The organism is Shinella curvata (genome assembly GCF_022899935.1).
GTDB lineage: Bacteria > Pseudomonadota > Alphaproteobacteria > Rhizobiales > Rhizobiaceae > Shinella > Shinella curvata.
In genome coordinates this window covers 1-115,343 of the sequence record NZ_JALJCJ010000004.1, presented here as the reverse complement: position 1 = coordinate 115,343, position 115,343 = coordinate 1, and the positions used below count along the sequence as shown (strand labels likewise).

At 58.7% G+C, this 115,343-nt stretch carries 100 protein-coding genes, 4 pseudogenes and 1 riboswitch (1 of these 105 running past the window's edge); of the genes and pseudogenes, 56 read left to right on the top strand and 48 right to left on the bottom strand.

Annotated elements, in window-relative coordinates:
• The 7 genes from MUU55_RS15560 to MUU55_RS15530 form a co-directional block, all read right to left on the bottom strand.
• A protein-coding gene (locus MUU55_RS15560; protein WP_244761671.1) for an ureidoglycolate lyase crosses the window boundary here: on the bottom strand, window positions 1-401 show its 5' portion. It extends 109 nt beyond the left edge of the window; the window shows 401 of its 510 coding nt (coding positions 1-401); its start codon is at window positions 399-401; the stop codon falls past the left edge of the window.
• Window positions 398-1,138, bottom strand: a complete 741-nt coding sequence (locus MUU55_RS15555) for a BtpA/SgcQ family protein (protein ID WP_244761670.1) — start codon at window positions 1,136-1,138, stop codon at window positions 398-400. The genes MUU55_RS15560 and MUU55_RS15555 overlap by 4 nt, the downstream gene beginning before the upstream one ends.
• A gap of 26 nt (window positions 1,139-1,164) precedes the next feature.
• Window positions 1,165-1,947: a GntR family transcriptional regulator gene (locus tag MUU55_RS15550; RefSeq protein WP_244761669.1), complete on the bottom strand. Its 783-nt coding sequence runs from the start codon at window positions 1,945-1,947 to the stop codon at window positions 1,165-1,167.
• 22 nt (window positions 1,948-1,969) lie between these two features.
• Window positions 1,970-2,827 carry an ABC transporter substrate-binding protein gene (locus MUU55_RS15545; protein ID WP_244761668.1) on the bottom strand — a complete coding sequence of 286 codons (858 nt, stop codon included), beginning with the start codon at window positions 2,825-2,827 and terminating at the stop codon, window positions 1,970-1,972.
• A 35-nt stretch (window positions 2,828-2,862) separates the two neighbouring features.
• Window positions 2,863-3,627, bottom strand: a complete 765-nt coding sequence (locus tag MUU55_RS15540; RefSeq protein ID WP_244761667.1) for an amino acid ABC transporter ATP-binding protein — start codon at window positions 3,625-3,627, stop codon at window positions 2,863-2,865.
• Entirely contained in the window at window positions 3,624-4,550 is a 927-nt protein-coding gene (locus MUU55_RS15535; protein WP_244761666.1) for an amino acid ABC transporter permease, read from the bottom strand. The genes MUU55_RS15540 and MUU55_RS15535 overlap by 4 nt, the downstream gene beginning before the upstream one ends.
• Window positions 4,551-4,777: 227 nt before the next feature.
• Window positions 4,778-5,809, bottom strand: a complete 1,032-nt coding sequence (locus MUU55_RS15530; protein WP_244761665.1) for a LacI family DNA-binding transcriptional regulator — start codon at window positions 5,807-5,809, stop codon at window positions 4,778-4,780.
• A 271-nt stretch (window positions 5,810-6,080) separates the two neighbouring features.
• Here MUU55_RS15530 and MUU55_RS15525 point away from each other — a divergent pair, with 271 nt between their 5' ends.
• From MUU55_RS15525 to MUU55_RS15495, 7 genes are all read left to right on the top strand, one after another.
• Window positions 6,081-7,415 (top strand): ABC transporter substrate-binding protein, encoded by a 1,335-nt coding sequence (locus MUU55_RS15525; protein ID WP_244761664.1) that lies wholly within the window; start codon window positions 6,081-6,083, stop codon window positions 7,413-7,415.
• A gap of 105 nt (window positions 7,416-7,520) precedes the next feature.
• Window positions 7,521-8,468 carry a carbohydrate ABC transporter permease gene (locus MUU55_RS15520; RefSeq protein WP_244761663.1) on the top strand — a complete coding sequence of 316 codons (948 nt, stop codon included), beginning with the start codon at window positions 7,521-7,523 and terminating at the stop codon, window positions 8,466-8,468.
• A complete protein-coding gene (locus MUU55_RS15515) occupies window positions 8,465-9,406 on the top strand; it encodes a carbohydrate ABC transporter permease (RefSeq protein ID WP_244761662.1) in 942 nt (313 codons plus the stop codon). Before MUU55_RS15520 ends, MUU55_RS15515 begins: the two co-directional genes overlap by 4 nt.
• Window positions 9,403-9,591, top strand: a complete 189-nt coding sequence (locus MUU55_RS15510; RefSeq protein WP_244761661.1) for a hypothetical protein — start codon at window positions 9,403-9,405, stop codon at window positions 9,589-9,591. Before MUU55_RS15515 ends, MUU55_RS15510 begins: the two co-directional genes overlap by 4 nt.
• A 4-nt stretch (window positions 9,592-9,595) precedes the next feature.
• Window positions 9,596-10,693: an ABC transporter ATP-binding protein gene (locus MUU55_RS15505; RefSeq protein ID WP_244761660.1), complete on the top strand. Its 1,098-nt coding sequence runs from the start codon at window positions 9,596-9,598 to the stop codon at window positions 10,691-10,693.
• The gene (locus tag MUU55_RS15500) at window positions 10,686-11,678 is read left to right on the top strand and encodes an ABC transporter ATP-binding protein (RefSeq protein WP_244761659.1); all 993 of its coding nucleotides are present in this window, start codon (window positions 10,686-10,688) and stop codon (window positions 11,676-11,678) included. Before MUU55_RS15505 ends, MUU55_RS15500 begins: the two co-directional genes overlap by 8 nt.
• A gap of 111 nt (window positions 11,679-11,789) precedes the next feature.
• Window positions 11,790-13,409, top strand: a complete 1,620-nt coding sequence (locus MUU55_RS15495; RefSeq protein ID WP_244761658.1) for a dihydroxyacetone kinase subunit DhaK — start codon at window positions 11,790-11,792, stop codon at window positions 13,407-13,409.
• 93 nt (window positions 13,410-13,502) lie between these two features.
• On the opposite strand, the gene MUU55_RS15490 is transcribed toward MUU55_RS15495, so the two are convergent.
• Window positions 13,503-13,724 (bottom strand): hypothetical protein, encoded by a 222-nt coding sequence (locus tag MUU55_RS15490; RefSeq protein ID WP_244761657.1) that lies wholly within the window; start codon window positions 13,722-13,724, stop codon window positions 13,503-13,505.
• Between the two features lie 399 nt (window positions 13,725-14,123).
• Window positions 14,124-15,599 (bottom strand): NAD-dependent succinate-semialdehyde dehydrogenase, encoded by a 1,476-nt coding sequence (locus MUU55_RS15485; protein ID WP_303276465.1) that lies wholly within the window; start codon window positions 15,597-15,599, stop codon window positions 14,124-14,126.
• A gap of 208 nt (window positions 15,600-15,807) precedes the next feature.
• Here MUU55_RS15485 and MUU55_RS15480 point away from each other — a divergent pair, with 208 nt between their 5' ends.
• Together MUU55_RS15480 and MUU55_RS15475 are read left to right on the top strand one after the other, a co-directional pair.
• The gene (locus MUU55_RS15480) at window positions 15,808-16,035 is read left to right on the top strand and encodes a hypothetical protein (protein ID WP_244761656.1); all 228 of its coding nucleotides are present in this window, start codon (window positions 15,808-15,810) and stop codon (window positions 16,033-16,035) included.
• 22 nt (window positions 16,036-16,057) lie between these two features.
• Entirely contained in the window at window positions 16,058-16,759 is a 702-nt protein-coding gene (locus MUU55_RS15475) for a DUF899 domain-containing protein (RefSeq protein ID WP_244761655.1), read from the top strand.
• Between the two features lie 114 nt (window positions 16,760-16,873).
• Here MUU55_RS15475 and MUU55_RS15470 read toward each other — a convergent pair whose 3' ends face one another.
• Window positions 16,874-18,874 (bottom strand): amidase, encoded by a 2,001-nt coding sequence (locus MUU55_RS15470; RefSeq protein WP_244761654.1) that lies wholly within the window; start codon window positions 18,872-18,874, stop codon window positions 16,874-16,876.
• A 133-nt stretch (window positions 18,875-19,007) separates the two neighbouring features.
• Window positions 19,008-19,520: a cupin domain-containing protein gene (locus MUU55_RS15465; RefSeq protein ID WP_244761653.1), complete on the bottom strand. Its 513-nt coding sequence runs from the start codon at window positions 19,518-19,520 to the stop codon at window positions 19,008-19,010.
• Window positions 19,521-19,941: 421 nt separating this feature from the next.
• Window positions 19,942-20,158: riboswitch (cobalamin riboswitch) on the top strand.
• A 253-nt stretch (window positions 20,159-20,411) separates the two neighbouring features.
• Here MUU55_RS15465 and nrdH point away from each other — a divergent pair.
• From nrdH to nrdF, 4 genes are read left to right on the top strand one after another with little or no spacing between them, the layout of a single operon-like run.
• Window positions 20,412-20,633, top strand: a complete 222-nt coding sequence (gene nrdH, locus MUU55_RS15460; RefSeq protein ID WP_244761652.1) for a glutaredoxin-like protein NrdH — start codon at window positions 20,412-20,414, stop codon at window positions 20,631-20,633.
• 10 nt (window positions 20,634-20,643) lie between these two features.
• Entirely contained in the window at window positions 20,644-21,051 is a 408-nt protein-coding gene (gene nrdI, locus MUU55_RS15455) for a class Ib ribonucleoside-diphosphate reductase assembly flavoprotein NrdI (protein ID WP_244761651.1), read from the top strand.
• Window positions 21,048-23,195, top strand: coding sequence for a class 1b ribonucleoside-diphosphate reductase subunit alpha (nrdE, locus tag MUU55_RS15450; RefSeq protein WP_244761650.1), 2,148 nt, complete (start codon window positions 21,048-21,050; stop codon window positions 23,193-23,195). Before nrdI ends, nrdE begins: the two co-directional genes overlap by 4 nt.
• Before the next feature lie 14 nt (window positions 23,196-23,209).
• Window positions 23,210-24,199, top strand: a complete 990-nt coding sequence (gene nrdF / locus MUU55_RS15445) for a class 1b ribonucleoside-diphosphate reductase subunit beta (protein WP_244761649.1) — start codon at window positions 23,210-23,212, stop codon at window positions 24,197-24,199.
• 376 nt (window positions 24,200-24,575) lie between these two features.
• Here nrdF and MUU55_RS15440 read toward each other — a convergent pair whose 3' ends face one another.
• Window positions 24,576-24,881 (bottom strand): hypothetical protein, encoded by a 306-nt coding sequence (locus MUU55_RS15440; RefSeq protein ID WP_244761648.1) that lies wholly within the window; start codon window positions 24,879-24,881, stop codon window positions 24,576-24,578.
• 244 nt (window positions 24,882-25,125) lie between these two features.
• On the opposite strand from MUU55_RS15440, the pseudogene MUU55_RS15435 reads away from it, so the two are divergent.
• The 10 genes and pseudogenes from MUU55_RS15435 to MUU55_RS15390 all read left to right on the top strand — a co-directional run bounded on the left by MUU55_RS15435 (window position 25,126) and on the right by MUU55_RS15390 (window position 36,020).
• A pseudogene (locus MUU55_RS15435) lies at window positions 25,126-25,655 on the top strand (dihydrofolate reductase family protein).
• Between the two features lie 472 nt (window positions 25,656-26,127).
• Entirely contained in the window at window positions 26,128-26,922 is a 795-nt protein-coding gene (locus MUU55_RS15430) for an ABC transporter ATP-binding protein (RefSeq protein ID WP_244761647.1), read from the top strand.
• A complete protein-coding gene (locus MUU55_RS15425) occupies window positions 26,919-27,800 on the top strand; it encodes a branched-chain amino acid ABC transporter permease (protein WP_244761646.1) in 882 nt (293 codons plus the stop codon). Before MUU55_RS15430 ends, MUU55_RS15425 begins: the two co-directional genes overlap by 4 nt.
• Before the next feature lie 3 nt (window positions 27,801-27,803).
• Window positions 27,804-28,856 carry a branched-chain amino acid ABC transporter permease gene (locus tag MUU55_RS15420; RefSeq protein ID WP_244761645.1) on the top strand — a complete coding sequence of 351 codons (1,053 nt, stop codon included), beginning with the start codon at window positions 27,804-27,806 and terminating at the stop codon, window positions 28,854-28,856.
• A 16-nt stretch (window positions 28,857-28,872) separates the two neighbouring features.
• Entirely contained in the window at window positions 28,873-30,201 is a 1,329-nt protein-coding gene (locus MUU55_RS15415) for an ABC transporter substrate-binding protein (RefSeq protein ID WP_244761644.1), read from the top strand.
• Window positions 30,202-30,263: 62 nt separating this feature from the next.
• On the top strand, window positions 30,264-31,613 hold the full coding sequence (locus tag MUU55_RS15410; RefSeq protein ID WP_244761643.1) for an ABC transporter substrate-binding protein: 1,350 nt from the start codon (window positions 30,264-30,266) through the stop codon (window positions 31,611-31,613).
• A 51-nt stretch (window positions 31,614-31,664) separates the two neighbouring features.
• Window positions 31,665-32,441 carry an ABC transporter ATP-binding protein gene (locus tag MUU55_RS15405; protein WP_244761642.1) on the top strand — a complete coding sequence of 259 codons (777 nt, stop codon included), beginning with the start codon at window positions 31,665-31,667 and terminating at the stop codon, window positions 32,439-32,441.
• A gap of 949 nt (window positions 32,442-33,390) precedes the next feature.
• Window positions 33,391-34,059 (top strand): NrtR DNA-binding winged helix domain-containing protein, encoded by a 669-nt coding sequence (locus tag MUU55_RS15400; protein WP_244761641.1) that lies wholly within the window; start codon window positions 33,391-33,393, stop codon window positions 34,057-34,059.
• Window positions 34,060-34,074: 15 nt separating this feature from the next.
• Window positions 34,075-34,896 (top strand): metallophosphoesterase, encoded by an 822-nt coding sequence (locus tag MUU55_RS15395; protein ID WP_244761640.1) that lies wholly within the window; start codon window positions 34,075-34,077, stop codon window positions 34,894-34,896.
• 764 nt (window positions 34,897-35,660) lie between these two features.
• Window positions 35,661-36,020, top strand: a complete 360-nt coding sequence (locus tag MUU55_RS15390) for a hypothetical protein (protein WP_244761639.1) — start codon at window positions 35,661-35,663, stop codon at window positions 36,018-36,020.
• A 242-nt stretch (window positions 36,021-36,262) separates the two neighbouring features.
• Here MUU55_RS15390 and MUU55_RS15385 read toward each other — a convergent pair.
• The 15 genes and pseudogenes from MUU55_RS15385 to MUU55_RS15315 form a co-directional block, all read right to left on the bottom strand.
• Window positions 36,263-36,957, bottom strand: a pseudogene (locus MUU55_RS15385) (IS3 family transposase); the annotation flags it as partial.
• 16 nt (window positions 36,958-36,973) lie between these two features.
• A pseudogene (locus MUU55_RS15380) lies at window positions 36,974-38,098 on the bottom strand (IS3 family transposase).
• A gap of 138 nt (window positions 38,099-38,236) precedes the next feature.
• The gene (locus MUU55_RS15375) at window positions 38,237-38,680 is read right to left on the bottom strand and encodes a MaoC/PaaZ C-terminal domain-containing protein (protein WP_244761638.1); all 444 of its coding nucleotides are present in this window, start codon (window positions 38,678-38,680) and stop codon (window positions 38,237-38,239) included.
• A gap of 173 nt (window positions 38,681-38,853) precedes the next feature.
• Window positions 38,854-40,164: an MFS transporter gene (locus MUU55_RS15370; protein ID WP_342346063.1), complete on the bottom strand. Its 1,311-nt coding sequence runs from the start codon at window positions 40,162-40,164 to the stop codon at window positions 38,854-38,856.
• Window positions 40,165-40,299: 135 nt separating this feature from the next.
• Entirely contained in the window at window positions 40,300-41,733 is a 1,434-nt protein-coding gene (locus MUU55_RS15365; RefSeq protein ID WP_244761636.1) for an aldehyde dehydrogenase family protein, read from the bottom strand.
• 30 nt (window positions 41,734-41,763) lie between these two features.
• The gene (araD1, locus tag MUU55_RS15360) at window positions 41,764-42,759 is read right to left on the bottom strand and encodes an AraD1 family protein (RefSeq protein ID WP_244761635.1); all 996 of its coding nucleotides are present in this window, start codon (window positions 42,757-42,759) and stop codon (window positions 41,764-41,766) included.
• Between the two features lie 35 nt (window positions 42,760-42,794).
• Window positions 42,795-44,507 carry an FAD-binding protein gene (locus MUU55_RS15355; RefSeq protein ID WP_244761634.1) on the bottom strand — a complete coding sequence of 571 codons (1,713 nt, stop codon included), beginning with the start codon at window positions 44,505-44,507 and terminating at the stop codon, window positions 42,795-42,797.
• Between the two features lie 11 nt (window positions 44,508-44,518).
• Entirely contained in the window at window positions 44,519-46,045 is a 1,527-nt protein-coding gene (locus MUU55_RS15350) for a CoA-transferase (protein ID WP_244761633.1), read from the bottom strand.
• Between the two features lie 57 nt (window positions 46,046-46,102).
• The gene (locus MUU55_RS15345; protein ID WP_244761632.1) at window positions 46,103-46,894 is read right to left on the bottom strand and encodes an SDR family NAD(P)-dependent oxidoreductase; all 792 of its coding nucleotides are present in this window, start codon (window positions 46,892-46,894) and stop codon (window positions 46,103-46,105) included.
• Between the two features lie 183 nt (window positions 46,895-47,077).
• The gene (locus MUU55_RS15340) at window positions 47,078-48,529 is read right to left on the bottom strand and encodes an amidase (protein ID WP_244761631.1); all 1,452 of its coding nucleotides are present in this window, start codon (window positions 48,527-48,529) and stop codon (window positions 47,078-47,080) included.
• Complete coding sequence (locus tag MUU55_RS15335; RefSeq protein ID WP_244761630.1) at window positions 48,526-49,560, bottom strand: oligopeptide/dipeptide ABC transporter ATP-binding protein; 1,035 nt, start codon at window positions 49,558-49,560, stop codon at window positions 48,526-48,528. Before MUU55_RS15335 ends, MUU55_RS15340 begins: the two co-directional genes overlap by 4 nt.
• Entirely contained in the window at window positions 49,557-50,513 is a 957-nt protein-coding gene (locus MUU55_RS15330; RefSeq protein WP_244761629.1) for an ABC transporter ATP-binding protein, read from the bottom strand. Before MUU55_RS15330 ends, MUU55_RS15335 begins: the two co-directional genes overlap by 4 nt.
• Window positions 50,510-51,376, bottom strand: coding sequence for an ABC transporter permease (locus MUU55_RS15325; RefSeq protein WP_244761628.1), 867 nt, complete (start codon window positions 51,374-51,376; stop codon window positions 50,510-50,512). The genes MUU55_RS15330 and MUU55_RS15325 overlap by 4 nt, the downstream gene beginning before the upstream one ends.
• A complete protein-coding gene (locus MUU55_RS15320; protein ID WP_244761627.1) occupies window positions 51,366-52,388 on the bottom strand; it encodes an ABC transporter permease in 1,023 nt (340 codons plus the stop codon). Before MUU55_RS15320 ends, MUU55_RS15325 begins: the two co-directional genes overlap by 11 nt.
• A 107-nt stretch (window positions 52,389-52,495) precedes the next feature.
• Entirely contained in the window at window positions 52,496-54,130 is a 1,635-nt protein-coding gene (locus MUU55_RS15315) for an ABC transporter substrate-binding protein (protein ID WP_244761626.1), read from the bottom strand.
• A gap of 415 nt (window positions 54,131-54,545) precedes the next feature.
• Here MUU55_RS15315 and MUU55_RS15310 point away from each other — a divergent pair, with 415 nt between their 5' ends.
• Both MUU55_RS15310 and MUU55_RS15305 read left to right on the top strand, forming a co-directional pair.
• A complete protein-coding gene (locus tag MUU55_RS15310) occupies window positions 54,546-55,022 on the top strand; it encodes a MaoC family dehydratase (RefSeq protein ID WP_244761625.1) in 477 nt (158 codons plus the stop codon).
• A 262-nt stretch (window positions 55,023-55,284) separates the two neighbouring features.
• Entirely contained in the window at window positions 55,285-56,331 is a 1,047-nt protein-coding gene (locus MUU55_RS15305) for a LacI family DNA-binding transcriptional regulator (protein ID WP_244761624.1), read from the top strand.
• A 222-nt stretch (window positions 56,332-56,553) separates the two neighbouring features.
• Here the strand turns inward: MUU55_RS15305 and MUU55_RS15300 are convergent, their stop codons facing one another.
• On the bottom strand, window positions 56,554-57,027 hold the full coding sequence (locus MUU55_RS15300) for an Lrp/AsnC family transcriptional regulator (protein ID WP_244761623.1): 474 nt from the start codon (window positions 57,025-57,027) through the stop codon (window positions 56,554-56,556).
• Window positions 57,028-57,131: 104 nt separating this feature from the next.
• Between MUU55_RS15300 and MUU55_RS15295 the strand changes: the two genes are divergently transcribed.
• From MUU55_RS15295 to MUU55_RS15275, 5 genes are all read left to right on the top strand, one after another.
• Window positions 57,132-58,331 carry a diaminopropionate ammonia-lyase gene (locus tag MUU55_RS15295; RefSeq protein ID WP_244761622.1) on the top strand — a complete coding sequence of 400 codons (1,200 nt, stop codon included), beginning with the start codon at window positions 57,132-57,134 and terminating at the stop codon, window positions 58,329-58,331.
• Window positions 58,332-58,370: 39 nt separating this feature from the next.
• Window positions 58,371-59,543, top strand: a complete 1,173-nt coding sequence (locus tag MUU55_RS15290; protein WP_244761621.1) for a M24 family metallopeptidase — start codon at window positions 58,371-58,373, stop codon at window positions 59,541-59,543.
• A gap of 76 nt (window positions 59,544-59,619) precedes the next feature.
• Window positions 59,620-60,456, top strand: coding sequence for a transporter substrate-binding domain-containing protein (locus tag MUU55_RS15285; protein WP_244761620.1), 837 nt, complete (start codon window positions 59,620-59,622; stop codon window positions 60,454-60,456).
• 55 nt (window positions 60,457-60,511) lie between these two features.
• The gene (locus MUU55_RS15280; protein WP_244761619.1) at window positions 60,512-62,014 is read left to right on the top strand and encodes an amino acid ABC transporter permease/ATP-binding protein; all 1,503 of its coding nucleotides are present in this window, start codon (window positions 60,512-60,514) and stop codon (window positions 62,012-62,014) included.
• Window positions 62,015-62,042: 28 nt separating this feature from the next.
• On the top strand, window positions 62,043-63,287 hold the full coding sequence (locus tag MUU55_RS15275) for a Zn-dependent hydrolase (RefSeq protein ID WP_244761618.1): 1,245 nt from the start codon (window positions 62,043-62,045) through the stop codon (window positions 63,285-63,287).
• Window positions 63,288-63,557: 270 nt separating this feature from the next.
• On the opposite strand, the pseudogene MUU55_RS15270 reads toward MUU55_RS15275, so the two are convergent.
• Window positions 63,558-64,235, bottom strand: a pseudogene (locus MUU55_RS15270) (dihydrodipicolinate synthase family protein); the annotation flags it as partial.
• Window positions 64,236-64,332: 97 nt separating this feature from the next.
• Window positions 64,333-65,763 (bottom strand): aldehyde dehydrogenase family protein, encoded by a 1,431-nt coding sequence (locus MUU55_RS15265; protein WP_244761617.1) that lies wholly within the window; start codon window positions 65,761-65,763, stop codon window positions 64,333-64,335.
• 460 nt (window positions 65,764-66,223) lie between these two features.
• On the opposite strand from MUU55_RS15265, the gene MUU55_RS15260 reads away from it, so the two are divergent.
• Window positions 66,224-67,159, top strand: a complete 936-nt coding sequence (locus MUU55_RS15260) for a LysR substrate-binding domain-containing protein (RefSeq protein ID WP_244761616.1) — start codon at window positions 66,224-66,226, stop codon at window positions 67,157-67,159.
• A gap of 59 nt (window positions 67,160-67,218) precedes the next feature.
• On the opposite strand, the gene MUU55_RS15255 is transcribed toward MUU55_RS15260, so the two are convergent.
• From MUU55_RS15255 to MUU55_RS15215, 9 genes are all read right to left on the bottom strand, one after another.
• The gene (locus MUU55_RS15255; RefSeq protein ID WP_244761615.1) at window positions 67,219-68,073 is read right to left on the bottom strand and encodes a hypothetical protein; all 855 of its coding nucleotides are present in this window, start codon (window positions 68,071-68,073) and stop codon (window positions 67,219-67,221) included.
• A gap of 3 nt (window positions 68,074-68,076) precedes the next feature.
• Window positions 68,077-69,444 carry an aminotransferase gene (locus MUU55_RS15250; protein ID WP_244761614.1) on the bottom strand — a complete coding sequence of 456 codons (1,368 nt, stop codon included), beginning with the start codon at window positions 69,442-69,444 and terminating at the stop codon, window positions 68,077-68,079.
• A gap of 23 nt (window positions 69,445-69,467) precedes the next feature.
• Window positions 69,468-71,093 (bottom strand): amidohydrolase, encoded by a 1,626-nt coding sequence (locus tag MUU55_RS15245; RefSeq protein ID WP_244761613.1) that lies wholly within the window; start codon window positions 71,091-71,093, stop codon window positions 69,468-69,470.
• Window positions 71,090-72,808, bottom strand: a complete 1,719-nt coding sequence (locus MUU55_RS15240; protein WP_244761612.1) for a GMC family oxidoreductase — start codon at window positions 72,806-72,808, stop codon at window positions 71,090-71,092. The genes MUU55_RS15245 and MUU55_RS15240 overlap by 4 nt, the downstream gene beginning before the upstream one ends.
• Window positions 72,805-74,454: an ABC transporter ATP-binding protein gene (locus MUU55_RS15235; protein ID WP_244761611.1), complete on the bottom strand. Its 1,650-nt coding sequence runs from the start codon at window positions 74,452-74,454 to the stop codon at window positions 72,805-72,807. The genes MUU55_RS15240 and MUU55_RS15235 overlap by 4 nt, the downstream gene beginning before the upstream one ends.
• Entirely contained in the window at window positions 74,447-75,310 is an 864-nt protein-coding gene (locus tag MUU55_RS15230) for an ABC transporter permease (protein ID WP_244761610.1), read from the bottom strand. The genes MUU55_RS15235 and MUU55_RS15230 overlap by 8 nt, the downstream gene beginning before the upstream one ends.
• 4 nt (window positions 75,311-75,314) lie before the next feature.
• Complete coding sequence (locus tag MUU55_RS15225) at window positions 75,315-76,286, bottom strand: ABC transporter permease (RefSeq protein ID WP_244761609.1); 972 nt, start codon at window positions 76,284-76,286, stop codon at window positions 75,315-75,317.
• A 68-nt stretch (window positions 76,287-76,354) separates the two neighbouring features.
• On the bottom strand, window positions 76,355-77,959 hold the full coding sequence (locus MUU55_RS15220) for an ABC transporter substrate-binding protein (RefSeq protein WP_244761608.1): 1,605 nt from the start codon (window positions 77,957-77,959) through the stop codon (window positions 76,355-76,357).
• A gap of 88 nt (window positions 77,960-78,047) precedes the next feature.
• Window positions 78,048-79,352, bottom strand: a complete 1,305-nt coding sequence (locus tag MUU55_RS15215; protein ID WP_244761607.1) for an NAD(P)/FAD-dependent oxidoreductase — start codon at window positions 79,350-79,352, stop codon at window positions 78,048-78,050.
• A 928-nt stretch (window positions 79,353-80,280) separates the two neighbouring features.
• On the opposite strand from MUU55_RS15215, the gene MUU55_RS15210 reads away from it, so the two are divergent.
• Window positions 80,281-80,811, top strand: a complete 531-nt coding sequence (locus MUU55_RS15210) for a glycine cleavage T C-terminal barrel domain-containing protein (RefSeq protein WP_342346058.1) — start codon at window positions 80,281-80,283, stop codon at window positions 80,809-80,811.
• A 170-nt stretch (window positions 80,812-80,981) separates the two neighbouring features.
• On the opposite strand, the gene MUU55_RS15205 is transcribed toward MUU55_RS15210, so the two are convergent.
• Window positions 80,982-83,429 (bottom strand): GcvT family protein, encoded by a 2,448-nt coding sequence (locus MUU55_RS15205; RefSeq protein ID WP_244761605.1) that lies wholly within the window; start codon window positions 83,427-83,429, stop codon window positions 80,982-80,984.
• 294 nt (window positions 83,430-83,723) lie between these two features.
• On the opposite strand from MUU55_RS15205, the gene MUU55_RS15200 reads away from it, so the two are divergent.
• Window positions 83,724-84,353 carry a helix-turn-helix domain-containing protein gene (locus MUU55_RS15200; RefSeq protein ID WP_425314183.1) on the top strand — a complete coding sequence of 210 codons (630 nt, stop codon included), beginning with the start codon at window positions 83,724-83,726 and terminating at the stop codon, window positions 84,351-84,353.
• A gap of 275 nt (window positions 84,354-84,628) precedes the next feature.
• The gene (locus MUU55_RS15195; RefSeq protein WP_244761603.1) at window positions 84,629-85,648 is read left to right on the top strand and encodes a GlxA family transcriptional regulator; all 1,020 of its coding nucleotides are present in this window, start codon (window positions 84,629-84,631) and stop codon (window positions 85,646-85,648) included.
• A 115-nt stretch (window positions 85,649-85,763) separates the two neighbouring features.
• Here MUU55_RS15195 and MUU55_RS15190 read toward each other — a convergent pair whose 3' ends face one another.
• The 3 genes from MUU55_RS15190 to pdxR form a co-directional block, all read right to left on the bottom strand.
• Window positions 85,764-86,666, bottom strand: coding sequence for a dihydrodipicolinate synthase family protein (locus MUU55_RS15190; RefSeq protein WP_244761602.1), 903 nt, complete (start codon window positions 86,664-86,666; stop codon window positions 85,764-85,766).
• Window positions 86,667-86,677: 11 nt separating this feature from the next.
• Window positions 86,678-87,310 (bottom strand): LysE family translocator, encoded by a 633-nt coding sequence (locus MUU55_RS15185; RefSeq protein WP_244761601.1) that lies wholly within the window; start codon window positions 87,308-87,310, stop codon window positions 86,678-86,680.
• A gap of 109 nt (window positions 87,311-87,419) precedes the next feature.
• A complete protein-coding gene (gene pdxR, locus MUU55_RS15180; RefSeq protein WP_244761600.1) occupies window positions 87,420-88,862 on the bottom strand; it encodes a MocR-like pyridoxine biosynthesis transcription factor PdxR in 1,443 nt (480 codons plus the stop codon).
• Window positions 88,863-89,035: 173 nt separating this feature from the next.
• On the opposite strand from pdxR, the gene MUU55_RS15175 reads away from it, so the two are divergent.
• The 3 genes from MUU55_RS15175 to MUU55_RS15165 all read left to right on the top strand — a co-directional run bounded on the left by MUU55_RS15175 (window position 89,036) and on the right by MUU55_RS15165 (window position 92,115).
• Window positions 89,036-90,220 carry a trans-sulfuration enzyme family protein gene (locus MUU55_RS15175; RefSeq protein WP_244761599.1) on the top strand — a complete coding sequence of 395 codons (1,185 nt, stop codon included), beginning with the start codon at window positions 89,036-89,038 and terminating at the stop codon, window positions 90,218-90,220.
• Between the two features lie 43 nt (window positions 90,221-90,263).
• Window positions 90,264-91,424, top strand: a complete 1,161-nt coding sequence (locus tag MUU55_RS15170) for a M20 aminoacylase family protein (protein WP_244761598.1) — start codon at window positions 90,264-90,266, stop codon at window positions 91,422-91,424.
• Window positions 91,425-91,524: 100 nt separating this feature from the next.
• Window positions 91,525-92,115 (top strand): hypothetical protein, encoded by a 591-nt coding sequence (locus MUU55_RS15165; protein WP_244761597.1) that lies wholly within the window; start codon window positions 91,525-91,527, stop codon window positions 92,113-92,115.
• Between the two features lie 13 nt (window positions 92,116-92,128).
• Here the strand turns inward: MUU55_RS15165 and MUU55_RS15160 are convergent, their stop codons facing one another.
• A complete protein-coding gene (locus MUU55_RS15160; protein WP_244761596.1) occupies window positions 92,129-92,758 on the bottom strand; it encodes a helix-turn-helix domain-containing protein in 630 nt (209 codons plus the stop codon).
• A 39-nt stretch (window positions 92,759-92,797) separates the two neighbouring features.
• Between MUU55_RS15160 and MUU55_RS15155 the strand changes: the two genes are divergently transcribed.
• The 8 genes from MUU55_RS15155 (at window position 92,798) to MUU55_RS15120 (ending at window position 98,696) form a co-directional block, all read left to right on the top strand.
• A complete protein-coding gene (locus MUU55_RS15155; RefSeq protein WP_244761595.1) occupies window positions 92,798-93,481 on the top strand; it encodes a B3/B4 domain-containing protein in 684 nt (227 codons plus the stop codon).
• A gap of 169 nt (window positions 93,482-93,650) precedes the next feature.
• Window positions 93,651-94,433, top strand: coding sequence for an ABC transporter ATP-binding protein (locus MUU55_RS15150; protein WP_280518980.1), 783 nt, complete (start codon window positions 93,651-93,653; stop codon window positions 94,431-94,433).
• A gap of 31 nt (window positions 94,434-94,464) precedes the next feature.
• Complete coding sequence (locus MUU55_RS15145) at window positions 94,465-95,226, top strand: transporter substrate-binding domain-containing protein (RefSeq protein WP_244762148.1); 762 nt, start codon at window positions 94,465-94,467, stop codon at window positions 95,224-95,226.
• 66 nt (window positions 95,227-95,292) lie between these two features.
• Window positions 95,293-96,015 (top strand): ABC transporter permease, encoded by a 723-nt coding sequence (locus MUU55_RS15140; protein WP_244761594.1) that lies wholly within the window; start codon window positions 95,293-95,295, stop codon window positions 96,013-96,015.
• Between the two features lie 9 nt (window positions 96,016-96,024).
• A complete protein-coding gene (locus MUU55_RS15135; RefSeq protein ID WP_244761593.1) occupies window positions 96,025-96,714 on the top strand; it encodes an ABC transporter permease in 690 nt (229 codons plus the stop codon).
• Complete coding sequence (locus MUU55_RS15130; protein WP_342346057.1) at window positions 96,711-97,958, top strand: trans-sulfuration enzyme family protein; 1,248 nt, start codon at window positions 96,711-96,713, stop codon at window positions 97,956-97,958. Before MUU55_RS15135 ends, MUU55_RS15130 begins: the two co-directional genes overlap by 4 nt.
• Window positions 97,959-98,026: 68 nt before the next feature.
• On the top strand, window positions 98,027-98,344 hold the full coding sequence (gene sugE, locus MUU55_RS15125) for a quaternary ammonium compound efflux SMR transporter SugE (RefSeq protein ID WP_244761591.1): 318 nt from the start codon (window positions 98,027-98,029) through the stop codon (window positions 98,342-98,344).
• A 70-nt stretch (window positions 98,345-98,414) separates the two neighbouring features.
• Window positions 98,415-98,696, top strand: a complete 282-nt coding sequence (locus MUU55_RS15120) for a LysR family transcriptional regulator (protein WP_244761590.1) — start codon at window positions 98,415-98,417, stop codon at window positions 98,694-98,696.
• A 119-nt stretch (window positions 98,697-98,815) separates the two neighbouring features.
• Here MUU55_RS15120 and MUU55_RS15115 read toward each other — a convergent pair whose 3' ends face one another.
• Together MUU55_RS15115 and MUU55_RS15110 are read right to left on the bottom strand one after the other, a co-directional pair.
• Complete coding sequence (locus tag MUU55_RS15115) at window positions 98,816-99,826, bottom strand: hypothetical protein (protein WP_244761589.1); 1,011 nt, start codon at window positions 99,824-99,826, stop codon at window positions 98,816-98,818.
• Between the two features lie 105 nt (window positions 99,827-99,931).
• Window positions 99,932-100,837, bottom strand: a complete 906-nt coding sequence (locus tag MUU55_RS15110) for a LysR family transcriptional regulator (RefSeq protein ID WP_244762147.1) — start codon at window positions 100,835-100,837, stop codon at window positions 99,932-99,934.
• A gap of 136 nt (window positions 100,838-100,973) precedes the next feature.
• Here MUU55_RS15110 and MUU55_RS15105 point away from each other — a divergent pair, with 136 nt between their 5' ends.
• The 11 genes from MUU55_RS15105 (at window position 100,974) to MUU55_RS15055 (ending at window position 111,520) form a co-directional block, all read left to right on the top strand.
• Window positions 100,974-101,810 carry a transporter substrate-binding domain-containing protein gene (locus tag MUU55_RS15105; protein ID WP_244761588.1) on the top strand — a complete coding sequence of 279 codons (837 nt, stop codon included), beginning with the start codon at window positions 100,974-100,976 and terminating at the stop codon, window positions 101,808-101,810.
• Window positions 101,811-101,826: 16 nt separating this feature from the next.
• Window positions 101,827-102,492, top strand: a complete 666-nt coding sequence (locus tag MUU55_RS15100; RefSeq protein ID WP_244761587.1) for an amino acid ABC transporter permease — start codon at window positions 101,827-101,829, stop codon at window positions 102,490-102,492.
• Entirely contained in the window at window positions 102,492-103,148 is a 657-nt protein-coding gene (locus MUU55_RS15095) for an amino acid ABC transporter permease (protein ID WP_244761586.1), read from the top strand. Before MUU55_RS15100 ends, MUU55_RS15095 begins: the two co-directional genes overlap by 1 nt.
• A gap of 22 nt (window positions 103,149-103,170) precedes the next feature.
• The gene (locus MUU55_RS15090) at window positions 103,171-104,382 is read left to right on the top strand and encodes a hydantoinase/carbamoylase family amidase (RefSeq protein ID WP_244761585.1); all 1,212 of its coding nucleotides are present in this window, start codon (window positions 103,171-103,173) and stop codon (window positions 104,380-104,382) included.
• 65 nt (window positions 104,383-104,447) lie between these two features.
• A complete protein-coding gene (locus tag MUU55_RS15085) occupies window positions 104,448-105,218 on the top strand; it encodes an amino acid ABC transporter ATP-binding protein (protein WP_244761584.1) in 771 nt (256 codons plus the stop codon).
• Between the two features lie 214 nt (window positions 105,219-105,432).
• Window positions 105,433-106,494 carry a homoserine dehydrogenase gene (locus MUU55_RS15080; protein WP_244761583.1) on the top strand — a complete coding sequence of 354 codons (1,062 nt, stop codon included), beginning with the start codon at window positions 105,433-105,435 and terminating at the stop codon, window positions 106,492-106,494.
• The gene (locus tag MUU55_RS15075) at window positions 106,491-107,912 is read left to right on the top strand and encodes an aldehyde dehydrogenase family protein (protein ID WP_244761582.1); all 1,422 of its coding nucleotides are present in this window, start codon (window positions 106,491-106,493) and stop codon (window positions 107,910-107,912) included. The genes MUU55_RS15080 and MUU55_RS15075 overlap by 4 nt, the downstream gene beginning before the upstream one ends.
• A 42-nt stretch (window positions 107,913-107,954) precedes the next feature.
• Window positions 107,955-108,833: a 4-hydroxy-tetrahydrodipicolinate synthase gene (gene dapA / locus MUU55_RS15070; RefSeq protein WP_244761581.1), complete on the top strand. Its 879-nt coding sequence runs from the start codon at window positions 107,955-107,957 to the stop codon at window positions 108,831-108,833.
• A 12-nt stretch (window positions 108,834-108,845) separates the two neighbouring features.
• The gene (locus MUU55_RS15065; protein ID WP_244761580.1) at window positions 108,846-110,264 is read left to right on the top strand and encodes an aspartate ammonia-lyase; all 1,419 of its coding nucleotides are present in this window, start codon (window positions 108,846-108,848) and stop codon (window positions 110,262-110,264) included.
• 10 nt (window positions 110,265-110,274) lie between these two features.
• Window positions 110,275-111,060 carry a phosphotransferase gene (locus MUU55_RS15060; protein WP_244761579.1) on the top strand — a complete coding sequence of 262 codons (786 nt, stop codon included), beginning with the start codon at window positions 110,275-110,277 and terminating at the stop codon, window positions 111,058-111,060.
• A 19-nt stretch (window positions 111,061-111,079) separates the two neighbouring features.
• A complete protein-coding gene (locus tag MUU55_RS15055) occupies window positions 111,080-111,520 on the top strand; it encodes an Lrp/AsnC family transcriptional regulator (protein WP_244761578.1) in 441 nt (146 codons plus the stop codon).
• A gap of 560 nt (window positions 111,521-112,080) precedes the next feature.
• On the opposite strand, the gene MUU55_RS15050 is transcribed toward MUU55_RS15055, so the two are convergent.
• Together MUU55_RS15050 and MUU55_RS15045 are read right to left on the bottom strand one after the other, a co-directional pair.
• Window positions 112,081-113,541, bottom strand: a complete 1,461-nt coding sequence (locus MUU55_RS15050) for an argonaute/piwi family protein (protein WP_342346056.1) — start codon at window positions 113,539-113,541, stop codon at window positions 112,081-112,083.
• Complete coding sequence (locus MUU55_RS15045; RefSeq protein ID WP_244761577.1) at window positions 113,525-114,844, bottom strand: DUF4365 domain-containing protein; 1,320 nt, start codon at window positions 114,842-114,844, stop codon at window positions 113,525-113,527. The genes MUU55_RS15050 and MUU55_RS15045 overlap by 17 nt, the downstream gene beginning before the upstream one ends.
• Between the last annotated feature and the right edge of the window lie 499 nt (window positions 114,845-115,343).

Genomic DNA, 115,343 nt, shown 5'->3' with positions numbered 1-115,343 from the left:
CGGCTGGTGCCCCGGCAGGCATCGTGCCAGACGTTCCGATGCATCACCACAGCCTGGCCGGGCGCAACTATGAACGCTTCGATCTCGTCGCGATGCGGCGCATCGGTCGAGGAAGCCGGCGCTACCGCGAGCACGACCGGGCCGGCGGCGCAAAAGATTGCCTCCTCGGTCTGAGGATGCCGTTCCATCGCCGTGCAAGACCACGGCGCGCTTCCACCGCGGGTCATGCCGAGATGGCCCGAACCGTCGATCAGCGGGGCACGGGTGAAGCCGTCCAGCCACCCGTCGCCCTTCGTCCGGACCACACCGGGATCAGCATCGCCGGCGAGATCGTAAACCTTGCCGTAGCGGGCAAAATTCTCGGCCGTCACGGGCCGGGCGACAACGGTGTCGACGCTCATGCGGCACTCCTGAGACCGCGGACCGCACGCATCAGGCGGGCGACGTGGACGGCGTCCACGCGGCCGGTATCCTTGTGGTCGTGTTTGAACCAGCTTCCGACGATCGCGCCATCGGCATGGATGAGCTGTTCGGCAGCGTTCGCTTCGGTGAGGCCAGCGCCGATGAGCAGCGGCACGGTGCCGCCGGTGGCGGCGCGGAAACGCGCCACCTTGTCCATATCCGTCGGTTGGCCGGTGGCATCCGAAGTCACCACGAGGCCATCGCAGCGCAAGGCACCCAACCGCACATCCTCTTCCTCCGATCGCCCGGAGAGGACCGGCTGATACTTGAACCGCACGCCGCCGAGCAGCAGCGATGCAACGCTCACCCGCCGAGCAGCGAAATCCGCTGCAAAGACAGCATCATCCTCCGGCGGCAAATGGCCGGCGACGGAATCGACCTGGATGAAAGAAACAGGGTAGCGTTTGGCCAGCGCGAAGGCGCGTGTATCCTCACGTAGCACGTTGACACCGATCTTCGTGCCGAGACCGAGGCCGCACAGCCGGTCGAGCACACGCTCGACGTCGTCGGCATCGCCGAAATAGTTCTCCACCACCAGTCCGTCGACGCCTTCGCCGGCCATGATACGGGCTTCCTCCTCGGCCTGGACAAGTTTTGCCGCAGGGCTTTCACCGGCAAGATGCAGCATGCCGAGAATGGGTTTTGCGGTGGCGAAGGTCTCCGTGAGACGGTTCATGTCGGTTCTCCTGCGTCGCGCCGCCCTCAGGCGGGCGCGGTATCGCGCCCCCAGCGCGTTGCGAATTTCATCTGGACGGCCGGCGAGTAGACGATCGATGTGCGCTCGACCAATCGGTCGTCGGCATCAAGCACATCTCCGCTGGCACAGAGGTAGCCAGGCACATCCGGTGCCGGGCGAAAAACCTCCCGCAGGTGCTCGGACGGCGGCACGACGGTGAGCAGCAGTTCCGAGCGCAGCGGGTGGCGGTCATAGTCGCGGCGCAGCACTTCGTAGAGCGATTGCGCCGCGAAATCGTAGGTTTCGATGCCGGGATAGAGGGCAAGATCCAGCTGGGACGTATCGACGTTCAGCCAGCTGATCGTCTCATCGTTCGCTAGGCCACGGGCGCGCACCAGAAACAGTTCGCCGCCTTCCACGCGATGCTCGAGCACTTTCGTCACCGGGCGTTGGCCCTGGCGGCGGGCGAGTTCGGTAAAACTGCCGAAGTTCCAGATATTGTGGCTGATCGGCCGGTGGGACACGATCGTGCCACGCCCGCGCACCTGCTGGACAAGACCTTCCGACACCAAAAGCGCCATGGCATTGCGAACCGTTGTCCGGGCGATACCGAACTGGTCACGCAACTGGTTCTCAGAGGGGATTGCTTCCCCTTCCGAGAAATCGCCGCTGAGAATGGCGGCGCGCAGCGCCCGGTAGAGCTGGCGGTAGAGCTGTTCGCTCGAATAGGCATCGAGGCGAAAGCGCGACAGCCGGTCGTCCGGATGTTCACCTGCGGCATTGGCGTCTGGTGTGGAAGGCTTGGTCAAGTTGGGCTCCGGGCAGGCTGGACTACTTCGTGGCTCCGTTTATCTTGAACTCTTCCACGCCCGCATCTTTCAAGCCGTAGCGGTCGAGGATCTGTGCATAAGTGCCGTCTGCCTTCAATGCGTCGAGCGTGGCATGCACGGCGTCGCGCAGCTCGCCATTCGCCTTGGCGAAGGCGATACCGTAGTGGTTGACGTCGCCGACTTCGCCGATCTGGTAGAACTTGCCCGGCTCCTGCTTCATCAGGTCGAGCAGACCTTCGAGACCGATGACGGAAGCCTGGGCGCGGCCCTGACGGATCTGCATGATGTGCTCGGCCTGGGTCGGGATCTGGATGACGGTGATCAGCTTGTCCGCCGGGCAGATGGATTTGCCGAGCTCTTCCGCCCAGGTGACCCAGCTCGTGCCCGTCGCCACGGCGACGGTCTTGCCGCAGAGATCGGCCTCGGTCTTGATTTCGGCCTGATGATCGACGCTCGAATAGAAGACGTTGCCCGTCTTGAAGTAGTCGATGAAATCAAGCTGCGTCTGGCGCTCGACCTTGTCGGAGAAGGCCGTGATGATCATGTCCGACCGACCGGTGACGACCTGCGGGATCAGCTGCGGGAACTCGACGTTCTGAAATTCTGCCATCAGACCGAGCCGCTCGGCGATCGCCTTGGCAAGGTCGATGTCGAAACCCTTCAGCTCCGTCGAGCCGGCGTCGCTATATTCCATCGGCGGGTAGGCCAGGCTGATCGTGAAGTTCAGCTTTCCGGCCGTCCGTACCGCTTCGGGCAGCGCGGCCGCGAGCTTCTCGTCGCCAGCCGCATACGCCGTGCCGGCGAGGCTGATGAAGGTGGCGGAGGCAAGCCCCAGCATCATTGGCAGAATTGTCTTCATTGTCCGTACTCCCATTGTTGGACGAAAGAAAAGGATCAGGCGAGCACACGGCTCAGGAACGAGCGCACGCGCGGATCGGCAGGGTTGCTGAGGACGGCGCCAGGCGCGCCCATTTCGCGTATTTCGCCGTCGATCATGACCACGACGCGGTCCGCCACCTCGCGGGCGAAGCGGATCTCGTGAGTGACGACGATCATGGTGGTGCCGCCGCGGGCAAGCGCGCGCATCACTTCCAGCACCTCGCCGACGAGTTCCGGGTCAAGCGCGCTGGTCGGCTCGTCGAACAGCATGACGCGCGGCTCCATGGCGAGCGCCCGGGCGATGGCCACACGCTGCTTCTGGCCGCCGGAAAGCTGGGACGGATAACTTGCGGCCTTGGCGGCCATGCCGACCTGCTCGAGCAAATCCATGGCGCGGGCCTCCGCCTTGGCACGGCTGAGACCACGCACGACCATCGGCCCCTCAATGACATTGCCGAGCACCGTGCGATGGGCAAACAGGTTGAAATGCTGGAACACCATGCCGAGCTGGCTCTGCTGGGCGCGCAGCTGCTTGACCGGCAGCTCCTGCAGGGCACCGCGCGAAAGCGCATAACCCATAATGGCACCATCGACCCAGACATACCCGCCATTGGGCGTTTCCAGATGATTGATGCAGCGAAGGAACGTGCTCTTGCCACTGCCGGAAGGGCCGAGGATGCAGAGCACCTCGCCATGGGTGACTTCCAGATCGAGACCTTTCAGGACTTCGTGGCTGCCAAAACACTTGCGGATACCGACCGCCTTGACTGCGAGGCTCATGCTTCCCCCTCGACGACCGGACGCCGCGTCCAGCCCTTGAACCAACGGCGCTCGCTGGTCGCCGTCGCGGCATCGCGGCCAAAATGGCGTTCAAGATAATATTGACCGATGGACAGCACGGTGGTGCCGGCGAGATACCAAACCGCACAGACGAACAGCAATTCGATGACGGCACCGTTGATGAAGTAGATACGCTGCGCTGCGTTGAGCATTTCGCCCATGGCGATGGTGGCGGCGAGCGAGGAGAATTTCAGCATGCCGATGGCGCTGTTGCCGAGCACCGGCAGGATCAGCCGCAGCGTCTGCGGCAGGATGATGCGACGCATCGTCTGACCCGACGTCATGCCCAGCGTATGGGCCGCCTCCTTCTGACCGCGATCGACGGAACCGATGCCGCCGCGCACCACTTCGGTAAGATAGGAGCCTTCGTTGACGCCAAGACCGAGAACAGCGGCAACGAACGGCGTCACGACATCGACCATGCGCTCATCGACCAGGCCGGGAATATACAGGCGCGGAAAAACCAGCGCGATATTGAACCAGATAAGCAACTGGAGAAGGACCGGCGTACCGCGAAAAATCCAGACATAAAGCCAGGCCGCGAAACGCAGGATAGGATTTTCTGAAAGACGCATGATGCCGAAGGCAAAACCAAGTGCGACGCCGAGCACAAGCGCACAGGCAGAAATCAATAACGTCCAGCCGAAGCCGACGATGATCACTTCGGCCGTCAGGAATTGACCGACCACGGCCCACTGGATCTGTCCGACGGCAAAGGCGCGACCGATGAACGCGAGAAGCAGAAGAACGATGCCGCCACTGATCCAGCGCCCGGGATGCCGCAAGCGGCGCACGGCCACACCCGGACCAGGTAGATCCTCGGGGGAGACCGCGGCGGTTGATTTCGGTTCAGGCTGTCGCATGGCATCCAAATTGTAGGGTTAGGCCTACAACTTACTAGGCAAGTTTATAGAGGGTGTCAAGCCGCCTGCCTGCGCCGGCCCTTTGCGCAGAGACGGATTTCGCCGACAGGATCGGTGGAGATTCGGATCGGGCCAGACTTTTCGGAAGAGATTGACTGCCCTCCGTCGCACGATACGCAAGCGAGTCTTGCAGCAGATTGCCGACGGCGCCTCCTGGCGCCGCCCGCTCATTCGACCTGAAGGTTTTCCTTGAGGAGAACCTCGATGCGAATCCGCTCTTGCGAGGCGAGCGGCTCACGATGATCGGAGCGGGCGCGCATGATGCGGAGCGCACTGCGCACGGCATGGCCGGGGTCCTGCGCGATCACCGCGTCGATGCGCTCATCTATCAGCGCCTGCTCGCTGAAAGGGGTGCGCTCATGCGCAACGACGGTGAGGGGGCGCCCTCCCTGAGCGTTCCAGACGGCGGTCAGCGGCACGCGCGCCTCCGAGCTCAGCACGTAGACCGCGACGGTATCCGGATTGTGGTGCAGCGTGCGGCCGATCACGAGGCCGGCGCGCTTTTCGTCCGCATAGGTTTCGAGCGACGGCAGGCTCTGGAGATGGGGGAACTGGGCATTGATGATGCTGTCGAAGCCGAGCCGACGCTGGATGCTGTCGAGCGCCATCATGGTTTCCGCAACGACCATGATCTTGCCCGGCCGGGCACCGATGAAGCGGCCGGCGATCTTGCCCGCGGTCGCTCCCGCCGCGAAATTGTCGACACCGACATAGTCCGCGCTCTGCATTCGCTCCTGGCCGGAGAGGAACTGTACGACCTTCACGCCGCGCTCAACGAGCCGCATCAGTGCGTCTCGCACCTGCGGCGATTCCGGCGCCATCACGGCGACGCCGTCGACCGCCTCACAATCGATGGCGGAGAGATATTTTGCGACGTGATGCGGGTCGCTCATGGGGATTTGCGCGGCCTCGACATCGGTGGACTCGGCCCGCAACGCCTCCTTCGCCTCGCCGACGCGAGAAATGAGCTCATCAAGATACTGATCGCCGGAGGCCGGTACGACGAAGCGGAAACGATAGGTCTTGTTACGGGCCAAGGCCACTGCGGCGGGATTGCGTATGAAGCCGATGCGCTCGATAGCTTCGGCCACTTTTTTCGCAGCCTTGGGGCTGACATTGGGCCTCTCATTGAGCACGCGATCGACCGTCGCGAGACTGAGGCCCGCGGCTTCTGCCAGATCTTTTGCGGTCGGCCGCATTCAGTGCTCACTTTCCTCGCCATAACGCTTCGGGATTTCTCCAACAAAAGCAGATGAAAAGCAACAATTGACGTGCGCACCTCAAAATTCACTTGCATTGAGGTGCGCACCTCAATATGACTCATGCCGTGGCCGCCGGGAGGAACGTGCGCGCCACACAGGCGGCGCGGAGGAGAACAGGCCCGCCGGGAAGTCATTCCGCGTCAGGTGCCCGTTACGGGCGTTTTCTGCCTTCCGATGGGGTCGGGAGGCGAGGGAGGAGGTCCCCATCATGACATCTAGCCATATCAGGTCACTCGCCGCTTTCGGCGCGCTTCTGGCCGCCGGCGTTGCAACCACCAGCCAGGCCAGCGCCAAGGATTTGACGCTCTGCTGGGCCGCTTGGGATCCGGCAAACGCGCTCGTCGAGCTCAGCAAGGATTTCGAGGCCAAGAGCGGCGTCACCATGAAATTCGAATTCGTGCCGTGGCCGAATTTCGCCGACCGCATGCTCAACGAGCTGAATTCCGGCGGCAAGCTCTGCGACCTCATGATCGGCGACAGCCAGTGGATCGGCGGCGCCGCGGAGAACGGCCAATATGTCAAGCTCAACGATTTCTTCGACAAGGAAGGCATCAAGATGAGCGACTTCATCCCGGCGACCGTCGTCGGCTATGCCGAATGGCCGAAAAATTCGCCAAACTACTGGGCTCTGCCGGCCTTCGGCGACGTCGTCGGCTGGAGTTATCGCAAGGACTGGTTCGCCCGCCCGGAGCTGCAGGCGGAATTCAAGGAGAAATACGGCCGCGAACTGGCCGTGCCGAAGACATTCGGAGAATTGAAGGATATCGCGCAGTTCTTCCAGAAGCGCGATATCGACGGCAAGACGGTCTATGGCGCGGCGATCTATACGGAGCGCGGTTCCGAGGGCATCACCATGGGCGTCATGGACGTGCTCTACAGCTTCGGCTTCAAATACGAGAACCCGGAAAAGCCTTACGATCTGGAGGGTTACGTCAACTCCGCCGAGGCCGTCAAGGGTCTTGAGTTCTACAAGGAACTCTATGATTGCTGCACCCCGCCCGGCCATTCCGATGCCTACATGTCGGAGGATATCGACGCCTACAAGTCTGGCCAGGTCGCGCTGCACATGAACTTCGCCTTCACCTGGCCGGGCATCCATGCCGACGCCAATGTCGGCGGCGAGAAGTCGGGGTATTTCCCCAATCCGGCGGGGCCTGATGGCGCGGCCTATGCACAGCTCGGCGGGCAGGGCATCTCGGTCGTTTCCTCCTCGGAAAAGCAGGAGGATGCACTCGCCTACATCAAGTGGTTCGCGCAGCCGGAAATCCAGCAGAAATGGTGGGAGATGGGCGGTTACTCGGCGCTGCTGAAGGTGGTCGAGGATCCGAAGTTCGCGACCAGCCAGCCCTATGCGCAGACCTTCCTCGATTCCATGGCGATCGTGCAGGATTTCTGGGCGGAGCCGGCCTATGCCTCGCTGCTCCAGGCGGCGCAGAAGCGTTTCCACGACTATGTCGTCGCCGGCCAGGGTTCCGCCAAGGACGCGCTCGACGGCCTCGTGAAGGACTGGACGCAGGTCTTCGACGACGAAGGCAAGTACTGACCGCCATCGGCCCGGGCCCGCGCCTCCCAGCGGGCCAAGGCGCGGCCGGAGCCGGGGACTTGCCCCGGCTCTGTCGCCGCTCAGTCTGACATCAGGGGAATATCCATGCTGAAATCATCCGTGGACCGGGTCGCCGAAGCGACGCCGCACGCCATCGCCAAACGCATGCACGGCCTTTCGGACCGTGCGCTCGCCTGGCTCTTCGTCGCGCCGTCGATCGTGCTGCTTCTTGCGGTCAACATCTTTCCGCTCATCTGGACGATCCGGTTGAGCTTCACCAATTTCCGTGTCAACCGGCCCAACGCGGAGGTCGAGTTCGTCGGCCTGAAGAACTACTTGAACATCCTGTCGGACCGGGACATCTGGCTGACAATGCAGGCGACGGCGCATTTCCTGATCTGGACGATCGTGCTGCAGGTGCTGATCGGTTTCGCGCTCGCCTATCTCATCAATAAGAAGTTCCGCGGCAACGATCTGTGGACCACCATCATTGTGCTGCCGATGATGCTGAGCCCGGCGGTGGTCGGCAATTTCTGGACCTTCCTGTACCAGCCGCAGATCGGCCTGTTCAACTACGCGATCGGCTTTCTCACCGGCGCGGATCCCTCCAGCTTTTCAATGATCGGCGACGTGGCGCTGGCGCCCTGGGCCATCATCATCGTCGATACCTGGATGTGGACACCCTTCGTCATGCTGATCTGCCTTGCGGGCCTGCGCTCCATTCCCGGCAGCATCTATGAAGCCGCCGAATGTGACCGCGCCAGCAAGTGGCGCCAATTCTGGACCATCACCATTCCGCTCGTCCTGCCCTTCCTGATGCTCGCCGTGCTGTTCCGCGGCATCGAGAATTTCAAGATGTTCGACCTCGTCGTGCAACTCACCGGCGGTGGCCCCGGCTCGATCACCGAGCTTACCTCGATCAACCTGAAGCGTGAGGCCTTCGAGAAATGGCGCACCGGCTACGCCTCGGCCTACGCCGTCATTCTCTTCGTCACGGTCTTCGGCCTCGCCTCGATCTATGTCAAAGCGCTCAACAAGGTAAAACAACGATGAGTAGCTATTCCGTCACAGAGCCGTCGCTACGGCAGAAATGGGTCGCGGGCATCCTAGTCGTCGGCTACGCGCTGATCACCATCCTGCCGCTGGTCTGGATCATCGGCACCAGCTTCAAGAGCCCGTCAGACGCCATCGCCTATCCCCCCAAAACGTTCTTCACGCCGACGGTGGAAGGCTACGTCAACGTCTTCACCACGCGCACCCGGCTTTCGCCCGAACAGTTGCAGGCGCTCGGCGAGCCCACCACTTGGTACGACAAGCTGGTGCGCAAGGACGGGCTCGTCATTTCGGGTCCCTCGCGTTTTGCCGAACGCTTCACCAATTCCGTCATCATCGGCTTCGGCTCGACGGTGTTGTGCATCGTGCTCGGCACGGCCGCGGCCTATGCCTTCTCACGCTTCAAGGTGCCGTTGAAGGACGATCTCCTGTTCTTCATCCTCTCGACGCGCATGATGCCACCTATCGCCGTCGCCATTCCGATCTTCCTGATGTTCCGCTCGCTCGGCCTCAGCGATACCCATGCCGGCATGATCCTGCTCTATACGGCGGTCAACCTGTCGCTCTCCGTCTGGCTGCTGAAAGGCTTCATCGACGAGATCCCCGTCGAATACGAGGAAGCGGCGCTGATCGACGGCTACACCCGCTTCCAGGCCTTCTACAAGGTCGTGTTGCCGCAGGCAGCGACGGGCATCGCCTCGACCGCAATCTTCTGCCTGATCTTCGCCTGGAACGAATATGCCTTCGCTGTTCTGTTGACATCCGGCAACGCCCAGACAGCCCCGCCCTTCATTCCCACCATCATCGGCGTCAGCGGTCAGGATTGGCCCGCCGTCGCCGCCGGCGCCACGCTCTTCCTCGTGCCGGTCATGGTGTTCACCATCCTTCTGCGCAAGCATCTCCTGCGCGGCATCACTTTCGGAGCAGTCCGCAAATGACACGATTTTTCAACGGCCTCCTGCATTTCAGGCGCAGCGCCTGGGAAATGCTGGCCTCGGTGCTGATCGCGGCGGGCGTCATCATGCTCATGCAGCCCTTCGCACTTGCGCTCTATTCCTGGTCCTTCGTCGTAACCTTGCTGGGCACGGTGATGTTCATCATCGTCAGCCATTTCCCGGAGTAGGCCCATGGCGCAAATCAGGATCCAGAACGTGCGCAAGGAGTTCGGCGCCTTCACCGCCGTGCGCTCCTCCTCCTTCACCATCGAGGACGGCGAATTCTTCATGCTGCTTGGCCCCTCCGGCTGCGGCAAGACGACGACGCTGCGCATGATGGCCGGCCTCGAATTGCCGACCTCGGGCGAAATCTTCATCGACGGAGAGGAAGTCGGCATGAAGCCGGCAAGCCAGCGCGACATCGCCTTCGTCTTCCAGATGTTCGCGCTCTATCCGCATATGAACGTGCGCAAGAACATTTCTTACCCGCTGGTCAGCCAGGGCATGAAACGCGAGGAGGTGAAGACGCGCGTCGCCGAGGTCGCCCGCATCCTCAAGATCGAGCATATCCTGGAAAAACCCGTCGGCGGTCTTTCCGGCGGCGACCGGCAGCGCGTGGCACTTGGCCGCGCCATCGTACGCCGGCCAAAGGCCTTCTTCATGGATGAGCCGCTCGGCGCGCTCGACGCCGAATTCCGCGAGCATATGGCAGAAGAACTGCGCGCGCTGCACGATCGCATGGGCGCCACCACCGTCTATGTCACGCACGACCAACTCGAAGCCATGCAGATGGGGGACAAGATCGTCGTGATGAACCATGGTGTCGTGGAGCAGTTCGGCCGGCCACAGCAGATCTACGACTGGCCGGCGACAAAGTTCGTCGCCCAGTTCATCGGCTCGCCCTCGATGAATTTCCTGGAGTTCGAAGGCATGATCGGCATCGGCGGCAAAAGCGTCGATCTCGGCGGTGTGAGGATGAACGTGCCCATCGCGCGGGAAGGCCGCGCCGGCCGCCTGACGCTCGGCGTGCGCCCGGAACATGTGAACTTCCGCGACGACGCGGCCTATCGCGGCCGGGTCAGCGCCGTCGAATATCTCGGCACGACACAGATCGTCACGCTAGCAACGGAGCACGGCGAACTGAAGGCGCGGATTTCCTCCGGACAAAAGGTGCGCGAGGAGGAGCTGATCGGCCTCAATTTCGATGCGCGAACCCTCTCGCTCTTCGATGCGGAAAGCGGCAAGGCCCTCGTGTCAGAGGGCAATGAAGGAGTGCTGGCTCATGGCTGAGATCGTGCTTGAAAACGTGACGAAACGCTTTGGCAGTACCGTCGCGCTCGACAATGTCTCACTGACGGTGCCGGACGGCTCCTTCGTCGTGCTGCTCGGTCCGACGGGCGCGGGCAAAACGACCACGCTGCGCATGGTCTCGGGTCTCGACGTGCCCGACAGCGGCGAGGTTTACATCGGCGGCCGGCCGATGAAGGGCCTGTCGCCGGCCGAGCGCAATGTCGCCATGGTGTTTCAGCAATATTCACTCTATCCGCACCTCACCGTTCGCCAGAATCTGGAGTTCCCCCTGAAATCTCCACTCCTGAAGACGCAGAAAGAGGCGATCGACCGGAAGGTGCGGGAGGTCGCGGACGTCCTGCAGATCGCTCACAAGTTGGACAACAAGGCGACCGCGCTTTCGGGCGGTGAGATGCAGCGCGTCTCGATTGGCCGGGCGCTGGTGCGCAATCCCCAAATCTTCCTGATGGACGAACCGCTGAGTTCACTCGACGCGAAGCTCAGGGCGGATCTGCGCATCGAACTGAAGCGCATCCAGGCGAAATCCGGCGCGACGCTGCTCTATGTCACCCACGACCAGATCGAGGCGATGACCATGGCGACCCATGTCGGCGTGCTGAACGAGGGCAGGCTGGTGCAATTCGGCTCGCCGCGCGAGGTCTACGAGCAGCCCGTCAGCGTCTATGCCGCGACCCGCCTCGGCCAGCCGCGCATCAACGTGCTGCCAGCCGATCTCTTTGCAGGCGCACCGGCGGGGGCGAAGAACATCGGCCTTCGTCCGGAGCATATATCGCAAGGCGAGGGGGAGGAGGCACTGGTCAAGCGTGTCGAGCATCTCGGCGACCAGACCCGCCTGCACCTCACCTTCAAACGGCACGACCTCATTACCGTCACCGACGCCCATACGCCGCTTCGGGGCGGCGAGACCATTCGGATACAACCGTCACGGCCGCTCTATTTCGATGCTGCCGGCATGCGACTGTAGCGCTCGACCGCTTGCAACGGACCAGCGCTAAAGCTTTCGTTTTTTCAGCATGATCCTGCCGATTCCCGTTTCACGTCGGTCGGACCAAGCACTAGCCTGAGGAGATTTTTCATGGCGCAATTCATCAATCGGCGCGAAGACGTCGTCACCGAAGCGATCGACGGGGTGCTTGCCCTTTCGGGCGGCGCGCTGACCCGCCTCGACGGCTACCCCCATATCCGGGTCGTTCTGCGCAGCGACTGGGACAAGTCCAAGGTGGCCATCGTCTCCGGCGGCGGCTCGGGTCACGAGCCGGCCCATGTCGGCTTCGTCGGCAAGGGCATGCTGACGGCCGCCGTTTGCGGCGACGTCTTCGCTTCTCCCAGCGTCGATGCCGTGCTTGCCGGAATCCTGGCGGTGACCGGCCCGGCAGGATGTCTCCTCGTCGTGAAAAACTACACCGGCGACCGCTTGAATTTCGGCCTTGCCGCCGAACGGGCGCGGGCCTTCGGCCTCAATGTCTCGATGGTGATCGTCGGCGACGACATCGCGCTACCAGACCTGCCGCAGGCGCGCGGCGTCGCCGGCACGCTCTTCGTGCACAAGATCGCCGGTGCGCTTGCCGAGAAGGGAGCCGACCTCGACGCGGTCACCTCCGCCGCAAGACACGCCATCGCCCGCACGCACTCCATCGGCATGTCGCTCGACACCTGCCGGGTGCCAGGCTCGCCGAAGGAGGACCGCATTCCCGAAGGCAAGGCCGAGCTCGGCCTCGGCATCCATGGCGAAGCCGGTGTCGAACAGATCGATTTCGCCGGTGCGCGCGCTTCCATTGCGACCATGGTCGAGCGTTTGGCCGTCGTGATGGGTGAAGGCCCTCATGTGGCGCTGATCAACAATCTCGGCGGCGCGTCGGTCGTGGAAATGTCCGTGCTTGCCCATGACCTCCTCGGCTCGTCCATCGGCGCAAAAATCACCCACGCCATCGGTCCCGCACCGCTGATGACCTCGCTCGACATGCAGGGCTTCTCGATCTCCGTTCTTCCCGCCGATGCGGCCGAACTGGCCCTTCTGAAAGACCCGGTCCCGATTGCCGCATGGCCAGGCGTTTCGGAAATCCGTCCGCTCGCCATCGCGGCCCTGCCCGATGGCCTTACCCCCATTACCCCGATGGCGTCCGGTCATGCCCCGACACGCGCCTTCGTCATAAATTGCTGTGACGTCCTCATCGCTGCCGAACAGGACCTCAATGCGCTGGACGCCAAGTCCGGCGATGGCGACACCGGTTCGACACTGGCGGGTGCCGCACGCGCGTTGATCAGCGCCATTGATCGCCTGCCGCTCTCCGACCACACCCAGCTCCTGCGCGCCATCGGCCTGGAACTCAGCCAGACCATGGGCGGCTCCTCCGGCGTGCTGCTCGCCATCTTCTTTGCGGCAGCCGGCGATGGCGCCTCAAGCGGCCTGCCGATGCGCGAGGCACTCCGCGCGGGTCTCGCTCGCATGCAGGAGATCGGCGGCGCACGCATCGGCGACCGTACGATGGTCGATGCGCTTGCGCCCGCGCTCGAAGCCCTCGGCCAGAATGTCGCCGCCGCTGCGGCGGCCGCCCGCGAAGGAGCGAATTTCACCGCGACCCTCACCCGCGCTAAAGCCGGTCGTGCGGCCTATATCAACGCCAGACAACTCCAAGGCCATGTCGACCCGGGTGCGGAGGCCGTGGCCCGGCTTTTCGAGCATCTCGCGCGCTGACCGCAGGCCTGTCCTGTACCATCTTCGCCGGCCGAGAGAATACCCGGCCGGCGCAAGTGCGGCGCCGTTCGCTCCCGGGAGGAGCGGGGACCGTCAGTCGTCCCCGACAAGACCGTCAAATACCTCAAGCATCGCGTCAACGATCGCCTGGCCCAGTGCATTGGCAGCACCGGCGATGGCCTCATCGCCATCGCCCCGCGCGGCGAGGGCAAGCGTGCCGCCCTGTTCGGCAACGATGGCCGCAGCGCGTTCGATCGCCCACTGGGCGAAATCGCTGCGGTTTGCGATGGTCGTGGTGTCCTGGATCGGCTCCATGTGTTTTTCCGGTCTTCATTGTTCGGGTTTGGACGGGGGAGAACGCGGACGGTCAGCGCAAAGACTTGAACACATTTCCGCGTACGCCGATTCGGGACCATACGGCAGAGGACGGTTGTCTGCACTCCGATAAACGGGACAGCCACGGCTGTAGTCGGTCAGGCTCGCAACCGCCTGGGATCATGGCTCGAGAATGGTACGCAATGTCGGATATTTCACACGTCTGGGACCTGATCCTGTCGGATGCGCCCCTTGTCGGGGAGCGCGCGCACCACGCGCATACCCTAACTGAAAAGCTCCGTATCGAGCGCCATTGAAGGAAGGACGGGACACAATGGAGCGCGCCGCTGAGAGGCCTCAGCGTTCTCCAAACCGTCTTTTTCTTTGGTGCCGGGCTGGTCAGATGCCGCCCATGCAAAGATATTTCATCTCCAGATAGTCCTCCAAGCCATGGCGAGACCCCTCGCGTCCCATGCCGGACTGCTTGACGCCGCCGAAGGGAGCGGCTTCGGAGGACATGCGGCCGGTATTGATGCCGACCATGCCGTATTCCAGCGCCTCGGCGACCCGCCAGACCCGGCTGAGATTGGAAGCGTAGAAATAGGCGGCAAGACCATAGATTGTGTCGTTGGCCTCCCGCACCACCTGATCGGCATCCGTGAAGCGGATGATGGGAGCGAGCGGCCCGAAGGTCTCCTCCTGCGCAATGCGCATATCACGCGATATGCCGGTGAGTACGGTCGGCGCGAAGAAGGTGCCGGTGCCTTCGATCCGTTCGCCGCCGCATTGGATGCTGCCGCCTCTCGCGACGGCATCGGCGACATGCGCCTCGATCTTCGCCCGTGCCCGCGCGTCGATCAGCGGGCCGATGGCCACGTCGGGGTCGAACCCGTCGCCGACGCAGAGCGTTTTCACGCGCTCCGTAAATTTAGCGGCGAACGCGTCATGCACGCCGGCCTGCACGTAAAGTCGGTTTGCGGAAACACAGGTCTGGCCCGCATTGCGGAACTTCGCCTGGATCGCGCCATCGACGGCGGCATCGACATCGGCGTCATCGAAAACGATGAAAGGGGCGTTGCCGCCAAGCTCCAGGCTGAGTTTCTTCACCTGGTCGGAACACTGGCGCATGAGCAGGCGGCCGACTTCCGTCGAGCCGGTGAAGCTGATCTTGCGCACTTTGGGATGCGTGCAGAGTTCGAGCCCGACAGCATCGCCCTCAGAGGCGTAGACGAGGTTCACCACACCGGCCGGGAATCCCGCTTTTTCCGCAAGCCCAAACATCGCGCCAGCCACCAGCGGCGTCTGCTCTGCGGGCTTCAGCACCACCGTGCAACCGGCCGCCAGTGCTGGCGAGATTTTCCGCGCGACCATCGAGGCCGGGAAATTCCAGGGCGTGATGGCGCCGACGACGCCAATGGGTTGCTTGATGACGATCATGCGCCGGTCGCGCGAGGGGGCGGGAATGGTCTCACCGTAGACCCGGTTGGCTTCCTCCGCGTACCACTGCAGATAGGCTGCGGCGTGGGAAACCTCGGATTTCGCCTCGGCGAGCGGCTTGCCCATCTCGGCGGTCAGGATGGTCGCGAGGTCGTCCGTGTGCCGCACGATCAGCTGGTGCCAGCGCCACAGCGTATCGGAGCGCTCGCGCGCCGTGCGGGCCGCCCATTCGATCTGTGCCTCCGCGGCGCGCTCGATGGCGGCGCGGGTTTCGGCAACGCCCATGTCCGGAATGTCGGCCAGATGTTCGCCGGTCGCAGGATTGAAAACCTCGAAGGTCGCGCCACCCGCGGCAAGGCCAAGCCATGCCGGATCGGCGATAGCCTCGAACAATTCCGGGTTCTGCAGGCGGCGAATGAGGTTTTGCGTCAGGGCCACGTGGCATCCTCCCAGTCAAGGCATCCTAGGCGAAGAGATATGAGAGCGGAGAGTGCTCCGCAATCGGGTATGGCATTGATTTTTCATTCGGTCGTCGCCCACGCGCCTCATCGGCCGTGTGGTGCAACGGAATCCCGCCAGATTTGTAACTCTCGAGCGGCCTTTGATGGCCTGTAGGGTACTTCAATCGAATGTCGGGAGCAGAACGATGACGACAACCGCAGGAAACCCGCCGAGGGAAGACACCCGCTGGCCCGCGCTGGCCGCCTCGCCGACCTTCGCGCTGATGGCCTTGGTTTCGGCGCTCGACGTCTCTCAGATGTCGATTTGCGGCACAGGCGCCAATCCCTCGCCGCTCGGCAGCATGACGGTGATGTACCTGCTGATGACGCTCTTCCACCTGGCTCCCTGGCTGAAGCTCGCCCGGCGCCACTGACTGAACAACAAGGAGAAAGACGATGCGACACGAGATTGTTTCGCGCGAGGAATGGCTCAGCGCGCGCAAGGCGTTGTTCGAGAAGGAGCGCGCTGCGACCCACGCTCTCGACGAACTGCGCGCGGAGCGCCGGAGGCTTCCCTGGGTCCGGATCGAAAAGGTTTACGCCTTTCAAGGCCCCGACGGGAAAATCACCCTCGGCGAACTCTTCGGCGAGCGCAACCAGCTAGCCGTCTATCATTTCATGATGCCACCGGATTCGGACCACATCTGCCCGGGCTGCTCCTACACCATGGACCACGCCGACGCAGCCCGACAGCATTTCGAACACGCCGATCTTTCCTTCGCCGCCGTGTCTCGCGCGCCGATTGGCCGTATAGAGGGCGTGAAGAAGCGGATGGGCTGGACATTTCCGTGGGTTTCGGCTGGTGACGGCGACTTCAGCTATGATTTCGACGTAGCCTTTACGCGAGAGGATCGCGAGGCGGGGCAGGCTCTCTACAATTATGGCCTGACGACGATCAAACGCAGTTCCGACATGTTCGGTCTGAGCGTGTTCGTGAAGGACGAGAGCGGCGCCGTCTTCCACAGCTACTCGACCTATCATCGCGGGACCGAGCTGCTGATGGGGGCATTCAACTGGCTCGACCTGACACCCAAGGGGCGCAACGAGGCCGGCGGCACCATGAGTTGGGTGCGGTTGCACGACGAGTACGGCGCATAAAGGCCGCCGGTGCGGTCGCTTGGCAGGTCTTGTTCGCGACGGCAGGGCACTCCGCTTCACCGTGGACGGCCCGCCGGTGTCGGGATAGAGGGCAGAGCGCCGCGTGCTTCGCGATCAGGCCGCCCCACCCACGATGGCATAGGCGGCGGCATCCTCGGTGCAAGCAATCACGATATGCCCGTAGGGGCCTCGCCATTCGCTGTGAATGCGGGTGTTCTGCTCCAGATCGAGATTTGCATCGATCTGTCCGCCTTCCTGCCGAAACGCGACGGGCACGCCGTTCACCGTCAGCCAGAGCAGCCGGCTCTGGCTCTCCGTCCTTATCGACAGGCGCTCACGTCCGTGACAGTCGGCGGTGATCGCCACGTCAAGTCGCAGATCGTCCGCGCCCGGAACGCTTGTTCCGGCTGAGACGGCAAGGTCCGGTAGTTCCGGGGTCCGAGGGGGTGTCTGGCGATAGGCGCCAGTCTTTTCGAAGGCGCAGGCATAGGCGAGAAGGGCCGTATCGTCCCAGGCCCGGCCGGCAAAGGTCAGTCCTGCCGGCATGCCGATATCGGCCAACATTCCCATCGGGACCGTCACCGTGGGAATGCCGAGATGACGGATCGCCAGGTTGCCATTGGCGACCCAGGTACCATTCCGCCAAGCAAGATCGGCAGAAACGGGGTTCACATCGGCATCGGCCGGGCCGATATCGGCGACGGCGGCAAAGATGACCGCATCAAGCCCCAGCTCGTCCATCCAGACTTCCAGATCGATACGGCGCGTCTCCTCAAGGCCGCGAAACCCTTCGGCAAGACCTGGAATATCCTCGAACGAGGTCACCCCATGGTCGCGCCGATGGGCGGGGTAGTCGGCGATGTGATCGTCGAAGCCGTGATAGCGGTCGGGCAGGCTGCCTTTCGGTGCGGGAAAGATACGACTGCCATCGACATCGGTGAGCCGCGACAGGCTGGGATCGGCATTGGCGGCCAAAAAGTCGTCCCACGACCAGGCGGAGAGGTCCACGATCTCACGGTGAAGATAGTCGGCGCTGACGAGACCGCGCGTTGCAATGGTCGGCGCGTCGGGCCGGTCTCCTTCGTAATTGCTGACGACAGGGAAATCCGTGACCACCACCTCGGCCCCTGCAGCCTCAAGCGCCGCCCGCGCCGCCGAGCACAGCGCCATCATCGATATGCGGGTTTCGATGCGCTGGCCCGTCGGCCCGCCAATTCCTACCCTGGCACCGCTTCCTGCTGCCGGATCGGCGTTGATATACATCGCCGGCAGGCCGAAGCGCTTGCCGGCAAGGCTCGCGGTCGCGGCAATATCCGCATAGGACGACGGCCGGATCTCGGAGGCCTTGGGGATGTTGACCCAGGTCTGGCGGCGCCAGAGGTCGCCGCGCGTCTCGGGATCGTCGGCAACGATAATATCGAGCAACTCCAGCATATCCGCCATCGACCGGCTATGCGGAACCACGACATCCATGGTCGGAACGAGCGGCCAGTTGCCCCGCACGGATATGACGCCACGGCTCGGCGTATAGGCGCAGAGACCGTTATTGGCGGCGGGCGCGCGGCCGCTCGACCAGGTTTCCTCGCCCAATCCGAAAGCGGCGAAGCTTGCGGCCGTCGCGGTGCCCGAGCCATTGGACGAGCCGGACCCGAAGGCGGCCGTCAGCCACTCGGGATTGTAGGGCGATTCCGCGCGGCCGTAGACGCCGCGCTGCATCCCGCCATTGGCCATCGGCGGCATGTTCGTCAACCCGACCAGCACCGCACCGGCGGCCCGAAGGCGGGAAATTGCAAAGGCGTCTTCCGTTGCAATGAGGTCTGCGAAGGCGGGCGAGCCGGATGCGACGCTCAGCCCTTTCACCTTGTAGCTGTCCTTGGCCGTATAGGGGATGCCGTCGAGCGGGCCGAGGCTTTCGCCACGCGCACGCCGCAGATCGGAGGCGCGCGCATCGGCGAACATGTCGGGATTGAGTACCGGCACCGCATTGAGCGCGATGCCGTGCCGATCGTAAAAGGCGATGCGGTTCAGATAGGCCGCCACCAGACCCACGCTCGTCGTCTGCCCTGTCTGGAGCGCTTCGCGCAACGTCCCAATCGAAGCTTCGACAACCTTCATCGATGTCCTCCCGCAAGCAACCAGCAGTCTCGCACCTCCGTTCTAGCCATCGACATTTCGACGGGCAATGTCCCATATGGGACAGGATCGACTCGGCGTGCAGGCACGGGACGGCGCGGCCGGCCGGCAAGGTTCATGTGTCGCCGCTGCGCCACAATGCGACCAGCGGGCCAGTCGATCCGTAAAGTGGATCAGTCTCTGGAACGGGCAGAGACGCGATGATCCTCAACTCGCCCTCTGTGGCACCGGCCGTCGCGATATCGGCATACTGACCGGGCGGGTAGCCGCCGATCACCAGAAAATCGTCGCTCGCCCCGTTGCGTTTGTGCCCCGTGCCTGCGGGCAAAACGAGGCAATCGCCGGCACGGACCTCGAGGGCTTCGCCGTCCGGCCCACCGATCAGCAACTCGGCGCGCCCTTCGGCTATGCCGAGCACTTCATGCGCTCCGACGTGATAATGCTGGTAGGAAAACACGCCGTTGCGCCAAAGACCCAGCCAACCCGCAGCACGAAACAGCTGCTCGAAAGCATGGGCACGGTCGTCCACATCCGCGGCAAGAACAGCCCGATAGACGAGCACGGGCAGAAACGGGTGGTTCGGCACCCATTCGCTGGCGGAGAAGAAAAGCGTCGCCGGTTGTTTCATCGCCGTCTCATCCTTTCGGCATCAGCTTCTGTGACGACCACGGACATACTCCGGATTGCCGAGAACCCAACCCTCCCATATGCCGAATGTTCCGGAAAGCGAGCCCCCGTCGCCGAGTTGGACATGCAGAGACACGTTTTCCTTGGGGCAGCAGTTCAGAGGGCCGAGTGCTTCGCCTGTTGAAGCCCGGTCCCATGTCACGCCCTCACAGCACCGGAAATCGAAACAGCACCCGGCTGCCATATGATCCGGCATGACGGTGCCTGGGGGAGTTATCTTGCGGAGATGGGAAGGCTTACGAAATCGTCGCAGACCGGCCGATATCATTGGGGTCACAGTTCGCGCCAAGCGAAACGCCCCTCGCTCGACATGAAACCGTTGATAACCGATCATAGTGATTGACGCAATTTTTACCTTGTCTACTATATCTAGTGTTCGAGGTTCCTTCGATTCGCAGAATTGAAGGCTAAGACGGGAATCCGGGGCGGCCATGATGGCCGCGTCAATCCGGAGCTGCCCCCGCAACTGTAAGCGGCGAGCATTCGTTCGACAAAGCCACTGAGGCGCAAATGCCTTGGGAAGGCGAGCGAGTGCCGCGACCCGCAAGCCAGGAGACCTGCCTCGAGCATGAACGTCCACGGGCGGGGTGTCCGACAGGCGAGCGATGGGTTGCGGAATGATGCCGCCCCGCCGTCTCCCCAGGTGCCCCGTATGAATAGCTTCGGGGTGAAGTCATGTCGAATGTGTTTCCAGTGCATCCGCGCGAGTAAGCGGCGCCCCGCGTCCGGCCGGCCCTGAAGGCCGCCGTCCAGTCATTTTCAATTCATCGAACGGTCATCGGCGGATGACCGAATAACTTCCCATGTCCAATCGCCAGATCACGAGGAAACCATGTCCATCACCGTCTATTCCAAGCCCTCCTGCGTCCAGTGCACCGCGACCACCCGCGCGCTCGACCGCCAGGGCATCGACTACAGCGTCGTCGATGTTTCCGAGGATGCGGAGGCTTTCGCGCTCGTCCAGGGTCTCGGCTACCGCCAGGTTCCCGTCGTCATCGCCGGCGAGCAGCATTGGGCTGGTTTTCGCCCGGACATGATCAGCGCACTCGCCTGAAGCGACGGCAATGGGTGAACTCGTCTACTTTTCCACCCGGTCGGAAAACACCCATCGCTTCGTGCAAAAGCTCGACCTTCCAGCCGCCCGCATCCCGCTTCGCGCCGACGAGGCGCTGAAGGCAGCCACGCCTTTCGTCCTCGTCGTGCCGACCTATTGCGGCGAGGACGGGCAGGGCGGTGTGAAGGGCGCCGTTCCCAAGCAGGTGATCCGCTTCCTCAACGATGCGGAAAACCGCGCCAACCTTCGCGGCGTGATCGCTGCGGGCAACAGCAATTTCGGTGCGACCTTCGGGATCGCCGGCGACGTCATATCCGCCAAGTGCGGTGTGCCCTATCTCTACCGCTTCGAGCTTTTGGGCACCGCGGAGGATGTCGCCAATGTCAAAGATGGATTGGAACGATTTTGGACACGATGACCATTGAAAAACCGGCCAAGACGCCGGAAATCACCGCGCTGGATTATCATGCGCTCAACGCCATGCTGAACCTTTATGACGAGCACGGAAAAATCCAGCTCGACAAGGACCGGCAGGCGGCGAAGCAATATTTCCTCCAGCACGTCAACCAGAACACCGTCTTCTTCCATAACCTCCGGGAGAAGCTCGATTATCTGGTGACGGAGGGCTACTACGAGCAGGAGGTGCTGGATCAGTATTCCTTCAATTTCGTGCGCGATCTCTTCGATCACGCCTATGACAAGAAGTTCCGTTTCCCGACCTTCCTCGGCGCCTTCAAATATTACACGTCCTACACGCTGAAGACTTTTGACGGGAAACGCTACCTGGAGCGTTACGAGGATCGCGTCTGCATGGTGGCGCTGGCGCTGGCACGCGGCAGCGAGCAGCTTGCCCGCGATCTCGTCGATGAGATCATTTCCGGCCGCTTCCAGCCGGCAACGCCGACCTTCCTCAATGCCGGCAAGAAGCAGCGCGGCGAACTCGTCTCCTGCTTCCTGCTGCGCGTCGAGGACAACATGGAGAGCATCGGCCGCTCGATCAACTCAGCCCTCCAGCTTTCCAAGCGTGGCGGCGGGGTGGCGCTGTCGCTCACCAACCTTCGTGAGATGGGGGCGCCGATCAAGCAGATCGAGAACCAGTCGTCCGGCGTCATTCCAGTGATGAAGCTGTTGGAGGACAGTTTCTCCTATGCCAACCAGCTCGGCGCGCGCCAAGGGGCAGGGGCCGTCTATCTCCATGCCCACCACCCCGACATCATGCGCTTCCTGGACACCAAGCGCGAGAATGCCGACGAGAAGATCCGCATCAAGACGCTGTCGCTCGGCGTCGTCATTCCCGACATCACCTTCGAGCTCGCCCGCAACAACGAGGACATGTATCTGTTCTCGCCGCATGATGTGGAACGCGTATACGGCGTGCCGTTCACCGAGATTTCGGTGACGGAAAAGTACCGCGAGATGGTCGAGGATGGCCGCATCAAGAAGAAGAAGATCAAGGCGCGCGACTTCTTCCAGATCATCGCCGAGATCCAGTTCGAGAGCGGCTACCCCTACATTATGTTCGAGGACACGGTGAACCGTGCGAACCCCATTGCCGGCCGCATCTCCATGAGCAATCTCTGCTCGGAAATCCTGCAGGTCAGCGAGGCGAGCGAATTCAACGACGACTTGTCCTACGCGAAGATGGGCAAGGATATCTCCTGCAATCTCGGCTCGCTCAACATTGCCGCCGCGATGGACTCACCCGATTTCGGCCAAACGATCGAGACCTCGATCCGCGCGCTGACAGCCGTTTCCGAGATGAGCCATATTTCCTCTGTTCCCTCCGTCGAGAAGGGCAATGACGACAGCCACGCCATCGGCCTCGGCCAGATGAACCTGCACGGCTATCTCGCCCGTGAGCGTATTTTCTACGGTTCGGACGAAGGCATCGATTTCACCAATATCTATTTCTACACGGTGACCTACCACGCCGTGCGTGCCTCCAATCGTCTGGCGGTCGAGAAGGGCGTGAGCTTCAAGGGTTTCGAGAATTCGAAATACGCCTCGGGCGAATATTTCGACAAATATACCGAAGCCGAATGGCTGCCGGAGACGGAGAAGGTGCGGGGCATTTTCGAAGAGGCGGGCATTCACATCCCGACGCAGCAGGATTGGCTGGAGCTGAAGAACGCTGTGATCGAAGGCGGTCTCTACAACCAGAACCTCCAGGCCGTGCCGCCGACGGGTTCGATCTCCTACATCAACCACTCGACCTCCTCGATCCACCCGATCGTCTCGAAGATCGAGATCCGAAAAGAAGGCAAGATTGGCCGCGTCTACTACCCGGCCGCCTTCATGACTAACGACAATCTCGACTACTACCAAGACGCCTACGAGATCGGCCCGGAGAAGATCATTGACACCTATGCGGCGGCCACCCAGCATGTCGACCAGGGCCTGTCGCTGACGCTGTTCTTCCGCGACACGGCGACGACCCGCAACATCAACCGGGCGCAGATCTACGCCTGGAAGAAGGGCATCAAGACCATCTACTACATCCGCCTTCGCCAGATGGCGCTGTCCGGCACGGAAGTGCAGGGCTGTGTTTCGTGCGCGCTGTGACATCGGGGAAGACCATGAACATCCAAGTGAAGACCAAGGCCCCGAAGGCCGCCGCCGCCATTCGCGCCATCAACTGGAACCGCATCGAGGACGACAAGGACCTTGAAGTCTGGAACCGGCTCACAGGCAATTTCTGGCTGCCGGAAAAGGTGCCGCTCTCCAACGACATTCCATCCTGGGCGACGCTGAAGCCGGAGGAGCAGAAGCTCACGATCCGCGTCTTCACCGGTCTTACCCTGCTCGATACGATCCAGAACGGCGTCGGCTCTATCAGGCTGATGGAAGATTCCGCCACGCCGCACGAGGAGGCCGTACTCTCCAACATCTCCTTCATGGAAGCGGTGCATGCGCGCTCGTACTCCTCGATCTTCTCGACGCTCTGCCTGACGCCCGACGTGGACGACGCCTATCGCTGGTCGGAGGAGAACGAATTCCTGCAACGGAAATCAGCGCTGATCATGGAGCAATATGCCTCCGGCGATCCGCTGAAGAAGAAGGTCGCGTCCGTCTTCCTCGAAAGCTTCCTGTTCTATTCCGGCTTCTATCTGCCGATGTACTGGTCGAGTCGCGCAAAACTCACCAACACGGCCGACATGATCCGCCTCATCATCCGCGACGAGGCCGTGCACGGCTATTACATCGGCTACAAGTTCCAGCGCGCTGTCGAGCGACTGGGCGCGGAGAAGCAGCAGGAGATCAAGGACTTCGCCTTCGATCTTTTGCTGGAGCTCTACGACAACGAGGCGAAATACACCGAGGAGCTCTATGACGGCGTCGGCCTCACCGAGGACGTCAAGAAGTTTCTGCACTACAACGCCAACAAGGCGCTGATGAACCTCGGTTACGAGGCGCTCTTCCCGCCCGAGGCCTGCAAGGTGAACCCCGCCATCCTCTCGGCGCTCTCGCCGAATGCCGACGAGAACCACGACTTCTTCTCTGGCTCCGGCTCGTCCTACGTCATCGGCAAGGCAGTCGCCACCGAGGATGAAGACTGGGATTTCTGACGGAAGGGTGTAGACAGGGCGCCGCCGACCATCGAGACCGCATGCGGGGCGGCGCTCTCCGTTCAAATCTTGACGGGGTGATCTCGGTCGGCCCCAAGCCACTTGTCGAACAACAGGTGAGACGCGTTCGCCGATGTGGAGGATTTCCAGCAAGGGCCTTCGTTTACATAGCGAAAACAGGCTTCATGTCGGACGATCCCAGCGAACAGGACGCCGACACCGCCGGAATCTTCTTACTGAAAGAGGCGGCCGTTCGGCGTAGGGGCGACCGGCACGGTTACACGTCTTGAACTCCACTCCCGCCCGGGTGCCTGGGCTGCCCGGCCACTGACACCGGCTTATGCCCCGTTTCAGAACCCGGTGGCAGAACGGCCCGTCAGATCCCGGATCCGTCAAGCTGCTGGGCGTCCTCACCCTGCCAGGGCGAAGGCGCTGAGGCGCGGCTGCGGTCGGCCGAGGGCATCGGCATCCAGCATTTCAACTCCGGTTCGGCATATTCGACAATGCGGCCGGGAGAGGAATCCGACGCGCGCCAGCCTTCTGCCCCGAACCGGTCACCGTTCGACCAGTAGGCCACGTCCACTTCCGCTGGGCCCTGTTCGGAAGAACGGACTGTGACAAGAACCCGGCTGCCGTCTCTCGGTGCGCTTGACATGTGGCGCCACCGGTCTGGTTCGTCCATTGCTTTTCCTCCTGCCTCGCTGTCGGTCGAAGTGTCGTCTGGCCATGGAAAACGGTCAACCCAAACTTTGCATGGGTCATCCGCATTCGACTGCCGGCTTGAGTCCGGACAGGAGGCCACCGCCAGGCGCGATCCTCGCCTCCCAAACGCATTGCGACAGAAAGCCAACCGATCGCCGCATAACTGATTGCATAATGCAATCACATCGGCATGATGTATCCCGTCAAATGGAGGGAAGCAGGATATGGCCAAGCTCGTATTTGGTATGAACCAGTCTCTGGATGGCTACGTCGATCATATGGCGTTTGCACCAAGCCCCACACTCTTCCGCCACTTCATCGAGGAAGCGCGCGGGCAGGCGGGCAGCGTGTACGGCCGCCAAATGTATGAGATTATGCGCTACTGGGACGATGAGCACCCTGAATGGGACGCGGACGAACGGGCCTTTGCAGCAGCATGGCGCAAGCAGCCCAAATGGGTCATCTCGCGCTCGTTGACGTCTGTCGGCCCAAACGCCACGCTTGTCGGCGACGATCTTGAGGTCGCAATCCGAAGGTTGAAGGCAGAACATGAGGGGGAGATCGAGGTCGCCGGGCCGGTTCTGGCACAAAGCCTCACCGAGCACGCCTGATCGATGAATACCGAATCTACCTGCATCCTGTCGTGCTTGGTCATGGCAGTCCGTATTTCGCAGGGCCTCGGCCGCGACTGCGCCTTGTAGCGCATGATCGGATTGCTGAGGATGTGCTCAGATTGACCTACGTTCCTGCGTGAGACGTAGATCGTGGGATAAATCTCGACCATAGGCGACGCCGCACATGGTGTAAGCTCACTTTGTCGGCAGCTCTTATGGATGCCCCGTTCAAACGGAAATTTCTTCTCCTATTAATTCTATCAAAATAATAGAATATCTGTTCGAAGCGGTTTCCGCTCCATAATGTGCCGTCCAGTCAAACGGGCGAACATTCATGAGCAAGAGAAACCACTTCATTGCCTTCAAGGTGAATCACCGGGGGAACCAACCGCCGGGCTTATGGCGTCGTTCTGCCCCATCCTGTTCGCGGCATCGAGCCGATCAGACGCTCGGAGGCTAAGCCGGCCTTCGGCGAGGCAGCATGAGGCCAGCGTAATTTCCAAACACGGCTCAGACCGTTGAACATCCCCTGCCCACAGACCTCACGCTCCATCTTCGATGCGGGCGAGGGACAATCGTGTGCGCGTCAGGAAGAACTGAGGAGCATATCCGATGAACACATCAGCGGGGCCGGCCCTGGAAGTCAGAAACGTGTCCCTGTCCTTCAAGGGCGTGAAGGCGATTTCGGACCTGTCGTTTCAGGTCGAGCATCACGAAATATGTGCGCTGATCGGTCCGAACGGCGCGGGAAAAAGCTCTCTTCTGAACATTCTGAACGGCGTTTACGTGCCGGATTCGGGCGAAATCGTCTTCGAGGGTGAACATTTCCGACGCATGCAGCCGCTTGAGGCGGCGCGGCGCGGCATCGGTCGCGGTTTTCAGAACAACGCTCTCTTTTCCGGCATGAGCGTACTGGACAACGTCATCGCAGGCCTTTCGAGACATTCGCGGGTGACGCTCGTCGAGGAAGCATTCCGCCTTCCCCGCGCGCTTGGGCAGGAGCGGGCGTTTCGCCAGCGAGCACACGACGTCCTCCAACTCTTCGATCTCGAAAAACACGCGGAAACCATCGTCGGCACGCTGCCGTATGGCGTGCAGAAAAAAGTGGAGATTGCGCGCGCCATCGTCGCGAAACCCCGTCTTCTCCTGCTCGACGAGCCGCTCGCCGGCATGAACTCCGCGGAAAAGCAGGAGGTCGCCGCCGTCATCGCGCGGCTCAACAAGGAGCTGGACCTGACCATCGTGCTCATCGAGCACGACATCGGCATCGTTCTGAAGCTTGCCCATCACGTCGTGGTGCTCGACTACGGCCGCAAGCTCGTCGACGGTCCGCCGGAAACCATTCGCGACAACCCGGATGTTATCGCTGCCTATCTCGGTTCCGAACACGCGGAGGTCGCCGCATGAACATGTTCCTGGAAACCCTGCTTGGCGGTCTGCTCGCGGGAACCATGTATTCGCTCGTCGCGATCGGTTTCGTACTCATCTACAAGGCGTCCGGCGTTTTCAACTATGCGCAGGGCTCCCTGCTGCTCTTTGCCGCGCTGACCTTCGTCGCGCTCACCGACCAGGGCGTCCCGGCACTCGGCGCTATCGTCATCACCATCGCCCTGCTTGTCCTCACGGCGATCGCGATCGAAAAGCTGCTGCTGAGACCGCTCACCAACCGCAGCCCGATGACGCTCTTCATGGCGACCCTCGGCCTATCCTACCTCGTTGAGGGGGTGGCCCAGGGCATCATGGGATCCCAGGTACGGGCACTCGACCTCGGAATAGAGGACCTGCCGATCTTCGTCGGCGATATCATGATCAGCCAGTTCGATCTCATCGCGGCAGGCGTTGCGCTAGCGATCGTTGTCGTCCTGTCGCTGCTGTTCAACCGCACCCGCATCGGCATCCAGTTGCGCGGCGTGGCTGACGATACCCGCGCAGCACTTTCGTTGGGGATCGACATCAACCGCATTTGGCAGATCGTCTGGGCGGTCGCCGGTCTCGTGGGGCTTGTCGCCGGCCTTTTGTGGGGTGCGCGCCAGGGCGTGCAGTTCTCGCTCTCTCTCGTCGTGCTGAAGGCGCTGCCGGTCCTCATCATTGGCGGCTTCACCTCGATCCCCGGCGCCATCGTCGGCGGACTGATCGTCGGGGCAGGGGAGAGCCTGGCCGAAACCTATATCGGCCCCTATCTCGGCGGCGGCATCACGCCCTGGTTCGCCTATGCGCTGGCCCTCGTCTTCCTTTTCATCCGCCCCGCCGGCCTGTTCGGCGAACGACAGATCGAGAGGGTCTGAGCCATGTCCGAGATCAACCTGCCCGCCGCCGCGGAACCTGTCGACAGCATCGGCCTGAAGGCATTGGGCGCCGCCGCTGCCGTGGGACTGTTGCTTGCAGCCCCCTTCCTCGCGTCGGAATACTGGATCAACGCGATCATCGTGCCGTTCCTGATCCTGTCGCTTGCCGGGCTGGGCCTCAACCTGCTCACCGGCTATGCGGGGCAGCTGTCGCTTGGCGCAGGCGCCTTCATGATGGTCGGCGCCTACGCCACCTTTTCGCTGCAGCTGCGCGTGCCAGATCTGCCGCTGCCGCTTGCGCTTGTTGTTGCCGGCCTCATCGCTGGTGCGGTCGGTCTGGCCTTCGGCATTCCCTCGACACGCATCAAGGGTTTCTACCTGATCGTCAGCACGCTGGCCGCCCAGTTTTTCTTCGAATGGCTTTTCCTGAAATTTCCGTGGTTCTACAACGGCAATTCCTCGGCGACCATCGCGCTGTCTCGTGGCCTGTCCTTCTTCGGTCTCGAGGCGAACGGACCGCATGGGCGCTATTACCTCACGCTCGGCATTGTCGCGCTGCTCACGCTCCTGTCCCTCAATCTGATCCGCGGCCAGACCGGGCGGAACTGGATGGCGATACGCGACATGGATACGGCCGCTGCGGTCATCGGCGTGCCGGTCTTTCGCGCGAAGCTCCAGGCGTTTGCCGTATCCAGCTTCATCCTGGGTATTGCCGGCGCGCTCTGGGCCTTTGCCTATCTCGGATCGGCCAGCGTGCAGAGCTTCGGCCTGACGCGATCGTACCAGATCCTCTTCATCATCATCATCGGGGGGCTGGGAACCATTCGCGGCGCCTATCTCGGTGCCGCCTTCGTCAGCCTCCTGCCGCTCGCGCTCGACTGGCTGTTTCAGCATCTTTTCAGCGGCCATGTCGATGCGGGCCTGCTCCAGAACATCCAGAAAGCCATCTTCGGCATCCTCATCATCTGGTTCCTCATCAAGGAGCCCGAGGGGCTGGCGCGGTTGCTCGGCTTGCGGCGGGCACAGGGTGCACGCCGCCGTCTCTTCCCATCTTGAACCCAGGAGTTGAACCATGAAACATCTGCTTGCCGCCGTGCTTCTCGCGGGCACCGTCCTCTCCGGCATGACATCGGCCTCGGCCGGTGAAGTCAGTCAATACATCCCTCTACCGACCTATCGCGTCGGTGCCTATGCCTCATCGGGTGAACTATGGTGGGCCGGCGAGCGGGATTATTTCCGCTACATCAACGAGGTCGAGGGCGGCGTCGAGGGCGTGAAGCTCAACTACGAAGAGTTCGAAACCGAGTGGAGCCCAGACCGTACTGTCGAAGTCTACGAGCGGGTCAAGGCCGGAAAGGATGGCTCGCCGCTCGCCTTCTTCTTCACCCATGGCACGCCTGCGACCTATGCGCTGCTTGAAAAGGCTGCTGCCGACAAGATACCGCTGATCGATCCCGCCGGGGGCAAAACAGAGACGGTCGATGGCACCGTCTTCCCCTATGCCTTCCCGCTTTTGTTTAGCTACTACAGCCAGGCATCGACCGGCATCAACCATATCGCCAGCAAGGTCGGCGGCTTCGACAAGCTCAAGGGCCTGAAGATCGCCACCGTCTATCACGACAGCGCCTATGGCCGCGCAAGCCAGCCGGCCGTCGAGGTTCTCGCCAAGAAGTACGGCTTCGAGAACATCCAGATTCCGGTCGCTGATCCGGGCAACGAGCAGTCACCGCAGTGGCGCCAGATCCGCGAGGAGAAGCCGGACTGGATTTTCCTGCGCACCTGGGGCGTCTCGACGGTCGTTGCACTGAAAACCGCGCAGCGCTTCGGCTTCCCGGCAGACCACATCATCGGCGACGTCTGGGCTGGCTCCGAATCCGACGTCATTCCGGCTGGCACGGCGGCGATCGGTTATTCGGCGCTGGCGCCCTATCCGGGTGGCACCGACTTCGAAATCCACAAGCGCCTGAAGGCGGAAATCCTCGACAAGGGCAAGTCCGACCTGCGTGACCAGAAGCTGTTCGGCGCGGTCAACTACAATATCGGCCTCGTCAACGCAGCGCTGGCCGTCGAGGCGCTGCGCACCGGTTACAAGCATTTCGGTGCCCGGCCGTTGAACGGCGAAGAGGGCCGCTGGGCTTTCGAACATCTCACCATCGATGACAAGCGCCTGGAGGAAATCGGCTTCAAGGGCCTTCTCCAGCAGATCCGGATCACGCCGACCGATCACGAAGGCGGCGGTGCGGCACGTATCCAGAGCTGGGACGGCGAGAAATGGGTTCTCCAGACCGATTGGATCAAGGCGGACCACGAATTGCTCAATCCGCTGATCAAGGAGGGGGCGGCCGCCTATGCCAAGGAAAACGGCATCACGCCGCGCTCGCCGGACACCGAAACCAATTGATCCACAGACGCGGGTGTGGCGGCAGAACCCGCCACACCGTGCACCGGCAACAGGAGAGAAACATGTTCAGGACATTTTTACGCGGTGCGATCGCCGTCGCTGCCTCCGCGCTGGTCTTCACCAGCACGGCTCAGGCCGTCGACACGACGCCGGGACCGGACAGCGACAAGCAGTTCTTCCCGATCGCCAGCTATCGCGTCGGCCCCTATGCGGCCTCCGGCGCATCGATCTGGGCGGGCATTATCGACTACTATCGCTACATCAACGAAGTGGAGGGCGGCATAAATGGCGTTCCGATCGTCTGGCAGGAGTGCGAGACGGAATGGACGGCCGAAAAGGGCATCGAATGCTACGAACGCTTCAAGCGCGGCCTGAACGGCGCACCGATTGCCGCCTATTTTCCGAACGGCGCACCGGCGGCCTATGCCCTTTCGGACCGTGCAGCAGATGACAAGATCCCTCTCGTGACGATGGCCTATGGCCGAACCGAAGCGACCGATGGACGCGTCTTTCCGTATATCTTCCCCGTCATGGTGACGTTCTACAGCGAAGCGTCCGCCATCGTGAACTATATTGCCGAGAGGGAAGGGGGTTTCGACAAGCTCAAGGGCAAGAAGATCGCCACCGTCTATCACGACAGCGCCTATGGGCGGGAAACGCTCGATCCGCTGGCACTGTTTGCGGAAAAATACGGTTTCGAGAATATTCAGATTCCGGTCCCCGATCCGGGCAGCGAGCAATCCTCACAATGGCGCCAGGTTCGTGAACAGAAGCCGGATTGGGTCTTCCTGAGAACATGGGGCGTTTCCACGCCGGTCGCCATCAAGTCGGCACAGCGCTTCGGCTTCCCGGTCGACCGCATCATCGGCGATGTCTGGGCCTCCTCGGAGGAGGACGTCATTCCCGCAGGCGACGCCGCAAAGGGCTATCTCGCCTTGACGCCCTATCCGGCAGGCGCCGATTTCGAAATCCACAAGCGTCTCAAGCAGCACATCATCGATACCGGCAAGTCGGACCTGCGGGATGCCAAGGCATTCGGCAGCGTCTATTACAATTCCGGCCTGGTAAACGCGGTCATCTCGGTCGAAGTCGTCCGGCAGGCGCAGGCGAAATTCGGCAACAGGCCGATCACCGGCGAAGAAGGCCAGTGGGCGCTGGAACACCTCAAGCTTGACGATGCCGCGCTGGAAAAAGCCGGCTTCCTCGGCCTCGTCCAGAACCTCCAGCTGACGCCCGCCGATCATGAGGGCGGCGGCGCGGTGCGCGTGCAGCAGTGGACCGGCGAGAACTGGCACCTCGTGAGCGACTGGGTGCAGGCCGATCGGGCAGCGCTTCGCCCGCTGATCGACGCCAAATCCGCAGCCTATGCGAAGGAACACGGCATCACGCCGCGCGATATCGGCACCAATTGACCCCTATGAGCGGGGCGGTTTGCCGCCCCGTTCTCCTCATGGAGAGACAAGATGACCCTTCAGCATGCACCGATCGCTCCCGCCGCTCGCCGCCTCCTAGAGGTCTCGGATATCGAGGTCGTGTATGGCGGCGCCATTCTGGCGGTTGCTGATGTTTCCCTGGCCGTCGGGGAGGGGGAGATCGTCGCCCTGCTCGGTGCCAACGGCGCCGGAAAGAGCACCGTGCTGAAGGCGGTCTCCGGTCTTGCCGCGGCCGACAGGGCGACGGTGCGGCGGGGGCATGTGCGTTTCGACGGACAGGACATTCTTGGAATCGCCGCAAATCGCCTGGCGAAACAGGGGATCGTGCATGTGCTGGAAGGCCGCCATGTCTTTGCGCATCTGACGGTGGAGGAGAATCTGCTGTCTGGCGCGTTTCTCCATCGTCCGACGCGCAAGGAACTGCTGCGCCGGGTCGACGACATCTACGCCTGGTTTCCGCGATTGAAGGACAAACGGCGAACCCTGGCCGGGCTTACCTCCGGCGGCGAACAGCAAATGCTGGCAATCGGCCGTGCTCTCCTCACGCAGCCGCGCCTCGTGCTGCTGGACGAGCCGTCGATGGGCCTCGCCCCCAGGATCGTTCAGGAGATCTTCCAGATCATCGTGCGCCTCAACCGGGAAAAGGGCGTCGCCTTCCTGCTCGCCGAGCAGAATGCCGCCCTGTCGCTTGCCCATGCTTCACGCGCATATATTCTCGAGAGCGGACGAGTTGCGCTCGCCGGCACATCTGCCGAACTGGCGACCCGTGACGATCTCCATCACATCTATCTCGGTGGGCCGGCGTAAGTGAGGAAGAGTACAATGTCTGCAAATCGAACCTCGCCAATAGTCGGTTAAAGGCGTGTCGCACTTGGAAATAGAATCTGCCCTTGCGCTCATCAAAAGTCACATAATCAGCATTATGGAACATTTGCTCTAACGACGTAATGGGCCGCGTCCGCATCTGTAAAACGAACCCCAAAGATTCCCAAACGAACCGAAAACATCCGCAACGAGAACTCCAAATATTCCTCAACGTGTAAAAGCATGGGTTTTCAACGCGTTGTACGGCGTCGCTTTGTGCTGATTTTTAGGCGTAATTACGGAGGGATTTTCGGAACCGGTTCTCAATCCAACACTGAATGACGGCCCCAGTTCTGACTGCGACTGTTTCAGCAGAGTTAAACGATTCGTTTAGTACGTCCCCTAGCCATTCCTCAACTCCTGGATTGTAAACGTCGGCCAGCTAGCACTTTACAGGGACGTGAAATGCAATCAGACCAAAAATCCACAACGTATGTGATCGGCCGTTGCGACGGCTTAGTCCCCGAGCTGCAAACCCTGATCAACTGTTTCATTGAGGGTTGGAGCTGGCCAAACCCGGAGTAGAAGGACGGCGACCCCGACGCACACTCCTTCGCTGATGATACACTGACTACGTGGTTCCAGGGAGTTAAGAAAATTCTGGTCCACGATCGCATGCCCTCGAACAATTGCCCAAGGACGACGACTGGAGCATCGCGCTTGGCGGCTTTCCAAGCCAGACGGGCCGGGTTCACCTGCTGGCGATCAACGACCGCAAGGCTTCGCGCTTTGCGTTTGCATCTCGTGCGCGTGGTAAAGCGGCTGCAACGGTCGCCGTTAAGCCTGCCGAGATGTTCCGCAGAGCGCCCTTAGGGGCAGCCCGTTACGCATAACGCTGTGGGAGACGGCTTTGGCGATGGGCCGGAGCTGGCGTCAGGAGATACGAGATCAAATGAACAATTCTGTTGCTCCGCAGGTGATCGTCAGCACAGTCTTGCTCACGTTAGAAGACGGTGAGCTTCGAGTGGTGCTTGCGCCGGGTGAGGCCGACGTTGATACAAGTGGGCTCGGTCTGTTCGATGAGCGCATTGAAGGAAATGAAGACCTCGATTTAGAGGAAATGGTTCGCCAATCGCTTGAACGGCGCGCAACGGTCACGGACGCATACATTGAACAGCTTGAAACGTTTTCTGGTGTCGTGCACGGCGTCCCGGAAAGGCAGACGGTCCAAGTTTGCTATATTGCGTTGGCACCAGAGGCAATTGTGGCTACGGCGCTACAGCGTTCAACGAAGCTTCAGACATCGTCGGTCGATGCCCTCCCTTCCCTGCCGTACCACGGAAATGCCGCGGTGTTGGCGGCCGTTGCGCATCTCCGTAACGTCGGACAATGGTCGATCATGCCAGCCCACCTACTCCCTCGAGAATTCACGATCTCCCAGTTAAACGCGGCATACGATGCTGTGGTTGGCACGACGTCATTCGGAGCGAACTTCCGGCAGAAGATTTTGAGAACGGACGTATTAGTTCCTGTAGGAGCAAGGCACACAGTCGGAGCTACCAAAAAATCCGAGCATTACTCGATACGCCCGGGTTCCTTTGATACCGGCATTCGCCTTTAGAACTGCAACCCTGCGATGCGTGCGCTTGAAACCGCTTTATACGGTAATAAACAGCCTGAAGTTTCTCGTGGGGAGTGGATCAACATGAAAGGAGAACACGTTTTCGCCATCGGCGACATTCACGGTCGTGCCGATCTGCTCGGTGCTCTGCTCGCGACGATAGAAGTTCGTGCAGGCGAAATGAACGTCGACTTCTCGATAGTTTTCCTGGGAGACATCATCGATCACGGCCCGCGCAGCAGGGATGCCGTGGAGATGGTTGAGGAAACCCTCGCCCGGACGCCAAGTTCAAGGCTTATCCTTGGAAACCACGACTGGTTTCCCTTGCGAATCCTACATGAATTGACGGGTGACCAGCAGAACCTTGCGCTTGATTTCTGGATAAGACAAATCGGCGGCCGGGCGACATTGCTCTCCTATGACTTCGATCCAGATACGTTCTCCGTTCGCGATCTCGAACGTCACTTCCCCAGGAACCACCTCGAGATATTCCACTCCGCCGCACGCTACGTGGAGCTTCCTAAGCATATCTTGGTGCATGCGGGACTGGCCCCCAACGTCTCCTTGGCGGATCAAACGCGCCGCAACCTGATGTGGATCAGAGAGCCTTTCCTATCGACGCCATACGACTTCGGAAAAGTCGTCGTACATGGACATAGCGTAACGCCATCTTTGGGCTGTGAGATCGCCCGGCACCGAATTGGCATAGACACGGGCGCATACAAGACAGACCGGCTTTCTGCGATCCACATCAAACCCGATGGCCACGTGGAGTTCCTGCAAACGAATTCAATGCTTACGGGCATCGTCGAAGACGTCGATCCAGTTTACGTCTGATGCGTTGTTGTGGAAGCTGTTCTGTCTGCTTCCGCCGAGGCTTGATTTCTACTTAGCGGTTTATCAGCTTCTTCTGTAAGTCGTCCATTTCTCCGATCGAGACGATGATGCACCATCTTCCCCAGCCGGCGACTCGGAAAAAGCGCTGGTAGGTATGCCAGAAATATGGCTGCCGCCGCGCTATCTTTTCGAGCGCTGAACCATCACTAATGGAGGTGTTACCCAGCCGCTTTGACATGACTTGCACAACCCGTGCTGTCTATCATCCAGCATGGTGGTCGTCGACAGCAAGTATCAACAGCACCGAGAGACATGCTGTCGATAACCGTAGAGGTGATCACTCATACTCCCCGTTTCTATGGCTCTAAGGCTCGCCACAATGGCGTTGCTGGTTTTCTCCATACAACCGGGATCACGAGTTCCCGAAAGGTGGGTTTCATATCTCGTGAACTATTCTCCTAAACCGGTTGGAATGCTTCTGCCTGCTATCGCCTCAAGGGGCTATATGCGGGGATGCCATATAGCGAAACCTCGGAGGATTTACATTGAGTTGGAGTATAGCAATCGCCTCATCCGAGGAAGGTCAAGTCGCACTACGTCTTATGCGACAATTAGGCTACGAACGTCAGCCATGGCCCGGCTCAGAGGATTACTTTCGGCCCTTCGGTGTTTATCGACTTGATTTGGTTCAAGCTTCGATGGGAGATTTCAACTCCCGAAAACGGATTTCATTGCGATATCCTGTCCACGATGGGAAAAGCATCATGTTCTTTGATGTAACGTGCGCGAGGCGTTTGACACTACTTGAGGCCGAATTGCGGTATCCACACCCTCATTTTAGCATCTACAAAGGTATGAATGACGCGGCAGATTTTGCCATGACGCGGCGCAAGCACTTTGTTCTTCACGTATTTGAAGTTCCGGCACTCGATCTGACGGCAATTTGGTTGCGCCACGCTAAAGAGCATTGGTTTTTAGAAATGGGCGCTGGCAAGGATGGTGCAGACGCTGTAACTGGTGAGGACTTTGAGGCAAAGGTCGTCGGGGAGGCCATCTCCCGATTGCGAATATCCGCGGAGCTTTCAGTTTTCGATCAAGACCCCGGTGCCGCCGACGCGGCCTGATAATCGTTCGTCTCCGAAGGGCCAGTCGCTCACCGCGAGCCGACTTTGCCGGCCAACTGCGGCACGACCCGCGATCGACGATTATAGTCGACAACCAATCAAGGTTCGAATCCCGTCTCCTCACCCGGATTAAGAGCGGTTGCGAGGCCGCGATCGCTCACTGTGGATGTCAATTTCCCTGTGACAACGAAGCCCGAGGTCCTCGCACTGGCTTTCCCCCATGGGGTGATCCGCTTGGAATGTTAGTGCATGATCGGTCTGCTGGCCACCGCTGGTGTTGAAGCTGGTCCGTTCTGGCGAGGCCAGACGGCTGTTTCGGGTGCCTGTGGCTTGTAGCCCAACGATGAGTGGGGCCGCACAGTGTTGTAGTGACATCGCCAGTTTTCGATGACGATCTTTGCCTCCTTGAGCGTGTAGGAGATTTCTCCGTTGAGCAGTTCGTCACGGAGCTTCGAGTTGAAGCTCTCGCAATAGCTGTTTTCCCACGGACTGCCCGGCATGATGTAGGCGGTCTTGGCTCCCACCGCCGTGATCCACTCCCGTAGCGCCTTGGCGATAACTTCCGGGCCGTTGTCTGAACGAATGTGGGTGGGAAAGCCGCGCAGGATGAAGAGGTCAGAAAGCACGTCGATGACATCGACGGCTTTCAGCTTTCTCTCGACCCTGATGGCGATAAATTCTCGCGTGAACTCGTCGATCACGTTGAGCATGCCGTTGTGCGTACGATCCTCGACGAAGTCGCAGGACCAGACATGGTTGGGATATTCCGGCCGAAGCCGGATGCATGAGCTGTCGTTCAACCACAACCGACCGCGCTTCGGTTGCTTGTGCGGCACTTTCAGCCCCCCTCCCGTCGCCAGATACGCTCAACCCGTTTGACGTTCACAATCCAGCCAGCCTGATGCAGCATCGCCGTGATGTGAATAGCCCCGAGTTTCGTAGACACCCTCGGGTTAGATTTTCTGCTGCTTCTCGAATTCGATGGGCGACAGCATCCCGTTCCTGGCGTGCTTGCGTTTCGGGTTGTAGAACATCTCGATGTAATCGAACACGTCCTGGCGAGCTTCATCGCGTGAACGGTAGACGTTGCGGCGTATCCGCTCTCGCTTCAGAAGATTGAAAAAGCTCTCGGCCACCGCGTTGTCATTGCAGTTGCCGCGTCGGCTCATCGAGTGAACCAGATTGTGGTGCTTGAGGAACGAGGCCCAGTCCATGCTGGTGAACTGCGAACTCTGGTCCGAGTGGATCAGCACCTTGTTCTTCGGCTTGCGCCTCCACACAGCCATGAGCAGAGCCTGCAATACGACGTCGGTGGTTTGGCGGCTCTGCACCGCCCAACCGATGACACGGCGGGAATAGAGATCGATGACGACGGCGAGATACGCAAAACCCTCGCAGGTCCGGATGTAGGTGATGTCTGTGACCCACGCCGTGTCCGGAGCCTCGACGTCAAACTGCCGGTCGAGCGAGTTATAGACGACGACGGAAGGCCTGCCGCCGTAGATGCCGGGGCGGCGTTTGTAGCCGATCTGCGCCTTGATCCCGGCAAGGCGTGTCAGACGTGCGACCCTGTTCGGACAGCACATCTCGCCCTGGTCGAGAAGGTCGTCGTGCAGCTTTCGATAGCCGTAGACCTTGCCGCTCTCCTCCCACGCTTTCAGGAGAAGATCGGTCTGCCGTTTGTCCTCGCTGGCTCGTCTGCTCAGCGGGTTCTTCAGCCAGGTGTAAAATCCACTCGGGTGAACTCGCAGGAGACGGCACATCGTCCGCACTGAAAACTGCAAGCGATGCAAGGCAATGAACGCGCACTTCACTTCGCATCCCTGGCGAAATACGCGGCCGCTTTTTTAGGATGTCTCGCTCCTCGGTGACGCGAGCCAGTTCCTTCTTCAGCCGCCTGATCTCCTCGGCCTCGTCGTTGCCTTTGGCGTTCGACGCACCAAACTTCTTCTTCCATTCATACAGGGAATGCTGGCTCACGCCGAGGCGCTGCGAAACCTCCGCAACCCGATAGCCTCGCTCCGTGATTGACGCACGGCGTCGCGCTTAAACTCTTCGCTGAAATTCGATTTGCTCATGATGCTCTTCTTGCCTCAAAATTAGGAAAGAACGCGTCTACAAATCTTGGGCTATTCAGGCGGCATTCATCCTCTCAATCGTAGTTTGCCGAGCATCAAGGTGACTCAGCAGCCGCATCGGAATCTCGATGTGGTTTGTCAACCATTCACAGGGCGGAGAACTTTTACTGTTGTTTCACCTACCGCGCAGAGACGCTCGCCTACGTGAATTTCCGTAGTCATAAGCACTTTTCGGCGAGCCGGATCGACCTCCGATACGGTCACAGTTGTAGTAATTGTGTCACCGATATACGCGGGTGAGATCATCTTTAGTCGAAACTCTTGTGCCGCATAGCCCGGCGGATTCAACCGCTCACCGATCATCTCTACGGTCGCTCGAGAAACGAAGCCGGGTAGAAGCGCACCATGAGCGACGCGCCTGCCCAGGTGCTTTCCGGCATACTCTTCATCGATATGATTAGGATGGAAATCGGCGACAATGCCTGCGTAAAGATAGACGTCGGATTCCGAAATCGTTTTGCGCACCATATGGCTCTCGCCAACGGTAAGACGGGCCATTGCTTCGACAACTTGGTTGGTCATTTTGCCCACATCCTTTTTTGATTCGCCGCCGCGCGACGATCTGCTGATAATGTTGCTCTTCGCAGACCTACGTGCCTGGTTGCGAGCTTGCCGCGCCCTGTCAGCGGGCGCGGCCCGTGAACCAAAAGTGCAAGTCCGCGAATTAAGTCGTTATGCTGCTCCGTCCGGGCCGCTCACTTGTCAACAAGGTTAGAAGGGGTTCGCCAGACAACGAATGCGCCGAGCAAAAGCCAGCCTGTGAGGGCGTACATGCCCGCATGGCTGCTTTGGGTGAAATCCTTGAGCCAGCCGATCATGTAGGGAGAGAAGAACCCACCCAGATTTCCCAGTGAGGTGATTAGTCCGATGCCTCCAGCCGCAGATGCACCGGCCAGAAAGGCTGTCGGGAGAGGCCAGAAAAGAGGCGCTGCTGATACTGCCCCGATCGAAGCAACAGTAAGAGCTGCGATTGCCAGTAGAGTGTTGTTCTCGAACTGCACCGAGGCCACAAAGCCTATTGCTCCCAGCAACAGGGGTATGATCAGGTAGCGCCGGCGTTTCCGGGTAGCGTCACTGCGGAACCCGAAGAAGATCATAGCTATAGCGGCCGCGACGTATGGTATTGCGGTGACTAGGCCAATCTGGAGGTTTCCGGTGATACCGGCACCTTTCACCAGGCTCGGGAGCCAAAGCGTAATACCGTACTGTCCCATCACCAGGCAAAAGTATACGAGACCCATCATCCAGACACGGATGTCTTTGAAAAGGAGGCTGATGGATGCGTGGGCAATCTTGCCTCTATCTTCGGCCTGAACGTTGCGCTCTAAAATCTCCTTCTCTTGGTCAGTAAGCCACTTGGCCTTGCGGATGCCGTCATCCAGCCAGAAGAGCGTTACCACGCCGAGCACGACAGCAGGCATTGCTTCGAGCAAGAACATCCAACGCCATCCGGCTAGCCCGTGAACATTGTGGAAGCTGTCCAGTATCCATCCGGAGAGGGGGCCACCGAAGATGCCTGCAAGGGGCATCGCCGCCATGAATATCGCGATGACACGCGTGCGGCGTTGGGCGGGGTACCAATAGGTGAGATAGAGAATTATCCCAGGAAAGAACCCGGCTTCCGCGATACCCAGCAACGAACGAAGGATGTAGAACTGGATTGGTGTCTGTACGAACATGAACGACGCGGAGATGACGCCCCACGAGATCATTATACGGGCGATCCACTTCCTTGCGCCCACCTTGTGAAGGATCAGGTTGCTGGGTGTTTCGAAGATTGCATAGAAGATGAAGAAAATGCCCGCCCCAAGACCATAGACGGTCTCGCTGAACTGAAGGTCGTTCAGCATCTGCAGTTTCGCAAAGCCGACGTTCACTCGATCCAAATATGCGATCACGTAGCAAAGAGTCAGGAATGGCAAAAGCCGCCAGGTGACCTTTCTGTAGATCGGTGTTTCGGCGTTGCGGTACCGATCGTTGACCGTCGCCTTGGCGTCATCATATATACTGCTCAAAGAACCCTCCTCCTTCATTCGCATAACGTGCGACAATCGCGCACGTACGTTCGCCAACCGCCGCGAGTACGACCCCGCGGCAGACCAAATTCGCTGATTATGTCGCTGCACCGTTCGGCGCTTAGCCTAAGCGCGCGTGTACGCCGTCTTAACGGTCGTGTAGAACTCGGCAGCGTACCTGCCCTGCTCGCGTGGGCCGTATGACGAGCTTTTGCGCCCGCCGAAAGGAACGTGGAAATCGACGCCTGCCGTAGGCAGGTTGACCATCACCATGCCGGCTTCGGCGTTGCGCTTGAAGTCCGTCGCATGCTTGAGGCTCGTCGTCGCAATTCCGGAGGACAAGCCGAACGGCGTGTCGTTCGCGGTCGCAAGTGCTTCTTCGTAATCCTTGACACGGATGACAGAGACAACTGGCCCAAATATTTCCTCTCGCGAGATGCGCATCTGATTTGTCGCCTCGGTGAAGAGCGTCGGCTGTAGGTAGAAGCCTGGAGTGTCGCGCTTCAAAACCTCGCCGCCGAAGGCCAGTTTGGCACCCTCTTTCTTTCCGATCTCGATGTAGTCGGTGTCGGTCCTGAGCTGCTTCTCATCGACGACGGGCCCGATATGCGTACCGGCCTTCATGGCGTTATCAACCACAAGCGTCTCGAGCTTTGCCGTCAGCGCCGCCACGAACTGATCGTGGATGCCTTCGGTGACGATCAGGCGCGACGAAGCCGTACAGCGCTGGCCAGTCGAGAAGAAGCCGGAATTGGCGGCAGCCTCGACGGCGACGTTGAGGTCGGCGTCGTCAAGAACGACCATCGGGTTCTTGCCACCCATTTCCAACTGGAACTTGCGGTTATGCTCGATCGATGCGGCCGCGACGCGCTTGCCAGTGCCAGTGGAGCCGGTGAACGTAAGGCCCGCGACATCGGGGCTGTCGAGCAGGGCCTGCCCGACGACCGAGCCCTTTCCCATGACGAGGTTCAGAACACCCTTCGGAAGACCAGCGCGGTGCAGGATGTCGACGATCACCCATGAGCAGGCCGGAACCAAGTCTGCAGGCTTGAACACGATGGTGTTGCCGTAGCAAAGCGCTGGGGCGATCTTCCACGCCGGAATGGCAATAGGGAAGTTCCACGGTGTGATAATACCGATTACACCAAGCGGTTCACGGGTGATTTCGACGCCGATGTTGGGGCGCACCGAGGGGACGGTCTCTCCCGCCAGGCGCACCGCTTCGCCCGCGAAGTATTCGAAAATCTGCGCTGCCCGGATGGTTTCACCAATCGCTTCGGGAAGGGTCTTACCCTCCTCGCGGGCAAGGAGCGCGCCGAGCTCGTCCTTGCGCGCCATGATCTCGTCGCCGGCCTTCTTGAGGATAACGTGGCGTTCCCAGATACCTGAGCGCGACCAAGCCGGGAATGCAGCCTTGGCAGCTGCAATAGCATTGGCCGCGTCCTGGACGGAGGCGCTCGCATACAAGCCGACGATTTCATTGGTATCCGACGGATTGATGTTCGTCGTCGCATCGGAACCGACCCATTCGCCGCCGATGAGATTTTGATGGATTGTCATATTAGTTGCTTCTCCGGGTTTCGACCGCGCTCAGAGCTGCCTGACGGCGATCTCTTCTTCGGCGTCTATCTTCAGCGGATTGCGCAGCGGCAGGCCGAACTCGGCGACTTCGATCTCGAACACGTCGCCCTCTTGCGTCTTGATGCCTTCTGCAAACGACAGCGTCGCCGTACCGAACATGTGGACGTGAACGTCGCCGGGTACGCGGAACAGGCCGTACTTGAAGTGGTGGTATTCGAGATTGGCGAAGGTGTGCGACATGTTCGCCTCGCCCGACATGAAGGGCTTCTCGAAGATCACTTTGTCACCGCGCATGATGCGCGACGTGCCGCGGATGTCGTCAGGCGCAGCACCGATGCGGATTTCCGGGCCGAAGCTTGCCGGGCGCAGTTTGGAATGCGCGAGGTAGAGATAATTCTGGCGCTCGGTGACGTGGTCGGAAAACTCGTTCGACAGCGCAAAACCGATCCGGAACGGGGTGCCGTCTTCAGCGATGACGTAGATGCCGGCCATCTCAGGTTCTTCGCCACCGTCGAGCGCGAAGGATGGGGAAATGAGCGGAGCGCCGGGCGCAGCCGAACCGTAGCCGTTGCCCTTGTAGAACCACTCGGGCTGGACGCCTTTCTCACCGGCCTTCGGCTTGCCGCTCTCGAGGCCCATCTTGAACATCTTCATCGAGTCCGTGAGGGTCTCCTCAGCGGCCGCGAAGGTCTTCTTGTGCATGCTGTCGCGCGTCGCGGCCGAGCCGAGATGCGTCAGGCCCGTGCCCGTCAGATGCAGGTGCGCGGCGTCAGGATGCGTCATCGGCGGCAGGAAGCGGCCTTCGGCATAGGCCTGTTCGAGATCGACGGTGTCACCCAGGCCATGCGCCTCGATCACCGACACCAGCGACTTGCCAACGTTTGCGGCTTCCATGGCGAGCGCATAGACGCTGCCGGCGTTGTTGACGGCTTTTGCGGTACCGCCAGGCTCGCGCACGGCGACGACGATCTCCCCGTTCGAACCCTTGATCTGCGATATGAGCATTTGGTTGCTTCCTGCTTCTGTTCTTGAGGTTTTGTTCAGAGAGTTCCGAGCGAGGCAAAATAGCCACCGCTTTCATGACCCCGCGAAAGGATGTAGCTCACCGCAAAGTTCTCATTGGAGCTCGGTGCATCCTCTCGGAAATGACTTCCTCGGCTCTCCGTCCGCAGCAATGCGGCCCGGGTCATCATGCGGCCCGTCTCAATCAAGTTGTCGGTTTCGATCGCTTGGACAAAGCTTTCACGGGATGGAGCCGATACAGCCTCTAGCCTTTCCTGCAGCCCTGTCAGTTCCGACAGGAATTGGCTTAGCCCCTTCTCGTTTCGCAGGATCAACAAGCTGCGGTTAGCCGCGGCCTGCAGTTCGAGACGTATGGCTGCTCCGTCCTCTCCACCGGTTCGGCTGAATTTCGCGAGGTACGCTCGGATCGCGTCTATGCCATCAGCAACAGGCGTCTCGCCTACTTCGCGGCATCGCTCGGCGGCAGCCTTTCCGGCGCGCGCACCGAAGACCTGGCAGGTCATAGCCATGTTCCCGCCAAGGCGGTCCGCTCCGTGCGGCCCGGCAGCTGTCTCGCCTGCTGCGAACAGCCCCTTGAGTGTCGTTTCGCCATTCTCGTCGATCCGAAGACCACCGTTGATAGCGTGCGCCGAGCACGTGATCTGAACCGCGTCCTTATAGAGGTCGGTTCCGCGCTCCTTGTACCACTCGTAGGTCAACGGCCACATCTGGCCGAACGAGCGCGTCTTGTCGGCGAGCAGGCGATCGAAATCGCAGCGCCTGAAGTCCATGTAGACGCCGCCCTTGTCGGTTCCACGGCCCTCGTTGATCGCTCGCTGGATCGATATTTCGATATAGCGGGAAATGTCGGATGAGCTGAACGGGAAGTGACGTTCCTTCTCCTGCATGACGTCAGCCACCGTCAGGCCGCGCGGAAGGTAGCTCTCGACGAAGGGCACACCGTTTCGGTCCGTGAGGTTGGGATGGGCGTCCCAGAGGTAGTTGCCAAACAGGTTGATGAACGGATCGATGATCGAGACCCCAGCCTGCATGAATTCCATGTTCGCAAGCTCGGCCCCTGCCCGCCAAGCCATGGCATAGCCGTCCCCGGTGATATCGGCCGGGTACAGGTTCTTGGAGAACAGCTGGCTCGCGCCGCCGGTCGTGAGGATGACAGACTTGGCGCGGACACAGACAAGGCCGCCCTCGTCATCGATAGCCATGGCTCCGTGGCACGTGGTACCGTCGCTGACCAGGCCGACAACCATCATCCGGTCCAGCGCACGGACACCACGCCGGGTCGCTTCTTCACCCAACGCGCGCATAATTGGCTTGAAATGGTCCTTTAGCACGTGTGATCGTGGCTTCGACGAGAAGCAGGCCCGGAAGGCTAGATATCGATCCTCGTTCCTTTCGAAATGAACTCCGAACTTCTCCAGATAACGGAGGCTGGACTCGGACTCGTTGACAAGGATATCCACGAGGCGTGGGTCCGCCATATCCTGTGCCGCCTTGAGAATGTCCTCGCGGAAGACGTCTGGATTATCGGCGGGATCGCCCGCACCATCAGGGACGTTATAAGCGCCCACTTCGGCAACGCTGTAGAAGGTTGCTCCGCTCTTTCGGAAGTTGTTCTTGACGAGGACCGTAACCTCGGCCCCCTCGTCGCTGGCCGCGAGAACCGCTCTCAAAGCAGCGCCGCCGCTGCCAATAACGAGAACGTCTGTCTCAAGCGTCTTGTAATCCGACATATCAATCATCCTTAGCTGAAGTGGCCGACTTCCATGGTCTTGAGGTGTTCGGCAATTTTGACCGAGAACGGGATCAGGCGGAGAATGTCACGCTCGATATCGACGCCCGGTGCGACCTCAACCAGTTCGAGCCCGTCAGGACGTCCCTCAAACACTGCCCGCTCGGTGACGTAGGTGACCCGCTGGCCACGTTCGACCGCAAGCTTAGCGTTGAACGTCACCTGCTCCACGACGGGCACGAACTTGCTGAATTTGCCTTCGTTCTTAATGATAAGGCGACCGTCTTCTGTCCCGATCTCGAGGCCGCCGGCGCTGAACGCTCCACAGAACACAATGCGAGGCGTTCTGCTTACAATGTCGATGAATCCGCCGCACCCGGGAACGATGCCGTTGAACTTGCTGACGTTGACGTTGCCGTTGGCGTCGATCTGCCCGCAGCCAAGGAATGTGATGTCCAGCCCGCCACCCTGGAAGCAATCGAAGACCGACGTCGAGTCGATGATGGCATCGGGGTTTATGTTGGTCCCGAAGATCGCCCGTTCGCCGGGGATGCCGCCCAGCGAACCATGTTCGGGAAAATAGGTCGCATTCGGCGCTAACCGTCGCTCGTGAAGGATGGTGGGCACGGCGATCGGCATTCCAACGCCGAGGTTGACGGTCGCTCCGTCGAACACCTCAAAGCTTGCTCTGCTCGCAACGATACGTTCGACACCGGGAGGAACGATGCCGACATCGCCAACCGGCAGACGAACCGCACCCGTTAGTGCCGGATTGAGGCGTCCACCCGCGAGTTCCTGGTCGGGCACCACGACGACGGCGTCAACGAATATGCCAGGAACTTCGACCATCCTTGGATGGATCGACCCTTTCTGCGTCATCCGGCGAACCTGGGCAACGACCCTACCGCCGGAAGCCTTGGTTGCTTGTGCGATGGCCTTGATGCCGAGCGATACCGGCTCATCCTCGAGGCTGATGTTGCCGCATTCGTCCGCAGTCGTGCCGCGCAGGAACGCCACGTTGATTGGCCGCACATCGTAGGCGAGATGGACATCACCTTCGATCTCCACATGCCTGGCGAGCGACTCCCCGGCCGCCCGGTTCATGCGTCCGCCTTCGACGTCTGGATCGACGAAGGTTCCGAGGCCTACCTTCGTGTAGGTCCGCTTTCGTCCAGCGGCGCAATCTCGTAGCATCTGGAAGATGGTTCCCATCGGGGCGACGTGCGCCGCGAACGCCCCTTGCTTGAGAAGCTCGGTATATCGTGAGCTCTTGAGGTAGCTGTATCCGCTGCCGATTGCGGTGGCGACCAGACCGGGGTGGGCCAGGTTTTCGAGGCCGCGCCCCTCGCCCATGCCTACGACAATGGGATGGATTTCTGTGATGGCTTTGGGCGACCCGCATTGAGCGTAGCGCTCTCCGAGGGCGCGCAGGAGCGCATCGGGGGCAAGGACGTTCTCGCAGCCACAAATCGCGAGGCAATCGTTGTCCTTCACCCAGGATGCCGCATCCTCGGCAGTGATGATGTTGACGTTTTTCATTGGAGTTTCCTCTAAAGGCTCTGTTTCTCTCGCATAGTCAGATTGTTGGGTGTGCGCCTACGCAAAGGTGCGCACTATTCCGCCGTCGGCCCGTATTGGGGCTCCGTTCGTGGCGGCGGCCGCGGGGCTGCAGAGAAAACAAATGACGTTCGCCACTTCTTCTGGCGTGGTGTAGCGCTGGATGAGCGATGTCGGGCGGCGCGTGCTGAAGGTTCGCGCCATCAATTCGCGCTCGCTGACGTTTTGCTCCAGCGCGCGTTGCTTGATCTGATCGCTTGTGGTCTCGACCCAGGTGGGGCCAGGCAGAACGGAGTTGACGGTGACGTTGGTTCCCGCCGTGAGTTCTGCAACCCCTCGGCTGAACGCCAGTTGAGCTGCCTTGGAGACACCGTAGTGAATCATCTCTTTGGGGATGAACACGCCGGATTCGCTGGAGACGTTCACGATCCGGCCCCAGCCCTTGTCGAGCATGCCCTGGAGGTAGTGACGCGTGAGACAGACACCGGACATGAGATTAAGCCGGAACATCTCATCCCATTCGTCGTCGGTTATCTGGAAAAAATCCTTCTGGTTGTAGAAGCCAGCATTGTTTACGAGGACGTCTATACGCGGAAGCTCTTCGCACAGTCGGGATATGTCGGAAGCAATCGTTAGATCGGCGGCTATTCCTCGGACGTGAACGTCTTGGTCTACGCGCAAGGCTTCAACTGCCGCATCCACGGACCTCTGTGAGCGTCCCTGCACGACAACCTCCGCTCCCATGCTTGCCAGGCCAGCAGCGACGGCAAAACCGATCCCCTTCGTCGATCCCGTTACCAACGCGACCTGGCCATTCAGATTTAGGTTCATTGACATGCTCCTTGTTCGCCGACTGACCTCTGCGGTTTCGCCAGAAAGCGATGGCGTACAGCTGCGCGTCGTCGGGCCCGCCAGCGGTCGCGGCGAGCTGATCGAAATTCGTTTTGTCTTCGAGTTGGAGATGAGCCGTTAAGGGCCTACTGTCTCACTACGGGCGGGTCTCGCGCTCTCTCATCACATCGCCGTCACCTTCCGCCATTTCAGAGGTGCACTCTGCGGAGGGAGAACCCGTTCAAAGGCCGCAGCGGCTCGCAGCACAGTGGCGTCATCGAGATGCCTACCGACGATCTGCAGACCGACGGGGAAACCGTCGACGATACCGCACTGAATACTCGCAGCGGGCTGTCCAGTCAGATTGAACGGGAACGTGAACCGAGCGTAGTCGTCGTAGCTCACATCCTTGCCTGCGATCTGGCTTTTGCCGGTGCCGTCTGCCGCCATGGGAAGAAGAGCCACGGTTGGCGTGAGAATGAGATCGATCGATCCCATGACGACCGCCATCGCGTTCACAAACGCCTTCCGTGTCGTAATCGCGTCGGTAGCAGCTTCAAACGGAAGCCTCCGCGCAAGCAATTCGTGAAGGGCCTCGCCAACGGGCTCCTGAGACTGTTCGACAAGCCGACGAATCCCCGTGATGTCCGTCTCCAGTGCCATGATCGTCTGAAACGCCTTTACGATCTCCACAGCCGGAGGCGAGCTTTCGACAACGTCAAACCCGTATACTTCCGACAGTTTGCCAACGGCTTCGGTTACCTTCTCCTTGATGCGAGGATCGGTTGGCTGGTCGTTCCAGTCCGGCCAGTAGGCTACGCGCAATCCCCTTGGGATGTCGGAGCTGGCGGCCGCAAGCCAATCAACGTCGCTGGTATTGTTAGACAGACGGTCTCGACGATCCGCCCCCGCGATCACGGACAGCATGAGGGCAGCGTCCGCGACGTTCCTGGTGATCGGACCGACGTGCTCAAGAGATTCCCAACCGGACGCGCCGGGTAGGCGCTCGTCGCGGCATCCGGGCCAAAGCGGAACTCGTCCCATCGAGGCCTTGATACCGACATTGCCCGTCAGGGCCGAGGGTATGCGTATTGAGCCGCCGCCATCGCTTCCGATCGACAACGGGCAAACTTTTGCTGCTACCGCGGCTGCTGACCCCGCACTCGATCCTCCAGGCGTCTTCGTCAGGTCCCACGGGTTGCAGGTTGGTTCGAAGAGGAGGTTGCACCCGTGCGCCGAGTAACCAAACTCCGATGCATTCGTTTTTCCAATCACAATCGCGCCGGCCGCCTTGAGGCGTTCGACGACGATGTCGTCATCTTCTGGAATGAAGTCTTTGTACAGTCGGGAGCCGAATGTCGTCCGCAAACCCTTTGTGAGGACGAGGTCTTTGATGGCGACCGGCACCCCAGCGAGCGGACCCACGCTTTGACCTTGCGCGAGGTCGGCATCAAGCTGTCTGGCGGCACGTATTGCACCCTCCTTGTCCAGCGTAGCAAACGCGTGGATGTGAGGTTCCGCTTCCTCCAAAACAGCGAATGCGGCTTCGATGACTTCCAGGGCGCTGACCTGCCGAGATGATACCAGGTCTCTGATGTCGAGCGCAGTCAATTCAGTGTATTCATTCGGCGTCATTGACGTACTCCCGAGTTTGGAAATGCGGGCTTGCGCGATGGAAGATGCGTCACTTGCGCTCCACGAGGCTCAGCGCGATGACAAGCTGCGTGATGTCCCTCTTCGACCTCGATAAGCGGAGGCATGACCGAGCGGCAGTTGCTCATTTCGACAGGACAGCGGCCAGCAAACCGGCACACATTGGGGTCGGGGTCGATCGGACTGCTCGCAGACCCTTCCAATCTCTGCGTTTTGATGCCGCGCCGGGCGGGGTCTGGGCTCGCCGCCAGGAGAGCCTTAGTATAGGGATGAACGGGATTTTCGAACACTTGGTTCGCCGGTCCGCTTTCGATGATCTTGCCGAGGTACATCACCAAGATGCGATCACTGATGATTCGCACCACCTCCAAATCGTGAGTGACAAAGAGGTAACTCATGCCGCGCTTGGCGCGCAGTTCGCCCAAAAGACGCAGGATTGTCGACTGAACGGACACGTCCAAAGCCGATGTTGGCTCGTCGAGAATAAGCAGGCGCGGCTCGACCGCAATCGCCCGAGCTATCCCGATACGTGCTTTTTGGCCGCCAGAGAGCTGATGCGGATAGCGTGACCCAAGCGCTCTTGGCAATCCGACGTCATCGAACGCTTGGTTCACCTTTTCCTCGACTTCAGCTGCGCTGAGATTGGACATCAATCGGCGTAGTGGGTCTGCTACCGCCTGAAACGCCGTGAAGTGCGGATTCAGAGATTCCGTAGGGTCTTGGAAAACGATCTGAATCTGGGCGCGATGGAGGGAATCTGCGAACTTCTTCGTCGGCATCTTCGTCAAGTCGACCTGATCGAACATAATCGATCCTGACGTCGGGTCGATCATGCGGGAAAGCAAGCGCGACAAGATGGTCTTGCCACAGCCTGACTCTCCGACAAGGCCGACGCATTCGCCCTCCCCAATCGAAAAATTCAGGTCGTCAACCGCGTGTACCCAATGTGTTTTCAATCCGCGCTGTACAGAAAAGCGTTTTGTAAGACCGCGTGCAGTGATGAGATTTTTCATTTTGGGTACCTGCAACGAACAAGGTGGTCGGAGTCGATTTTCGTCCACGGTAAAGGCCCGAGCGAACAGTCCTCTTTGGCGCGTTCACACCGGGCGATGTAACGACAAGGAGGGAGCGCGCCTCTTAGGTCTGGTAGGCTACCAGGAATGATCGCCAGTTCGCTCAGGTTGGCAGCCGCCGACGGCAGAGCCGCAAACAGCCGTTCCGTATACGGATGCTTGAGTTCGTTGGGGAAACTGCGAGATTGCGCGACCTCGACGATGTGTCCGGCATGCATGACCGCAATTCGATCACAGTACTCGCCGGCTAGAGCAAGATCGTGTGTGATCAGGATAGCGGCCATTTTGGTCTCGGCCACCAGATCGCGGACCAGGTCCATGATAACGGCCTGAGTTGTCACGTCCAATCCGGTCGTCGGCTCGTCGCAAATCAACAGCGCCGGCTTACATGCAAGAGCCATGGCGATCATTACTCGTTGACACATACCGCCCGACATTTCGAACGGGTAAGCTTCGTATCGGCGCTCGGGGTCTGGGATTCTCACCCGAGCCAACGCCTCGATAGCCGCCGACTTCAGAACCTTTCCTCGAAGGGGTGTATGCCGGCGCAATACGTCCTCGATCTGATGCCCTACCTTGCGGATGGGGTTTAAGGCCGTTCGCGGGCTCTGGAAGACCATGGAGATTTCCCGACCGCGCAAATCCGCCATCTTCTCGGGCTTCAGGGGAACACCTCTGAAATCGATACTTCCCGATCGAATATTGGCCGCTTTGTCAGACAGGCCCATGATACTGTACGAGAGGACCGACTTACCCGAGCCGCTCTCGCCGACGATGCCGAGAATCTCGCCTTCGCTAACGGTGAAACTTACATCTTCGAGAGCCTGCACTCGTCCACGACGAGTAAGGAAGTCGATCGAGAGGTCCTGTACGCTGAGAAGCTGTTTTGTCATGTGCGTGCTCGCGGATCGATGAGGTCGCGCAATCCGTCGCCAACTAAGTTGAAGCAGAAGACAGCGATTACGAGGGCAAGCCCTGGGAATACGAAGGTCCACCACTCGCCCGAGAAGATGTACGGCGCTCCTTCGGAGACCATGATACCCCACTCAGGCGTCGGGGGACGAACGCCGAGGCCGATAAATGACAGGCCCGCAGCGTTCAAGATCGCCCATCCCAGGTTCAGGGAAGCCTGAACTACCATCTTGGGCAGGATGTTCGGCGTGATGTGAGTAGCGAGAATTCGAACGGACCCGTTTCCACCCATCCTCGCGGCCTCGACATAAGTCAGCTTACTGATGACGTTCACCTCGGCCCTGGCGAACCGTGTGTAGAACGGGAGGTTGATGATGGCCGTGGCGACCATAATGTTGAAGACGTTGTTGCCCAAAGCCGCAACGATACCCATGGCCAGGACGAACAGCGGGAATGCCATGATTGTATCCATCAAGCGGCCAATGATCGTGTCAGTCCAGCCGCCCGCGTATCCGGCGATAGAGCCGAGCGCGAGGCCAATGAAGAACGAGACCGCGACCGCGCCAACTGCAATTCCAAGGTCGAGACGGGTGGCGTAGATCACGCGGCTCAGGATATCCCTGCCCAAAGCGTCTGTTCCGAAAGGATGAGCCCACGACGGCTTCAGCAGCGTTTTTGCGGCATCGGTCGCGATCGGATCATAAGGTGCAATCGCGGGGCCGATCACGGCTAAGACCACGAGTGCCAGCAGGATCAAGGCTGCGCCGAAAGTCAGCTTATTGGTGCTCGCAATATAGCGAGCGTCGCTCATGAATTCCGAAAACGCGGTTTTCTTAGTGCTCATAGCGAACCCTCGGGTCTATTGCGGTGATCACCAAGTCGACCACCAGATTGAGAAGGACGTAGAGAACGGCCATCAGAAGGACGAAGCCTTGGACCGCGGCGTAATCGGAGGCCATGACGGCGGATACCGCGTAAGCTCCGATCCCCGGCCACGCGAAGACCTGCTCCACGAGCACGCTACCGCCAAGAAGGAAGGAAAAGACCATTCCGAGGATGCTGATAATCGGCAGCATGGCATTTCGAAGGGCGTAGCTGAAGACCATTCTCGAATAGGACAGGCCCATGGCTCGAGCCGTGCGACAATAGTCGCTCGAGAGGGTTTCCAGCATCGCTGCGCGCGTTATCCGGGCGATCGGAGCCAGAGCGAACAGACCGAGAGAAATCATCGGGAGGACAAGCTTCATGGCAACTGACTGGAACGTCGCGGTATCCCCTGCCAAAAGGGTGTCGATTAACAGGAAGCCCGTCACGGTCGTCGGAATGGTATCGTAAATCTCGTTGAGCTGGCCCAGAGGTTCAGGAGCGATGCCCAACTGGTAATAGAAGACAAAAATGAGAATGAGCGCGACGAAGAATGTCGGGAATGCAGCGCCGACTGTGACAATGACGCGACATGCGTGGTCTACCAAAGTCCCTGGCTTGAGGGCGGCAAGCATGCCCAATGGCAGGCCGACGACGATCGCGAACAGCAAAGCAGCCAGCGTCAACTCGATCGAGGCCGGAGCGCGCGACAGGAGGTCATCGAGAACGGGGTGACCGCTCGATATCGATAGACCGAGGTCACCATGGGTCAGGCGGCGAATGAAGTCGAGAAATTGCATGAAAACAGGTTGGTCAAGACCAAGCTGCTCGCGCACCCTTGCGACGACCTCCGGATTGGCGGAAGGACCTGCATAAAAGACCGCAGGATCGCCAGGCAGTGCGCGCTGGAGAATGAAGGTGACGATGACAACCCCAATGATTGTGGGGACCGCCACCAACACGCGCCGCAAGATGGTTATTAGCGTGTTCATTGCGTGTGCTTTCAACGGCTGGGCACGCGACCGAAGTTCGGTCTATGCGCGCCAAGGGGACGGGCAGCCGCCGCTCGGCTCTCTTTTGAGCAGGCGGCGGCCGACGATCATTGTTTCGAGATGTCCCTGTAATCAACGTGAGTATGGTACCAATAGGTATACCCTAGAACGTTCTTGCGCATTGCGACGTCCGAGAACACCTGGGCGACAGGTACGCGCGGGACATCGTTCATCACGATGCCGATCATGTCGGAGATCGCCTTGTCGTACTGCCCCTTGTCGAGATCATTGGACTGGGCGCTGTCGACAAGCTTGTCGAGTTCAGCGTTTTTGTAGTTGGACGTGTTGAACACGCTGTTGTTCTTGCCGTGGTAGTTCCAGAAGAAGAAGTATTCCGGATAGTCCAGCCAGCCGTAGAACGAGTTGATATCCATAGGCATGGTTTTGCTCGCCATCTTGGCGAAGCGCTCGGAGGCAGGAACCTTGTTGATGGTGACTTCGATGCCGATCTTCTTGAGTTGCTCCTGGATGAGCAGTGCCATGGGCTCCTGCACAGTCGCCGACGTCAAGTCGATGAAGAGCTCCGTTGAAAAGCCGTCGGCATAGCCCGCTTCCGCAAGAAGTGCCTTAGCCTTGTCGAGGTCGGTGTTGTACGGCGATACCGCCGGCCATTTTGGCGGATAGGACGTCACATTTTTCGCGCCATACATTGGGACGGCTCGGTCGTAGAAGGCCTGCTTCATGATCGCATCGTATGGCAGCGCGTAGGCGATCGCCTTTCTGACGCGGACGTCGTTGAACGGCTTCATGTCGACCTGCATGGAGAGCCAGTACATCTCGTTCTGGATCAAATCGCCAACAACGTTGACGTTTCCAGCAGCTGCAAGCTCAGCATTTTCCTTGGGAGGCAGACCGACTGCGATGTCGGCATCACCCTTTTCGAGCAGCGCCCGGCGCGTGCCCGCCGAAGCCACGATCCGATAGACAACCTTCTTGAGGGCCGGGAGCTTTCCGGATTTCCAGTCATCAAAGCGGTCGAAGACGACCTGGTTGCCCGCAGTCCATTTGGCGACCTTGTACGGCCCGCCGCCGGCGTCATTGTTTCGGGTCCAGTTAAGCGCCCAAGGGTCGTCCGGCGTCGCGTGCGAAAGCGCGAGCTTCGAGTTAACGACGGAGGCGACAATCATCGTCAGGTCCGGCAGCGCAAGCTTGTTGGCCTTCGGCAAGGAAATCTTGAAGGTGTGTTCGTCTACCACCGAGAAGACGCTGGGGTCTGTGTAACCGCCCGCGGCGAACTGCACGGCCGGAAAGGCACCCGTCGCAATCGCACGCTCGAAGGACCACTTCACGTCGTCTGCCGTCACTGGGCTGCCGTCGTGAAAGGTGGCGTCCTTGCGAAGATTGAAGATCATGGTCTTGCCATCATCTTTGACTTCCCAGCTTTCAGCCAGCGACGGCTCGATCTTGTCCTTGTCGTAAACCTTCCGACCGTCGGACAACGTCTTGACGCCGTAGGTAACCAAACGGTCGAAAATCTGCCAGGTGACGAGCTGGCTGCCGTCGTTCGCACCGGGAGCCATTACGTCCAACGAGTTCGGCCCGTACTCCGCGACCTCAACCAGAACATCCTTCGGCGTTTCAGCGGCGGCCGGTAGGGCGACGGCAGTCGAGGAGAGGATCAGAAGCATTCCGGCCAGCGAGTGCCGCCAGGCGGACCGCCTGCGTTTTTCGTGAGTAGTCATTGTTTTGTTCCCGTTTTTCTGTGGAGACGATTTCTGAAATCGCTGTCAGAAGGTACGCAGACTCTAATTTCTTTGCAACAGATTTTTGATGTCGCGCGCGCTTCCGCCCTCCGAAGGCGTCGCATAGCGCAAACCTCGGACGCCTTATCTCACGGATTAATGTAATAAAAACCGTGGGATACATCTTGGTTTGTTGAGTGTCAACATTTCTTCATCAGGGCGCTGATTGATTTCCTGGCGACATCCTGACCAAAGATCGTCTGCGTCAGCGGGCTTGATTTCCAAGCGCAACGATGCAATTCTGCAAGCGCTTTCAGAAAGCGATGTCAAAGCGTCAAGTACCACGCTCGACAAGATATGCGACCAGCTTGCAGCCTGACCATCAGGTTTGCTTTGAGCGATTGGAGAGGGAACTATGCGATCGATTTACTCTGAGATCGGAGATACCGTCCGGTTTTCCAAGACCGTCAGCGAGGCCGACGTCTACATGTACGCGGGAATAACGGGGGATTTCTCGCATAATCACATCAACGAAGCCTTTATGAGTAAATCAAAGTATGGGCGCAGAATAGCCCACGGGGCTCTGCTAGTAGGCTTCATGTCGACTGCGTCTACCCTCATGATGGACCGCAGCTTGGAGAAAGGTATTGATTTCACGCCCGTATCCCTTGGATATGATCGGGTGCGCTTTCTGGCCCCCGTCTTCTTCGGCGATACAGTCGACGTAATCTACACCGTCAGTGAGGTCGACGAGGCTCGCGGTCGAACGCGAGCGGAAGTGAAGGTTCTCAATCAAGATGGCGTGCTCGTCGCCGTTGGCGAACATTTGGGTAAATGGGTCCCGAATTCGGAAACGAAGCTCGCCGTCGAGGCAGCTGTCGAAGCGAGTTGAGCCTATAAGCTCGGGCCGCTATCCGCGAGGACAACTCGCCTGCCAGCTCTGGGACTGTACATGGCTGGTCTCGGCAGCGCCGGAATCCCACCGGACCGCATCGTTGACAGTTTCAGCCTGAGGCAGTCAAAGCAAGCCTGAACAGCAAAAGTCTGTCACACAGCTCACCCTGTCAGGCTGATGATAATCATGGACAGGTTGAAACTGAAGTCGAAATCATTGATAGAACAGCAAGGCTAAGCGACCGTTGACGAACATGACCATGAGCCACTTTCCCAAACCAAACGCGACGAAGAAAGCCAAGCTCTCCGACGTCGCGAGCTTGGCGAACGTCTCAGCATCGACCGTATCGCGCGTTCTTAATCAACCGGACATAGTGCGTCCGGAGATAAGAGAGCGCGTGCAGAAGGCTATCGACATGCTGGACTATACGCCGGACCGCATGGCGAAGGCGCTCAGTTCCGGACGTAGTCATACGATCGGAACGGTGGTGCCCACGATAGGCGGTAGCGCAATCTTCTCAGATGGCGTTGAAGCGCTCCAAGATGAGCTCGAAACACTGGGTTATTCTCTGATCGTCTCCAGTTCGCGATACGATATCGAGCGAGAGTTTCAGCAAATCAAGACACTGCTCGACTACGGAGCGGCGGGTCTCGTTCTCGTCGGCGACACTTTTTCGCCAGATGCTCTGAGACTTATAAAGAAGCAGGGCATCCCTACTGTCACGACCTACACGAATAAATCCCGCCACGGCATACCGGCTATCGGGATCGACAACAGGGCGGCTGGTCGAGAACTAACCCGCTTGCTACTCAAGCTGGGGCACAAAAAGTTCGGAATCGTTGCCAACACCGCGCTTCAGAACGATCGATCACAGGCCCGTTTGGACGGCGTTCGCGAGGCACTTGCCGAAGCAGGCGTTCCCCTGCCCCTCAAAAATGTGGTCGAGGTCAAGTTGCCCACGATTGAAAACGGCAGGCGCGGCCTCGCGGGTCTGGTCGAACTCCAAACAGTGCCGACGGCGATTGTATGCACCACCGATGCACTGGCGCTTGGCGCGATGTCGGAGGCTCGTAGGAAAGGCCTTCATATCCCTGATGATCTCTCGGTCGTAGGATTCGACGACATTGATGTAGCCGCAGAATCGGACCCTGCCCTGACAACGGTCAAAAATCCGGCGGCTGAGATTGGCCGCATTGCCGCCGATTACCTCAACCGAGCCATGAACGGGCAACCAATTCCTCTCGAGACCGAGCTGCCTGCGAGTCTGACCATACGTTCCTCGACCGCAATCGCGCCCGCACGGTAGCTAATTGCAATTCGTCACCAGCCAGAACGGAAACGCGCCCAACCGCTTGAGCCGCTTAGCACCGGGTACTTCAGGGACATGGCCGGGGCTAACCCGTCCCCGACGTCCGCGGTGTAGGCGAGGATCGCGCAGTGCTCACGATCGGCGCAAGCGACAACCGCTTCTAGCCCGGCACTCCTGCAAATATTCGAGTTGATCCTGGGGCGTTTCGACGGCACGTCGTCACAACGGCAGGCCGCCGTAGGTCTTCACGTTTTCCATTGATACACAAGTCCTGAAGCTTTTAACGTTGCCCCCCTCGAAGAAGGTGGTGCGCGTGACCTCGTTGTACTCAGCCATGTCACGCACGTTCAGAATGAGAATGAAGTCCATTTCCCCGGTGACGTAGTAGCACTGCTGCACCTGAGGGCACTTCAGAAAGCGTTCTTTCATCCCGTCCAGGAGGTCAAGCCGCTCGTTTTCAGTGGTGATGTGGACAATGATGGTAAGCGGTCTGTCGACCAACCTCTCGTCCAAGACGGCAATATCCCGCCGGATGACGCCGCTTTCCCGAAGATGTTGCAGGCGACGGGCGACAGCAGGTGCAGACAACCCGACCTTTTCGGCGATCGTGCGTTGCGACGTCATATTATCCGCCTGCACCATCCGCAGAATCTTACGATCGAAGTCATCGATCGATGGCTTGCTCTTATCCATTTTGGCGGTGTCCTTGCAATTTTATTGCAAATTATTACCGATCTTTGCGCACAAAAAAACTACGAAATGAAATAATTTATCGCTCACAGTTAAGCGGAGCGAACATGATCCATTTCCACAATCCCCAACCAAATGAACTTACGTCGGAAGACAAGACGCTTCTCGGTACCAGTGCGCCGGAGAAGGTGCGCCCTTACCTGTCGCTTTGGCGAGACGAAAAGTGTACTCCCCTCGTCCCCCTGCCTGAGATCGCCGAATTGACCGGCGTGGCTGGCGTCTACATGAAAGACGAGGGACAGCGACTCGGTCTTGGCAGCTTTAAGGCGCTCGGCGGGGCTTATGCTGTAATGACCATCTTCAAGCGACTTCTTGAGCAGAAACTGGATCAGACTGTTTCGGTCGGGCAACTCCTATCCCCGACAGCACGAAAATTCGCACCTGGCGTTACCTTCTGCTGCGCTACCGATGGGAACCATGGAAAGTCTGTAGCCGCCGGAGCAAGAATCCTCGGCTGCCGATCGGTAATCTTTATCCACGATGGCGTCACCCAAGCGCGCGCAGACGCCATTGGTGCTGATGAAGTCGTTCGTGTCGAGGGCAACTACGATTTCTCCGTTGAGGAAGCTGAACGCGTAAGTCGCGAGAAGGGCTGGCAGCTCGTCTCGGATACTTCGTGGCCGGGCTATGAACAGATACCCTCCATTGTAAGTCAGGGTTACACGATCCTGGCACATGAGGCTCTCATTCAAATGGAGCAGCTTTCCGTTCAGTCGCCCACGCACGTGTTCCTCCAGGCTGGAGTTGGCGGCTTCGCCAGCAGCATCGCTGTAAATCTCGGTGAGAACATCGGTCATAAAAACCTGACCACTATCATTGTGGAACCGGATCGCGCGGCTTGCCTCCTCGTCTCCGCGCAAAACGGCAAGCTGTCTGCCTTCGAGCCGGGTGAAGCCACGATCATGGCAATGCTTGAGTGCTATACGCCTTCTCTCGTGGCTTGGCGTATTCTGGACGCTGTTGCAAGTGCCTTCATGACTGTCTCCGAAGACGATGCCCGTGATGCGATGCGTCGGTTGGCGAACCGCGACGATCCTATCGTCGCCGGCGAAAGCGGCGCGGCAGGTTTAGCCGGGCTGCTGCGCGTAGCTGGCGATCCTGAAGCCTGCACGAAGCTCGGCTTGGACCGAAACAGCCGCATCCTCCTCATCAATACAGAAGGCGCGACCGACCCCGCTTCCTACGAAAGCATTGTCGGAACTGCGGCGGAAGAGGTTTCGAACCGCGCAGTGAAAAGCGCCAGCTAAGCCGCAACTCAAATTCACAAACATAAAAGGGAACCGACCTTGTCTATACTACAAATTCCAAAACGTGGCTTTTCCGCAGGCGAATTCGAAGGCCGCGTCGAACGTGCGCGCAAGATCATGCACAAGCACAAGTTCGATGCACTGGTCGTCTCCGCGCCCCCGAATGTCCGCTATTTCACCGGCTTCGACTCTCAGTTTTGGGAAAGTCCGACACGCCCTTGGTTCGTCGTGGTTGGTCTCGAAGGTGACCCCGTCGCGGTCATCCCGGAAATCGGTGCGCCGGAGATGGCACTCACCTGGATGAAGGACATCCGGACATGGCCGGCTCCAGTGCCGGAAGATGACGGCATCTCTCTTCTGAAGTCCACGATCGAGAGCTTCCCGAAAAAGTACGGGCGCGTCGGTGCCGAGATGGGCAGAGAGATGTCTCTGCGCATGCCTGTCTCTGATCTGCTAAGGCTCCGCGATAGTCTCTCGTCAGAGATCGCAGATGGTTCACCGTGCATATGGGAAATTCGCATGGTGAAGACGGCTGCCGAAATCGAGCACATCAACCACATCTGCCAGATTGCCAGCGATGCCTACGAAGCCCTGCCCGCCCAGATTTCCGCAGGCGAGACCGAGCGCGAAATTGCTCGTAAGCTGCGCATCGACATTGCTCGCCGCGGAGCGGACGCGACACCCTTCATGCCGGCGATTTCCGGACCGGGCGGAGTAGCCCAGATTGTTTGCGGCCCCCACGATCGCGCGATCCAGGAAGGCGACATCCTTTTCATCGACACGGGGTCGACCTTCGACGGCTATTTCTGCGACTTCGACCGCAACTATGCCGTCGGCAAAATCTCAGATGACGCCCGTCGTGTACACGACGCACTGTGGCTTGCCACGGAAGCTGGCATCGCCGCTGCAGTTCCCGGTGCCACTACCGACGACGTCTTCCGTGCGATGTCCAAGATCATCGAAGAGGCTGGCGCGATCGGGAACAACGTAGGTCGCCTTGGACACGGCCTTGGGCTTCAGCTAACGGAGCCCCCGTCGCACCGCCTGGGCGACGGGACGGTCATCTTAGAAAACATGGTTCTAACCATAGAACCGGGCATGGAATACGCCCCGGGGAAAATGATCGTGCACGAAGAAAACATCGCCATCACCAATGACGGACCGCGCCTTTTGACGAAACGCGCGCCAAGGGAAATGCCCGTCATCAACTGATGGCGGCGGTGGGAGGAAACGGAGGGAAACAACTCCAACTCGCTTACGCATCATCGTCCAAAAAAGGGGAATTTCCATGAACAGAACACTCGCTTCCAACGGCCTCACTCTTATGGCCACTTTCGCAACTCTCGTCATGGGCAGCTTCTCTGCTCATAGCGCTGATCTCAAGACTATCGAACCCGGAAAGATTACGATCGGATCAGACCAGGTCTATCCCCCCTACGACTACCTCGAAGACGGTGTCACCAAAGGCTTCGACGCGGAGGTCATGGCGCTGCTTGCGCCAAAACTTGGGCTCGAGCCCAAATTCCAGGACATCCGGTTCGCAAGCTTGATCCCGGGACTTCAAGCAAACCGCTTCGACGTGATTGCATCGGCGCTCTACGTCACCCCAGCGCGTGCCAAGGTCGTCGAGTATGTGCCCTACGCCAAGACCGGTGGCTCGCTAATCGTTCGAGCAGACGATACCTTCGCGCCAAGGAAGCCCGAGGACCTCTGCGGCAAGAAGGTGGCTAATCTAAAGGGCGCTGCCTGGGTCCCTGAACTCCTGAAAGTCTCGAAGGCGTCCTGCGGCTCTAACCCAATGGACGTGAAGGAGTACGCAACTTCCGCGGAGGCAGACCAGGCCCTTCTGGCGCGTGGAGCGGACGTGGTGTTCGATGATGCCGGCGTCGCAAAAGCAGCGGTCGTGGCCTCCAAGGATCGGCTAAAGATCACGTCTACGGAGATTCTGTTCCCCGTGGTGATCGGGATAGCGGTCAAGAAGGGTAACGATGAGCTCTTCAAGCGCATTAAGAAGGAGTTCGAAGAGATCAAGGGTACCGAGGAATACAAGGCCATCCTCGCCAAGTACAATCTGGCGCTTCCCAGCGATGCCGAGTTCACCGCTGCTCTTGTCGAGAGCAACTAAAGCCCATCACGCCCCGGCTTTCAAAAGCCGGGGCCTTCTTGAATGGATGTGAACTATGGCTTTCGATTGGTCTTACACACTCGGGCTCCTTTGGAGTCGCGACTTCTGGAACGCTTCGCTGACGGTCGTCGAACTGAGCGTCGCTACCTGGGTCATCGCCGTCGTCCTCGGCTTCTTCGTAGCTCTCGCCGACCGGTCACCAAATCTTATCGTCAGACGGGCCGCTGCTCTATATGTCTGGTTCTTCAGGAGCCTCCCACTCCTGGTCCTCCTGATTTTTGTCTACAATCTTCCCCAGGCGTTTCCGTCGACTTCGAACTTACTATCAGTGCCTTTCATTTCGGGACTGCTCGCCCTCGTTCTGAGCGAGACAGCCTACATTGCGGAAATCCACCGCGGTGCTCTGGTTGCGGTTGGCAAGGGCCAGTACGAGGCGGGCCGGGTTCTCGGTCTCTCGACAACAGGCATCCAGCGCAAAATTGTCATCCCGCAATCGTTGCGCATCGCCCTTCCCGCGCTGGGCAACGAGTTCATTTCGATCGTTAAACTGACTTCGCTGGTGTCTGTAATCTCACTTGCCGAAATCTTGCTGGTTGGCCAGCGGTACTACACCCAGAACTTTCTTGTCATCGAAACCATGGTCGCTGTCACTTTCTACTACGTCCTGATTGTGTCGGTGTTCGATTTCGGTTTGAAGGCCCTCGAACGCCGCTTGGACTTCTCCCGCCGGACGGCACAGTTGACGAGCGAGGGGGCGGATTCGAACAGCGCCGCTTTATTCCAGCCCAAGGTTTCTGGACCGGTCTCTAACGACGCTCCTGCAGTTCGTCTTGAGCGCGGAGGCAAGGCTTACGGCCACCACTCCGTCTTTGCCGAACTCGATCTCACTGTGAAGCAGGGCGAAGTGGTCTCCATCATCGGCCCCTCGGGCTCCGGGAAGACTACGCTCATCCGCTCGCTCAATGGTTTGGAGACACTGGACAAGGGCGTCGTGTACGTTGATGGCGTCCCGTTCCTGGCTGGATCGCAGGAAGTTCTCAATGTCCGGCAAAAGCGCGAGGACGCGCTCCGCATCGGGATGGTCTTCCAGAATTTCAACCTCTTCCCGCACAAGACAGCGCTCGAAAACGTCATGATGGGACCGCTCTACCACAAGCGCGGTTCGCATGAGGAAGTCCGGAAGGAAGCTCGGTATCAGTTGCAGCAGGTGGGCATGCTCGTGCATGAGAACAAGTACCCTCATCAGCTGTCTGGTGGTCAGCAGCAGCGTGTAGCGATAGCACGTGCGTTGGCCATGCATCCGTCAATCATGCTTTTCGACGAGCCAACCTCGGCATTGGACCCTGAGACGGTCGGCGAGGTGCTGCGCATCATGGCAGCACTCGCGAAATCCGGACGGACGATGGTAATCGTCACTCATGAAATGAAGTTCGCCATTGAAGTATCCGACCGCATCATCTTCATGGAAGGCGGAAAGATTGTCTTCGACGGCTCGCCGGAACTGTTGATCGAAAAGCGGAAACAAGATGCCAGATTGTCCGACTTCGTCCGAATTTAAGGCCGGCTAGAATTGAAAGGACATAAGAATGCCTTCAGAGACGATCAACGGCGAGCGCCTCATGCGTCATCTTCACGAGCTTGGATCAATTGGCCGAGCGCAAGATGGTGCACTGGTGCGCCTTGCTGGCTCAGAAGAGGACAAGTTAGGAAGGGATAAACTTGTCGAGTGGCTCAAAGAAGCGGACCTCGATGTCGTCGTAGACAAAGTTGGCAACATCTTCGGTATTTGGAACCCCGATGGCGTTGGCCCATCACATCCCGTACTGATGCTCGGCTCCCACATCGACACAGTCATCAACGCAGGCATCTACGATGGTTGCTACGGCGTCTTGGCGGGCTTGGAAGTGATCCAGACCATGATGGAAAGGGGTGCAAACCCTGCCGTGCCAATCGTCATTGCGGCGTTCAGTAATGAAGAAGGCGTCCTGTACTCGCCCGACATGATGGGGTCTCTGGTGTACGCCGGTGGCATCTCCGCCGACGCTGCTCTAGCGTCGGTCGGCACCGACGGATCGGTACTGGGCGAGCGACTTGCCCAGATTGGGTATGCCGGGACCGAAGAGCCTGGCTTCCTGAAGCCGCAGGCCTATGTTGAACTTCATATCGAGCAAGGCCCCGTGCTCGAGCGCGAAAGGGTTACGATCGGTGCGGTCGAGAACCTGCAAGGCATTTCTTGGCAAAGGATCGTCATAGAAGGTGATGCCAACCACGCGGGAACGACCCCTATTTCGATGCGGAAAGACGCCGGACTGGCTGCTGCTCGAGTAATCACGTTCTTGCGGGATCGGGCAAAGGCATCGAGTAGTCGAGCTGTTGCGACAGTTGGAACCATCAGCTTCGAGCCTAATGCCATAAATGTCATCCCATCCCGGGCCACGTTTACAGTGGACCTCAGAGACCCGAACGAGCACAGGCTCGAGGAAGAAGAGGCAGCGCTTGAGGAGTTTTTAAACCAGCTAGAAACGGACGAGGGCGTTACGGTCAAGGTCGAACGTCTTGCAAGGTCCGAACCGGTCAAGTTCGATGAAAATATTGTGAAGGTAATCGAGCGGACGGCTAACGCACGTGGTTATAGCTATATGCGTATGACTTCGGGAGCAGGCCACGATGCACAAATGATTGCACGCGTTGCACCCACTGCCATGTTATTTGTACCTAGCATCGGCGGTATCAGCCACAACCCGAAAGAGTTTACTCAGGAACAGGACTTGATCGCCGGGGCGAATGTACTCCTGGATGTGGCGCGCTCCCTTTCAGGCGCTGAGCACTGAATTGTTTTGGAGAGAAGAGCAGAATATCTTCTCCTCGTGTTAGGCAGACAACACTGAGAACAGACCAACCACAAATCGCGAGCATTGCAGTGAAGCACGTCATAGGCCATGGAGTGTTGCGTCTTCGCCGCGATCATCCCACCCGTCAGCAGACGGTAAAACGTCGCCCCTCAATGGAAGTGCGCTGCGCACAAGGGGTGGGGGCCTTTGAGAGCCCTCAACCCCAGAGACGATCTGCTGTCGCGGTGGCGCGTCAACTTATTCCAAACCTTAGGACGTTCGTGATAAGGGAAGTCGAGCCTTCAGTATGTCTAAGGCGGAGCGCACGCGGCCTCTGGCCTCGTTAGCTAGAGGAAGAACAGGCAGCGGCGGATCGACTCTGCAGAGGTCGAGAAGTTCGGCGATGACGTACATAACATGGAAGCTCCCGAACTCTTTGAAGAGCGTCCACAGTGGCTCAAAGCAGGCATCGATTTGCTTAACCTTCTCCGCGTCACCAGCCTGAGCCGCTCGGGTCAATTCGAGTGCCTCCGCAGGTAGAAGGCCCACCGCGACCAAGTACCAAGCGTCTCCACCAGCCAACAGGGAGGCAGCGCCACCCCAGTCCCGCTATAGCCGACGCGGAAACCGGGTGGCGTAGTTGCCCGAAGCGCAAGTAGTTCCCCTTCGTAATCTTCGTCTGACGGAAGAGGCATCTTTACGGCTGTAATGTTCGGAACCTCTGCAAGCCGAGCGATAAGGTCCGGCTTGACGGCGAACCGCGTTGTCCGGGATTATTGTAAATCGCCAAGGGCAATTGTCCCGCTTCGGCGACGGCGACAAAGTGCTCGTATACCTCCGGGTCGCGCAACGGAACGTAAGATACTGGGGCGAGAAGAAGACCATCTGCACCCGCTTCCTTTCGTCCCTTGCAAGCGCTTGTTGGTCGTTCGTGCGAAGCGCCCCTAGAGTAAAATGCTGCTTCTCCACAAACGGGTGACATCATTTGATATGGTAATCGATTGATTTTCCCGGCCCTGTTGAGCTTGGTCTAGGGAGTTTCCCCCTAGCCGCCATAGCCGACGACACTTTTGATTTCCAAGAAATCGTGGATTCCGAAATCAGCATATTCCCGACCGTTACCGCTCTGTTTGTAGCCGCCGAACGCGGCGCGAGTGTCCCACGCGGGGTAATTGATCTTCACCATCCCTGCCCTCATCTCGGCAGCGATGGCACGCGCATGCTCGAGGTCTTCCGATTGAACATATGCGGCCAGACCATAGACCGTGTCATTGGCAATCCTCACCGCATCGGCGTCATCGTCATACGAAATGATTGAAAGGACCGGACCAAAAATCTCTTCACGCGCGATCGTCATGTCCGGGGTAACGTGGCCGAAGACAGTCGGACGAACATAGTATCCGCGGTCGAGACCGTCGGGCCGACCGACCCCGCCAGCTACAAGGGTCGCCCCCTCGTCAATGCCCGCCTGAATCATTTCTTGGATTTTGTCAAACTGCAGCTGGCTTACAACTGGGCCGAGGTGGGTGTCTTCTGCTGTCGGGTGGCCCGTTTTGAAGCCATCCGCAGCGTCTTTGGCAATCCTGAGCGCTTCGTCGTGGCGGTTCTTAGGAACGAGCATCCTAGTCGGTGCGTCGCAGGATTGCCCAGAGTTTCCAAAGCAACCCGCCACCCCCTTGGTGACCGCCTCGTAGAGGTTGGCGTCGGAGAGGATGATGTTAGCCGATTTCCCACCAAGCTCCTGCGTCACGCGCTTGACGGAATCCGCTGCTGCTTTGGCGACGATAATTCCCGCTCGCGTAGAGCCAGTGAACGAAACCATATCCACATCGGGATGTCCCGCCATTACCTGGCCTACATCGGAACCTGTACCGTTCAACATGTTGTACACGCCGTTAGGTACGCCCGCGGCATGCATGACCTCCGAAAAGATGATGCCGCTGATTGGAGCGATTTCAGAGGGCTTCAATACCATCGTGCAACCGGCGGCGATCGCCGGCGCTACCTTGCACACGATCTGGTTCAACGGCCAGTTCCAGGGCGTGATGAGCGCGCAAACGCCGATCGGTTCCTTAACAACGAGAGTGCTCTCGCGCTTTTCGGAGAAATGATAGTTTTCAAGTGCTGTGATCGTCGAGATTAGGTGGGCACGTCCTGATGCAACCTGGGCGCTGCGCGCGAAGGACAGGGGTGCGCCCATCTCATCCGATACAGCCTGTGCCATGTCTTCACAGCGATCGTCGTACGCCTCCAGAATTCGCCTCAGAAGCTCGATCCGCTCTGTCGGTGTAGTCCGTGAAAAGGAGGTGAACGCCCGCTTCGCTGCTGCCACGGCCCTGTCGACATCCACCGCCGCTCCGACGGAAATACTCGTATACGCCTCCTCGGTGGCTGGATTGATCACCTTGAGCTCGGCAATCTTGGACGGTCTCGTCCAAACGCCATCGATGTAAAAGTTCAGGTGATTGTTTTCCATGAAGTCGTCCCCTGGATATAACGAACGCAGGATGCGGATAAGGATTTTAGACGGACACAGTCAAAGCCGTGATAAGCCGCAAGTACCTCCAAGCGAAGGCCAGAATAGTTGGGGGGGATATGACCCAGGGTCATAGCCAAGCGATATTCTTTAGTCGAGCTCGTTATTCCACAAACGTGCACGTCGATGCCGCGCACGTTTCTCGGGGCCGTCCAGCCAGCATGTCGGTCTGGGCGGGAGGAGTGCCGGAATCCAGTCCGTGGCAGGGCGAAGGCGACAACCTGTTGTGGATTGTCTGCCACGCCATTTTGAGGGTTCCAACACCGTATCAATTCGACGATCCGAAGTTGTATCTTCGCCATTTAGGCCATTGATTGGCATTCAAGCATGACTAGGATGCATCCTGAACGCAGCCTTTCCCCAGATTAGGGTTAACCTCGTGTCGGGAGGATGGCGCGTCTTGAAACCGGGTTCCGAGATGTCATTACGAAAATCGCTACCGTCGCCGACCGCCCTCTTCATGTTTGAGGCAGCCGCAAAGAACTTGAGCTTCACCAAGGCTGGAACCGAGTTCAACGTCACTCAATCCGCGGTCAGTCGGATGATCAAACGGCTCGAGGTTCATCTAGGTACCGAGCTGTTCAACCGCAATCCAACGGGTCTTGAACTGACTAGCGATGGTGCGGAGCTATTCAAAGCAGTGAGCTCGGGCTTCCGAACAATCGAGGCGGGTTTAGAAGACCTTCGCTCACGGCAGGGAAACGCACGAAGGGTCACTATCTCACTTTCGTCTGCTTTCGCCATGCATTGGTTTGTCCCGAGGGTGGACCGGTTCCAGGAGAGGTTCCCGGATATCGATCTCAGATTTCAGCTAGTCAAGGGAGAGCCGCTCGGGCCATTCGATGACGTCGATCTGGCTATACGATACAATCACCCTCCCAACACCGAGCAACACAGCTGGAAGCTCGCAGAAGAGGTCATAGTTCCCGTGTGCAGCGTGTTGTACCGCGAGCAGCACGGAAGCCTTGACGATTTCGCGCGAGGCCACGTCTGCGCGAAACAATCAGGACAAATGAGGATTCCCTGGCCTGTCTTTTTAGACAAGACCAATGCAATCGACCTTAACATCGATCGGTACCTAACCTTCTCGGACTACGCGCTGGTAGTACAGGCTGCATTGAAGGGACGCGCACTGGCCCTCGGATGGTTGCATGTGGTAGGGAGCGAGCTTCTTGAGGAAGGCCTCGTGCGAGCGGGACCGCAGTGCCTGAAAACGGGGTACGACTACAATGTCGTAGCTACCAAAGCCCGGCCTCTGCGTGATGTCTCCTCACAGGTCAAAGACTGGATCGTGGGAGAAATGACCGACATGATGGAACAAGTTTCTGCTCGGTAGACCAGTAATATGGCGGGAAGTAATCGCGGGAGTTGCGGACTGCCGATGCATTCGGGTGCTCACCCGGTCAATCCGGCTGACGCGAGGCGTCGAATAGCCTCTTTGATCCCAACCCGTCGGTAGGATTCTCTCGCAAGGCCATTTTGAAGCAAGGCGTTGCGGGTAGCTGAGGATGCCGCACGTTGAGCGGATGTAACATCTGCATCTCGCTCAACCAACCACTTCTGGTAATCGTCGTCCGCCTCTTTGATCGGGCGGTTGGCGGTGGACGCTGGTTTCGAGACCTTGTCCTTCCTCAAGGGTCTGAGGGTCTGCATAGCATTGTATTCCGTGCGCCTATCAACACCCTCGATCCACACATCGGGGTTTTGGACCCGTCCACCTGCTCCATACACGTATGCTGAAGCGATCCTGTCGAGGGCGGCTTCCGCCTCCTTCGGGCGATGGATAACGTCCCTCTGTGGCCTGTCCGGGATGGCAATCCGGGTGATGCCTCGGTCGTTGATCGCGTCCAAGACCTCTCGAGGATCGGAGGTCTTCAGGATTACTTCGCGCCGTGCCGGCCAAAAATCGTATGGGGCATGCGCGCCGTAGCCCTTTCCGACATGGAATGCATAGACCTCAGGGTACACTGTCAGGGAAGTCCGCCGGGAGGGTTTTGCATCGTAGTAGGCCATCATTGCGGACTGGATGAGATGGCTGGCACCAATCCCTCCGAATGGCTCGTCAATCACCACTCCAAACCTGTCGAGCGTAGTCCAGTCCGGGAACAGATCGCTTATCGAGGCTGACACGCCGTCGATATCAACCTTGAACATTGCCGTCGATAAAAGCGACAAAACGTGCATTTCGCCTCCCGCCTGGGCCTCTCTATCGGACTGGAAGGCCGCCCCAACCCCTTGGAGCGGCCGCATGCGTCAACCCTGCGCTTCGAACTCTCGCGCGGTCCGCACGATGGCTTCCTTTAGAATAGCGACCATGTCGTCGATCTCCGATTTCGTGATTACCAGCGGTGGAGACAACACACACATGTTGCCAAGTGGCCGAACGATCAAACCTTGTTCGAACGCGATTTCATCGATGCGGGCTCCGATCTTCTTGTCGAGGTCGGTTACGCCTGCCGCGTTTTTGTCGGCGAGGCATTCGATGCAGACAACAAGACCGTTGCCACGTACGTCGGCTACCAATGGCAACTGGGCGAGAGCCTGCATCGAAGACTGGAAGTACGGGCCGATTTCCCGGACGTGCGCGAGCAATCCGTCGCGTTCGAAAATCTCGATGTTCGTAAGAGCCGCGGCGCAACTCACCGGATGTCCCGAGTATGTGTAGCCGTTGCCAAAGAACGAACCCTTTGCCTCCTTGCCGCTGATCCGGGCCACAAGCTTCTCGGAAATCGCCAGGCCGCCAAGAGGGATGTACCCAGATGTGACGCCCTTAGCGAACGTTATGATATCGGGTACAACACCGAAGACCTTCTCCGAGGCGAACCACTCGCCGCAACGGCCAAAGGCGGTCACGACCTCGTCGGAGATGTAGATGATATCGTGCCGATCGCAAATTTCCTTGAAGCGTGCGTGATAACCTGAAGGAGGGATAATCACCCCGCCCGACGCTAGAAGTGGCTCGGCCAAGAACACAGCGACATTTTCTGGGCCGAGGTCGGCGATTTTACTCTCGAACTCTCCCGCGAGCTGTTCGACCAACTCGGAGCCTGATAGGCCTGGGTGCAGTCGCGGGTTTGGGCTAGAAATGAATTCGATTTTCTCATTGGCGATATCGAAATTTTTCCAGTTCCCTTCTCGGCCAGAGCAAGCGGCCGTCAGGCTCGTGCTCCCGTGATAGCCATCCTTTCGCACGATGATCTTCTTTTTGGCCGGACGTCCGAGAACATTATTGTAGAATTCGACGAAACGAAGCGCGGTATCCACTGCTGTCGAGCCGCCCGTGGTAAAAAACACGCGATTGAGGTCTCCCGGAGTGAGTTCCGCGATCTTTTCCGCAAGCTCGATAGCCGGAGAATTCGTCGTATACCATGGCGAATTGTATGAGAGCGCCATCGCCTGAGCGGCGATCGCTTCAGCCATTTCTTTACGCTGATAGCCAATCTGTGTACACCACATCCCCGCCGGACCATCCATCAGACGTCGTCCGTCTTCATCGTAGACGTAAATCCCGCCGGAGTTCTCGAGGCGCGGTAAAGTCTCGGTGCCCAATTTCTCCATGTTCGCTGCAGGGACGAAAAGGTTGCGCTTTGCCGCGGACACGTAATCTTCAGTACTTCTCAAGGCGAATCCTCCTGTTGTCTTGATCAAAAATCGAGCGACGGCGATCGGTAAACTTCGTGGCCCGAAACGTACGTGGCGAGAACCCGCGTCGCACCGATCGCGTATGTGTCACAGGCCAGAATATCCTGGTCGATGACGACAAAATCCCCAAAGCATCCCGGCGCAAGGCGTCCGGTATGCGGCCGCCAGGCGGCCGTCGCGGCGTTCAGTGTGTAGCCTTTGAGTGCCTCGTGTCTCGTGAGCCGCTGCTCGGGAAGGAAGACTGCATGATCGCTTTTCCCAACCGGCTGCCGGGTGATGGCTGTCTCCATAATCTGGAAAGGGTTTAGCGTAGACACACCCCAATCACTCGATAGAGTCCAAAGGGCTCCTGAATCCAAAATGGATCGGAACGGGTACATGAGGTTCGCCAGTGACGGCCCTGCCATCGGGACAGCCACATCAGTTACGGAAGGCTCGTTTCTGGCCCAGAGCGCCTGGATGTTTGCAACGCAGTCCAGCTTGCCAAGGCGGGGAATGTCTTCGGGGCTGACGCATTGGAGATGCGTTATCTGGTGGTGGGACGGCCACTTTCCGTTCAGGCGGCGTGCGTGCTCCAGTCCGTCAAGGGCGGCACGCGCCGCAAGGTCACCGATTACATGGACATGTATTTGGAAACGTTCCGCGTCGAATGCCGAAAACATATCGTTGATCTGGCTCGGCTCGAACATCAACGGTGCATTCCCGCCAAGCGCGTCAGCATAGCCATCGATCATTGCCGCAGTTCGGTTTTCAAGGACTCCATCGAGAAAGAACTTCGAGGAGTGCACGTTGAACATATCGTACCGGTATTTTCCTCGAAGGCCATTCAGGCGGGCCACCGCCTCCTCAACGCTCTCCGAGGGCTCGACTTTCGCGCATCCCGAGACGCGGATCGTAAGGGTTTGTTCCTCAGCCATTCGGCCGTATACACGGCAATGACGCTCCTCGACCCATGCGTCGATCACGCCAGTAAGCCCGTGACTGTGTGCGTGCAGTTGCCCGTATTGCACTCCCTTGATGAAATCCTCGTCTGTTGTCTGAGCGATACGCGCCTTGACCCAAGCGATGCCTTCCTCGTGTACCATCCCGGTCGGCGTGCCGTCCGGGTAAAGGGAAAAATGCCCGTTAGGCGGTGCTGCCGTCCCGCGCACGAGTCCGACCGCCTCGCATCCTGCGCTATTCAAACAGATGCTGTGGAGGTCCGACGCAAAGATCAGGCAAGGTCGGTCACCCGAGGCTTGATCCAGCGCTCTGCGGTCAAGGAGGTCCTCGCTGAATACGCCAGTGTACCAGCCGACACCGAAGAGCCATCCGTCCGGGTTGGCTTCGCCGAACGTGCGCAGGCTTTCCTGAAGCTCGAGGATCGTTGAAGCCTTCCTGAGATCGGCCATGGTCCCATTGTAGTAACCACTGTCCTGAAGATGGAGATGGGTATCTTGTAGCCCGGGCAGAACCATCTTTCCCCCGGCGTTCAGTTTTCGCACAGCTGCAGGTGCCGCTGCGAACACATCCTCGTTGCTGCCAACGGCCAGAACGCGACCGTTTCCGATTGCGAGCGCCTCGGCACGAGGTTGGAGAGCATCCATTGTAACGATGTTCGCGTTGTAAAGAACGAGATCGATAATCACGCATAGCTCCATGTCTTGGGGTCCGACGCTTCGCGAACCGACTGCGTGTGATCGCGGCGTTCCATAATTTCATCGATAGCCTGCTGAGGTTGCCGATCCACCGGAGCGGGGGCCAGAGGAGCGCGGAGACGGATCATATCCGCGGCTTTCTCGGCGATCATGATTACGGTGGCATTCAGATTTGCACCGACAACATCCGGCATTACCGAGGCATCGACAACGCGGAGGTTGCGTACACCTCGCACCCTAAGCTCCTCATCAACGATCGAATCGTCGTCAACCCCCATGCGGCAGGTGCAGGACGGGTGGAATTCCGTGAGGATCGTTTCTCGGATGGCATTCTCGATTTCGGCATTCGAACGCAGGCGCTCACCCGGAAAAGTTTCCAGAGAACCGAGCGACCTAAGTTCGGGGCGCTCAACGATATCGCGCGTAACCTTCACGGCTTCCCGGATTTCGACGATGTCCTGCGGATCGGAGAGAAAGCGAAAATCGATAGCGGGCGCATCGAAAGGCGATGCAGACCGTAAGCGAAGTCGACCCGTGCTCCGCTGTCGTAACTGTGCCATTGTGAGCGTAAAGCCATTCGATAACCTGATCCTGTTATCTTTCGACGCCATCTTCATCGGACCGAGATGATATTGAACGGACGGAAGATGGCTTTCCTGGAAAGAGCGCGCGAAACCTCCGACCTCCCAGATGTTTGATGCGCCAGGTCCGGTTTCGTGAAGCAGCCATTCCGTCCCGACCCGTGCTTTTCCAATCGCACTCCCCATCCAGGAATGCGATACCGGGGATTTCAGAGAGAACGAAAAGCAGAAATCCAGATGGTCCTGGAGATTTCCGCCGACGAGGGGTCGGTCCGCGATGACCTCAATCCCGAGGGATCGAAGATGATCGGCAGGACCAATGCCTGATAACATAAGCAACTGCGGGCTGTTGATTGCACCTCCACATATCAAGACCTCGCGGTCACAGCGCACCGCGATAGTCTGCTTTCCTTGTTGGAGCTCTACCCCGATCGCCCGATCACCCTCGAACAGGATACGGGTAACTACGGCACCGGTGTAAACGGAGAGGTTGTTTCTGGACATGGCGGGATGGAGATACGCGACGGCGGCGCTACACCTTCGCCCCCCTTTCTTGGTCGCGTCCATTCTGGCTATACCCACGCCGTCCGGACCGTTCAGGTCATCAGGTGTACGATGGCCCGCTCCGGCCGCAGCATCGATGAATGCATCGAAAATGGGCGAAGGAAGATTTCCGCGCTGGACGTGAAGCGGACCACTTCCGCCGCGGTAAAGTGAGGCCCCGCGGTCGCTTTTCTCCGATCTACGAAAGTACGGGAGGCAATGTGCGAAGCTCCAGGTCTCGAGGCCGCGCGCCGCCCACGCGTCGTAGTCAGCTGGATGACCCCGTAGATACACCATCGAATTTATCGAGGATGATCCGCCCAAGGTTTTGCCCCGCGGTACAGGTATCTTGCGGCCCTTCAGCTCACTTTGGGGGACGCTCTCGTAGTTCCAGTTGAATTTCGGATCGTGCCAAACCTTGTACACACCAGCTGGGATGGTCATCATCAGTGTGCCGTCGGGCAATCCGGCCTCTAGCAGAAGGACATAGCATTCGGGGTCCTCGGACAACCGGTTCGCCAGAACGCACCCCGCCGACCCCCCACCAACTATGATGTAGTCGAAGATGCGACTGCCCTTCATCGCGAAAGTCTCACGGGTTCACGGGAGGTAACGCTTGCATTCGGGACCTGTCGTGACACAAGTCCGTCGAGCCACCCTGGGGACATTTGCGGAACGGCATTCAAGAGGCGGCGGGTATACTCTTCGGAGGGAGCATGGATTACTTCCGATTTCGGACCTTGCTCAACGATTCTTCCGCCGCTCATCACGACTACTCGATCCGAGATCGCCTTAACAACCTCCAGGTCGTGAGTGATAAACAGGTAAGAGACACCCAACCTTTCCTGAAGTTCATCGAGCATCTTCAAGATTCCTGCTTGAACAACCTGATCAAGTGCGGACGTGATTTCATCACAGATGATGAGTTCCGGTTCAGCGGCGAGAGCGCGGGCGATTGCAACCCGCTGCTTCTGGCCTCCCGAAAGCTGTGTGGGAAATCTATCGAGGTAGGAGGGATCAAGTTCGACCATATTCATCAAGTCGACCATACGTGACCTCTTCTTGGCACCGCGCATGCCATGGAAAAAGCTCAGCGGTCGTCCCACGATCTTCGACACTTTTTGTCGCGGGTTTAGAGCGGTATCGGCCGACTGATAAATCAACTGTACCCGCCTTAGCATGTCCCGCGAACGATCATTTGCCTTGCGCGGAAGCGCCTCTTCGCCCAAATGTACCGTGCCGCTCTCCGGAGAGAGGAGGCCGGATATCACGCGACCTAGCGTACTTTTTCCCGAACCGGATTCACCTACCAGGGCGACTGTCTGACCGCGTTCTATCGTGAACTCAATATCCTGAAGAACCTTGAAAGCTCCGTATGAAGCTTCGATGCCCGACACATCCAAGAGCCGACCGCGAGAAGGGTGCGACCCGCCGTGCATCTCGCGGACCGCCCAAAGCGACTTCGTGTAAGGATGGACCGGGCTCTCCAGCATCTGGGTTACGGGGCCCCGCTCGACAATTTCTCCATACCGCAGAACCGCCACCTCATCGGCGATCTGCGCAACGACTGCCAAGTCATGTGATATATACAAAGCTGCTACGCCGCGTTCTTCGATCGCGGCCTTTATCGCCAGCAAGACCTCTACCTGCGTCGTCACATCCAGGGCAGTCGTAGGCTCATCAAATACAATGAGCTCCGGGTCACACATCAGCGCCATCGCTGTCATGGCGCGTTGAAGTTGTCCGCCGGACACCTGGTGAGGGTACTTGCGTCCGAAACTCTCGGGATCGGGCAACTGAAGCGAACGGAAGAGTTCTACAGCTCGCAATTCCGCGTCCACTCTCTGCAGTTCCCCGCGCGAGACGGCTGCCTCTACCACTTGATCCATGAGACGTTTCGATGGATTGAAGGACGCTGCCGCACTCTGGGCAACGTATGCGGCCCGAACGCCGCGTATCGATCTGCGTTCGGCCTCACTGATTTCCAGAAGCGACGAACCGCAAAATGAAATCTCGCCCGCCACTGGCGAGCATCCAGGCTTGAAATATCCCATTGAAGCCAAGCCAATAGTGGATTTCCCCGCCCCTGACTCGCCGACCAAGCCGAGCACTTGGCCTTCCCGAAGCTCGAGGCTGACGCCCTTGACGATCTCGGTGACACTTGCTTTCGCGAGCATCGCCTCGACGATAAGACCCCTGATTTCCAAAACGATTTTGCGGTCAGACATCCTGCGCTCCACTCGACTTGCCCAAAAGCCAATCGGCGACGAAGTTGACCCCAATCGTCAGCAGTGCGATCGCGCCAGCGGGTATAAGCGGCGTAATATCACCCGAGTTGATAAGGGCAGCATTATCGCGCACCATGCTCCCCCACTCGGCAGTTGGCGGTTGAAGCCCAACGCCTAGAAAGGAAAGAGCTGCAATCGTCAGGAAAACAAAACAAAAGCGCATGCCGAACTCGGAGATCAGGATCGGCATGATGTTCGGCAGGATTTCGTGCCTTACTTTCCAGAACACACCCTCTCCCCGGGCTTCCGCCGCCTCCACGAATTCCAGCGTCGCGACGTTTAGAGCGGCAGCGCGTGAAATACGGAAAACTCTGGTTGAATCGAGCGCGGCTATAATGAGGACCAGATTCCAGACGGAAGAACCGAATATGGCGAGTAGCATCAGAGTGAAGACAAGATCGGGGATCGACATGACGGAGTCGACGAACCTACAGATCACCTGGTCGAACCAGCCGCGAATGGCAGCTGCGGCGATGCCGATGAAGCCGCCTATCAGGAACGCGACGACTGTTGTGGCAAAAGCTATACCCATTGAGTTTCGAGCGCCGTAAATCAGGCGACTTAGAAAATCCCGACCGAGTTGATCAGTTCCCAGCAGGTTTTGGCTGTTCCATGGTCCGAACGGGACGTCACTCACGACCTGGTACTCGCCATAAGGAGCTAGCCAAGGCGCGAACAGTGCGCAGGAGACGTAGGTGATGACGATACCGAAGCCTATCAGAGGGGTGATCGGTAAACGCCACGTGCGGCGCACAGGGCGTGCACCATTGGGCGCGGTTGTCGATACAGAAGACATACGCTTACCTCGCGTGCATGAGACGCGGATTGGACGCAATGGCGATGATGTCCGCAACCAGGTTCAACAGGATGTAGGCGGCCGAAAATATCAAAGCACATGCCTGCACAACAGGGATGTCTCGGTTGCTGACGGCGCTTACCATGGTGTCCCCGATCCCGGGATACACAAAGACAGCTTCGACAACGACAACGCCGGCAATAAGATAAGCTAAATTGAGTGCAACGACGCTTGCGATAGAGCCGATTGCATTCGGCAATGCGTGCCGGAGTATTATCCTTGTTTCCGGTTCTCCTTTCAGCCTGGCCATTTCGATGTAGGGCTGGGCCATTACGTTCAGAAGTGCGGCGCGCGTGGCACGCATCATGTGGGCCAGAGTTACGAATACCAGAGTGAGAACCGGCAGGATCATACGTATCGCCTGATCCGCAAACCCCATGCTTCCCCGGATCGTTGACAGTGACGGTAGGAGCTGAAGCTTGGCCGCCAGGACGAGTATCAGAAGGTACGCGATGAAAAATTCCGGAAGCGAAATCGTCGACAGCGTCGTCGCACTGAGTATTCTGTCAGGCAGACGGTTGACGAACCTTACACAGATAGCTCCGAGGGTGATGGCGAGCGGGACAGCGATCAAGGCTGCCGATATTGCCAGTTTGAGCGAGTTCCAAAGCCGCGGCATGACCATCGTTGAGACGGGTCTGTTCGTGAAAGAAGTACCGAAATCGCCCGTCACTGTCGCAGACAACCACGTAAGGTAACGACTGACCAAGGGTTGGTCCAAGCCGAGCTTCTGATTGAACGCCGCCACCGCTTCGGGCGTCGCCGATTGACCGAGGACGGCGGCCGCGAAGCTACCCGGCAAGCTGTTTACCGCCACGAAGATGACGACGGAAACGACGAACATGCTCAGGAGGCCAAGCGCCAGTCTTTGAGCGAGAAGTTTGGTTACGACGTCTGTACTGGTGATGATCTGCATATCAGGTCCTTGTCAACGGGTGACATGAAGGGGCGGAGCCATGGTGGCTCCCCCCTCCCCAAGGATGGTCAGGATGTGAACCACCAACGTTCGGCCATTCTCAGGTTGTCGCAAGGAAGCGCGCCACCGATCTCCGCGGTCGATACTTTTGACGACATGGCGTATGTCCAGTTGGCGAACGCGACCGTGATGACACCTCCGTCGTCGTGAACGATCTGCTGCATCTCGGCGTACTGCTCGGCGCGTTTCGCCTGATCGGTCTCAGCACGGGCTTCCACCAACAGTTCGTTGAAGCGTTCATTCTTCCAGTGTGTGTTGTTCCAGGCCGCATCCGCCGCGTAACCCACGCTGAATACCCAGTCGCACGTCGGGCGGCCGTACCAGTCGCTGGCGTTGAAAGGCTTCTTCAGCCAGACGTTGTCCCAATATCCGTCCTCGGCCTCGCGTACGATGTTGATGACGATACCTGCTTTTGCTGCCTGCTCCTTGTAGAGCGCCGCCGCCTCCATCGCTCCCGGAAACGCAGTATCGGCACAGGACAAGTTCGCGGTGACTGTCTCCAGCCCTGCTTTCTTGAGGTACTCTTTCGCCTTCTCGATGTCATAGCCATGCTGAGGCGTGGGGTCTTTGAAGAACGGAACGATGTTGGCGACAGGGGTATCATTGCCCCTTGCCGCCTCGCCGAGAAACACCTTCTTTACGATCTCGTCGCGATCCATGGCATACTTCAGAGCCAGCCGGACATTCGGGTCGTTGAATGGTTCAACACTGGTGTCCATGTCGAATGTCCAGTGGCGGAGCGCCGGAACACGTGACAGCTTCAGACCGGAATTCCGCTCGATGAGCGACGTGTTGCGCAGATCGACGTCAATGATCGCGTCGACTTCGTCCGTCACTAGAGCATTCAATCTCGCTGTCCAGTCGGCGATGCCAATGAACTCCACCTCGTCGAAATACGGCTTGTTGTTCTTGTGATAGTTGGGATTCCGCTTCATCTTTGCGGACACGCCTGGCTCGAAGTTCTCCATCACGAAGGCCCCCGTGCCGACCATTTGCTCCCAATTGATCCCGCCCCCATCCTTGGACTCCATAATAGCCAGGTGGTAGTCCGCCGTGAGGAACGGGAAATCCGCAGAACCCGCTTTCAGATTGAACACAATGGTGTTCGGACCATCGGCCGTGATCGTGTCGACCTGCTGGAGGAGGGTCCGCGCCCCCGACGTGGAGTCAGCGGTCATGTGATACTGGTAGGACTGGATAATGTCCTCAACGGTTAGCGATTTACCGTTATGGAAAGTTACCCCCTGGCGGATTTTGAATATCCACTTTTTGGCGTTGTCCGCGGGTTCAAAGGACTCCGCCAGATCGCCGACGATCGAGCCATCTGGCGAAATCTCGGTCAGGTTGTTGCACATCGATCCACTGAAGACTGACTGCGCAAACGACGCCGGCCATGTTGCGGGATCGGAGGTATCCTGCTGTGAAGGGTCCGACATTCCGATGCGGAAAAACCCTCCCTTTTTCGGTTCCTCTGCGAAAGCAAGCGAGGGTATCATGCCGCTCATTGCAGTGGCCGCTCCCAGAGCCAGCGTCCTGCCAAGGAATTCGCGACGGGATATACGTCCCTTGGAAAGTTCCATCGCCCAGTATTTCTTTTCGTTCATGTCAGACATTACGTTCCCCTTTTTGTTCGCCGTTGGCGTGTTTGAACGGAGTGGTTTGGCATGCTGTCTAATTGTCTGGCGGCCTACGTGGCCGCCCTTACTTGGACTCCAACTTGTCGAGCAGCCTGTAGTATTGGCTCGCGACGATCACGCCGATCTTCCTGAAGGCATGCATTTTGAAGGGATCGGGAGCCGTCACGGGAAGCGGCAGGTCGTCGGCTCTTGCTCCGGCGACGAATTCCGACATGACCTTGCCGATCATTGTGCAGTTCGCGACCCCGCGCCCATTGCAACCCAGAGCCGCAAACAGACCGTCGTCAAGGACGTGAATATGTGGCAACGAATCCTTCGTCAGCGCGACCTTTCCACTCCACAGAAACTGGATTGGCGCACTGGCTGCCTGAGGGAACGTCCGCGCGATCGTGGTAGTCAAAGCCGCCGCGTCATCCATCGTCGGGTTGTCATCAACCGGACTGCGGCCGCCCATTACCAGGCGTCCCTCGTGATCTAGGCGGAAATAGTGAAGGAGTCTTCGCGTATCGGTTACGCCTTGGCCTCCTGGTATCACCGAATTTCGGACATCCTCCGGCAGCGGATAAGTGGCGACCTGGAAGCTCGTCACAGGTACAACAGTCTGCTTCAGGCCAGGCCAAAGGTCGTCGGTGTAAGCGTTGGTGGCGAGCACCACCCTGTCCGCTATGACTTCGGAGCTTCCGAGGTTCAGTCTCCACTTCCCTGCCGATCTGGAAATAGACCGCACGGGGGTGTAGGCGTATATGGTAGCCCCCTCTTCGATCGCTGCCCGAGCAAGACCTCGGGCATAGCTCAAAGGTTGTAGGACTCCGCCTCGTGGGTCTAACCAACCGCCAGCATAGAGCCCGGCTGGCGTACCAACCATTCTGGCAACCTCGGCACTATCTAGTACTCGGGTCGATACTCCACGGCTTTTCCATTGGGAGGCTCGTGGGCCGACGATCTCCCGCATTGGCTTGTCGCCGTGTGCGGCATGTATCCAACCGTCAAAGCGGGCATGGCAGTCTATCTGATACTGTTCGATAAGACTTCTAACCAGGCTACCCGAACTGCCCATCTCGGACACCATTACTGGGCCAAGTCGGTCGCCAAATTCCCGTTCAAGCTCATCGGGTTCGAATTTCAGACCCGATATAATTTGGCCTCCGTTACGCCCGGAAGCGCCCCAACCAGGTTCTGATGCCTCGATAACCAGGACATTGAGACCACGCTTCGCGAGATGAAGCGCCGTGCTCAAGCCAGTGTAGCCCGCGCCGACTACTGCGACATCCGCCCGCGACACTGAACCTGACGGGGCATACGTCGGGGCTTTCGCTGCCGTAGCTGCCCAGAGGCTTGCGGGCAAAACCGCCTGCGAGGTCACACCCATGCCTGAAGTCCGCATGTGAGCAACGGGACTGTCACGAGGACAGCGACCTTTCGGCGTTCTGATTGGCACTCTTCCGCAGTGATCACGCTTCCCTCCCTATTCTCGGTATCAGTCGAATACGGACTCGACGGACACGGCTCGATCATGAGTCTTAGGGCGGGTAGTGGCAGTCCGCGACACTCAAAATTGTCGGAAGGTCATGACTTCAGATCATGGGTAATGCAGCCCGTTCAGTTATAGGAGGCGCGCTACTCCGTTGATGAAGTACAGAGAAGTTGGCAAAGCCTGTTAGCTGTACCAGCCACCATATTCGTTGTGTTGTTGTGTGGTGCGTCGCTCAGTGGCTACGCAAAGATCGCGCGCGAAATGATGTCTGTCAGTGCGCTCATGCGATCAGGGCTGGCGCGTAGCAGCCACCTATGGCGGTCGCGGATATCATCCATGCAGCTGGGCAGTAGTCGGCTATTCCATACGTTCTCGAAAGACCGCTGAGGTCTGTTTTGAATCGTGACACCGGAAGGTCGCACGGGGAGATGACGGGACCGACCACTCCCCCTCAAGTCAACGCGAGCAACGTCGTATAGGCGTGTCAGAATCGATCCGATGATCGATTTCCCTGGCACGGCGGTGTCCCGAGTAAACAGCTGCGGTTATTATGGCCGGTGCGTCACAGTCGCCCGCGCGGGCGAATGTGTAAGGAATTTCTCGAACTCCCTCGTCCTGTAGTGACACGAGGCTGCGGTAAATTTCATCACGCGGCGCGCGGTGTCCAACCAAAACCAAACCGGTGGCGGTCACCCGGGTTTCCTTTCCGGAATAGGCGCAGGTCAAAATCGCCTCGCCACCGTCGAATGACGAAACAACATGACTGGGGACCATAGAGACCCCGAGCTGGGAAAGGTGGTGCCTTACTCGCCAGCGGTCGCCAGTGTTGGCGGCCCAGGCTGAGATACTGTCCTCCGTGGTGACAAGCGTGACTTGTATACCATGTCTCCACTACGGACTGATGGCGCTCGAAAGCCTGAGGCTGGAAAAGGGGTATCGTGACTTCGGAGTCGACATCGACAACACGGATACGCCTCTCGAAGCTGGTCTTGGATTTGTCGCTGATTTCAACAAAGGCGATTTCGTGGGCCGCGCCGCCCTTATGAAGCAAAAGGAAGGCGGCGCTCTGCGAAGGCGTCTGATCACCGTGAAACTGAACGATCCCGAGCCTCTTCTCTTGGGCGGAGAACCCGTGATCGTAAACGGTGTTTCTGCTGGGTACGTCCGCGTAGGCGCATTCGGCCACACACTCGGCGTTTCCGTCGGACTTCTGATGATCGAGCGTGACCAGGGCTTGACGGCCGAGTTCGTGAGAAATTCGACCTTCGAAATTGAAGTGAACGACCGCCACGTCATGGCGACCGCCTCCCTGGTCCCGTTCTACGACCCCAAGAGCGAACGCGTCCGCGCGTAGGTTTGTGCCATGACCTGCCGGATCGCCAAGGAACAGGCGATCCGGCCAACTCGACGGTGACCATGTTGGCGATGTGAACCCAGGGGCCGTCAGGACTGATGCCTTGCTCGCGACGCCATCATTGAACAGGTCGTGCTATCCGAGCTAATGCAGGTGCATTAGGATGTCTCCTACATTCTCGTCCGCTCAGCAGTGGGGTCGTACATCGGCTTTAGTGATGCCTCGGCGGCGTGCCGCACGCCCGCAATCTCAACTTCGTATGTGGAGCCGAGCACATCAGCGTCTGTTTCGCCCTCACAAGGGACATACCCCATGCCGATTGCCGCCCCAAGGTGATGGCCATAGTTCGCCGAGGTAATGATCGATACGATCTTTCCATCACGTACGATGGCTTCGTTGTGAAAAAGGAGGGGTTGAGGGTCGCGTAACCGGAACTGCACCATGCGCCGCGACAGGCCAGCCTCTCTCTTACGCAAAACCGCATCGCGCCCCATGAAATCACCCTTGCCCGTCTTCACCGCAAAACCGAGGCCTGCCTCGAGGACGTGATCCTCGTCCGTGATGTCATGCCCGAAATGCCTGAATGCCTTCTCGATGCGGCAGGAGTCCAGAGCGTGTAGGCCGCACAGCTTCAAGCCCGACGCCCGTCCTGCCTCTTCGAGTTCTTCAAATACGTGCGCCGTCTGGTCAGCGGAGATGTACAGTTCCCATCCGAGTTCACCGACATACGTCACGCGATGAGCTCGGGCCAGCCCCATGCCAATCTCGATCTCTTGCGCGGTTCCGAACGGAAATACCTCGTTTGAGAAGTTGTTGGGGCTGACCTTAGATATGATGTTCCGCGCGTGGGGGCCCATAAGCACGAGAACAGATTCCGCTGCCGTCAGGTCTGTGATGACGACGTGTTCGTCCGACCTCAGGTGTTTGCGCATCCAGGCAAGATCGCGCTGGAGCGTTGCTCCGGGCACGACCGCGAAAAACGCCGTTTCGGATAGCCTTGTAACTGTTAGGTCGCTCTCGATGCCACCAGCCATGTTCAGCATTTGGGTGTAGACGATGCGTCCGATGGCGACGTCCATCTGATTTGCGCACAGGCGCTGTAGGTAGGGAAGAGCGTGTTTGCCCTCGATCTTAATCTTGCCGAACGAGCTCATATCGAAGAGGCCAGCGGTATTGCGTACCGCGAGATGCTCATCCTTCTGGTTCCCAAACCAGTTCTGACGTTTCCAGCTGTATCGATACTCACGCTCCTGTCCGGCACGGGCAAACCAGTTAGCACGCTCCCATCCTGCCACTTCTCCGAAGACAGCTCCCCTCGATTTGAGGTGCTCGTGAAGTGGCGTGCGACGGATTCCGCGGGCAGTCTCCATCTGTCGATACGGGAAGTGGTCAGCATAAAGCAGCCCTAGCGTTTCAGTCACACGCTCCTTCAGATATCTGCGGTTCTTCTGGAATGGCTGGGCACGACGGATATCGACATCCCATAGGTCGAACGGCGGTTCGCCATCGTTCATCCACTGTGCGAGGGCAAAGCCAGCTCCGCCAGACGAGACGATGCCGATCGAATTGTATCCGGCGGCCACCCAATACCCTTTCACCTCCGGTGCCTCACCGAGATAGTAGCGATCATCAGGCGTGAAGCTCTCCGGACCATTGAAGAAGGTGTGGATACCAGCAGTCTCAAGGAGCGGCATTCGGTTTACCGCCATCTCGAGGATCGGTTGGAAATGGTCGAAGTCTTCCGGTAACTGGTCAAAGCAGAAGTCCTCGCGAATTCCGTCCATGCCCCACGGCTTCGCTTTCGGCTCGAAGGCCCCGAGCATCATCTTACCCGCATCTTCTTTGTAATACGCGCACTCGTCGGGCACGCGCAGGACTGGGAGGCGCGTGAGGTTCGGGATTGCTTCCGTCACGATATAGAAATGCTCACAGGCGTGAAGCGGTAGGGTCACCCCAGATGCTCCCGCGAGGTCGCGGCCCCACATCCCACCGCAGTTGACGACGAGATCGGCCTCGATAACGCCGCTCTCCTCGCCAGCGGTCCATGTCACACCAGTTACTCGGCCGTCCTTTTGAAGAACCGAGGTAACCTTGACGTTTTCGAGGATTTTGGCACCGCGCTGCCGAGCGCCTTTCGCCAGCGCCATCGCGATGTTTGCCGGATCGCACTGCCCATCAAGCGGGAGGTGAACAGCCCCTACCACGTCGCGGATGTTAAGGTGGGGATACATCTCCTTTACCTCTGTTGGAGACACCTCGTTCACCTCGACATCGAAGGCGCGAGCAAGTGTTGCTTGGCGGTAGATTTCTTCCTTTCGATCCCGGGTAAGTGCGACGGTGATGGAGCCGTTTTGTCGCATTCCAGTGGCGATCCCCGTTTCAGCTTCAAGCCTAACGTATAGGTCTGCCGAGTACTTAGCGAGTTTCGTCATATTCTGAGAAGCTCTCAACTGCCCGATCAAGCCGGCGGCATGCCAGGTCGTGCCGGAGGTCAGTTGCTTTCGCTCAAGCAAGACGATGTCGGACCAACCCAGTTTTGCCAGGTGGTACGCAACGGAACAACCCGAGATACCACCACCAATAATCACGACGCGAGCATTTGCAGGGGGTGTAGTCATTTAGCGTTCTCTAGTTCGAGGATCGAGAGGATGTCGCGATAGGTGTTGGCCACGGCGCGTCGCTCGATTCAGGCCCGACGAACGGACGCACCCCGAGAACACGCGTTGGGTTTCACCACGGCTATTGAAAGTTTCGCGGAACGGGTATCCCATCATAAAAAATATTTTACAAGCATAAAAAAATGATATTGATTTTTTACGAAACGGAAGGCAGGTTGGTTTCGAAAGTTGAATGGTGCGGGTGACAAGGGCTAGGTGCCTCTCGTCAAGTTTTCACGTCCTTGAGGTTGGTGTATGGAGACTGCAACCTATCAAGGAAGAGTTATGCCCCCGAAAAGCCGGACAGACGCGAAAAGAGATCAGCAGGCTGGAGACGATGCCGCGGTAGGTGGACAAATACGCGAACTAAGGAAGGTCAAGGGAATGACACTTCAGCAGGTTGCTGACGCGGCAGAGATATCTGTTGGCTACCTGAGCCTGATTGAACGGAACCAGACCAAACTGCCAATCGGGGTATTGAAAAAGATCAGCTCCGCCATGGGCATTCACATCGGGTGGTTCTTTCAGGTGGATGACGGCCCGTCGCACGAACGGGAGGTCGTTGTTCGATCAAACAACAGACGTAAACTTTCATTCATGGGCATCGGCATCGAGGAGGAACTGCTTTCACCGAACTTGAGCGGGCCGCTGGAAATGTTGCTTAGCACTATCGAACCAGGCGCAGACAGCGGTGACTACAGTCACGATGGGGTCGAGGCAGGGTACGTAATGTCGGGCGTTCTGGACCTGTGGGTTAGCGGGCAGCATTATCGCCTTGAACAGGGGGACAGTTTCACATTCAAGAGCACCGAAACACACAGGTGCGGGAACCCAGGCAACACACCCACGAAGGTCATATGGGTGATTACCCCGCCTCACTACTGAGACGCTCCAACCAACACTCCGTTGGGAATGCTCAATGCGGCGGTCTTTACTGAGCCGTAGCCGGATTGGCTGGACGCCGTACACACTTCAATTCCTATAAATGTACTGCCGTTGCCCGGGACACCGAAAATCGCGACCTCGCGAGGCTCACAGCCTACGCCTCGATGCGTTTCATCGGGCTTGCTTGTTCCGCTGCTTGGGCACCAAAAATTGAATGACCTCGTCCTACTCGAGAGGACGGGATGACTGATCCCTGAAAATCAGAGGGCGAACAAATGCACAATGATAAGGTTAGGCCAGTCTATTTCTTCTTGACCGAAGATTTCTCGCTTTTGGCCCTAACATCCTCCATGACTGCCCTGAGAACCGCCAACAAGATTTTGCAGCGGGATTTTTACAGTCTCCAGCTTGTTAGCGAGAACGGCGGGATGATTGTCTCCGACTGCGGCGTACCGGTGCAGACCCAAGCAGTGGATGGCGGAAAGATAGACGATTGGAATCCTGCCCTCATCGCATTGGTCGTAGGGAGCCGTTCCGACATGAACGCCAACAGGAAAGCTCTGGCATGGGCTCGAAGGGCTCTAGTGAAGGGATCGGAACTGGCTGGAATAGGTCAGGGTGCACTATGGCTGGCCGAGATGGGACTGTTGCAAGGCAAGCGGTGCGCGGTGCACTGGGAGCGGCTTCCCGCGGCGACCGAGCGCTTTCCAGATGTCACGATGTGTCGGGCTTATCATAATAGCGAGGGTTCAATTCATACTTGCGCCGGACAAGCCGCCTCCTTTGATCTATTCCTTCAGATCATCTCTTCGGATTTCGACCAGAGCTTGGCTGAACAAGTCAGTGAGGCCGTGCTTCATTGTGGACCTCGCGGAAGCCTGGACCAACAACCCTTTTCTCGGGAGCGTGGTCTAAGAAGGATCGCCTCACCGCTCGTTCCGATCGTGATGTACATGGAGCAGAATATCAGCGAGCCGCTGTGCCTAACCGAAATCTCGAAGTTAGCAGGCCTTTCTCGACGGCAAATTGAACGCGTCTTCGTGAAGCACCTTGGCGAGACCCCGATGCGACATTTTTGCCGTCTAAGGATGGAACGTGCGGCGTCTCTCCTCATCAATACGGCCCTACCAATAATGGAAATCGCGATCGCGGTGGGATTCACCTCCCACTCACACTTCGCGAGATTATACAAAAACCTCTACGGATGCACTCCAGCGGAGACAAGGGCCATGGCTGTTGCAGAGGGACGTCCCATCGGAAAAAACCGTCCCATTTCCGTCCAACTCGCAGCATGACTCGTTCGCGGAAGCGCATTTTCGTTGTCCCAACCCGACATTGGGTATCACGTGAAAATGCTGTGAGCGCGCGTCTCATAAAGGACCTGGGCACATCTTGCAGACCTGACGTCCACTAGCCAGGCACGCGGCGTTGAAGTTCAGTTATCGCAACTCTCACTTGCTCCCGTGCGGTTTCGGGAATGGGCAGTACGGGTAGCGGCGGATCGACTTTGCAGAGACCAAGTACATCAGCGATCGTGTACATCACCCGAAAACTCCCGAACTGCCGGAAAAGCGCCCAAAGCGGTTGAAACGCCTCATCTATCTCGCCGGTTCTCGCGCGGTCTCCGGATTGTGCAGCCCGTGTCAATGCGAGAGCTTGCACCGGAAGTAAGCCCCCGACTACCGAGTACCAAGCGTCTCCCCCCGCCAACAGTGAGGGCGCTGCACCGGAATCACCGCTATATCCGATCCGGAATGTCGTCGGCGTATGGCCGCGAAGATACTCGAGTTCGCCCTCGAAATCGTCCTGAGCGGGAAGCGGCATCTTGACCGCGGCGATGTTGGCAACTTTCGAAAGCTTCGCGATAAGACTGTTCGTGAATACGAACTTGGTCGTCCCGGGGTTGTTATAGATGCATAGAGGAAGCTGTCCGGCCTCAGCGACGGCAGCGAAGTGCGCATATACCTCTTCTTCCGTCAGCGGGGCGTACGAGACAGGTGCAAGAAGCAATCCGTCCGCGCCCGCGATCTTCGCGGCTTTCGCCAGTGTCTGGGCGTCACTTGTCCTGATAGCTCCGACGCCGACAATTACAGGTATGGCTCCGCCGACAGCATTCATGGCCGCGTCCATGGCTCTGAGACGCTCTTCTCCAGTAAGGAAGGCGTATCCTCCCGTGCTGCCAAGTAGCCCGACGGAATCGGCTTCCGCATCCCGGATGCGGAGAAGCAAGCGACCGAGAGCGTCGATGTCGACACGACCCGACGCGTCTGCAGGTGTGATCGGAAAGGCTGAGAGGCCTTTGAACAGAGACATTTGCGTTCCTTTCAGAAGCGGGAAAAGAGTAGTTTCAGGCCCGCGAGGCCGAATGACAGGGCAAGCGTACCTTCGATCCAGCGGCGCGCCCTCCGGTAGAGGCGGACCATGGGGGCCGTGGAGAAGACCACAGCATAACCGCAAAAAATCGTGACGCTGAGGAGGGCGCATCCACCAAGTATAACGATCACCGAGGATGTGGAGGAACCCGGCCCTAGACCGAGGCTCATTAGAGCGATCCACGCAAGTATCGATTTGGGGTTCATCAGGTGCATTAGAAGACCCCGTCTGTACAGGGCGACCATCGAGACGATGGGGCGACTGTTTTCTAAAGAGTTGGCGGGATCGGCAGAAAAAGCGCTTCGAGCGGCTCGAAATGCAAGGTAGAGCAAGTAAAACCCGCCGAATACCTGAAGCAGTGTAAGCGCACCCGGATACGTCTTCAGCATAGCCGACACCCCGGTTGCCGCCATCATTCCCCAGAAAATCGAGCCGCTTACAACACCCGACGCCACGGCAAGCCCTGCACGCCGCCCGTCATTCATCGCAACGCCCATGATGCGCATGTTGCTCGGTCCGGGACTTCCGGCTGCGATGATGTAGGCGGTGAACACCACGAGAAGCTGATGTATGTCGACGTTCATTGAGTGACTTCAAGTACGATGTGCGGCGAGTGTCCCGTTTGTATAGCGATCCAGCTGGCATCGCAGAAGCGCCAGTTCTCGAAGGAAATGCTGGTCCAGTATGAGAGGGTTAAGGTATTGGCAGGACCGACGAAAGACGCCGGAGGCCTTCCGGAATGCTCTGGACAGGCATCGAGGCATAGCCAAAGACGAAGCCAGCGCGCCGCTCGGACTGATGTGCGAACGACCTGGATACCGGATAGATTCCGATGCCCGCGGCCAAGGCCTTGCGTGCGAACTCTTCCTCGTCTTCCGCTTGGAAACCGTTGAACCACACGACGACATGGAGCCCTGCCGAGGTTCCGACGATTTCCACCCTCTCCCCGAAAGCCTCCGTCATGGCATCGAGAAACACGGCTCGCCGCTTCTCGTTTATCCGTCTCATCTTCCTAACGTGCCTCTCGTAGATGCCACTGTCGATCAGGGAGGCCAGCGCCTCCTGCTCGAAGGTCGCGCCATGCCTGTCGGCGATCTGCTTGGATCGTACGAACGGCTCTACGAGGTCCTTGGGCAAGACCAGATAGCCGAGCCGGAGTGTCGGCGACAGTGTCTTCGACACCGTTCCGACGTAGACTACCCTCCCCTGCCCGGACACGTATAGAGGCGGTATGGGGCGCACGTCATATCTGTATTCACCGTCGTAGTCGTCTTCCACAATGTAGGCGTTCCCGGCTTCCGCCCATTCAACCAACTGCCTGCGGCGGCCGACCGATAGGACGCCGCCAAGCGGAAACTGGTGGCTTGGCGTCACGAACGCTAGAGTATGGCGACCAGGCTCCGGCAACCGGGCCGTATCCATACCATCCGAGTCGCAAGGCACTGGAACGGGCTCTGCTCCAAGTGTGAGAAAGACGTTGCGCGCCATTGCATAACAAGGTTCCTCGGTGACGACTTTGTCTCCGGGGTCGACAAGCACCCTTGCACAGATGTCGACGGCCTGTTGCGACCCGTTGACAACGACGATCTGCTCGGCTTCGCAACGGATGCCACGAGCGCGCCAGAGGTAGCCCTGCAAGGCTTGCCGCAGGGACTGGCAGCCTGCCGGATGGCCGTATGCCAGTCGTTCCCGACGCGCCAGGACGGCGGTCGTCATTGCCTTGCGCCACGCCAGTTTGGGGAAGTCGTCGGGAGAAACGTCTCCGTAGCGAAAATCGAAGGGGAGATTTTCGGTCCGAGGTAGGTGAGGTGGAAGCTCCATCGCGCGCTTCGCGTATCCTGAGAGCCGTTGGTGAGTATAGCCGGGCCGCGGTTCCTGATTGATAGCAGCTCTGGCGAGGTTGTTGGCCACCGTGGCCCTAGCTCCCTGCCTGACCGTTACATACCCTTCGGAAATGAGCTGATCGAATGCCGCCGTGACGGTTGTCCGTGAGACACCCAGTTCTTCAGCAAGCGCCCGCGTGGAAGGAAGTCCGTCACCCGGATTATAGACCCCTCCGACGATCTGGTCGCGAAGCTCCAGATATATCCCGCGGGCCGAAGCCGCCTTCTGCGTTACCTGCGTCAACTGGCCCACTCCTTTAATGGAAAACTGGCACTACTGATAACGCCAGCTGCCTGAGATAAGCGTAGAAAGTCAAGGAGCGGAGGGCCGCGGGTTAGAAGCTTCCCGGTGTGGACGGTGGGCGGTGAGCAATCGTTGTTGAACCGGTGCCGAAATCTCATTCCGCGATCGAAGATCGGATATTCATGAAGGACGACAAACTCGATCATTGCGTGGCGAGCGACGAAAATGATTTCGGATTCGCGACGCGCGCGATCTTCGACGGAGGAGCGGCACAGCCCCGCTCGAGACGGAACGCGGCGATCCCGCTCTGCGGTCGTGCCGCGCATGGGACCGCCAATGGTACCGATAGCCAATTTCTTGCACCCGCGGACGCCCTCGCCAAAAAGCTTGCAGGTCTTGAGGGGGCGAATGACGGACTGCTTTTCAATTCGGCGGCGGCCGCTTTCACCACCCTCGTACTCGCGACGTCTTCGCCGGGTGACCGTGTTATAATGCATCGGTCGGCCTGCACCGCCACCACCGCGTTGATGCAGAACATCACGTCACGGATCGGCGTAGAGATGATCGCGGTCGATCTGACCGATCTCGAAAACCTACGTCAGGCCGCAACCGGTCGATCCCATCTGGTGTTTTTCGAGACCCCGTCAAATCCTTTGAATGAAGTCTTGGACATTCGAGAGGTCTCGCGAGCGGCACATCAGCTCGACCTAAAAGTCGCGGTTGACGCGACGTTCGCCTCGCCCGCCCTCCAGAGGCCTCTGGAGCATGGTGCGGACGTCGTGCTGCATTCTCTGACGCGGTATGTGAACGGGCATGGCGACACTATGGGAGGCGGTCTCTTTTCAACCGAGGAGTTCATCAATGGAGCCCGGCGCACGGCCTTAACGCTGAGAGATGACACAACCCTTTCGACGGATGCTGCTTACATGGTATCCCGCGGCCTCTCTACCCTCGCGCTTAGAATGGCAAGACATAGTGCCTCTGCACATGCAGTCGCTTTGAGCCTGGAAAGCCACCCGGCCGTCAAGTGGGTCCGATACCCCTTCCTCAACTCACACCCTGACTATTCGGTCGCCCTACGCCAGATGGCGGCGGGGTCAGGGATGCTCGCTTTTGGCCTGAGGGCGGACGAGCGGGCGATTGGAAAAGCCATAGGCAAACTCCGCTTGTTCAGCCCGGCTTTGAATGCAGGGGAAGTCGGCAGCCTTTTCTGCACGTGTGGTGACATTTCCCAAGCCCAACATGTCGCCCTCGTAGATGCCGATCTATGCGATCACCTGGGTACAGACGTCGTTCGTCTCTCGATCGGCCTCGAGGATGCCGAAGACCTGATCGAAGACCTATGGCAGGCACTCGACGGTCTCTAGCGATCGGTCCGGGTCCTACTTCAAATCCACGGAGCTTTTGTCCATGAAGACGCTAAACCTCGAGACGATCCTTCCCGAACTCGTCGATATCCGGCATTGTTTGCACCGGATACCGGAGATCGGCCTCAGCGAAACCAAGACGTCGGCATTCATCGGAGAAAAACTGCGGTCGTGGGGTTATGAGGTTCACGCGGGGATCGCGACAACGGGACTCGTCGCCAGCCTTCAACGAGGTGACCCGGACAACGCCGTGGGATTTCGTGCCGACTTCGATGCGCTGCCGATGACCGAAGACACCGGACTGCCCTATTCGAGCGAGCATCCCGGTATCATGCACGCCTGTGGGCATGACGGACACACTACGATGCTCCTTGGAGCCGCCTGGGCACTTTCCCAGGACGTCTCTTTCAAAGGGACCGTGCATTTCATCTTTCAACCTGCCGAAGAAAACCTCGGCGGAGCAGGTTTGATGATCAGGGATGGGCTATTCGAAAGGTTTCCGTGCAGGCGGATTTATGCCCTTCATAATCTTCCTGGACTCAAGGCGGGCGTCTTCGCCACCCGCGCGGGTGCTATAGCAGCTTCGATCGACGTCGTGACGATTACAATCAAGGGAAAAGGAGGGCACGGCGCTCTTCCCGAGACAACCATTGATCCGGTGGTTGTAGGGGCCAGCATCGTTGTAGCACTACAGACACTTGTCGCTCGCAACGTCTCGCCTCATCAGGCGGCAGTGGTGACGGTCGGCTCCTTCCATGCGGGATCGGCGGCCAACATCATTCCCGAAACTTCCGTGCTCGAGGTGAGCATGCGAGCGATGGACCCGACAGTTCGATCTGAGCTTCAAAAGCGCGTGGAAGAAGTCGCGATACTCCAAGCCAAGAGCTTCAACGCAGAAGTTCGGTTCCAATGGGAGGTCGGATACCCTGCGACACTGAACCACAAACTCGAAGCGGAGATAGCGGCCAAAAGCATCATCAAGCACTTCGGCGAAGACGCATTCGTCGATCTCACGAACCCGATGATGTTCAGCGAGGATTTCGCCTTTATGCTCGAAGCGGTGCCCGGGGCCTATATCCTCCTCGGGAACGGCGACAGTTCGGGCCTTCACTCTACGACCTACGAGTTCAATGACGAGATTTTGGCTTCAGGTGTCGCCTTCTTCTGCAATCTGGCACGCGACTTGTGTTCTGTGCGGGAATAGTGCCGCTCGACCGCCGGGAACTTTTGCGTATACGTAAAGGCGCTGTATGTTCGCTCCAACGGAGATGGGGACAGTCCAGCAACGCGTGGGGAGAGAGCTTTTGAGCGCCGCTACCGAGATTCTCGAATACCGGATACCCGCAAGGCTTGCGGAGTTGAACACATTCATCTCCCTTGCAGCGGCGCTCGAGGCCCGTGAACCGGAAAACATCGAGATAAGGATCGGGCGCGATGGATTCCTGGTGTCGAACGCACGACTGGTGCTGGACGTTATGGCAGACGGTGCGGTCGTTATCGCTCGCGCCTTGCTCGAGTTTCTAGGACTTAAATATAGGAAAGCGACGGCCACCACTGCAGCCTCGCTTCAACAAAACAACGGTCAAAAAGCCGACGACCTCGACATGACCGACGTCGGCTTGACGTCGGTCTCCCCAACGGCCGCCACGAACGGTTGGACAGAGAGCCCGCAAAGGGCTGAACAGCTCCTGATGCTATGCTTTGAAACCGGAAATAAGGTTTCGGCACACTTCACGACGGAAAATGCTTCGACCCGTAGGGCTTCGATATCGGAGTTGCGGGACGCTTTTCAACTCGTGACCAGGCTGGTCAATCGCGAAGTGTATACCCGCTTGCAAATGCCTAATGTCGCCTTTCATCAAGGCGGCGATCACGGATATATCTTACCGCGTTGATTGCCTAGCGAGTTCAGATGCTGGTGCGGGCGCGCGGACGGTGAAGCTCTGCGACCGCCATAACAAACCGAAGTTCGCCGTTTCCATTGTTCATGTAAGCGTGGGGGCTCTCGGTCTGGGCAAGGACCGACGAGCCAGCCTCGATAGTTTGTTCGGTGTCTCCCAGACGGAAAGTAAGTTCTCCGGCCTCGATGTTTAGCAGCTCGAGCGTTCCAGGGGAGTGGCCGGGCGATTCGAAGATTTCCCCCGGGAACATCGTCCAACGCCAGAGCTCGATTTCGTCCGGTCCATTGGTGCCGACGAGAAGGGTCGCGCTTCCCCCATTCGGGCCTCGCCAAAGTGTAGAGGCGTTCTCAAGCGGCACGATTCTGATCGGGAAGCTTGATGCGACACCGACGAAATCAGCGACGGAGACCCCCAGCGCAGTTGCCGCCCTACACAGGGTGGCGATGCTTGGGTTTGCTGTCCCCTTCTCGATTTCGACCAGCATACCCTTGCTCACACCGGATCGTTTAGAAAGCTCATCAAGCGATAAGCCATTCTGGCGACGGAATAATTTCATGTTCATCGAGACGGTCGCGCTTACGCGCTCCACATCTGTGACCGCATCGGTCAATATATTGACTTTCTTTTCCATGGTCATTATTGTAATCCAAATCGGTCACTGAGAGCTAGTAGAAAAATGGAATTACCGATCATCGAAAAGGGGATCGCGGACTTCGCACCGGACTTCCGGGCGATCAGCATCCTTGTCGATGCCACCACCGCATCGGAAGGCAAAATGACGAGGCAGGTGCTCGAGGAAGCATGTGACTTCGTCCGCGCGGGCGGCCCCGAATGGAGCGATGCGCACCTTGCGAACTGGGCGGACGTCTATGCCCGGTTCGGAGCCAAGCCGAACCGCACCCCCTGCTCCGCGCAGGCTTTAAGAAAGCGGGTGGAGAGGGATGGGCGGATTCCTTCCATCAATCCTCTGGTCGATCTCTATAACGCGGTAAGTCTTCGTTATGCGGTCCCGGTGGGTGGAGAGAACCTCGACGCCTATGTGGGGCTGCCGCGCCTTGCTGTATCAGATGGGACAGAGCCATTTGATACGATTGCCAACGGCGAGCCTTTGATCGAAAATCCTGCCAAAGGCGAGATCGTCTGGCGTGACGACGTCGGCGTCACATGTCGTCGCTGGAACTGGCGGCAGGGAACTCGAACGCGTCTCGATGCGATCGGGGGTAGGATGTGGTTCATTCTCGAGAGCCTCGGAACGATGCCGGAATGGGCTCTCGAAGAGGCGGGAAACATGCTCGTGAACGGCCTCGCGCAGCTCGCCCCGGGCAGTCAGATCACAACACGGGTGATAGCCGTCGCCTGACATCGGCGCGGATGTCTAAACACTAATTCACTGGGCAGGACTCTCGGCGTTCGCGTCGGGGGAATGGAGACCTGCGCGCTGTCTCAACCCATCCCACAAGAGCGCCGTCAAACCACGGCGATGGCGGAGCTATGACTGCTGAGGAGCGGGCTTCCGCCGAGGAGGAAAAATGCCTTTGAACAACGACCATATGGCGCTCACCGTCAGAGATGTCCACAAAAGCTATGGAACCCTCGAAGTGCTCAAGGGCATTTCGCTTGAGGCCGCCAAGGGAGATGTTGTCTCGATCATAGGCTCGTCGGGTTCGGGAAAGAGCACGTTCCTGCGCTGTATCAATTTTCTCGAGATACCCGATGCGGGTAGCTTCCGGATAAACGGCGAGGACGTCGAATTCCGGAAAGGACGCGACGGCAAGTCCCAACCTTCTAACTGGCGTCAGATCGAGCGTATGCGCAGCGGTCTCGGGATGGTCTTCCAAAGCTTCAACCTGTGGCCTCACATGACAATTCTTCAGAACGTGATCGAGGCTCCCGTCCACGTCTTGAAGGTCGATCGCAAGACCGCGGTCGAGAAGGCCGAGGGGCTTCTCGCGAAGGTTGGCCTCTACGAAAAGAAAGACTCCTACCCGGCCTTTCTCTCGGGCGGCCAGCAACAGCGAGCTTCCATAGCGAGAGCATTGTGTGTCGATCCGGCCGTCATGCTCTTCGACGAGCCGACGTCAGCCTTGGACCCCGAGTTGGTCGGAGAGGTTTTGAAGGTGATCCGCGGCCTCGCCGAGGAAGGCCGCACCATGCTCATGGTCACCCACGAGATGAAGTTCGCGCGCGATGTCTCCACTCGCGTCATGTTTTTGCACCAAGGCCAGGTCGAGGAAGTTGGTCCTCCCTCCCAGGTTTTCGGCGCACCCACGAGCGCTCGCTGCAGGGAATTCATCGCAGCCGGAACGCACTGACTATCACCCAACAGTAAAAAGGGAACTGAAAATGAAGACCTGGGGTAAAGCAGTTATCCTGGCAACGACGATGCTTGCCAGCAATGCAAATGCGGAAATCCGCTTCGGGATCGTGAACGAAGCATATCCGCCATACACCACTAAAGATGCATCCGGAAAATCGGTCGGCTGGGAAATCGACCTCATGGACGCAGTCTGCGCGGAACTGAAGGAAAAATGCACAATTGTCGATGTTGCTTGGGATGGCCTCATCCCCGCCCTCGAAAGCAACAAAATCGACGTCATCTGGTCGTCGATGTCGATTACCGAGGAGCGCAAGAAGCGCATCGATTTCACCGACAAGTACTACTCGTCCCTGGCCAGCATGGTCGGTCCGAAAGACGGGGTGCTCGGCGTCGACCCTGCACAGCTGAAAGGAAAGACGGTAGGCATCGCCGTTTCCACGACGCAATCGGCATATTTCAAGAAGCACTTCGCGGATGTCGCGACCGAAAAGAGCTACGCGACGGTCGATGAGGCCTACCAAGACCTCGCTGCCGGCCGCATCGACTACAGCTTCTCCGACACGGGTCCGTTGAAGGAATTCCTCAAAACCGACCTCGGCAAGGAATGCTGCGAGTTCAAGGGAACTGTCCCGGCCGACGACGCCATCCTTGGAGCAGGTGTCGGCGGCGGCATTCGGAAGGGCGACGACGAACTCCGCGAGAAGCTGAACGGGGCCATCAAGGCCATTCGGGCCAACGGCAAGTACGCCGAATTCAACAAGAAGTACTTCGACTACGACCCCTATTGATACCTGGCGTCCCCGGCTTGCCTTCGAAGGAGGTGAGCCGGGAAACCAGGCCTTGGAAGGATTCCCATGAATTCCTCGACGTCAATCCTACAATACCTCTCGATTTCCCCTCCCGGATGGGGCGGTGTGTTGCTGACGGGTGCTGTCGCCACGCTGCTGATTTCCTTCGGGGCATATTTTGTCGGCATGATACTCGGCCTCTTCGGGGCAATCGGAAAGCTGGGCGGCATCCGACCCGTCGGCTTCGTGCTGAACGTCTATACCACGGTCGTTCGCGCGGTTCCCGAACTCGTGCTTATCGTAGCGCTCTATTACGCCGGAACGGACGGTCTCAACCGTGTGCTGTCTTGGGCGGGTGTTGGCCCTATCGAAGTCAACGGTCTTGTGGCGGCGATCGCGGTTCTTGGTTTCGTCCAGGGCGCATATATGACGGAAGTCCTGCGCGGCGCGATCCTTTCGATTCCAGTCGGCCAACTTGAGGCGGCGAAAGCCTTCGGTATGCGACCGACCCTGCGTTTCCGCCGGATTGTGCTCCCGTCGCTCATACCTAATGCCCTACCCGGCTTCGCCAATCTTTGGCTCTCTGTCATCAAGGACAGCGCGCTGATCGCGGTCGTCGGCTACCAGGAACTCGCGCTCGCGGCCCGTGTCGCAGCCAGCAATACCAAGCAATACATGCTTTTCTTCCTGGCCGCCGCCGCGCTCTACCTGGCCATAACGATCGTTTCCAACCTGCTCTTTTCTGCGCTCGAAGCACACTTCCGTCGCGGCCACAGACCCATTCATTAGGAGCCCGAGATGGATTTCAGTTGGATCATTCCATACCGTGACCTGCTCCTGCACGGGGCCGTACTCACCTGTGTATTGCTGGCGATCTCCGTGACGCTCGGGTTTGGCATCGCCATCCTGTTGGCCGTAGCGCAGGTCGGCAGAAGCCGGTTCCTGAGAATAGCTGCGAAGAGCTACTGCACGTTCTTCCGCGGAACTCCCCTGCTGATCCAGCTATGGCTCATATACTATGGCCTTGGATCGTACCTTCCCCACATACCGGGGCTACGCGGGTCGTTCCTTTGGCCGGTCATGCGCGAGGGGGTGTTCTTTGCGGCTGTCGCTCTGACGCTGAACTTCGCCGCCTATCAAGGAGAAATCCTTAGGGGCACGTTGCTGGCGGTCCCTAAGGGCGAACTAGAAGCCGCAAAGGCAGCGGGCATGAGGCCTGGCATGGTGTTGCGGCGTATCTGGCTACCCCGCGCAATCCGTATCGGCTTACCGACGTTCGCTGGCGAAGTCATTCTCCAACTCAAGGCGACCCCGATCGTGTTTTCGGTGACGGTCATGGACCTCTACGGAGCGGCATACAAAATCCGGCAGGACACACTCCTCGTCTACGAGCCGCTGATCCTCGTGGCGACGTTCTACGTGACCCTGACGTTCTTCATCACCCAGGTCTTCAAGCGTTTTGAAAACGCCCTGCCAACCAGCCGATGATCTGCTCGGCGACCATCATGAAACCCAAGGAACCAAAGATGCCAAATCCCGACAAGCACCAACTTTCGTCGCTGTCCTTCAATACCCTCGCCGTCCATGGGGGTAACGAGATCGATAAGACTTCCGGCGCGATCCGCACCCCTATCGTCATGGCGAACTCTTACGCCCTTCCTTACGACGCTTCCACGATGGACTGGTCTGACACAGAAGAGCCGTCGTACACCCGAAACTCAGGTCATAACCAGATTTGCCTCCAGCGGAAACTCGCGGCCATGGAGCATGGAGAAGACGCGGCGGTCTTCGCAACCGGCGTCGCCGCCCTGCATGCGGTCTTCTTCACTTTCCTCAAATCCGGCGACCATGTCGTTCTCGGCGACGTAACCTACGAAGCCGTGTGGCGTCTCTTCGCCGAGTTGTTGCCCGAACGTTACGGCATCGAAGCAACGTTCGTGGACATGGGCGACATGAATGCGGTACGCGCCGCCATTCGCCCGAACACCAAAATGATCCACACGGAAACGGTCGCCAATCCCACCACCAAGGTAGCGGACATCGCCGCCCTGTCCGAGATCGCAAAGGCCGCGGGGGCGCTGCTTTCGGTCGACTCCACCTTCACGCCGCCGCCGTTCTTCCGCCCTCTCGAACTGGGAGCCGACCTCGTTTCCCACTCTTTGACCAAATACATCAACGGCCACGGGGACGCGATGGGAGGTGTCGTCATCGGCTCGAAGCAGTTGATCAAGCACATCAAGGGTGACGCCTTGGTCGATCTCGGCGGAACGATCTCGCCGTTCAACGCCTGGCTGATCACCCGTGGGTCCGTCACTCTGCCGCTGCGCCTCAAGCAGCAGTTCTCAAGCGCGGAGACCATCGCCAACTATCTGGACACCGAGAAGCGTCTGGCCTTCGTCACTTATCCGGGCCTTGCCTCCCACGATCAGCATGAACTCGCCAAGAGGCAATTCGGCGGCAAGGGATATGGAGCGATGATCGCGTTTGCGGTCGATGGCGATCCCGAAACCCAGAACAGGTTCGTCTCGCACCTCAAGGTCATCACCTCCGCTGTCTCGCTTGGTCACGACGAGACGCTGATCGTCCATGTCGGTGGCGGCGCTCGCGGCGGTGCAGAGCGCTATCCCCTTAATTTCCAGAAGTATGGCCATCTCCGGCTTTCGATCGGACTCGAAGACCCGGAGGATATCATTTCGGATATCAGGAACGCCCTCGACCTCACGTTCTCCTGATACCCGTCCGCGGGCCGCTTCCGGGCGGCCCGCCCACGCCGTTCTCCAATTACAAAGCTGATACCGAAATGAACTGGATCATACTCTTCGTCGCCGGACTTCTCGAAGTCGTCTGGGCTTATTCCATGAAGCGCTCAGAGGGCTTCACGGTCGTCACTCCCTCTGTTGTCACGGTGGTGGCGATGGTCGCGAGTGGGGTCCTGCTATCTTTCGCCATGCGTTCACTGCCGCTAGGAACCGCCTACACCGTCTGGACGGGTATCGGCGCAGTCGGGTCTTTCGTGGTAGGTCTCTTCATCCTCGGAGAACCTGCGAGCGCCACGCGGATCGCCGCCGCCACGCTAATCGTTGCAGGGATTCTCATGATGAAACTCGCGAGCGCGTAAGCGCGGCATCAATGAAAGACATCAGGGGGACCCGCGTGGTTCGAGCCCGCAAGCAAAGGGGCTACACGATATGCTGAACTACCTGGCGCTGGAGGCTCTTGAAGCGGTCATTCGACTTGGGAGCTTCGAAAAGGCCGCTGAAGCTCTGAACGTAACAGCGTCAGCTGTTTCCCAGCGGGTCATAAAATTGGAAAAGCATGTTTCCAGCCTTCTCATCGTGCGTGGAACCCCATGTCGCCCGACCGACGAGGGAGCGCTGCTAATACAGCACCTTGAGAAGGTCAGATTCATGGAGCGCGAGCTTGTAAAGCATGCTCCAGAGCTCAGTCGCCTAATACATGCTGGCAAGTAGCTGGTTTCCAGCGCTGGATGAAGGCATCTGATCAAACCTGACCACAATCGGCACCGAAAGACATCCATCGCCCGACGTATGAACCGCCTGGCCTTCCGAATCGGCCAGGCGGTTTCGGTTCAATTGCGGATCAACGGCTGATGTGCGCAGCGGAACGAACCGCCCGCCATGCAGGGAACACGATAGGGGATGCGGATCACTTCGAACTTGCGCGACTTGAGGGCGTCGGCAATTGGGTTCAGAGCCTCTTCCGACGGGACGACGACCGTGTGGTCATCGAGAACAAGGTTGTTACAGGCCATGTGGGCTTTGGCCATGGCCTTCGGCACCGCATGCACGTCCCAGTCCTTCATGAAATCCGGCAGGCCTTCCGGTAGCGCCTCAAGGCTTGCGATAGCTACGCCCTCACGCGGTGTCATCAGTACGCAGTCGAGGTGGGGGAACATTGGATCGATCTTGACGGTCTGGACCTTGTAGTCGCTGCCCAGCATGTGCTGGAGCCAGCGGGCACCTTCCGGATTGCTGCAACCGCCGGAGTTGCCGACCAAGATATTGCGGCCGACAACGAAGATGTCGCCACCCTCAAGGTATCCCCAGCCCGTGCCGTCGACGTACTCATCTGCGCCGCCGTCAGGCTGTGCGAAGAAACGAGCGCCGCGGTCCATGGTCGCGCCGAGGAATTCGCGGATGGCGAAACGCTGGCGACGATGGAAGTAGCTGCGGGGGGCAAGCTCGATCACGTTGTTGCCGATCGTCACAAACGGGTCGCGCATCCACGCGGTCTGGACGCCGTGATCTTCGCCGCGCGGGAATTTGCGGTTCTGTTCGCTTATCTCACCGGCTACGTGGACACGAACGCCGAGCCCTTCGAGGAGCTTGATAGCACCACTGATCTGGCTGCTGAACTCGGCAAAGAGTTCGGGGTTCACTTCCTTGACGTCGCGGCCCTGGTTCTGCTCCCAGAACTTGCCGTGTTCACCCTGGGCGCGGAGCTTTGAGTCACTCAGAAACTTGGGCAGAACCCACGCGTCAGGTGAGCCGTATACGCATTCCTTGAGTGTCGCCCATTCCGATTCCACGAAGACCGGAGCATCGGCGGCCGCGCGTGGAGCCGCGTTTGTATCTGTCATTTGGTTGTCCTCTGTCATGGTAATTCGGACAACCTAATCAGCCGGCATCACCTGGTAAGGCTCAAACTATGCAATCACATTTGCGGAAACCAGCAACCGAATGAATTACGAGAACCGGTCGAGCAGCGCCTTAACCGCCCGGCGATCCGCGTTATCGCGGCGATAGACGAAGTGAAACTGGATTTGGACGGGCGTATCCGGGGTTTCGATTTCGACCAGCGTTTCGCCGCCGACCTGCTTTACGAAGTGTGACGGAAGAAGTGCACAGCCAACGCCCGCCAGGACTGACGCCACGACCGATTCCAGGGTGCTGCCACGTGCGGCAATCTGGAGAGGATATTTTCGCTCGAATTCGGAGAATTCGTCCGTTCTAAAGTCTCGCGAGATATACGGGATGGCGAAATCCCCGTTCGCTTGTCGCTCGCTGCCAAGGGTCTGGATCGCCTGATCATAATAGGGTGATAGCTTCGAGATGTAGAGGCGATGCTCCTCGATGAAGGCTGGCTGATATTCGAGTTGCTCGAAGTCTTCGCGCTGGCTGGTAATCGCAAAATCGACCTTATTGTCCCTGACCAGGACATCGATGACCGAAACAGTGTGAACGCTCACGCTGATCAACATGCCGGGAAAAAGCCGATGCATCTCCGCCAGCGCCGGGATCACGCCTGCGCTCGGGTTGGTCACCACGTTGTCGATTACACCGAGCGTGAAGGTTCCCGCCAGCGATTGTCGGGTGCTCTGCACCGTCAGCTCGAAGGAATGGATGTTCGCGAGGAGCTGTGTTGCGGCCCTGTGAACCTCTTCGCCGTGAGGTGTAAGAGCAAATCCCGAGCGTCCACGCCTGCACAACTGAAGGCCGAGGCGCTCCTCCAGTGCTGACAGGTCGCGGCTGATACTCGATATGCTGGCGTTCAGGCGATAAGCCGCCGAAGATACCCCCCCGTGCTCGACAACAGCCAAAAAAGTACGCAGATGCTTTATGTCGAAGCTCGACAGTGCAAATCTAATCATCAAAGCCACTCATTTGCGGAATCCTGCAAGTGAGCTAACCATCTTCACGGTTCTTCCGCAATTTTTTTCAGATACCGTCAACGTCGATCGGTCTGCATTCCGGGGCTGAAGAACGAAGAACCAATAAGAGGGAACCATGAAACGAATTCTGATCACACTTGCAATGTCTGCACTTATCTCGGGTGCTGCCCACGCTGAGGACACGCTGGCTAAGATCAAGGCCGCAGGCAAAATTACCGTGGCCACGGAGGCTGCCTTCAAGCCGTTCGAATACGTCGAGGACGGCAAGATCATTGGCTTCGGCTCGGAACTCCTTGCCGAATTCGCCAAAGACCTCGGGGTCGAAGTCGAACAGCTCGACCTTCCTTTCCAGGGCATTCTCTCCGGCCTCGCCGCCAAGCAGTACGACATGGTAGCGACATCCGTTACCCCGAACGCAGAGCGCGCGAAGGCATATGCATTCTCCCGCCCGTTTGCCGCGATCGACAACAATGTCGTCGTCCTGGCGGACAACGATAGTATCAAGCAATTGAGCGACCTGAACGGCTTGCTGATTGGAACGCAACTCGGGAGCTCGACCGATGCGGTCGCCCGCCAGATGAACGACGAACTCAAGGCCTCCGGTGGCCAGGGTTTCAGCGACCTGCGCCTCTTCCAGTCCTATCCCGACACCGCCTTCAACCTAAGTTCTGGGCAGGTTGATGCGATCGTTGTTCCGAACATTTCCGCAGCGGAGTTCATGAAGACCAACCCGGACACCTTCAAGGTGACGTTCTCGTATGGCAAACCAGCGTATCTTTCCTGGGTGACGCGGCCGGAAGACAAAACTCTTCTCGAAGCTCTCAACGGCACCATTACACGTCTGGTGAAGTCGGGCCAGATTGCGGAGATGCAGAAGAAATGGGTAGGCCTGGAATCCGATACCCCCGAAGACGGCTACCTGCCGGACAATGCGGTCCAATTGAAACAGTGACCGCCAGAGAGTTCCGATGAAGTACCTTCTTGGCGCAGTCGATACGGTCCCGCTTCTGCTTGACGGTTTGGTTACCACGCTCCTGATCTGCGGGCTTGCGTCGATCCTAGCGCTTGTAGGCGCGGTGTGCATTGTCGCAGCTCGCAGGTCGGGCATCGGTGTGGTGGTCTGGACCGCTAAGGTCTACGTCACGCTCATGCGCGGGCTGCCGATCGTCATCCTTGTGTTTCTCCTATACTTCGGTGTTCCCGCCCTATTCGATCTAGGCAGGGTTTCGGCGCTTTGGGTTGGAGTCCTCGCGTTGGCGATGAACGGTGCCGCGTTCCAGTCCGAGGTACTTCGCGGCGCGATCGCACGCCTTCCGAACGGGCAGACAGAGGGAGCCTATGCTCTCGGTCTCAACAAGTTCCAGCTGTGGCGTCTCGTCTTGACGCCACAGGTCCTTCCCATCGCGTTGCCTGCCCTGGCAGGTGAGATCGGATTCCTCATCAAGGCATCACCAGTGCTGTCCCTGATCACCGTCGTTGATCTTACCCGGCGCGCGCAGCAGGTCACCATGCAGACGTTCGATCCACTCGGCCCGCTTCTCGCCGCGTGCTTCCTCTACTTCCTCCTCATCGGGTCCATTTCCTGGGTCTCCAGATATCTCGAGACCAGACTGACAGTTGGAAGGACGCGATAATGACGGACTTCATCACGACCTACGGCGGTACGCTTTTACGCGGATTTCTCTGGACGATCATTCTCGTCACCGGTGGCTTCGCGATCGGTAGCGTATTCGGGGCATTGCTCGCGAGCATGCTGGTGTCAAAGAAAAAGCTCGTTGGCTGGCTTGCACGCTCTTACGTCGAGCTCATCCGCAACACCCCGTTCCTCATTCAGGCAATGCTCTTGTTCGCTTTGATGGGTGTTCTACGCCTGCGGTTAGAACCAGTCCTCGTGGGTCTCGTCGCCGTGGCGATCTACAGCGCCGCGTACATGGCGGAAATTATCAGGGGTGGTTTGAATTCCATCCCCAATGGGCAGCGCGAAGGTGCCCGCGCCCTTGCAATCGGCCCCCTTCTCCAGTTCCGCCTAATCATCCTGCCCCAGTTGCTGCCGTTCGTACTGCCCGCCAGTGTCAACCTGCTGGCGACACTGTGCAAGGAGTCGGCGTTCCTCGCGGGCGTCTCGGTCGCCGAGCTGACGTTCTCGGGGCAGGTCGTCATCACCCAGACATTTCTGATCTTCGAAGTCTGGGCGATTATAGGCGTACTCTACCTCGTCCTGGTCCTGTCGATCATGGCCCTGGCGCAATTCCTCGAGCGGCGAATGTCCTGGGTCAATCCGGCCCGGTGATCCACTCATAAGAGAGCACAAAATGACCAGATTCAATATTGACGGCGAGCGCATGCTCTCCGATCTCAGAAAGCTGCGCACTTTTGGCGAATGCGGAAAGGGCGTGAAGCGACGCGCGTTCACCGACGCGGACATCCAGGCGAGGCGTTGGCTGGCCTCACGGATGACGGAAGCCGGGCTGACGGTACATGTTGATCCGGTCGGGAACGTCTTCGGCATTCCGGAAGGTGCGACGAACTCGATCCTCGTCGGATCGCATTCCGACACGCAGCCCGAAGGCGGATGGCTAGATGGGGCGCTGGGCGTCATCGTCGGGCTCGAGATCGCCCGTGCCAGCCGCGAGGCCGGAGGGCCGCCAATCGCCTGTGTGTCTTTTCAGGACGAGGAAGGGCGTTTTTCCACCCTGACCGGAAGCCGTGCCTGGACGGGGGTGCTCAGCCTGGCGGACGTGGACCTGCTGGCGGACTCAGATGGGGTGAGATTTGAGGAGGAACGGAAAAAGGCCTCTCTTATCGGCACGGTGAGCGAGGTTCCGACGGACTGGTTCCGCTCTTTTCTCGAACTTCATATCGAGCAGGGTCCAATTCTCGACACTTCCGGAGAGCGGATCGGCGTTGTGCGCGACATCGTTGGCATACGTGGCGAACGGATGAGTTTCATCGGGGAGCAGAACCATGCGGGGACCACGCCGATGAACCTCCGGAGGGACGCATTCCAGGGCCTTGTCCGGTTCACCACGGACCTGAACTCCAAGCTCCGGGGGATCGCCGGGCCAGCAACAGTGTGGACGATCGGTCATGTAGCCGTTCATCCGAATGCGGCGTCGGTGATACCAGGCAGGGTCGATTTTTCTGTCCAGTGGCGCGACCCGAGCGACGAGCTACTCCAGCGGATGCGGGAGGTCGTTCACCAGACGGCGCTTGCTACGGCGGAGGCCATGAGGCTCGAATGGACGACATCGGACTACAGTGCGATCCCCGCTACCCATTGCGATCCAACGATCGTAGCGGCTCTCGAACGAGCCGCGGTGACGGCGGTGCCAAACGGATGGCGTCCTATCACGTCGGGGGCGCTACATGACGCCGCGAATGTCTCCAAGCTCATGCCCATGGGTATGCTGTTCGTCCCGTCAATTAACGGTATCAGCCACAACTTCGATGAGGACACTGCGGTTGATGACCTCGTCTTGGGAGCTGAGACTCTCGCGCGGGCAATAAACCTTCTCACCAACTGAACTGTTTCTTTCGGCCGCCGGCGTCAGCCCGTCTCCGAAGCAACGAGTATTCCAATGGAGGCCCTATGACTTCAAGCACTCCGGCAGGCAACAAGGACATTCGGGAGGTCGCGATCTCTCTCGACCAGGTGTCCAAGTGGTACGGCAGCTTTCAGGTGCTGCAGAACGTTAACCTGAACGTCCGGGTCGGCGAGCGGATTGTGATCGCGGGGCCTTCGGGCTCGGGTAAGTCGACCATGATCCGCTGCATCAACTGGCTCGAGCAACACCAAAGCGGCCGTATCGTCGTCGACGGTATCGAATTGACCAGCAACTACAGGAACGTCGATGCGGTGCGGAAGGAGGTCGGCATGGTCTTCCAGCATTTCAACCTGTTCCCACACCTCACCATTCTCGAGAACTGTACCCTCGCCCCGATCTGGGTGAAGAAGCAGTCGAAGAAGGATGCGGACGCGGTCGCCTTCGAATTCCTGGAAAAAGTCCGTATCGCGGATCAGGCCCATAAATTCCCCGGTCAGCTTTCGGGTGGCCAGCAACAACGTGTCGCGATCGCGAGGGCTTTGTGCATGCGACCCAAGGTCCTTCTGTTCGACGAACCCACGTCCGCCCTCGACCCGGAGATGGTGAGGGAGGTGTTGGATACGATGGTACGGCTAGCCGAAGACGGCATGACCATGCTCTGTGTCACCCACGAAATGGGTTTTGCGAGGCAAGTCGCCGATCGCGTTATCTTCATGGATCGCGGCGAAATCCTTGAGGAGAACGTGCCGGACGAATTCTTTTCCAAGCCCCGCCACGAGCGCGCGCGAGCCTTCCTAAGCCAGATCATCCATTGATCGGACGGGAGGAGTTGCGTCGGGTCAGGATGAAGGTCCTGGCCCTTTTCTTTTCCTCCAAGTGACGTGGATGGCTAACGCGGCTCGGTGCTTCGACCACCATGCAACGCGGAAGAGCTTTGAGCAGAATGCCCTGTCATTTCGTCGAAATGCACCGTTCCGACAGTGCATAGTGCCGCTCACTATACCGTCATCCAAACACCGGAGGACAACCATGACAGTCTATAACATCGCACTGATCGGATTTGGCGGCGTGAATCGCGCTCTGGCCGAACTTATCGCTTCGAAGAACGATCTCTGGGCACGAGACCTTGGTTTCCGGCTGAATATCGTCGCCGTCAGCGACCTCTATCTCGGGTCCGTGATTTCCCCGAACGGCCTTGACGCCAAGACCCTGGTTGAATCCAAGTTCGCCAAGGGCGGCTTCGGCCAGCTCTCCGGCGGCAGCGCCGAAGCCGACAACGAAACTGTAATTAAAACTGCTCCGGCCGACATCATCGTCGAGGCGACTTTCACAAACCCGAAGGATGGCGAACCTGCCGTGTCGCACTGCCGCTGGGCGCTCGAAAGCGGCAAGCACGTCGTGACGACCAATAAGGGTCCGGTCGCGATCGGAGCTCAGGTGTTGAAGGCCCTTGCAGAGAAGAACGGCCTTCACTTCGAGTACGAAGGCTCCGTCATGAGCGGCACGCCTGTTATCCGCATGGCCGAAAAGACGCTTGCCGGGGCAGAGCTCAAGGGCTTCGAGGGCATTCTGAACGGTACCTCCAACTTCGTGCTCGGCCGCATGGAGACGGGCATGGACTTCTCCGCCGCAGTCAAGGAAGCCCAGGAACTGGGCTATGCCGAAGCCGATCCGACCGCCGATGTCGAGGGTTATGACGTGCGCCTCAAGGTCGTGATCCTCGCCAATGAGCTTCTCGGTGCCAACCTTACCCCCGACGACGTTTCGCGCAAGGGCATTTCGGGCCTGACCGCCGCCGACATCGACGCCGCGACCAAGTCTAGCAGCCGCTGGAAGCTGATCGGCTCGGCCGTTCGTAATGCCGACGGCTCCGTGACTGGTAGCGTCGAGCCCAAGTGCCTCCCGCTCGAGCATCCGCTTGCGGCGGTCAGTGGTGCGACCAACGCCGTTTCCCTGAATACCGAACTTCTTGGCTCCGTCACGGTCACGGGCCCCGGCGCTGGCCGTATCGAAACCGCTTACGCCCTGCTTTCCGACATCGTGGCGATCCACAACGCCAGCGGTGCCGCCCAGAAGAAGGAAGCAGCATGATGCAGAACGCCGCCCGCACCAACCAGACCGTGGCAGATGCCATCATCGTAAGTGACCCGTTTAACGGGGCTCCAATCGGTACTGTCGCCGAAACCAGCGCGGACTCCGTACCGGAACTGCTCGATCGGGCGCGGACCGGAGCCCGTATCGCGCGGTCCCTGCCCCGCCACAAGCGCTCCGCAATCCTTGAGAAGACAGCGTCCCTGATCGCCGCGGATAAAGAAGACTTCGCCGTCCTCATCGTCCGTGAAGCCGGCAAGACGATCACCCAGGCACGTAAGGAAGTCACTCGCTGCATCAATACGCTCAAGCTCTCTGCCGACGAAGCCAAGCGGAATGCAGGCGAGGTCATCCCGTTCGATTCCTACGCAGGTTCGGAGGCCCGACAAGGTTGGTACACACGTGAACCCCTCGGGATCATCGCTGCCATCACTCCTTACAACGACCCGCTGAACCTCGTTGCCCACAAGCTCGGTCCAGCGATCGCCGGCGGCAATTCGATTCTCCTCAAGCCTTCAGAACTCACCCCTCTGTCAGCGGTGAAGCTCGTTGACACCTTGGTTGCCGCCGGGCTCCCTGACGAGATCATCACAGTGGCTATCGGTGGAGCGGAACTCGGAAGGGCGATTGTCTCGGCCAAGGAAGTCCGGATGATTTCCTTCACCGGTGGCTTCGCAACGGGCGAGGCCATCTCGAAGAGCGCGGGCATCAAGAAGCTTGCGATGGACCTCGGCGGCAACGCGCCTGTCATCGTGATGGAGAACAGCGATTTCGACGCCGCGGTCGAAGGTTGTGTGTCCGGTGCATACTGGGCCGCAGGCCAGAACTGCATCGGTACACAGCGCATTCTCGTCCAGCGCCCTATTTATGAGCGGTTCCGCGACGAATTCGTCGCCCAGACACTGAAGCTCAAGACCGGAAATCCCCTGGACGCAGACACCGACGTCGGTCCGATGATTACCGAGAAGGCTGTCGGCCGCGCATCGGCGATGGTCGAAAGAGCCATCGAGGCGGGCGCAACCCTCCTCTGCGGTCACCAGCCGTCCGGAAACCTGTATCCCCCGACGGTCCTCGAAAACGTTCCCGCCACCTGCGATGCATGGAACGAGGAGGTGTTCGCGCCGATCGTGATCCTCGAACCTTTCGACAGCATCGAGGATGCCATAACCCTCGCGAACAGCCCGGAATACAGCTTGCACGCAGGCATCTTCACCAACGACCTGGAAGATGCGCTCGACGCAGCCGACCGGATCGAAGCCGGCGGCGTCATGATCAATGACTCATCCGACTATCGGTTCGACGCGATGCCATTCGGTGGTTTCAAGTACGGCAGCATGGGACGCGAAGGGGTCCGCTTCGCCTACGAAGACATGACCCAACCCAAGGTCGTCTGCGTCAATAGGCTGAAGCGCTCGTAGCAGACCCTTACCATCAGCCATCAGCATCTACGGAGTAAAAAGGTGTTCAAAGGTTCCATTACCGCGCTCGTCACGCCGTTTGCAGATGGCAAGGTCGATGAGGCTGCCCTGCGCAGCCTCATCGAATGGCAGATTTCATCAGGTTCTTCCGGCCTCGTCCCCTGCGGCACCACCGGCGAGAGTCCAACCCTGAGCCATGCAGAGCACAAGCGAATTGTTGAAATCACGGTTGAGACGGCGAAAGGCCGCGTCCCCGTCATTGCAGGCGCAGGGTCGAACAGCACTGAGGAAGCGATCGATTTCGTACGCCACGCGCAGCAAGCTGGTGCCGACGGCCTCCTGATCGTGGCTCCGTATTACAATAAGCCAACACAGCTCGGCATCTATGAACACTTCAAGGCGATCGATGCTGAAGCAACACTTCCCATCATTGTCTACAATATCCCTGGGCGAAGCGTCATTGATATCCAGGTTGAAACTCTGGCTCGCATCTACAATGACTGCAAAAACATTATCGGCGTGAAGGATGCGACGGGCAACATTTTGCGGCCCTCCCTTGAGCGCATAGCCTGCGGTACTGAATTTAACCTCCTTTCTGGGGAGGATGGCACCGCGCTCGGCTATATGGCTCATGGAGGCCATGGGTGCATTTCCGTTTCCTCCAATGTCGCCCCTCGCCTCTGTGCAGACTTCCAGGACGCCTGCCTCGCGGGGAATTACGCGACGGCTTTGGAGCTGCAGGACAAGCTGATGCCACTCCATCGAGCACTGTTCCTCGAAACAAGCCCTGCAGGCGCGAAATATGCCCTTTCCCGCCTCGGCATCATTAAGGCCGATCTCCGCCTTCCGCTCGTACAGGTCAGCGAAAACGTGAAGATCGAAATCGACGACGCCATGCGTCACGCCGGAATTGCAGACTGAGAAAGCTCCAAAATGACCGTTGACCGCATCGAAACCGATTTGATTGGCCCACTTCCGATCCCTGCCAATGCGCTCTATGGCGTGCACACAAGGCGAGCGGAGTTGAATTTCGATGTCTCCGGTATGCGTCTGAGCGACTATCCGGAACTGATCCAGTCAATGGCCATGGTCAAGAAGGCCGCGGCTTTGACCAACCATGACCTTGGCCTGTTATCTACCGAGAAGTGCAATGCCATCTGCGACGCGTGTGACGATCTGATCGAGCTCAAAGAGATCGAAACCAATTTCCCCGTCGATATGATGCAGGGCGGCGCTGGCACGTCGACCAACATGAATGTCAACGAGGTGCTGACGAATATCGCTCTCCTGAAACTCGGAAGCCCTCTCGGAGATTACGCGACACTACATCCCAACGATGACGTCAACCTTTCCCAGTCAACCAACGACGTCTATCCGACGGCACTGCGCTTGACCATTCTACGCGCCTGTGACGCCCTGCTAAGCTCGCAGGTCGAACTTCGAGACGCGTTCCGCGCGAAAGCGAACCAGTTCGGGGATACCTTGAAGGTCGGCCGCACGCAGCTCCAGGATGCCGTCCCAATGACGGCAGGTCAGGAATTCGAAGCCTTCGCCGAATTGATCGAAGAAGACATCGATCAGGTGAATGCGGTGTGCAGGCTGCTGAAAGAAGTGAACCTCGGCGGGTCGGCCATTGGGACCTCGATCAATGTTCCCGCAGGTTTCTCGGCCGTCGCGTGTGGTCACCTCTCCAACATATCGGGCCTCCAGGTGATCCCCGCCCGGAATTTGATCGAGGCGACATCCGACACAGGAGGCTTCGTGTCCTTCTCCGGAGTCTTGAAACGCATCGCCGTGAAACTGACCAAAATCTGCAACGATCTTCGTCTGCTCAGCAGCGGACCTCGCGGCGGTTTCGGCGAGATTAAGCTCCCTCCGGTCCAGGCCGGGTCCTCGATCATGCCCGGCAAGGTGAACCCCGTCATCCCCGAGATGATGAACCAGATCGGTTTTCAGGTCATAGGCAATGACCTCACGGTGACTATGGCAGCCAGCGCGGGGCAGCTACAACTAAACGCGATGGAGCCAGTGATCGTTCTCAACATCCTGCAGTCGATGCGGATGCTTACCAGAGGTATGGAAATCTTCCGCGTCCGATGTGTCGACGGAATCGAGGTCGACGTAGATCGTTGCAAGGCTCTTTTGGACCAATCACTCGTATTGGCTACGCCCTTGGCAAAGCTGATTGGCTACAGCAAGGCGGCCGCCTTGTCGAAAAAAGCGCTGGCGGAAAACCGCGCCCTTCGAGAGGTCGTCGAAGAGGAGGGTGTTCTCGGGCAAGCCGAACTCGAGCAGGTTTTTGACGGGGCTGCCTCATTCGCGCGAGCATCGTTCAACCGGTCTGTTCTTTAGAGGCGCTACCATGGGAGTCTTCACCGAGCTTTCCGATGTTGATCGTCTGACAATCGCGTCGGCATATGGCATGAATGGTCTGACGTCGGTTATCGGCATCGCGGATGGCGATACCGAAACGACCTACCTGTTTCGCACAGCGGACGGCGAGTTCATCGTCACACTTTTCGAGAACGGTGCCGAGCCTCTCGATCTCGAGCAGGCGTTCGAGACGATGGACAGCCTGTATGCCCACGGCATTCCGTGCCCCAAACCCAAACGGACGATTGAAGGCAAGGCGACCTGTCGGGCGGCAGACCACCTCGTAGCGGTCGTCGACCATTTGCCCGGGTCACCGACAAAAAGCGCTAGTGCCGAGCAATGCAAAGGGGTCGGGAGAGTGATGGCGCAAATTCACTCCGCCCTCGCCCGTAAAACAAAGCGAAAGGTATCAAGCCTCCCGTCAGGTTCGATCCACGGGGCGTTGGTTCCAGAGAACATATTCTTCATCGGGAACGAGGTCCGCGGAGTGATCAACTTCAGGCTCCGGCACGAGGACTTCCTCATATCTGAAGTAGCCGAGGCTTTGGTGAACTGGGCACTCGCTTCGAACGGCAAGATTGACCCAGGCAAGGCATCGGCGATCCTCAGAGGATACCAGGCGGAAAGAACATTGACCGCCGCAGAGAAAGACGCTCTATCAGGTTTCGTTCTCGCCTCCACGGCTAGGCATTTCGCTGGCAACAATGACGGGGGTCGACTGGCCGAGCTCTCCATGGCAGCATACAGGTCAATATCGCCGGACCTCTTCCACTAGCCGTCAACCAGACCTCTATATGAAATCTCTTGATCGCATCGATGAGCAGCTACTGGCCGAACTGAAGGCCAACTCCCGTATTTCACACGCCGATCTGTCTTCGAAGATAAACCTGTCGAGAAACGCCGTAAGAGTACGCATCGAACGACTGGAACGTGAGGGCTATATAAAAGGGTACACGATCGTCACGGGTGACGGAAACGCCAGCCAGAACCTCACGACCGCCCTTATGTTTGTATACCGCAATGACCGCATGCGCGGTGGCGACGTGCTTCATGCACTGAAAAAGATACCCGAAGTGGTCGCTTGTGACGTTATGACGGGAGATTTCGATCTGCTCGTTCGGGTCGAGGCCGAAAAGGCCGACCGCATTCGCCAGATTTGGCAGCAGATCGCGGAGATGCCTGGAGTGAAGGATACCCTGACGGCCTTCGCGCTCTCCTCTGTCATTCGGAAATAGTGGAGTGCGCCGGCATCCGGTTTGGAAGCCGTATCTATTGGGCTCAGTTTCATAGGCGATTTGCAAGCCAGGTGCGACGCCGAGGTCGCGCGGGCTCGCAGAGTTCCTTCTTGTGCCCCACCTTTACAGTAATTGGCACCCTGCTCCCACTTACTCCCTCACCGTGGTCTGTGATCGGCTACGACAACGACACTCACCTCAATCGCGAATGGCCACAAGCAGAGCCGGCTTGGTGAGCTCATGCTTGATAATTGCCTCGTGGTAAACAATCCCTCAGTGTCTGCTGTCGGCCAAAGTGGACTTTAGCCGGTCTGAGGTTGGGGCAGCTTCGCGCCCTCATTTCAGTCATAGAACTCCTACCCAAACCTATTCAGAAGCGGACATTCTCTGTTCCGGCGTGGAAAATTAGGCGGCGCAATCCCGCCACGCCTACAAGCGAAGTATGAAAGCGATGGTACGATGCCCGCAGGGTTTCATCTGCCGATGGCTCTCGACTATCGCTCGCGTGGATGTCGAAAGGAGCGATATTAAGATCAGCCGCTTAGCCTGACTACTCGCGGTTACATATAGCGCGAGTAGTCCGAGCTTACCTTGTCGTCACCCGCGTATTTCAATACCTCGCCGACCTTCCTGGCTGCCCTGATCGGCACTGGCAGCTTTTGGTTCATCTGGGTCGAGTTCCAGTTGATTTTGGTCAAGGAGAGGACCTCCTTAGCAATCTGTTCGACTGTGTTGTCACTGGATTCATGGGGGCAGATGAGTAGCGGTCGAGGGTCGTAGGTGCCAGGGTAGGTACCGTAGTACGGAATGCTACCGTTCGTGTACAGCAGACCCTTTCCGTCGAGTTCGATGAATGTGCCGCGCATTACAGGATAGTTGCCGTCGCGGAGCACCTTCATAGCCGTCCGCTCCTGAATCCAGACCAGGTCCTTCATCTCGATCGCTAATTCTGCAAGCGCCTCGGTGATCCCTTCCGCCTCTTCCTCACGGAAGCGGGACGTCTTATAGACAGCGACACGGGCGGGGTAGTTCCGGTGGTGGGCCTTATAGGCACCAAGCACTTCCAGGATCAGATCACGGGCATCATCTCTGGTCATGTAGGGATGCCGCCCCCTACTCTCCGTTTCTGCGCGCTTACCCTTCAGGATAAAGCCGCGGCCACGCTCGTCGAACATCTGCGCCGCGCTCGTGAACAGGTCCTTGCCGCCAGCCTCTCGATAGAAGCTCACGCCGATGTAGCAGGCGGTGAACTCACCTACATGAGGCATCCGCCGCCACGGTATGCGTCCAGTTCCCTTGTAGTATAGCGATGTCATCAGGTTCCAGATGACATCGGCGTCATCTTGAGTGTTCCGTTCGCTGTCTTCCTTGATCTTTTTCGGGATTGAGGCCTTCCCGTCAAAGACGTCCTCCCACACGATCTGGGTCGGAAAGCTCAGATGCATCGACTTTGCCTTGAGGAGCCCGCGAAAATTCAGGACGTCCGCCCACTCGATGGCGTCTGTTTCACTGTCATCGCCTGCGTCGGACCGGGCGTTCCAAACCCTTTCGATCAAGGAAACAGGGAGGGCTATGACGGCGACGTCTGGGCGATTTCCACTCTCGTCGATTGCTTGGAGTTCTTTGAATATCTCGTCGACGGCCATTTCGATTGCCTTATCGGTGTATGGCTCCTTCTTGATCTTGTCGATTTTCGACTGAGGGATCGCAGCGGTGGCGCGCTCATCCACTTCAAACTTGCATCTATAAGGATTTTGATTACCCAGGCCGGGGAAATCAGGGTGCATATTCGGATGCTTCTCACCGTTTCCGGCGACGCCGCCGGCGACAGTGCCCATGAAGCGCTTGGCGTCTTCGACTGTCTTGGCGCTGCCGACCACGGCAATCTTGATGGTGTCCCCGACCGGTGTCTGCAACGGTCCGCCAACAACGAGACCACGCCTCGGATCGGTGTTGTGATGGCTGTCGCCGAACTCGAGGTGGGGCTCTTGAAATATCGAGGTTTTAAATTTCGAAGACACCTTGCGGCCCCTCCTCTCCGGCCGATTTAGCTTTCGTACGCCACACATCTTCGGGGACACGCGTCGGGAGCTGAACCATTGGGGGCTCTCCGAAGGTCAACCACGGTTCGCCTGATGGAGCGGCGAAAAGGTCGGTAGCTTTCGGTTCGATACTTTGCAGGAATCGGTGCCACATGATGACCTGGCCGCGGATGGCGCTGCTGTTGTCCATGCGCTTCTTTCCAGACAGCAATGCATCGGGCGCGGTATGGGGGTTCATGCCGTCATAGGTAAAGAAATACGTTGGCTCGATCACGAGATACCACTCGTCGAAAAGGCTCTCGAACCGAGGAATGAAAGCGTGGTGACGGACAAACGACACCCGCTCCGGCTTGTCTCTATCCGTGACGACGTTGACAACCTCCGCCTCGGTATTCTTCTTCGAGGCCCGATACTTGAATATGCGACCTGTGTTTTTGGCTCGTGCCGTAAAATAGTGAAGCCCCTTCTCCTTGCTCCAAGAGAGGTTGCCGCGCACCTGATGACTGAGGGTCTGACGCAATAGGAACGCGAAGTTGTTCCGTTCGTTTTCGTCTTCGTGAAAAGCCAGATGCTCGACCTCAATGGCTTCGACCTGGTCAAGGTCTACAAATTTCCGGCAGACGCTCATCCGTGGATCGTGGAACGACCAGAACCCGCCTCCCTTGGTAGCCCAGTCGAACCGTGCCGGTTCGTCGTCGCCGAGGATGATGGCGCTCGCCTGCTTTCGGTCATACTTGGTAGTGGCAACGTAAATCTCTCGGGGCAGCTTGACCGGAAGGATATTGACCAATGCCTCTTCGCCGCCGCCCAGCGGGGGTATGTAATAGCCGAAACCTGTCTTCGGAACCGTCAACGACGCCAGTCGATCCACCGCGGAGGGTCCGAGCCTGTCCTCAGCCTTGCTGAATTTCAAACGCCTGTCCTGGAAGGCATCGCCTGTCGGTACTTCCTTCCAGTAGAGGCTGCCGTCGGAAATTCGATGCAGGACGATGATGACCGGAAGATTGCTGGGACGCCAGTACTCGAGGTCTTCGGCCCGCAGAAGATAAGTAAAGCCTTGGTCGTCCTCGCCGGAGTATGTTCCAGACTCGGTCGTCTTTACCTGGACAGCGATCATTCCAGCAGTCGGCCTGCCTTCGAGCATTACTTCGGCGATGCCGTCGATGCCTGCTTCCAAGCGGGAGCGGCCATCGAACTGGAAGCCCATTTTGAGGAAGCACAACCTTGTGGCTGTCTCCCCGATCTCACCGTTGATCTGATTCTGCGTAATAGTCTTCGCCATTGCCAATGAGTACGATGCAGGTTCCAACCTGCCAACGGTTATCGGATTCCAATGCAATCATACCGACAACATTCAGCTTTTCCTCCACAAGTTATATAGGCCTACTGACGCGGGCTTTAAGTTGCACCCGCCCCGCGCTGGCGTAATGTCAGAATAGTTGCAGCCTTTAGTGGTTCTTAACTGCTTATCAGCACGCGCACGCCGAGAATGCTTCATCCGAGATGTTTTTCAGAATTCTTCAAGGTCCTGTTCCCGACAACGTAACTGATTGCGCCTGCCTCATCGTGGACGGTTGGGACGATTGGTTGTCGTTTAGGATGATGTTCAGTCGGCACACGTCTGATCTTCATGGAAGGCGGTAAGATTTCGGTCGATGGCGATCCGAGGGTGCTGTTGGAAAATACCGAAAATCCGAGGCTCAGTGACCTGCCACTGAATTTTCATCCGGCTGCGATTAGAGCCTCGGTGGTTTTTGATACGCCAAATGGCGGGGTGGGAG

Coding starts and splice junctions, on each gene's coding strand:
- MUU55_RS15135 (WP_244761593.1), top strand. CDS start 96,025: ATGGATTTCAGTTGGATCATTCCATACCGTGACCTGCTCCTGCACGGG.
- MUU55_RS15555 (WP_244761670.1), bottom strand. CDS start 1,138: ATGAACCGTCTCACGGAGACCTTCGCCACCGCAAAACCCATTCTCGGC.
- MUU55_RS15225 (WP_244761609.1), bottom strand. CDS start 76,286: ATGCAGATCATCACCAGTACAGACGTCGTAACCAAACTTCTCGCTCAA.
- MUU55_RS15320 (WP_244761627.1), bottom strand. CDS start 52,388: ATGAACACGCTAATAACCATCTTGCGGCGCGTGTTGGTGGCGGTCCCC.
- MUU55_RS15155 (WP_244761595.1), top strand. CDS start 92,798: ATGGAATTACCGATCATCGAAAAGGGGATCGCGGACTTCGCACCGGAC.
- MUU55_RS15325 (WP_244761628.1), bottom strand. CDS start 51,376: ATGAGCACTAAGAAAACCGCGTTTTCGGAATTCATGAGCGACGCTCGC.
- MUU55_RS15105 (WP_244761588.1), top strand. CDS start 100,974: ATGAAACGAATTCTGATCACACTTGCAATGTCTGCACTTATCTCGGGT.
- nrdE (WP_244761650.1), top strand. CDS start 21,048: ATGACCATTGAAAAACCGGCCAAGACGCCGGAAATCACCGCGCTGGAT.
- MUU55_RS15300 (WP_244761623.1), bottom strand. CDS start 57,027: ATGGATAAGAGCAAGCCATCGATCGATGACTTCGATCGTAAGATTCTG.
- araD1 (WP_244761635.1), bottom strand. CDS start 42,759: ATGCTCATATCGCAGATCAAGGGTTCGAACGGGGAGATCGTCGTCGCC.
- MUU55_RS15075 (WP_244761582.1), top strand. CDS start 106,491: ATGATGCAGAACGCCGCCCGCACCAACCAGACCGTGGCAGATGCCATC.
- MUU55_RS15405 (WP_244761642.1), top strand. CDS start 31,665: ATGACCCTTCAGCATGCACCGATCGCTCCCGCCGCTCGCCGCCTCCTA.
- MUU55_RS15420 (WP_244761645.1), top strand. CDS start 27,804: ATGTCCGAGATCAACCTGCCCGCCGCCGCGGAACCTGTCGACAGCATC.
- MUU55_RS15115 (WP_244761589.1), bottom strand. CDS start 99,826: ATGACAGATACAAACGCGGCTCCACGCGCGGCCGCCGATGCTCCGGTC.
- MUU55_RS15395 (WP_244761640.1), top strand. CDS start 34,075: ATGCGTGCGCTTGAAACCGCTTTATACGGTAATAAACAGCCTGAAGTT.
- MUU55_RS15295 (WP_244761622.1), top strand. CDS start 57,132: ATGATCCATTTCCACAATCCCCAACCAAATGAACTTACGTCGGAAGAC.
- MUU55_RS15475 (WP_244761655.1), top strand. CDS start 16,058: ATGCGACACGAGATTGTTTCGCGCGAGGAATGGCTCAGCGCGCGCAAG.
- MUU55_RS15200 (WP_425314183.1), top strand. CDS start 83,724: ATGGAGACTGCAACCTATCAAGGAAGAGTTATGCCCCCGAAAAGCCGG.
- MUU55_RS15095 (WP_244761586.1), top strand. CDS start 102,492: ATGACGGACTTCATCACGACCTACGGCGGTACGCTTTTACGCGGATTT.
- MUU55_RS15080 (WP_244761583.1), top strand. CDS start 105,433: ATGACAGTCTATAACATCGCACTGATCGGATTTGGCGGCGTGAATCGC.
- MUU55_RS15150 (WP_280518980.1), top strand. CDS start 93,651: ATGCCTTTGAACAACGACCATATGGCGCTCACCGTCAGAGATGTCCAC.
- MUU55_RS15100 (WP_244761587.1), top strand. CDS start 101,827: ATGAAGTACCTTCTTGGCGCAGTCGATACGGTCCCGCTTCTGCTTGAC.
- MUU55_RS15545 (WP_244761668.1), bottom strand. CDS start 2,827: ATGAAGACAATTCTGCCAATGATGCTGGGGCTTGCCTCCGCCACCTTC.
- MUU55_RS15400 (WP_244761641.1), top strand. CDS start 33,391: ATGAACAATTCTGTTGCTCCGCAGGTGATCGTCAGCACAGTCTTGCTC.
- MUU55_RS15540 (WP_244761667.1), bottom strand. CDS start 3,627: ATGAGCCTCGCAGTCAAGGCGGTCGGTATCCGCAAGTGTTTTGGCAGC.
- MUU55_RS15330 (WP_244761629.1), bottom strand. CDS start 50,513: ATGACAAAACAGCTTCTCAGCGTACAGGACCTCTCGATCGACTTCCTT.
- MUU55_RS15185 (WP_244761601.1), bottom strand. CDS start 87,310: ATGAACGTCGACATACATCAGCTTCTCGTGGTGTTCACCGCCTACATC.
- MUU55_RS15215 (WP_244761607.1), bottom strand. CDS start 79,352: ATGGGTGTGACCTCGCAGGCGGTTTTGCCCGCAAGCCTCTGGGCAGCT.
- MUU55_RS15220 (WP_244761608.1), bottom strand. CDS start 77,959: ATGTCTGACATGAACGAAAAGAAATACTGGGCGATGGAACTTTCCAAG.
- MUU55_RS15315 (WP_244761626.1), bottom strand. CDS start 54,130: ATGACTACTCACGAAAAACGCAGGCGGTCCGCCTGGCGGCACTCGCTG.
- MUU55_RS15255 (WP_244761615.1), bottom strand. CDS start 68,073: ATGCGGCCGCTCCAAGGGGTTGGGGCGGCCTTCCAGTCCGATAGAGAG.
- MUU55_RS15170 (WP_244761598.1), top strand. CDS start 90,264: ATGAAGACGCTAAACCTCGAGACGATCCTTCCCGAACTCGTCGATATC.
- MUU55_RS15130 (WP_342346057.1), top strand. CDS start 96,711: ATGATCTGCTCGGCGACCATCATGAAACCCAAGGAACCAAAGATGCCA.
- MUU55_RS15285 (WP_244761620.1), top strand. CDS start 59,620: ATGAACAGAACACTCGCTTCCAACGGCCTCACTCTTATGGCCACTTTC.
- MUU55_RS15145 (WP_244762148.1), top strand. CDS start 94,465: ATGAAGACCTGGGGTAAAGCAGTTATCCTGGCAACGACGATGCTTGCC.
- MUU55_RS15440 (WP_244761648.1), bottom strand. CDS start 24,881: ATGGACGAACCAGACCGGTGGCGCCACATGTCAAGCGCACCGAGAGAC.
- MUU55_RS15430 (WP_244761647.1), top strand. CDS start 26,128: ATGAACACATCAGCGGGGCCGGCCCTGGAAGTCAGAAACGTGTCCCTG.
- MUU55_RS15530 (WP_244761665.1), bottom strand. CDS start 5,809: ATGCGGCCGACCGCAAAAGATCTGGCAGAAGCCGCGGGCCTCAGTCTC.
- MUU55_RS15525 (WP_244761664.1), top strand. CDS start 6,081: ATGACATCTAGCCATATCAGGTCACTCGCCGCTTTCGGCGCGCTTCTG.
- MUU55_RS15230 (WP_244761610.1), bottom strand. CDS start 75,310: ATGTCTTCTGTATCGACAACCGCGCCCAATGGTGCACGCCCTGTGCGC.
- MUU55_RS15195 (WP_244761603.1), top strand. CDS start 84,629: ATGCACAATGATAAGGTTAGGCCAGTCTATTTCTTCTTGACCGAAGAT.
- sugE (WP_244761591.1), top strand. CDS start 98,027: ATGAACTGGATCATACTCTTCGTCGCCGGACTTCTCGAAGTCGTCTGG.
- MUU55_RS15335 (WP_244761630.1), bottom strand. CDS start 49,560: ATGAAAAATCTCATCACTGCACGCGGTCTTACAAAACGCTTTTCTGTA.
- MUU55_RS15515 (WP_244761662.1), top strand. CDS start 8,465: ATGAGTAGCTATTCCGTCACAGAGCCGTCGCTACGGCAGAAATGGGTC.
- MUU55_RS15110 (WP_244762147.1), bottom strand. CDS start 100,837: ATGATTAGATTTGCACTGTCGAGCTTCGACATAAAGCATCTGCGTACT.
- MUU55_RS15465 (WP_244761653.1), bottom strand. CDS start 19,520: ATGAAACAACCGGCGACGCTTTTCTTCTCCGCCAGCGAATGGGTGCCG.
- MUU55_RS15055 (WP_244761578.1), top strand. CDS start 111,080: ATGAAATCTCTTGATCGCATCGATGAGCAGCTACTGGCCGAACTGAAG.
- MUU55_RS15190 (WP_244761602.1), bottom strand. CDS start 86,666: ATGTCTCTGTTCAAAGGCCTCTCAGCCTTTCCGATCACACCTGCAGAC.
- MUU55_RS15090 (WP_244761585.1), top strand. CDS start 103,171: ATGACCAGATTCAATATTGACGGCGAGCGCATGCTCTCCGATCTCAGA.
- MUU55_RS15140 (WP_244761594.1), top strand. CDS start 95,293: ATGAATTCCTCGACGTCAATCCTACAATACCTCTCGATTTCCCCTCCC.
- MUU55_RS15120 (WP_244761590.1), top strand. CDS start 98,415: ATGCTGAACTACCTGGCGCTGGAGGCTCTTGAAGCGGTCATTCGACTT.
- MUU55_RS15495 (WP_244761658.1), top strand. CDS start 11,790: ATGGCGCAATTCATCAATCGGCGCGAAGACGTCGTCACCGAAGCGATC.
- MUU55_RS15375 (WP_244761638.1), bottom strand. CDS start 38,680: ATGACCAACCAAGTTGTCGAAGCAATGGCCCGTCTTACCGTTGGCGAG.
- MUU55_RS15425 (WP_244761646.1), top strand. CDS start 26,919: ATGAACATGTTCCTGGAAACCCTGCTTGGCGGTCTGCTCGCGGGAACC.
- MUU55_RS15410 (WP_244761643.1), top strand. CDS start 30,264: ATGTTCAGGACATTTTTACGCGGTGCGATCGCCGTCGCTGCCTCCGCG.
- MUU55_RS15160 (WP_244761596.1), bottom strand. CDS start 92,758: ATGACCATGGAAAAGAAAGTCAATATATTGACCGATGCGGTCACAGAT.
- MUU55_RS15275 (WP_244761618.1), top strand. CDS start 62,043: ATGCCTTCAGAGACGATCAACGGCGAGCGCCTCATGCGTCATCTTCAC.
- MUU55_RS15505 (WP_244761660.1), top strand. CDS start 9,596: ATGGCGCAAATCAGGATCCAGAACGTGCGCAAGGAGTTCGGCGCCTTC.
- MUU55_RS15390 (WP_244761639.1), top strand. CDS start 35,661: ATGTTCTTTGATGTAACGTGCGCGAGGCGTTTGACACTACTTGAGGCC.
- MUU55_RS15340 (WP_244761631.1), bottom strand. CDS start 48,529: ATGACGCCGAATGAATACACTGAATTGACTGCGCTCGACATCAGAGAC.
- nrdI (WP_244761651.1), top strand. CDS start 20,644: ATGGGTGAACTCGTCTACTTTTCCACCCGGTCGGAAAACACCCATCGC.
- MUU55_RS15065 (WP_244761580.1), top strand. CDS start 108,846: ATGACCGTTGACCGCATCGAAACCGATTTGATTGGCCCACTTCCGATC.
- MUU55_RS15265 (WP_244761617.1), bottom strand. CDS start 65,763: ATGGAAAACAATCACCTGAACTTTTACATCGATGGCGTTTGGACGAGA.
- MUU55_RS15085 (WP_244761584.1), top strand. CDS start 104,448: ATGACTTCAAGCACTCCGGCAGGCAACAAGGACATTCGGGAGGTCGCG.
- MUU55_RS15305 (WP_244761624.1), top strand. CDS start 55,285: ATGAGCCACTTTCCCAAACCAAACGCGACGAAGAAAGCCAAGCTCTCC.
- MUU55_RS15280 (WP_244761619.1), top strand. CDS start 60,512: ATGGCTTTCGATTGGTCTTACACACTCGGGCTCCTTTGGAGTCGCGAC.
- MUU55_RS15060 (WP_244761579.1), top strand. CDS start 110,275: ATGGGAGTCTTCACCGAGCTTTCCGATGTTGATCGTCTGACAATCGCG.
- MUU55_RS15470 (WP_244761654.1), bottom strand. CDS start 18,874: ATGAAGGTTGTCGAAGCTTCGATTGGGACGTTGCGCGAAGCGCTCCAG.
- MUU55_RS15235 (WP_244761611.1), bottom strand. CDS start 74,454: ATGTCTGACCGCAAAATCGTTTTGGAAATCAGGGGTCTTATCGTCGAG.
- MUU55_RS15535 (WP_244761666.1), bottom strand. CDS start 4,550: ATGCGACAGCCTGAACCGAAATCAACCGCCGCGGTCTCCCCCGAGGAT.
- MUU55_RS15510 (WP_244761661.1), top strand. CDS start 9,403: ATGACACGATTTTTCAACGGCCTCCTGCATTTCAGGCGCAGCGCCTGG.
- MUU55_RS15355 (WP_244761634.1), bottom strand. CDS start 44,507: ATGTCGGATTACAAGACGCTTGAGACAGACGTTCTCGTTATTGGCAGC.
- MUU55_RS15415 (WP_244761644.1), top strand. CDS start 28,873: ATGAAACATCTGCTTGCCGCCGTGCTTCTCGCGGGCACCGTCCTCTCC.
- nrdF (WP_244761649.1), top strand. CDS start 23,210: ATGAACATCCAAGTGAAGACCAAGGCCCCGAAGGCCGCCGCCGCCATT.
- MUU55_RS15310 (WP_244761625.1), top strand. CDS start 54,546: ATGCGATCGATTTACTCTGAGATCGGAGATACCGTCCGGTTTTCCAAG.
- MUU55_RS15240 (WP_244761612.1), bottom strand. CDS start 72,808: ATGAAGGGCAGTCGCATCTTCGACTACATCATAGTTGGTGGGGGGTCG.
- MUU55_RS15345 (WP_244761632.1), bottom strand. CDS start 46,894: ATGAACCTAAATCTGAATGGCCAGGTCGCGTTGGTAACGGGATCGACG.
- MUU55_RS15045 (WP_244761577.1), bottom strand. CDS start 114,844: ATGGCGAAGACTATTACGCAGAATCAGATCAACGGTGAGATCGGGGAG.
- nrdH (WP_244761652.1), top strand. CDS start 20,412: ATGTCCATCACCGTCTATTCCAAGCCCTCCTGCGTCCAGTGCACCGCG.
- MUU55_RS15520 (WP_244761663.1), top strand. CDS start 7,521: ATGCTGAAATCATCCGTGGACCGGGTCGCCGAAGCGACGCCGCACGCC.
- MUU55_RS15500 (WP_244761659.1), top strand. CDS start 10,686: ATGGCTGAGATCGTGCTTGAAAACGTGACGAAACGCTTTGGCAGTACC.
- MUU55_RS15350 (WP_244761633.1), bottom strand. CDS start 46,045: ATGAAAAACGTCAACATCATCACTGCCGAGGATGCGGCATCCTGGGTG.
- MUU55_RS15205 (WP_244761605.1), bottom strand. CDS start 83,429: ATGACTACACCCCCTGCAAATGCTCGCGTCGTGATTATTGGTGGTGGT.
- MUU55_RS15490 (WP_244761657.1), bottom strand. CDS start 13,724: ATGGAGCCGATCCAGGACACCACGACCATCGCAAACCGCAGCGATTTC.
- MUU55_RS15175 (WP_244761599.1), top strand. CDS start 89,036: ATGAAGGACGACAAACTCGATCATTGCGTGGCGAGCGACGAAAATGAT.
- MUU55_RS15365 (WP_244761636.1), bottom strand. CDS start 41,733: ATGACAATCCATCAAAATCTCATCGGCGGCGAATGGGTCGGTTCCGAT.
- MUU55_RS15480 (WP_244761656.1), top strand. CDS start 15,808: ATGACGACAACCGCAGGAAACCCGCCGAGGGAAGACACCCGCTGGCCC.